We start from the raw sequence: 112589 nt of genomic DNA, 5'->3' as shown, positions 1-112589 counted from the left end.
GAGCATGAGACCCTGCTCATGGCCGCCCGCATCCGCGTCCGCGACGCGCACGCGGCACGCGACACCGCACCCTGGTACGGCGTATGGGGCGCGCGTCGAGCCGTGCAGGCGGCGGAGCGGGAACTGGCGGAGCTGGAGGCGTCCGCGCCCCCGCCCGTCGACACCGCGTCGCCACTCGCGCAGCGGCTGCTGGCCGAGCTGCAGCGGACACGCGATGTCGGTGGCGCTCGTTAGGCTGGAACCATGCCTCATCTGCGAATCGCCACGGTCAATGTCAACGGGATCCGAGCGGCGGCTCGCAATGGCATGAGCGCGTGGCTCGACGCGGCAGACGTCGACGTCCTCACTCTGCAGGAGGTCCGCGGCCAGGACGAGCATCTCGAAGCGGCCTTGCCCGGATGGACGTTCGTGCACGACGAGGCGACCGCCAAGGGTCGCGCCGGCGTGGCCATCGCCAGCCGGCTGCCGGCTCTCGCCTCGCGCACCGACTTCGGCGATGCCGACTTCGACTCGAAGGGTCGCTGGATCGAAGCGGACTTCCTGATCGGCGACCGCCCTCTCACGGTCGTGAGCGCTTACGTGCACAGCGGCGAGGCCGACACTCCGAAGCAGGAGGAGAAGTGGAAGTTCCTCGACGCGTTCGGTGACCGGCTGGCCGAGCTCGGCGCGGACGACGGGGCACTCGCGCTCGTCACCGGGGACCTGAACGTGGGCCACCGCGAACTCGACATCAAGAACTGGCGCGGCAACCGCAAGAAGGCGGGATTCCTCCCCCGTGAGCGGGCGTACTTCGACAGATTCCTCGGAGCGGCGGGTGAGACCGTCGAGGGCGTCGACGGCTCGACCGGCACCGGTCTCGGCTGGGTCGACGTGGGCCGGGTGTTCCACGGCGAGGTCGAGGGGCCGTACACCTGGTGGTCGATGCGCGGGCAGGCGTTCGACAACGATTCCGGGTGGCGCATCGACTACCACCTCGCCACTCCGGCTCTCGCCGAACGGGTCACTGCCTATCACGTCGCCCGCGCGGCCGCCTATGACGAGCGCTGGAGCGACCATGCTCCGGTGGTCGTCGATTACACCTACTGAACAGCAGGCGGCGCCCGGGTTCGGACGGACCCGGTTCGCGCGGTCCGGCACGACCGGCGCCGCCTAGGATTGATGTCGTGACGAAACCTCGCCTTTACTCAGGAATGCAGCCCTCCGCCGACTCGCTTCAGATCGGCAATTACATCGGAGCGCTCCTGCAGTGGCGGGATCTGCAGAGCTCGTACGACGCATACTTCTCCGTCGTCGATCTGCATGCGCTCACCGTCGCACAGGATCCCGCCGAGCTGCGCGAGAAGACCCGCCGCACCGCTGCTCAGTACATCGCCGCCGGCATCGAGCCCTCCCTCTCGACGCTCTACGTGCAGTCTCACGTCCGCGCGCACGCCGAGCTGGCCTGGATCCTGTCGACGATCACCGGTTTCGGAGAAGCCGGTCGCATGACGCAGTTCAAGGACAAGTCAGCGCGCTACGGAGCGGATGCCACCAGCGTCGGTCTCTTCACCTACCCGGTGCTGATGGCAGCTGACATCCTGCTGTATCAGACCGATGTCGTGCCGGTCGGCGACGACCAGAAGCAGCACGTCGAGCTGACCCGCGACCTCGCCGAGCGTTTCAATTCCCGTTTCGGGGACACGTTCGTCGTGCCCCGCCCCGTGATCCAGAAGGACACGGCGCGCATCTACGACCTGCAGAACCCGACGTCGAAGATGTCGAAGTCCGCCGAGAGCGATGCGGGAGTCCTCTGGATGCTCGACGACCCGGCGAAGTCGGCGAAGAAGATCATGCGGGCCGTCACGGACAACGAAGGATCGGTGCGCTTCGACCGCGACACCAAGCCCGGCGTGTCCAACCTGCTGACCATCTACGCCGCACTGTCGGGACGTCAGGTTCCGGCGATCGAGGATGAGTACGCGGGCCGTGGTTACGGGGACTTCAAGAAGGGACTCGCCGAGGTCGTGGTGAACGAGTTCGAGCCGATGCGTGCCCGCGCGCTCGAGCTGCTCGACGACCCTGCTGAACTCGATCGGATCCTCGCGCAGAACGCCGCGCGTGCGGATGCCGTCGCCGACGCCACTCTCGGAGCGGTCTACGACCGGGTCGGACTGCTTCGTCGCGTCTGACCTGGCCAGCCATAGGATGGGGGCGTGACTGATCCGCAGCAGCCCCCGTCCGGTGCCGTCCCCCCTGTGCCTCCCGCGCCCCGATCGGCCGACGAGCAGCAGCAGTTCGCGCCGCCCGTGCCGCCAGCGCCCGCTGCGTATTCCTCGACTCCCCCGGCGCCGCCCGCATACCAGAGCGCTCCCCCGGCCTATCAGGGTGCGCCGCCCGCATACCAGAGCGCTCCCCCGGCCTATCAGGGTGCTCCGCCCTCGTACCAAGGCGCTCCCGCACCGCAGGCGGCTCCTCCCGGCGCCTATCAGGTTCCGGTCGGAGGCTACGCAGCGCCCGCGGGCGCATACCAGGCACCGGTGATCGCGGAGAAGAAGTCAGGGCTGCTCGGCATCCTGGCTCTGGTCCTGGCGATCGTGGCAGCCGTGGTCACACCGATCGTCGCCGGCATCATGGGCTTCGAGATCGGACGTCGTCTTCCGGGCGGTCTCGACACGACGGCACCGGACTTCCTGTCGATCCTCTCTCCCGCGAGGGACCAAGTCCTGTGGGCGGAGATCTCGTTCTGGACGGGGACCATCCTCGGCATCGCCGCCATCGTCATCGGCATCATCGCCATTCGCAAGAAGCAGGCGCGCGGTGCGGGCATCGCGGCCCTCGTGGTCGCCGTGCTCGGCCCGATCATCTTCTGGGTCGTGCTGCTGGTGACACTGTCGACGGGAACGGCGACCGGCTTCCTGCCGTAGCCGCGGGGCACGCGACGGGTGCACCGCCCCGTGTCTCACCGTGGAGCGTGGTGCTTCTGCTGAGCGGCGAGCAGTCCGTCCTCGACGAGCAGCTCGACCGCGTCCGCCGCGTCGGACACGAGTATGGGCAGGTTCGCACGCTCGTCCTTGCCGAACGGCGAGAGCACCCAGTCCGCGGGGTCCTGGCGCCCCACCGGTCGACCGATGCCGACCCGCACCCGCGGGAAATCCGGAGTGGTGATGGCACGGGCGATGTCTCGGACGCCGTTGTGCCCGCCGTGGCCTCCGCCGATCTTGAGCTTGACGGTGTCGAACGGGATGTCGAGCTCATCGTGGACGACGATGATCTGCTCCGGCGGCACCGAGTAGAACCGCGCCAGGGCGGCGACCGGCGTCCCGGACACGTTCATGAACGTGTTCGGCTTGGCGAGCACGAGCTTGTCGCCGCCCGGGCGCAGCCAGGTCTCGACGACGCGCGCGCCGCCCTTGTGCTCCCGAAAGTTCTCGCCGCGGCGTGATGCGAGCTCATCGACGACCATCTGGCCGATGTTGTGACGCGTATCCGCGTATCGGGGGCCGGGGTTGCCGAGTCCCACCACGAGCCAGGTGGATGCCATGTGGTCGTCCTCTCGGAATGCGGGCCCTTCGCGGTGCCCGGGTCAGAATACGACAGAGGGGGCGCGATATGCTCGCGCCCCCTCTGTGTTGCAGTCAGCTGTGCGCTGCGCCTGCGGAGATCACTCCGCGGCGGGAGCCTCCTCGGCGGCAGCCTCGTCGGCGCCGGCCTCGTCCTCTTCGAGCGACTCCTCGGCCGGGATCGAGATCGCGACGACGAGAACCTCGGGGTCGGTCAGCAGCGTCGAGCCCTTGGGGAGCTTGACCTCGGCGGCGGTGATGTGCGTGCCGTCCTCGAGACCCTCGACCGAGACCTCGACGTTCTGCGGAAGATGCGTGGCCTCGGCCTCGATCGACAGCGTGTTCGCGTCCTGGTTGACGATCGTTCCGGGAGCCGACTCTCCGGTGACGACGACGGGAACGTCGATCGTGACCTTCTCGCCCTTGCGGACGACGAGCAGGTCGATGTGCTCGATGATCTGGTGCACCGGGTCGCGCTGGACGTCCTTGACGAGGGCGAGCTGGTCCTTGCCGTCGATGTCGAGCTCGAGCAGAGCGTTCGCACGGCGGATGATCAGCGAGACCTGGTGGCCGGGCAGTGCGACGTGCACCGGGTCGGTGCCGTGGCCGTAGATCACGGCGGGGATCTTGCCTGCGGCGCGCAGACGACGGGCGAAGCCCTTGCCGAAGCTCTCGCGGAGCTCGGCCTTGACCTTGGTGTCTTCAGACATGGGGTTCTCCTTCGGGGCACGCAGCGATAGCTACGCGGTGGTCTTGGAATTGTTCTCGAACGCAGACACGTGAGGAAAGCCACCGGCTTGCTTCGCCGCGTCGATAACGGATGCCAGCGCACGCGCAGAAGCATCCCTCGCCGAGGTACTCCTCTCATGGTACCGGATGAGCCGGTAGGCTGAGAACACCGATCCTCTCTCTGCAGAACACGGAGTTCTCTCATGCTCGACGGCGTCTTCTTCTCCCACGCGATCGCCTGGCTCATCGGCGCGATGACCGTGTGCGCCGCAGGCTTCACCTTCGCGGCCCTGTTCTCCCTGGGGCGCTCGGGATACCGCAAGGACTGACCTCCTCGCGTCCGTCACCACCCGTCACACGGGAGCACCACCCCGGACGCCGCGATAATCTGGGAGCATCCCCTTCTTCTCGATCTAGGAGCCATCTGTGCCCGAAGCATCAGCGAACATCGGAGTCGTCGGACTCGCCGTCATGGGTTCGAACCTCGCCCGCAACCTCGCCAGCCGCGAGGGCAACACGGTGGCGATCTTCAACCGCAGCTACGAGAAGACCGCGACGCTCGTCTCTGATCACCCTGAGGCCGGCTTCATCCCCGCCCAGACCTACCAGGAGTTCGCCGACTCGCTGCAGAAGCCGCGCACCGCGATCATCATGGTCAAGGCCGGCGGCCCGACGGACGCCGTGATCGACTCGCTGGTCGAGGTCTTCGAGCCGGGCGACATCATCGTCGACGGCGGCAACGCGTACTTCCCCGACACGATCCGCCGCGAGAAGGCGGTCCGTGAGACCGGAATCAACTTCGTCGGCGCCGGGATCTCGGGCGGCGAGGAGGGCGCACTCACGGGCCCGTCGATCATGCCCGGCGGCTCGGACGAGTCGTGGATCACCCTCGGCCCGATCCTCAAGTCGATCGCCGCGATCGCCGAGGGCGAGCCGTGCGTCACGCACGTCGGCCACGACGGTGCCGGACACTTCGTCAAGATGGTGCACAACGGCATCGAGTACGCCGACATGCAGCTCATCGCCGAGGCCTATGACCTCATCCGCCGCGGCACGGGCAAGTCGCCCGCCGAGATCGCCGAGATCTTCGCCGAATGGAACAAGGGCGAGCTCGAGTCGTACCTGATCGAGATCACCGCAGAGGTGCTGCGCCAGGTCGATGCCGAGACCGGCAAGCCGCTCGTCGACGTCATCCTCGACCAGGCCGGAGCCAAGGGCACCGGAGCGTGGACCGTCCAGACCGCGCTGTCGCTCGGCGTTCCCGTCTCCGGCATCGCCGAGGCCACGTTCGCCCGCTCGCTGTCGTCGCACCCCGAGCAGCGCGAGGTCGCCGGAGCCCTCCCGGGCCCGGACGAGGAGTTCGTCGTCGCCGACGAGGCCGCTTTCATCGAGGACGTCCGTCTCGCGCTCTACGCATCGAAGATCGTCGCGTACTCGCAGGGCTTCGACGAGATCCGCGCGGGCGCTGCCGAATACGGCTGGAACATCGACCTGGGCGCCATCAGCAAGATCTGGCGCGGCGGCTGCATCATCCGTGCGCAGTTCCTCAACCGCATCGCCGACGCATACGCGGCAGAGCCCGGTCTTCCCGTGCTGCTGACGGCTCCGTACTTCACCGAGGCGATCACGCGCGCTCAGGCGCCGTGGCGTCGCGTCGTGGTCGCGGCGGCACAGGCCGGCATCCCGGCTCCGGCGTTCTCGTCGTCGCTGTCGTACTACGACGGCATCCGCGCCGACCGCCTCCCCGCAGCCCTCGTGCAGGGCCAGCGCGACTTCTTCGGGGCGCACACCTACAAGCGCATCGACAAGCCGGGCACCTTCCACACGCAGTGGTCGGGCGACCGCACCGAGATCGAAGCCGAAGACACGCACTGAGCGCGTCGCAGACATGACGAAGGCCCCGGCGATTCCGCCGGGGCCTTCGTCATGTCTCACCGGGTGATGTCCTGCACCGTGCCCTTCGCCAGCCGAAGGCGTCTGGTGGCCCGGCGCGCCACCGCCGAGTCGTGAGTGACGACGATCATGGTGATCCCTTCCGCGCACAGCCCCTGGAGCAGCGTGAGGATCTCATCGCGCATGCTCTCGTCGAGGTTGCCTGTGGGCTCGTCCGCGAGCAGCACGCGGGGTCGCTTCACGATCGCCCGCGCGATCGCCACACGCTGCTGCTGACCGCCCGACAGCTCGGTGGGCAGGTGGTCGCCGCGGTCGGCGAGCCCGACGTGAGCGAGAGCCTCGGCGACGCGACCCGTCCGTTCGGTCCGGCTCAGGTCAGTGGGCTCGAGGGCCATGTCCACGTTCTCGGCCGCCGTCAGCGTGGGGATGAGATTGAACCCTTGGAACACGAAGCCGATCTCTTGGGCACGGATGCGGCTGAGCTCCCTCGCGGATGCCGACGCCAGCTCGATGTCACCGAGCTTCAACGAGCCGGAGGAGGGCTTGTCGAGCGCGCCCAGCATCTGCAGGAGAGTCGACTTGCCCCCTCCGGTCGGCCCCTGGATGGTGACGAACTCACCGGGAAGGATCGTGAGGTCGACCCCCGTGAGCGCCTTCACCGTGCGTCCCTTCTGCGTGTACGTGCGAGTGACACCCTGCGCGCGGTACAGCGGCGCCGCGGCATCCGTGCCGCTCGCGGAAGGGGCGATGTCTGCGATGGTCATGTCGTATCTCCTTGTCGTGCGATGGGTGATCGAGCGTCCGTCAGGCGACGGAGCGCAGTGCCTCTGCCGGGCTGAGGCGGGCCGCGCGCCAGCCTCCGAATGCTCCTGCCACGAGACCGCCGAGCACGGCGAGGCCGACCGCGGCGACCAGCACCCACGGTGTGAACGGTGCGTGCAGCACGATGTCGGCCGCCTGTTGCGTCTGGAACATGTCGCCACCTCCGGTGGGCCCGCCGCCCATCCCGCCGGGGCCACCTTCCGCAGTGCTCGCGGCAGCAGCCGCGACGGTCGGCTTCACGAGATCGATCACAACGATGCCGGCGATGCCGAGTGCGAGCCCCACGACGCCACCGATCAGTCCCTGGACCATCGACTCGCCCGCGACCTGGCGCACGACGCGACCGTTCGACCAGCCGATCGCCTTGAGCGTGCCGAACTCGCGGGTGCGGCGCGAGACGCCGGACAGCGTCAGCAGCACCGAGAGCAGCACGGCCACGGCGAGCACGATGATCGACAGCCAGGTGCCGAGGTTCGTGATCAGCGACGTGGCACCGGACAGCGAACCGGAGACGGTCGCGGCGAGCTCGGACTGCGACGTGATCGTCGCGTCGGGCAGCTCGTCTGCGAGGGCCGCCTGCACCGTGTCGATCGACGATGCCGACTCGGCTTGCACGTACACCGTGGAGACGACGTCTCCGGCGCCGGAGAGATCCTGCGCCGTGTCGAGGGGCAGATAGACGTCGGCAGCGGTGTCGGCGGAGTCCGCGGTGGAAGCCACGATCCCCACGATCTCCACATCGGAGCCTGCGACGTCGATGGTGTCGCCGACGGCGATCTCGTTCGTGGTCGCGTAGGTCGCGTCGACGAGCGCGACGAGTGCCCCGGCGTCTTCCGTGTCGAGAGCCCGGCCATCGCTGACCTCGACCGAGGCGAGTGGACCCACTGACGTCACGGCCGGGTCGATGCCGAGCACGGTGAATGAATCGACGCCGAACGAGCCTCCACCCGTGCCACCCGCTCCGCCTTGCGGCGGCGCCTGACCCTCGGCCGGCGCAGTGCCCTCTGTCGTGGCGTCCTGCTCACCGAACCCGCCGCTGGGCAGCTCGCCCGAGAACGTCGAGTTCGTGAGGCTGAGAGCAGCGGATGCCGCCGTCACGCCATCCGTCGAGGTCACCGTGTCGAGCACGGACGCGTCGAGCGTGCCGCGCATGAAGTCCGTCATGAGAGTCGACTGGCTCAGTGTGGTCGTGTCGCCCTCGGTCGCGCCGTCCTCCGAGCCGAAGTCGAAGCGCTGCCCGCCGCCCTCCCCCGGTTCCGCCGCGGCACCGGTGACCGTGAGGTCGGTGCCCACGCCGTACACCGATTCCAGCGCCTGCGCCTGCGCATCCCGAACTCCTGCCGTGAGGGCGTTCACGATGATCACCAGGGCGATCGCGATCGCGAGTCCGATCGCGACGATCATGGTCTGCTTCTTGCGGCCCGCCAACTCGCGCCGTAGATATGTCCCGTACATGTGTCTCCTTCTGCCGCGCCGTTCGCGGGGCCGATGTCGACGCTAAAGACCGGACTTTTGCGAGATCGAGGGACCGATGATGAGAAGGCTATGGGTGCTTTCTCACAGGCGACGCATAGCGCACTCCATAGAAACCCCATAGGTGATTCCGCAGAATGTACTCATGAGCACCGATCTTCCCGAACTGCGCCGCCCCGACGGCTCCCCCCTGCGCATCCTCGCCGTCGACGACGAGCAGATGCTCACCGACCTGCTCGCGATGGCTCTGCGGATGGAGGGCTGGGAGGTGCGCACGGCGTCGTCCGGCCTCGAAGCTCTGCAGGTCGCGCGCGAGTTCGAACCCGACGCTCTCGTGCTCGACATCATGATGCCCGACCTCGACGGCATGGCCGTTCTGCGGCGCCTCCGCGAGTCGGGCAGCCTCGTGCCCGTGCTGTTCCTGACCGCGAAGGATGCCGTGGGCGACCGCGTCGCCGGCCTCACCGCCGGCGGCGACGACTATGTCACCAAGCCGTTCAGCCTCGAAGAGGTCATCGCACGTCTGCGCGCGATCATCCGTCGCACGGGACATGCGACCGCCGACGACGGTCAGTCGATCCTCCGCGTCGCCGACCTCACCCTCAATGAGGACAGCCACGAGGTCATGCGCGATGGCACCGAGATCGAGCTGACCGCGACCGAGTTCGAGCTGCTCCGCTACCTCATGCGCAACGAACGCAGAGTGCTGTCGAAGGCGCAGATCCTCGATCGCGTATGGAGCTACGACTTCGGCGGCAAGTCCTCGGTCGTGGAGCTGTACATCTCGTACCTCCGCAAGAAGATCGACGCCGGACGCACCCCGCTGCTGCACACCGTGCGCGGTGTCGGCTACATGATCAAGGCGCCTCAGTGAGCAGCACGGGGATGGCCAGACGGCCGATGAGTCTGCAGACACGGCTGATGACAGCCGTGATCGGCTTCGTCTCGCTCATCCTCGTGATCGTCGCCGTGATCACCAGTGCGCTGCTCGGCAGCACGCTCGAACGGCAGCTCGAGGATCGCCTGCACAGCTACTCGAATCAGGTGACGCAGTGGGTCAGCCGGGTACCGGCCCAGTTCGCGAACATGGACAACATCCTCGAGATCAACGATGCGCGGGTTCCGGGACTCCTGCTGGCGGTGTCCAGCACGGAGGGTGGCACCAGCGGCGTGCTCTTCCCCGACACCAAAGACGAGTGGGGCGGCGTCCCGCAGAAGTTGACCAGCGCGGACCTCGAACGGATCGACGCAGCACTTGCCGGCCAGCCCAGCGCCACCGTCGCCCTGGACGACTTCGGTTCGTACATGGTCTTCGCGAAGCAGGCGCCCAACGGTGTGAATGTGGTCACCGGTCTCCCCCGGACCGAGATCCAGAATCAGCTGGCCACACTGCTCACCGTGATCGCGCTCGCAACGATCGGCGGTCTGATCCTCCTCGCTCTCACGACGGCGATCACGATCCGCGTCGGACTGAGACCGCTGCGTGCGGTCGCCGCGACGGCGACGCGGGTGGCGAACCAGCCCCTCGACCGCGGAGAGGTGCAGATCACCGAGCGGGTGCCTGCCGCGGAGGCCGATCCGCGGACCGAGACGGGTCTCGTCGGCTCCTCCCTCAACAAGCTGCTCGACCATGTCAACGCCTCTCTCGCCTCCCGTCAGAAGAATGAAGAGCGGATGCGTCGGTTCGTCGCCGACGCGAGCCACGAGCTGCGCACACCTCTGTCGTCGATCCGCGGCTACTCCGAGCTCTCTCTGCGTGCGCTGAAGCAGCAGGGCGGAGAGGCGGCCGTCGAGAGCACCACGACGTCGCTCGAGCGCATCCAGGCCCAGTCCCTGCGCATGACGCGCCTGGTGGAGGATCTGCTGCTGCTCGCCCGTCTCGACGAGGGACGAGAACTCGTCTACGGCACCGTCGATCTGACGCAGCTCGCGCTGGAGGGGCTCTCCGACGCGCGCCCGACCGCAGCCGACCACCACTGGAACATCGAGGCGCCGGACGAGCCCATCGTCATCGTCGGCGATGCCGGCCGCATGCACCAGGTCGTCGCGAACCTGCTCGCGAATGCGCGGACGCACACGCCTGCCGGTACGTCGATCACCCTCAGCGTGGCCCGCGAAGGCGACGAGGCCGTGCTGCGCGTGCACGACAACGGCCCGGGCATCGACCCCGGGGTGCGAGAGGAGCTCTTCGCACGCTTCGCCCGCGGTGACAGCTCCCGCGCCCGCCAGACCGGCGGCACGGGGCTCGGACTGGCCATCGCGAAGGCGATCGTCGAAGGACACGGCGGTCACCTCACGGTCGACAGCGAGCCCGGAGACACGACCTTCAGCGTGCGGCTCCCGATCAACCCGGCGGCCGCCTCGGACTGACCGCGTCTTCGTCTCCCCTCGGTCCCGCAGAGCCGTCTGCGGGACCGAGGCACTTCTGCACGGCGAACCGACGACTTCGGTCCTGCTACCGTGCTCTCATCCTCCAGACGGTGAAGCAGACGACCGCACGGACCCACGACTTCTCTTCTGCACAGGTCGGGCTATCAGCCGATGCCTTCCACGACCCTCGATTCCGATCCGTCCCCCGCCTCAGAACGGGCAGGATCGATCAGATGCCGACCGCCGCACACGTCCTCTCTCACCTGGGTGATCTGGCCAGGGGTACGACTCTTCGCCAGTTCGGGCTGAGCAGACGGATGCTCTCGTCAGCCGTTCGCGACGGCACGATCACTCGCGTCCGCAACGGCGTGTTCGCGACGCCATCCGCTCCCGCCGACGTTCTCACCGCTGCCGCGCACGGAGGCGCGCTGACCTGCTCTCGTGCACTGCGCTGCACGGCATCTGGACGCTCGAAGACGATACGAATCCGCATGTCTGGCTCGGCACTCACGGCCGAAACCACCACATCGCATGCACCTGCACCGGCCATTACTTCGACGGACGGACGGTTCTCGGCCTCGCTCCCCTCGAGGACGCCCTTGTTCACGTCTATCTCTGCAAGGGCGATGAGTCGTTCTTCGTCTCGATCGAGTCGGCCCTGCAGCTGCGCAAGATCGGAGCGGCAGGCCGCGCCCGCATCCGATCCTGCCTACCGGCGAAGGCTCGGTGGCTGGTCGATCTGGCTCGGACGGATGCCGACAGCGGCCTCGAGTCGCTGCTTCGTCTTCGGCTTCACCTACTCGGGATCCATCTCGAGTGTCAGGTCGACATACCTTCGGTCGGACGCGTCGACTTCGTGCTCCATGAGCTGCTCATCCTCGAAGCCGACGGGGCGGAGAATCACGACAGCGCATCGCACCGCCATCGAGATCTGCTGCGCGATGCGGAGGCATCCAGGCAGGGATATGAGACGTTGCGCTTCGACTACGCGATGATCGTCCACGACTGGCCGGTCGTGGAAGCCGCCATCCTTGCGGCCGTCGATCGCCTTCGCGCACGCATCTGACGTACCGGTTGCAGGACCAAGGCACGAATGCAGGAGGGAATCAGGAAAACCACCCCGCAGAACGTGCCTGGGTCCTGCAACCGGCACAGGACGACCCACCCCCGCGATCTACAGAGCGCTCCGTCGACGCACGGCCTGTACCACTTGCGGGACCGAGGCACGAATGCAGGACGGAATCAGGGACAACCGGCCCGCAGAACGTGCTGGCGTCCTGCACGTGGCGCCGGGCGACACCGAACAGACCGGACTCAGTACCCGGCGAAGGCGTCTGTCGTGAGCGACCGCGCCTTCTGCAGGGCGGGAGCGAGGTCGGCGATCAGCCGCGGCGGGCCGGAGATGTAGGAATGCCTCTCGCCGATGTCCGGGACGTAGTGCTCGAGAGCCGCCGCGTCGAGGCGCACACCCTGGGCCCAGGTCCAGCGCGAGGGCAGGTCGACAGGCTCGTCCCGGGTGAACACGATCACGCGCGCACCGGTCGCGGCCAGCTCATCGCGGAACGCGAGCTCCGAGCTGTCGGATGCCACGTAGACGAGAACCACGTCACGCTGCTGCTCGGTCAGCATCAGCTGTCGCAGTTGCGACACGAACGGCGTGACGCCGATGCCCGCGGCCACCATCAGCACCGGGGTCTCGGCGCGTGGAAGCAGGAAGTCGCCCCATGTGCCGGTCACCGCGAGCGCAGCACCCGGCTCGGCGGCCGCCAGCGCGCGCTTGTAGCTCGAGGGATGCTTCTGATCGCCGTCCTTGTAGGCGATGCGCAGCGTCGGGAGGTCGGCGGGCGCCGAGACGATGCTGAACTCGCGACGGGTTCCGCGCGCATCCGGGCGGGAGTGCGGCACGTCCAGCTCGAGGTACTGCCCCGGCAGGAACTTCAGCGTGCCCTTCGCGTGGAACGTCAGCTCCTGAGCCGTCGGCGTGATGAACTGCCGCTTCTCGAGCACGAGACGCACGGATCCGCGCAGCGCGAAGGCGAAGGCCAGGAGGTTTCCGATGAGCAGAGCACGCTCCTGCCCGAGCGTGAAGAGGCCGCCGATCGCGATCGGCCAGCCGGCGAGCACGCCGACGAGAACTGCCACCGAGAACTGCTGCCACCGGCGCGGCGGCAGAGTCAACGGCTCCGACAGCATGAACGCACCGAGGAACAGGAACGGAGACTGCAGGATCGCGAACGAGAGGGCGGAGCCGGCGTCGAAGTCGATCGCGAACTCCTGCGCCTGCACGGCCTGACGAAGGACCGAGACGGCGATGGCGACGACGAGGAACACGACGACGATCCGCACCTTCTCGGTGCGCCACAGCACGGCGAGCCCGAGGATCAGGACGGGGATGAAGAGTGACGGGGTGCCCACCCACCAGGACGACGAGGTCCCGAGCCATTCGAACGCTCCGAACGACCCGAGGATCGACACGACGGCAGCGCCGAACGCCGCCGGGTTGAGGATGTGCCGACCTCGCCACGCGATCAGGTACTTGGAGAGGCTCGCGACGCCTCCGGCGATGGCGAGGCCGAGCAGGGCATTCGGCTCGATGCCGGGGCGGAGCACGAAGAGCAGGATCAGCGCGGTGACCAGCGACGACTCGATACGCCATGGAAGGCGCAGGATTCGCTGGGCCGCTGCGTCCACCAGCGAGATGACCATGGCCAGGACGACGAAGGATGCGAGGATCTCGACGGGCGTGGGTGAGACGATCACGCCGAGAGCTGAGAGCACCACAGCGATGAGCGCCAGCGTCAGCAGCGCGAACAGCACCAGGCGATACATCGAGATGCCGCCGAGCAACGCAAGGACCCGCTGCCGCAGTGCGGTGATGGAGGTGATCACAGGTCTACTCTTCCCTACTTCGTTGATTCAACGGCGGGTGGTGAACAGCTGAGCGGGGCAGCCGGTCGAGCGTTCCGCCCGCCCGTCGGTCGTCATCCGCACCCACTCCACGCCCCACGATGCGGCGATCTCGGGCCCGCCCTCGAAGAACAGGGCAGTCGCGACAGCGTCCGCTCGCATCGCGTCGGGGGCGATCGCCCACGTGGCCGCCCATGTCCGCACGGGCACGCCGGTGCGAGCGTCGAGGACGTGATGCAGTCCGTCGCCCCACGCACGGCGATTGACCGCCGAGGCGCACAGCGCGGCATTCTGCAGTTCGATCACTCCGATCGCCTTCGTCGGGTCGTATGGATGCTCCAGGCCCACCCGAACGACATCACCGCGAACTCTCATGTCACCGCCGGCATCGACCACGACACTCCCGGGAACGTCGGACAGCACCGCGGCGACGACGTCGACGAGGCGTCCCTTGCCCAGGGCGCCGACATCGAGCAGGGCGGGAACGGATGCCGTGGCCTCCCCCGGCGTCCAGTCCAGCAGGGACGTCCAGTCGCCGGGCGCAGCGACGGGATCGTGCGCGACGAGCGAGTACGACGAGTCGTAGCCCAGGGCCGACAGGCTGTCGGCGACGAGCGGGTTGACCGCCCCGTGGGTCGCGCGGGACAGCTCGCGGAAGGCATCGAGCATGGTTCCCGCATCAGGCGAGGAGATCGAGCCGCCGTCACGGCCGACCCGGGTGACCGAGGAGTCGTCACGGAACCGCGACCACTCTCGGTCGAACCGGTCGATCTCGGCCCCGACTCGCTCACGGTCATGCTCGTCGAGCTCGTGCGACGTCTCGATCTCCCAGGCCGTGCCGATCGCGTCGAAACGCCAGATCGCCATACGTGGTCAGGCGCCTCAGGCGGCCGCCTGCTCCTTGATCGACTCGACGGCCTCGTTGAACCCGCCGCTGGTGAGCGACGATCCGGCCACTCGACTGACCTCGATCTCGTCGAGCGACTTGCCCACGACCTCATCCGAGATCCCGTCGATGAACTGCCCCTGGTACTGCTCGCTCTCGCGTGCCTGCGGGTCACCGGTCACCTCGACCTCGGTGACCAGGCCGTCGGCGACGGTGAGGGTCACGCTGATCTTCTCGACCGTCTCGGGGGTCTGGTACGAACCGTCGGCCGTGTACGTGCCGTCGGTGTAGTCGCCGCTCGTCGATGCGCCCGAATCCGTCGACTCGGTGCTCGTGTCGGTGGACTGGTCTTCGGCATCCGCGGTGCCGGAGCAACCGGCGAGCACGAGGAGCCCGGCGACGCCGACCAGGGCGGCGCTCTTGCGAACAGAAGTCGGTACAGTCGTGCGGATCATGATGGTCCTCCCGGCCTTGATCGATGTGTTGATTCGACCGTAGGGAGCCCGTCTATGTGCAGGCTGTGCCCGATATATGAGTCGCTTACGCGTCTCCGCCGAACATGCTCGTGACGGATCCGTCTTCGAAGACCTCGTGGATCGCACGCGCGAGCATCGGGGCGATCGGGAGGACCGTCAGCTTGTCCCAGCGACGCGACTCGGTGAGCGGGATCGTGTCGGTGATCACGACCTCGTCGATCGAGGCGTCCTGCAGACGCTCGGAGGCCGGATCGCTGAAGATCGCGTGCGTCGCGGCGACGATCACGCGATGCGCGCCGTTGGCCTTGAGCGCCTGCGCGGCCTTCACGATGGTTCCACCGGTGTCGATCATGTCGTCGACGAGCAGGCAGGTGCGACCCTCGACCGCTCCGACGATCTCGTGCACCGAGACCTGGTTCGCGACCTTCGGGTCGCGTCGCTTGTGGATGATCGCCAGCGGGGCGCCGAGGCTGTCGGACCATGTGTCGGCCACGCGGACACGACCCATGTCGGGCGAGACGACCGTGAGGATCTCTCGGTCGGCGGGGCTCAGCGTGCGCTGGAAGTACTCGAGCAGCACGGGCTTGGCGAACAGGTGGTCGACGGGACCGTCGAAGAAGCCCTGGATCTGTGCGGCGTGCAGGTCGACGCTCATCACGCGGTCTGCGCCGGCGGTCTTCAGCAGGTCGGCGACGAGGCGGGCGCTGATCGGCTCACGGCCGCGGCCCTTCTTGTCCTGACGTGAATACGGATAGTACGGGGCGACGACGGTGATGCGCTTGGCGGACGCGCGCTTCGCCGCGTCGATCATGATGAGGGTCTCCATGAGCCACTCGTTGACCGGCTCACCGAAGGTCTGGATCAGGAAGAGGTCGCAGCCTCGGATCGACACCTCGAACCGGGCGTAGATCTCACCGGATGCGAAGGTGCGGTGCTCGGTCGGCACGACCTCTGTCCCGAGCGACGCGGCCACCGCCGCGGTGAGCTCGGGGTGCGATCGACCACCTGCGACCACGAGTCGCTTCTTGGTCTTGGCAACGAGACCCGGAGCGATGCCGTTGTCCCTGTCCAGATCGACCGTCTTCTTCTTGCGCGCCATCGTTCTGCCTACTCCGCCACTCGGGTTCGGGCTGCGGCGTCTGCCGCGCCCGTGCCTGCCCTGTTCTTCTCGACCCAACCCTCGATGTTGCGCTGAGGGGCGACGCTCATGGCAAGGGAGCCGGCGGGGACGTCCTTGCGGACGACAGCGCCAGCACCTGTCTTGGCGCCGGCTCCCAGCCTAACGGGCGCGACGAGGGTCGTGTGCGAGCCGGTGTGCACCTCGTCCTCGACCACCGTGCGGTGCTTGTTCACGTCGTCGTAGTTCGCGGTGATCGTGCTCGCACCGAGGTTGACGCCTCGCCCGATGGTCGCGTCTCCGACGTATGACAGGTGCGGCACCTTGCTGCCTTCGCCGATCTCGGCGTTCTTGGTCTCGACGTAGGCGCCGATCTTGCCTCTGGCCCCCAGGACGGTGCCCGGCCGCAGGAACGAGAACGGTCCGACCGTGGCCTCGGCACCGATCACCGCGAGCGTCGCATCGGTGCGGCGGACGATCGCGTCCTCTCCCACCTCGCAGTCGACGAGGGTGGTGTCCGGTCCGATGATGGCACCCTCGGCGATCGTCGTCGCCCGCAGGATGTGCGTGTTCGGGAGGATGGTGACGTCGGGCGCGAGGGTCGCGTCGTCGTCGATCCACGTCGTCGCAGGATCGATCACGGTGACGCCCTCGAGCTGCCAGCGCCGCACGATGCGGCGGTTGAGCAGACGACCGACCTCCGCGAGCTGAGCGCGGTCGTTGACGCCGTAGGTGACGGTGACGTCGGAGACGACGGATGCCGCCACACGGCTGCCATCGCGGCGGAGGAGCCCCGGCACGTCGGTCAGATACATCTCGCCCTGCGCGTTGTCGACGCCCACCGACGGCAGGTACTTGCGGAGCGTCGAGACGCGGAACACGTACATGCCCGCGTTGATCTCGCTGACGGCAGCTTCTTCGGTCGTCGCATCCTTCTGCTCGACGACGCGATCGACGCCGCCGTCGGCGTCGCGGATGACGCGGCCGTAGCCGGTCGGGTCCTCGACCACGGCGGTCATGAGGGTCGCCTCCGCCTGCGCGGCGCGGTGCGCGTCGAGGAACGAGCCCAGCGTGTCCGCATCCGCGAGAGGGCAGTCGCCCGAGAGCACGAGCACGTCGCCGTCGAAGTCGGCAGGGAGCGCGTCGACAGCCACCTGCACTGCGCGTCCGGTGCCGGGGACGTCGTCCTGATCGATGAAGACCGCGGTCGGGTAGTCCTTCTCGAGTGCGGCGACGACCTGGTCGCGTTCATGCCGCACGACGACCTCGATGTGATCGGCGCCGAGTCGCGTCGCGGTGGTCAGCACGTGGCCGACGAGCGGACGCCCGCCGATCGGATGCAGCACCTTCGGAAGACGCGAGCGCATGCGGGTGCCCTGGCCTGCGGCGAGGACGATGATCGCGAGATTGTTCCCAGTCATGCTCCGCCGCCAGGACTCGAACCTAGACCTAACAGCTCCAAAGGCTGTCGTGCTGCCATTACACCACGGCGGACCGCGGCCCCCGAGGGCGCCGCGGATCAAGTCTGCCACGTCCACCTGCGTGCTACCGGCGATAATGGACGGATGACTGAGGCGGATGAGGTTGATCGGATCGTCGGCGCCTGGAACACCCAGCGCCCCGACCTCGACTTCTCGCCTCTCGAGGTGCTGTCGCGGATGGATCGCCTGACCAGGCTGCTCGACCGGGCTCGCAGAGATGTGTTCCGACGCAGCGACCTGGAGGCCTGGGAATGGGACGTGCTGTCGGCTCTGCGCCGCGCGGGCGCGCCCTTCCAGCTCTCCCCCAAGCAGCTGCTGCAGCAGACGCTGGTGTCGAGCGGCACCATGACCAATCGCATCGACCGTCTGGTCGGCCGACGTTTCGTGCGACGGGAGGGCGACCCGGACGACGGCCGCAGCGTGCTCGTGACGCTCACGGACGACGGACGCATCCGGGTGGATGCCGCGATCACGCGCCTCGTCGACGTCGAGGACGACCTGCTGCAGGCGCTGTCCCGCGGTGACCGCGATCGGCTCGCTGCGCTGCTGCGCAAGCTGAGCCTGAGCTTCGACGCGTGAGGGGCTGACGGATGGGCATGCTCTCCCCTCTTCCGGTGCGCGACGGCGTCGGCGCGACGCGTCTGCACGTGCCGATGAGCGGCGAATGGCCGACCGTCGGCGCGTACATGATCGAGCGCTTCTTCCACCTCGATCCCGAGGGGCTGCTCAGCCGCTTCGATCGCGGTGAGATCGTCGCCCGCGACGGCACCCTCTCGCACGGGACACGCCCTTGGGGGTCGAGGAGTTCATCTGGTACTACCGCGACCCGCCCGTCGAGACCCGTCTCCCCGTGGAGATCGAGGTCCTCCATCAGGACGACGATCTGGTGGTCATCGACAAGCCGCATTTCCTGCCCACCATCCCCGGCGGGAAGTTCCTGCAGAACTCGGCGCTGATCCGACTGCGCAACCTTCTCGACAACGACGAGCTCGCCCCCATCCACCGCTTGGACAGGGCCACGGCAGGAGTGCTGATGTTCTCGGCGCGACCGGCCACGAGAGGGCCGTATCAGCTGCTCTTCGAGACGCGGCAGGTGCAGAAGGTGTACGAGGCCGTGTCGGCTCGTCCGGCCGACTGGGATGCCTCACGATTCCCGCTCGTCTACCGCAACCACATCGTGAAGCTCCGCAATGAGCTGAAGGTCCAGGTCGACGACGAGCGGGAGCCGAACGCCGAGACGCAGATCGATGTGATCGATGCCGACGATCGCGTCGTGCACACGCTCCTGCACCCGCACAGCGGCAAGATGCATCAGCTCCGCGTGCATCTCGCCGCGCTGGGGCTCGGCATCCTGAACGATCCGTTCTACCCCGAGTTGCGTGGCGAGAAGCCCGACGACTTCGAGAAGCCGATGCAGCTGCTCGCGCGCGAGCTGCACTTCGTCGATCCGCTGAGCGGCGCGCCGCGGGTCTTCACCACGACGCGCACGCTGCAGGAGGCTCCCGTCAGCGCCGCATGATCCTGCGCGCGAGCCACGTGCCGAGCATCTGCACGAGGTGGACGAAGACGACGATGAGGACGATCGCCGTCCACATGACGACCGGCTCGAACTGCCGGAAGCCGTAGATCTGGGCGAACGCGCCGAGGCCGCCGCCGCCGATGAGGCCTGCCATCGCGGTCATGTCGATCAGTGCCACCACGATGAACGTGTAGCCGAGGATCAGCGGTCCGAGCGACTCGGGGATCGCGACCGTGAACAGGATGCGCGCGGGACCTGCGCCCATGGCGCGCGCGGCTTCGATCACGCCGGGCGACACCGACACGAGGTGCTGCTCGACGATGCGGCCGATGGCGAACGCCGCGGCCAGACCGATCATGAACGCGCCGGCCGTGGTGCCGATGCCGGTGCCGACCACCGCGCGGGCGAACGGCTGCGCCACGGCGACGAAGAGCACGAACGGGATCGGGCGGAAGAAGTTCACCCCGAGGTTCGCGATGACCGACACGGCCCGGTTCTCGGCGAGCCCGCCCGGACGGGTGACATACAGGATGACGCCGATCGCGAGACCGAGGATGCCGCCCAGCACGAGTGCGAACGACGTCATGTACAGGGTCTCGAGGGCGGCCTTCCAGAGGTCGGGCCACAGTTCGTTCAGACGATCCATCAGCGTGCCTCCTCTTCTGCGATCTCGGTGACTTCGACGCGCTGGCCGATCTGCCCGAGGGTGCGGTCGATCACGGCGCTCTCACCGCGGATCGCGAGTGTGAGGTGGCCGAAGGCGCGCCCCCGGATATCGTTGATCCCGCCGTACACGAGCTCGAAGTCCAGTCCGGCGCCGGCGAGGTCGAGGAAGACCTGAGCCTGCGACGAGTCGCCGTCGCGGAACGAGAACGTGACGAGGCGGCCCCGGTGGCGCTCCCGCAGCACGCCGAGCTCAGACGGCGACGGGATACCTTTCACGACCGTTCCGACGAAGCGCTGCGAGGCCGGATTCTGTGGGGCCGAGAACACGTCGAAGACATCGCCCTGCTCGATCACCCGTCCGTTCTCCATGACCGCGACCTTGGTGGCGATCGTCTGGATGACGTCCATCTCGTGGGTGATGACGACGATCGTGACGCCCTGCTCCTGGTTGACCCGCTTGAGCAGGTCGAGCACCTCATGCGTGGTCTGCGGGTCGAGTGCGCTGGTGGCCTCGTCGGCGAGGAGGATGGCCGGGCCGGTGGCGAGGGCGCGGGCGATGCCGACGCGCTGCTTCTGGCCACCGGAGAGCTGTTCGGGGTACGCCTTCGCCTTGTCGGCCAGGCCCACGAAGCTCAGCAGCTCGGCGACCCGCTTCTCGATGTCCGGCTTCGACCATCCGGCCAGCTTGAGCGGGTAGGCGATGTTCGCCTTGACGCTGCGCGAGGAGAACAGGTTGAACTGCTGGAAGATCATCCCGATGCCGCCGCGGACCTTGCGCAGCTCGCTCTCCTTGAGAGCTGTGATGTCGACGTCGTCGACGGTGATGGTCCCGCTCGTCGCCGGCTCGAGCGCGTTGATCAGTCGTACGAGCGTGGACTTGCCTGCGCCCGAGTATCCGATGATCCCGAAGACGTCGCCCTTCTCGATCGACAGGGTCACGTCGTCCACGGCCACGACCTCGGACTCGTCGCGCGTGCGGGAGGGGTAGGTCTTCGAGACATTCGTCAGGGTGACGATCGGCATGCGGTGCTCCGGTCTGTCTGCTTCGGGAACGAAGAATCGGGTGACGCACGAAGCGCCACCCGATTCTCCCTCATCGGACGGGGGTGTCAGCCACCCCGGTCGTCCTACTTGTTGGCCTCGGTGTCCTTCTGGACCTTCTCGAGCGAGGCGACGAGATCCTCGACCGGGGTCTGCAGCGGCACGGCGGTGTCACCCGACGACTCGAGCAGGCCGGCCTGGACGTCCTCATTGGTCTGGAAGATCTCGACGAGCTTGAGGTACGTCTCGTTGTCGGCGCCCTCGGCGCGGGCCGCGAAGATGTTCACGTACGGCAGCGCGTTCGGGTCTTCAGGGTCGTCCTGAGCGATCGCGTCCTCGAAGGTCAGACCCGCATCCTCGACGAAGTCGTTGTTGATGATCGCCGCCGCGACGTCGGGCAGCGACGTCGGGATCAGCGCGGCCTCGAGCGCGGTGACCTCGACCTTGGACTTGCCCGTGTCGATGTCGGAGAGGTCGGAGAAGATCGTGCCGCCGCTCTTGAGCTCGATGAGTCCGGCCGACTGCAGCACGAGCAGCGCGCGAGCCTGGTTCGATGCGTCGTCGGGAACCGCGACGGTCTCCCCCTCGGGGATGTCGTCGACATCGTCGTACTTCTGCGAGTACAGGCCCAGCGGGTAGATCGCCGTCGAGCCGACCGGCGTCAGGTCGGAACCTGATGCCGTGTTGTACTCGGCGAGGTACACGATGTGCTGGAACTGGTTGAGGTCGATCTCACCCTCGGTCAGAGCGGGGTTCGGCTGCTCGTACGAGCCGAAGTCGACGAGCTCGACCGTGATGCCCTCGTCAGCGGCTGCCTCGACGAAAGGAGCCCACTGTGCGTCTCCCTTGCCGACGACACCGATCTTGACGGTCTCGTCCTCGGAGCCGCCGGAACCGGCGTCGGACGATGCGGTCGCGCAGCCTGCGAGTGCGACGAAGAGCGGGACCGCGGCGAGCGCGGCGATGACGGATGTGGTCCGACGGGATGCTGTGATGGACATGAGTGTTCGGGTTCCTCTCTTGGGGGACTCGAATACGTTAGGCAGGGCGACGCGCTGCGCGACAATCGAGTGTCACAGAGCGTCACAGCTCTCAGTCGTAGTCCTCGATGCCCTGCAGCCGGACCTGTTCGAGGTCGAGTCGTGCCGAGATCCGACGGACCACGAGGTCGTCGACCGTCCCGTCTCTGCGCAGTCCGAGCAGCACCTCGCGTTTGCGGTCGATGAGCGCGAGCTTGAGGCGCGTGTGCTCCTCGTGACGCAGCAGCGGCGACCGCTGCATGACGTCGACGTCGGCCGAGGTGGCGATCATCTGCAGAGTCCTGACCTCGCCGTCCGCGAGCTCACCGTCGTCGCCGACACGAGTCGCGTCCGGCAGTCGCAGCGCGACCGACGCCTCCGCGGCACCGGCATCCGCTCCCCGTTCATCTGCTGGCCGCCGCCCAGCGGATCGGGCTCGTCGAGCATGACGTCGAGCGCCTGGGCCTCGGCATCGACGATCGCCTGCTCGCGCGCCAGCGCACGCGCGTTCGAGAACTCGAGCATCTGGTAGCCCTCGGCACGCACCTTGTCTCGGATCTCCTGGCCGACGCCGTGCTCGACGGCGAGGTCGTCGAGGGCGGCCAGTGCCGCGCCCGAGATCGTCCGCTCGGCGAGCTCGTACTCCTCGGCCTCCATGTGATCGACCGGGAAACGTGCCCAGCGAACGATCGCCGGCAGCAGCGGCCCCTGTACGAGCAGACTGAGCAGGATCACTCCCGCCGTGACGAACACGATCTCGTCGCGTCCGGCGATCTCGCCCTCGGTCGCGCTGGCGGCCGGAACCGACAGCGCGATCGCGAGCGAGACGGCACCCCGCATGCCTGCGACCGTCGACACCGCCATCGATCGCGCCTTGGCACCACGGGACGGAAGCGCCGGATTGCGTCGCTGGAAGGGCGCGTTCAGCAGCTGGAAGAGATATCTGACGACGAGCAGCGTCCCCCACACCGCGAGGGTGATGAGCACGAGCCGGCCGATCGCTGCCGCGGAGATCTCATGTGCGACGAACTGCACCTCGAGCCCGATCAGCACGAACAGCGCTCCGTTGAGCAGGAAGACGCCGAACGGCCATGCGGCGTCGGCCTGCCGCCGCGACGAGGCTGTCGTCACCCGGGGCGATACATAGGCGACGATGAGACCGGCGACGACGACGGCCAGCACGCCGGAGGCGTGCACGATCTCCGCGAGGAGGAACGCGCTGAACGGGATGAGCAGCAGCGCGACGTTGATGACGATCGTCGAAGAGGTACGACGCAGCAGCAGGTACCCGAGGCCTGCGATCACGACACCGGCCGCTACTCCTCCGACATAGGAGGTGAGCACCGACATCGTCACCGACAGCGGCGTGATGTTGCCGCCGAGAGCCAGCGAGACGGCGATCGCGTAGAGCACGAGCGCGGTTCCGTCGTTCGTGAGGCTCTCGGCCTTGAGCTTCATGAACATGCGCCGGGGCAGCAGCCTGCCGAGGGCTGCCACGGCCGTCGCATCCGGCGGGGCCACTGCGGCGCCGAGGATCAGCGCGGTCTCCCACGGCATCCCGAACAGCAGACCGATGCCCGCGACGGCGAATGCGGATGCCACGACGAGCACCGTGCTCATCGGGAGGATGTAGCGGAAGTCACGGCGGATCGATCGCAGCGAGGTCGTGAGGCTCTCCCAGAACAGCATCACCGGGAGGAACAGCAGCAGGACCGTCTCAGGGGGCAGCTGGATCTCACGGAGCTGCGGGACGAAGCCGAGCAGGAGTCCGAAGATCACGAGTACGAGCGGCAGCGCGAGTCGAACGCGCGGCGCGATCAACGTGCCCACGAGGATCGTGAGTCCGATCAGGACGGTGACCTCGAGTCCTTCCATCTGAACCTCCCGGGTACCGCAGGATCAAGCTGTGCGATCCCGGCTGGCATCGAACCCCGCCAAGAGCACAGCGCATTCGACTGCCACCGTATTCCCGCGAGGGCGGAAGGGCCAGACCTCTCGTCAGTCGAGCTCTTCGGTCAGCTCGAACCAGCGGAGTTCGAGTTCCTCGATCTCGGCCTGCTGGTCGCTGATCGCCTTCATCTTGTCGCCGAGGCCGGCGAAGTCCGACTGGTCGTGATCCGCCAGAGCGGTCTTCGCCTTGTCGACCTGCTGCGTGAGCTTCTGGATGCGGCGCTCGAGCGACGAGACCTCTTTCTGGGCGGCGCGCAGTGCGGCGCCGTCGAGGCTGGGGGCCTTCTTCTCGGTGTTGACGGCCGTCTGCGACCTGCCCGGTGCCGAGGTCTGCAACTGGCGCAGGCGCAGGTACTCGTCGACGCCGCCGGGCAGGTGCCGCAGGTGGCCGTCGAGGATCGCGAACTGCTGATCGGTGACGCGCTCGAGGAAGTACCGGTCGTGACTGACCACCAGCAGGGTCCCCGACCACGAATCGAGCAGATCCTCGATGGCCGCGAGCATGTCGGTGTCCAGGTCGTTGGTGGGCTCGTCGAGGATCAGCACGTTGGGCTGGTCGAGGAGCACGAGAAGCAGCTGCAGGCGGCGCTGCTGACCTCCGGAGAGATCCTTCACGGGGGTGGAGAGCTGCGCGGAGTCGAAGCCGAGCCGCTCGAGGAGCTGGCCCGGCGTGAGCTCCTGCGCCTTCGAGCCGGATCCCATCGTGTACGAGGTGCGCAGTCGCGAGATCACGACACGCACCGGCTCGCGTCGGACGTCCTCGAGTTCGTCGAGGCGCTGCGTGAGCGTCTTCACCTTCACGGTCGTGCCGCGCTTCACACGGCCGACGGTGGGCTCGACGGTGCCCGAGATCAGCCCGAGCAGCGTCGATTTGCCAGCGCCGTTCACACCGAGGATGCCGGTGCGCTCCCCCGGCGCGATGCGCCACTCGACGTCGCGGAGGACTTCGCGGGTGCCGCCGTCGGCGGTCGGATAGGTCACTCCGACGTCGAGCAGGTCGACGACGTCCTTGCCGAGACGAGAGACGGCGAGCGACTGCAGGGAGACCTTGTCGCGGATCTCCGGCACGTCGGCGATGAGCTCGTTGGCCGCATCGATGCGGAACTTCGGCTTCGCGGTTCGCGCGGGTGCGCCTCGACGGAGCCACGCGAGCTCCTTCTTGGCGAGGTTCTGACGCTTGGCCTCTGTCGCCGCCGCCATGCGGTCGCGCTCGACCCGCTGCAGGATGTACGCCGCATAGCCGCCCTCGAAGGGCTCGACGATGCGGTCGTGCACCTCCCAGGTCTCGGTGCAGATCTCGTCGAGGAACCACCGGTCGTGAGTCACGACCATGAGCGCTCCGGAGTTCGGGCTCCACCGCTTCTTGAGGTGTCCGGCGAGCCAGGTGATGGCCTCGACGTCGAGGTGGTTGGTGGGCTCGTCGAGCGCGATGACGTCCCAATCCCCCGTCAGCAGCTTGGCGAGCGAGACGCGTCGGCGCTGGCCTCCGCTGAGGGAGCCGATCTCCGCATCCCAGGGCAGGTCCTTCAGCAGTCCCTCGATCACGTCGCGGATGCGCGGGTCGCCGGCCCACTCGTACTCCGGGGTGTCACCGACGACCGCCGCGCTGATGGTCAGGTCGTCGCTGAGGGTGTCGGCCTGGTCCAGGACGCCGATGGTCGTGCCGCCTCGCACCGTGACGCGGCCCGAGTTCGGCTCCTTGATGCCGGCGAGCATTCCGAGGAGGCTCGACTTGCCGTCGCCGTTGCGGCCGACGATGCCGATGCGGTCACCTTCTTCGATGCCGAGGGTCACGGAGTCGAAGACGACCCTCGTCGGATATTCGAGATGAAGGGCTTCTGCCCCGAGAAGATGTGCCATGTCACTCCCCAGGGTAGTCGCGCGGTCTGGGTGGCCCGGTCAGCCTCCTGTCACGGCTGCCTCGTCATCCGGCACCCTGCGCACGAGCGCGCCGGCCGAACAGCTCCGGGAGCGACGCCGTGAACTCCTCGAAGTGGCTGTACCAGACAGTGTGCGCGGCTCCGGGGATGCTGCGCACGTCGATGCCGTTCGCCTCGAACCGGGTGACGTCGGCGGCGGTCACCCAGTCGCTCGGGTCGGCGCGGACGATGATCGACCCCGGGTCGGGAAGCCACATGTGATCGCGGCCGCAGGAGACGGATGCCATCGTCGTCGGGTCGAAGCGGCGGGCGGCGAGTGCCTCGATCTCGGCATCCCTCTCCGAGTAGAACGGACGCGAGGCACGGAGGTTCTCCGGCGACTGTCGCGCTTCGCGATCGCGGGCGTACCGCTCGATGAGATCGTCACGGTCGCTGCCGCCGGGGAGGACGAGTGCGGCATCGACATAGATGCCCGGTTCAGGTCGGAGCAGCGGGGCCGCCTGTGCGAGCACGCTCGCACCGAAGGAGTGTCCGACGGCCGCGAGCGGCCGCCCCGGGGCGAGACTTCGGACGGTCTCGACCACCGACGATGCGGCCCGCTCGATCGTCAGACGCGGGTCTCGCGGGGACAGACCGTGACCGGGGAGATCGATCGCCAGCACACGGAAGCCCTGTGCAGCGAGCACCGGCATCACACGCCACCAGCTGTCGGCCGAGCCCATCATCCCGTGGAGCAGAACCACCGTACGGGGGCCGTCGCCGACGTCGACGGCGTGAAGGAGCATGACGTCAGTGTCGCATGAGTCATCACTCTTCCGGGATCATGTCGGTTCGGGAATGTCTCGAAGCTTCGTTCGAATGTCGGTGGTCCGTGATCCACTCGGAGACATGACAGCACTGCTCGACGCGACGGACACGCAGATCGCGAATCTCGCCGATCTCGTCGCCGCGTTGCAAGTCGCGGAGGCGACATTGAGCAGCATGAGCGCGGCGCGCGACGGGCTGCTGGCGATCGCCGGTCGGCTCGCGGTCGACATCGCGAAGCAGGGGGATCACCCGGACCGGGGAGACCATTCGATCAGGACCATCGCGGCCGAGATCGGAGCCGTGCAGCATGTCAGCGATCGCACCATCGAGCGCCGGATGGCGGCGGCGGAGCTGCTGGTCGATCGGTTCCCCGCCGTCTGGGCCGCACAGGGAGCGGGGCGGATCAGCGCCGCGCACTCCCGTGTCATTGTCGACGCAGGTTCGGGCCTCGAGTCGCCCGATCACCGCGAGGCATATTCCGCGGTGATCCTTCCGCTGGCGGAGGTGGAATCGCCGAACCGACTGCGCGCACTGGCGCGCCGTGTGGCCGAGCGCTTCGCTCCGACGACAGTGTCGGAGCGGCATCGTCGCGCCAGATCTCAGCGGCGAGTCTGGGCGACGAATGGCGAAGACGGGATGGCAACGCTGCACACGCACGCGCCTGCCGCGCTCGTCCACGGCATGTTCGACCGTCTCTCGCAGATGGCGCACGCACTGCGCGTCGAGAACCTTCGCGCGAAGCGGCGGGCGGCTCGCGACGGCGATGAGTTCGAGGCGGATGATCGGACGGTCGACGAGATCCGCGCCGACCTGCTCGCCGACCTCGTGCTCAGCGGCCAGCCGACCGGGCACGACAGCGAAGACGGACTGCTGGCGGCCATCAGTGCGCGCATCGAGATCACCGTTCCGGTGACGACCCTGATGGACGACGATGCGCACGAGGGGTCGGGTGCTCCGGATACCGAGGCGGCGCCGCCCGCCGAGATCGACGGCGTGATTCCGATCGACGTCGATACCGCGCGCCGGATGGCCGGGCAGACGAAGGGATGGGAGCGGGTGCTGACGCATCCGATCACCGGTCGCGTCCTCGCCGTCGACCGATACCGACCGAGCCGTCACCTACGCCGGCACCTACGGGCAAGAGATCACCGATGTCGATTCCCGGCGTGCGGAGTGGCGGCGCGGAAATGCGACCTCGACCACAACCATGCTGCCTCGACGGGTGGCGCGACCTGCGAATCCAATCTGGCATCGTTCTGTCGCCGACATCACGTTCTGAAACATCACACACCATGGCACGTCGAGCAGAAGCCCGGCGGGGTCATGGAGTGGACGAGTCCCATCGGGCGGACGTACATCGACACTCCCCCTGCACCGAACACGGTGACCTTCACCGAATCGGATGCCGTGCGCGCGCCGTTCTGAGCGGAGACGTTCGCGCTGGCGCGGACCTGTGGAGAAACTCGACGCGACCCTGGCCGATTTCACTACGGTGGCGCGGTGACTCCTCCTCCATTGCGCCCCTTGTCCGTTCTTGCGATTCGTCACGGCAGAGGCGGTGGTGCGGCAGTTCCACGGTTGGGCGCGCGCATAGTTGCTGTCGCCGTAGTGGCGTTGGGGGTTGGCGCTCTCGCGGGATGCACCACTGAACCCGAGCCCGCCCCTACGCCCACCGCGGCCTTCGCCAACGAGGAGGAGGCGTTCGCTGCAGCGGAGGCTGTGTACCGGGCGTATAACGAGGCGGGTAATGCCAGGAATCGGGGCGAGGCCGAGCCCGACCCGCAGGAGTTTCTTGAAGGAGTGGCGCTCGAGAATGACATCGACGCGCAGAACTCGTTCCGCGAGTGGGGACTAAGTGCCGATGGAGAGGCTAGCGTCGCTCTGTTTCTCGGCACTAACGCGGATGTCGACGGCCGCATCGCGGACGTGACGGGCTACGTATGCATCGACGTGTCCGAGCTCCGCGTCCTGAACACAGATGGCGTGGATGTCACCCCGGCAGGTCGCGGCGATGTTGTTTCTCAACTCGTCCAGTTCACGGGGGACCGTGCGAGTCTCAGAATCAGTCTCGAGAGCTCGGCAGACGAGAACTCATGTTGAGCAAGATCGCCATTGGGGCGTTGGCTCTAGGCCTGCTCATCCCGCTCCCGCTGAGCGCAGAAGGCGCGTCAACGGGCTGCGCCAGCACTGCAGAGAAAATGGGACTCTGCGGCTCGACGGATGGTTCCTCCCTCACCATTTCCGGCACCCAGCAGCAGCCGAGCACTGATCCCGGCACCGACTCGAATTGGAGTGATGGCGGTCCGGGCGACGGCACGGGTCCGGGTGAACCGTCGGGACCGAGCCAGGAGGCGATCGACCTCGCGGCATGCATGGACGACTCGGGCACCACGCGCTGTGCGCCGCGTCCGAACCGGCCCGCTGCCCCGGCCTCCGCTCCGTCGACGCCCGGCGCGCCGACGATCACCATCTCTGACCTGGCGCGATTCGCACCGGCATCAGTCCGTGCGACCGCCGAACCCGGCAACGTCGGGATCGCCGGGATGCCGACGAACTTCACGGCCGCAGCATCCACGCAGATCCAAGACGGCGAGCTGTTCGGCGTGCCACTGCGCGTGCGGTTTGTCCCGGCCGGATACGACTACACGTACGGCGACGGCAGCTCCGCGACCGTGACCACGCCGGGTCAGACGTGGGAGGCGCTCGGTCAGGCGCAGTTCACGCCGACCCCGACCAGCCACGTCTACCGCGAACCCGGCGTGTACCCGGCCCGCGTGGACATCCGATTCACCGCGCAGGTGGACCTCGGCGGCGGATGGATCGACATTCCCGGGCAGCTCACGACCAGCGGCGCCACGCAGGAGATCCGCATCCTCGTGGCCCGCACCGCGCTCGTCGCCCACACCTGCCACGAGAACCCGGCCGGCGTCGGCTGCTGAAGAACGCACCACAGCAGCACGCCAACAAGAAAGAGCCCCCGGCCCCGAAGGTCCGAGCAGCCCTCTTCTGCCAGATGGCTGATCGCTTTCTCGTACGACTCGACGATCTCAAGGAGGCTCGGCCTTCCGAGAGCGACTTCGCCTACGGCGCTCTGCTCCTCCAGAGGCAGCCGCCGACCGATCCCCTCCGGCTTAAACTAGACAGGTGCCATGGAGTCGCCGGGTGTTCTCGCTCTCACTAGCCGACCGCAAGGCAAAGCTGGTGCAGTCGAGAAGGCGACCCGGTCGCTTCGAGCTCAGCGTGGATGGAATTGCGCAGTCCGTCGTCTCGATGACCGAGCCGACCGACCTCGAGTACAGCTACACCCAACACATCGCCCGCGCAATGGATGCCGCCGCCGAGCCTGGTGCGCCGCTGTTCACCGTGCATCTGGGGGCCGGAGCACTCACGCTGGCACGCTACGTCCAGGCGACGCGCGCCGGATCACCTCAGCTGGTGGTGGAGTTCGAACCCGCGCTCTACGCCGCCGTCATCGACGCGCTGCCATTGCCTCCCGGCTCCGACATACGAGTCATCTTCGGCGACGCTCGGACGGTCGCGGACGCGGCGCTTCCGAATGAGAAGCCATCGCCGGGGCAGTCATCTCCGTCCCCCGGACTCGACGACGCAGCGAGTGATCCCACCGCAATCGACACCGATTGGGTGGAGGCGTGCTTCACCGTCGTCGATCTCTGGGATGCCGCCGTCATCCGGCATCGTGTGGCGAGCCAGGAGTTCTATCGCCGGGTCGCCGCGCGCTCCGCAGCAGCCGGCGTGGTCGCCGTGAACCTGCTCGACGGGCATCCGTTCGAATACTCACGACGACAGGCCGCGACCCTGAGCACCGTGTTCGATCACGTCGCTGTCGTGCTCGACGCAGAGCCGGAAGATGCGGAAGGGCCACTCGGCAACGTCGTCATTTTCGCGAGCGACGAGCCGCTGGACAAGGTCACCGCCTCCGTTCTGCTCGACACACCGCGGCCTCATCTCCTCCGCGATGGCCCTCTGACGTCGTGGATCGCTGAAGCGCGCATCATGACAGATGCCGACGGCACAGACTCTCCCGATCCCGACGACCCCGTCTGGGGCTAGCGCCGTGTGCGGACGTCCTCCGACAGGACGTCCGCTTCCGGCCAGCGGCTCTCCGCGCGCGGTGTGAAAAGTCGACCCGACATGGCGAAGAGCCGCCCGGACCCGAAGGTCCGGACGGCTCGTCTGCGGTGAGTGCGATGTCGCTTACTGGTACGACTTCACGATCTCGAGGAGGCTCGGCACGTTGGCGTACGCCTCAGCAGCGTTCTCCTTGGTGACGATGATCGGGTCGAGCAGGTACGCCGGAACGACCTTGGCGCCGTTGTCGTACGACTCCTCGTCGTTGACATCGACGGTCTCGCCCTTCTGCAGCTGGCCGACCATCTTGATCGACTGCTCGACGAGCAGTGCGGTGTCCTTGTTGATCGTGGAGTACTGGATGCCCTCCATGATCGACTTCACCGACTCGACCTCGGAGTCCTGACCCGTGACGACCGGAACCGGCTTGCCGGCCTGCTGCACCGAGGTGATGATGGCGCGAGCAAGGGTGTCGTTCGGCGACAGCACGCCGTCGACCACGGTGTCACCGCTGTACGACGAGGTGAGCAGCGTGTCCATTCGGTTCTGCGCGTTCTCCGGAAGCCATCCCTCGGTCGCGGTCTGCGCGATCTCGGTCTGCTTCGACACGACCACCAGGTTGCCGTTGTCGATCTCCGGCTGGAGCACGTCCATGGCGCCGTCGAAGAAGACCTTCGAGTTGGCGTCATCCGGCGAGCCGGAGAAGAGCTCGATGTTGTACGGAGCCTCGTGGCCCGCACGCTCGGCGAGACCGTCGAGCAGGGCCTGGCCCTGCAGCTGGCCGACCTTGAAGTTGTCGAACGCGACGTAGTAGTCGACTGCCTCGGTGTTCTCGATGAGACGGTCGTACGCGATCACGTATGCGCCGGCATCCTTGGCCGCCTGCACCTGGGTGGCGAGCTGCTTGCCATCCTTCGCGCCGATGATGATGACCTTTGCACCGTTGGTGACCATGGCCTGGATCTGGTTCTGCTGCTCGGCGACCGTGTTGCTCGCCGGAGCGTACTGCACGTCTGCCTTGAAGCCGGCCTCTTCCAGGCCGTCCGTGAAGAGCTGACCCGCGAGGACCCAGTTCTCACTGGTCTTGTCGGGAAGGGCGACACCGATCGAGGAGTCGGCGGCGAAGCCTGCTTCGGCCTCTTCGCCGGATCCCGTGTCGGTTCCGCCGCCGCGCTCACCGGAGCAGCCCGTGAGTGCGAAGGCAGCCGTCGCGACGAGCGCTGTCGCTGTGACGATGATCTTCTTCATGTGATCTCTTTCTGTGTGATGTGACGGATTCTGCGTGCGAGCACTGCGCGGAGAGTCCGCTTACTCGGCCCTCGTCTTGTCGACGGGAGGGGCTTGGTAAGTCCTATTGGGCTCGAAGGTCGCGGTGGCCTCCGGGTCGCTCCTGCGGCCCGACCGGCGGGTCAGGAGACCGATGAGCGACGGACGGCCCTGCTGCTTGTTCCAGACGTCGATGCCGACCGCGAGCAGCAGCACGAGGCCCTTGATCATCGAGACGACGTCGGCACCCTGGCCGAGCAGAGCGAGACCGTTGTTGAGGAACGCCATGACCAGACCACCGATGATCGAGCCGATCACGGTACCGATACCACCGGCGACCGCAGCACCACCGATGAACACCGACGCGATCGCGTCGAGCTCCCAGCCGGTGCCGTCGTTCGGTCCGGATGCCTGCGAACGGGCGACGAAGATCATGCCGGCGAGTGCGGCCATCATCGACATGTTCATCATGACGAAGAAGTCGACCCAGCGGTCCTTCACGCCGGAGAGGCGTGCGGCCTGGCGGTTGCCACCCACGGCGTAGATGTGGCGACCGAAGACGGTGTTCCGCGTGATGAACGAGTAGATGATCACGAGGGCGAGCAGGATCAGACCCGGAACCGGGAAGCTCGTGCCCGGGCGACCCGTCGCGAACATCCACGCAGCGGCGAGCACGACGACCGAGAGCAGCACGACCTTGACGACGCTGACCCAGAGGGGCGCACTGTCGGAGCCCATCTTGTGCTGCTGGCGACGGGTGCGGATCTCCCAGAAGACCAGCCACGCCACCGCGACCAGCGCGAGGATCATGGTCGGCACGTTGAAGTCCAGCGGGAGCCCGACCTCAGGAAGGTAGCCGGTGCCGATCACCTGGAAGCCCTTGGGCACCGGGATCGTCTGAGCGTCACCGATCCACTGCTGCGCGCCACGGAAGAAGAGCATGCCAGCGAGCGTCACGATGAACGCGGGCACCCCGACGTAGGCGACCCAGAACCCCTGCCAGGCGCCCACCAGGGCACCGACGCCGAGGCCGAGCAGGATCGCCAGCGGCCAAGGGAGGTTCCAGTCGGCCATCGACTTCGCGACGATGATGCCGGTGAAGGCCGCCACGGAGCCGACCGACAGGTCGATGTGCCCCATGATGATGACCATCACCATGCCGATCGCGAGGATCAGGATGAACGAGTACTGGTTGATGACGTTGATCAGGTTGCCCGACGTCAGCGTCGCGCCGTTCGGTCCGTTGCGCAGCAGCGTCAGCACCTCGAAGAGGACGATGATGACGATGAGGCTGCCCAGGATGCCGAACTGGCGCAGTGACGAGGTGCCGTTGCTTCCGAACATCTTGCGGATGTCGCCGAAGTGGAAGCCGCGCTTCGTTGTCGTGAGGTCGGTGGTCATGCGGATGCTTTCTGAGTCGCGGAGGTCATGCTGCGCATGAGAGCCTCGGGTGTCGCCTGGTCGGCCGGGATGCAGTCGGTGACCCGACCTTCGAAGACTGTGTAGATGCGGTCGGAGATGCCGAGCAGCTCGGGCAGCTCGCTGGAGATGACGATGACGCCCTTGCCCTGGGAGGCGAGCTCGTTGATGATCGCGTAGATCTCGTACTTCGCGCCGACGTCGATGCCGCGCGTGGGCTCATCGAGGATCAGCAGGTCGGGGTCGGTGAACATCCACCGGGCCAGCACGACCTTCTGCTGGTTTCCTCCCGAGAGCTTGCCGACGCCCTCTTCGACGCTGGGCGTCTTGATGCGCAGGGCCTTGCGGTAGCGCTCGGCGACCGAGTACTCCTCGCGCTCGTCGACGACGCCGCGCTTCGAGATCTTCGACAGCTTCGCCGCCACGACAGACCGCTTGATGGTGTCGAGCAGGTTGAGCCCCAGCACCTTGCGGTCCTCGCTGACGTACGCGAGTCCGTGCTTGATCGCCGAGGAGACGTCGGGGATGGTGATCTCCTGGCCGTCCTTGACGATCTGTCCGCCGAGGAACGTGCCGTAGGAGCGACCGAAGATGCTCATCATGAACTCGGTGCGGCCCGCGCCCATCAGACCGGCGATGCCGACGACCTCGCCACGACGCACGTTGAGGTTCGACCCCTTGACGACCATCCGCTCGGACACGGTCGGGTGCTGCACCCACCAGTCCTTGACCTCGAAGAACACGTCGCCGATCTCGGGGGTGCGGTCGGGGTAGCGGCTCTCGAGCGAGCGGCCGACCATGCCGCGGATGATGCGGTCCTCGTTGATCTCGCCGCGCGAGATGTCGAGCGTCTCGACCGTGCGACCGTCGCGGATGATCGTGATCTCGTCGGCGATCTGCTCGATCTCGTTGAGCTTGTGGCTGATCATGATCGACGCGATGCCCTTGGCCTTCAGACCCAGGATCAGGTCGAGGAGGTGCTGCGAGTCGTTCTCGTTCAGTGCCGCGGTGGGCTCGTCGAGGATGAGGAGCTTGACGTCCTTGTTGAGGGCCTTCGCGATCTCGATCAGCTGCTGCTTTCCGACACCGAGCGTCTTGATGGCGACGTCGGGGTCTTCGCGCAGGCCGACGCGGGCCAGCAGCTCGACCGTGCGCTGACGCTGGGCGCGCCAGTCGATCGCGCCGAAGTGGCGGATCTCGTTGCCGAGGAAGATGTTCTCGGTGATCGAGAGCTCAGGGATCAGCGCGAGCTCCTGGTGGATGATCGCGATCCCGGCCTGCTCGCTCGCCGCGATGTCGCGGTAGCGCTGCTCCTCGCCGTAGAGCAGGATCTCCCCCTCGTACGTGCCGTAGGGGTACACGCCGGAGAGGACCTTCATCAGGGTCGACTTCCCGGCGCCGTTCTCGCCGCAGATCGCATGGATCTCTCCGGCCCGGACGGTGATGGACACGTCGGACAGCGCCTTGACACCCGGGAACTCCTTGGTGATGCTGCGCATCTCCAGGATGGGGCCTGACACGACCGGCAACGTTGCTGTGGTGCTCACAAGATCTTCCTCGCGACGGGCGGTCACCTTCGATGTGACCGTTCACATTGGATTACATAGTCTACGCTCGCTGAGACGGTGTCAAGACCACTCGCGAAAATGTGGCCTTATCGAGGCGCGGACGATTCCCGCGTTCGAAGGGTCGTCTGCAGGGGCCCGAACTGCGGCACCTGCTCACCACGGATCTGCGCGAGCAGGATGCGCACGGCGCGGCGACCCAGCTCGGGGAAGTCCTGATGCACCGTGCTCAGCGTCGGTGCGACATGCGCCGCGACCGGGATGTCGTCGAACCCGACGACGCTCACGTCCTCGGGCACGCGGATGCCGGCATCCCTGAACCCGTGCAGCAGCCCGATCGCCATCTGGTCGTTCGCGACGAACACGGCCGTGAAGTCACGCCGTCGGGCGAGCTCCTGCCCCGCGAAATAGCCGAAGTCGGCCGTCCAGTCTCCGCGGATCGGCGGGAAGGTGGGCAGATCGGCCTCCCGCAGAGCATCGAGGTATCCGCGCATGCGCGACTCGGCCTCGATCCAGTCCTGCGGCCCGGCGATGTGGATGATGTCGCTGTGCCCGAGCCCGATCAGATGCTCGGTGGCGGTGCGCGCGCCCGCGACCTGGTCGGCCGACAGGGTCACCCCGTCGGAGCCGGAGGCCGTCTGCAGCGAGACGAACGGCATCTCGACCGCCATGCCCTTCAGCACATGGAACGCCCGGACCTGCGGGGCGAGCACCACGATGCCGTCGACCTGCTCGCGCGCCAGCTGCCGCAGGGCGTTGCCGATCGCCTCGGGGGTCGTGGCCGAGAGGTTCAGGGTCGAGACCGAGTACCCCTCCTCGCGAGCGGCGTCCTCGATGCCGACGATCGACGACGTCGGTCCGAACTCCCCCACCGTGGCCGAGAGGATGCCGAGCATGTTGGACTTGCTCGTCACGAGCGCCCGCGCCGCGAGATTGGGGCGGTAGTCCAGCACGGCGATGGCGTCGAGGACCTTGGCCTTCGTCTCGGGACGGATGCTGGGGTGGTCGTTCAGCACCCGCGACACGGTCTGGTGCGACACCCCCGCGAGTCTCGCGACGTCGCGGATGCTCGGCATCCGGGCACGCTCGGAGGCAGTCGACATCACAGACCTCCTTGTATGTGCACGGTCACATCGTCTCTTCATTATGTATGCCAGGCGCGCGGAGCGCACCTCGCCGAGGCGAGGATGCGGGCGGGCCGGGTCAGGCGAGGATGCGCGCGCCGGGCACCGGCCCGTGCACGTGCAGCGACTCGAGTCCGTGCTCACGCAGCAGCGACTGGACCTCCTGCGCACCCTCGGGGCTCGCGCAGAGGAGAGCGACGGTGGGTCCCGAACCCGACACGATGCCCTGCAGAGCGCCGGCGTGGATGCCGCGCAGGATCGTGGTCTCCAGCTCGGGCCGCTCGTACAGGGCGGCCTCCTGCAGGTCGTTGTAGATGCTCTCGGACAGCAGCTCGGGATCGCCGGAACGCAGCGCCTGCAGCACGGGAGCCGGCACCTCGAGCGACAGCGGCGGATCGTCGGCGAGGGAGCCCTCAGCGTCTCGCAGCGCATCGAGTCGCGCATACACGACGGGCGTGGACAGCCCGTCATCGCTCGGGACGAGCACCCAGTCGAACCGCCCCCTCGCCAGCGCGGGATTCAGCTGATCTCCTCGGCCGGTTCCGACGGCGGTGCCGCCGTGCAACGCGAACGGGACGTCCGCGCCGAGGCGGGCGGCCAGCTCATGCAGGCGGGCGGTCGAGAACCCGGTGCCCCACAGCGCGTCGCACGCGACGAGAGCGGCCGCGGCATCCGCCGACCCGCCGCCCATGCCTCCGGCGACAGGCACGCTTTTGCGGATCTCCAGCGCCACCCCGCCGTCGTACTCGGCCGCGGTCGCGAGCAGCTTGGCGGCGCGCATCGCGAGGTTGCGATCGTCCAGCGGCACGGTGTCGGGGTCGTCGACGCCCGAGACGGTGATCGAGAAGTCGTCGGCGTGCCGGGCGATCACGTCCTCATAGAGCGAGACCGCCTGGAACACCGTGGCCAGCGCGTGATACCCGTCGTCGTGGCGGCCGCCCACACCGAGATAGACGTTGATCTTGCCGGGCGCGCGGACGTGCACGGAGTCGACGGGGGCGGCGAAGCTCATGTCGGTGTTCCCGTCACAGCTCCGTCGACGTCGCCCACAGGTCGACGTCGATGGCACCGGCCGCCTCGTCGATGCGGCCGAGCTCGTCGTCGGTGAATGCCGGACCGTTGACGGCGGCGATGTTCTCGTCGAGCTGCTCGGGACGCGATGCCCCGACCAGCGCAGAGGCGACGACCGGGTTGCGCAGCGTCCATTGGATCGCCATCTGCGCCAGGGACTGCCCGCGCTGCTCGGCGATGGCGTTGAGCGAGCGGAGGGTCTGCACGGCGGCATCCGACAGCGGCGCATCCGGCAGCGAACCGCGCTTCTGCGCACGGGCGGCCGTGCCGTCGCCGAGGTACTTGTCGGTGAGGAGCCCCTGCGCGAGAGGTGTGAACGCGATCGCGCCGACGCCGGACTGCTCGAGGGTGTCGGTGAGGCCGTCTTCGACCCAGCGGTTGAGGATCGAGTAGGCGGGCTGGTGGATGACGAGCGGGGTGCCGAGGTCGGTGGCGACGGCGACGGCCTCGGCGGTGCGCTCGGCGCTGTACGACGAGATGCCGACGTAGAGGGCCTTGCCCTGGCGCACGAGCGTGTCGAGCGCCCCGATGGTCTCGGCGACCGGCGTCACGGGATCGGCGCGGTGCGAGTAGAAGATGTCGACGTGGTCGAGGCCCATGCGGGTCAACGACTGCTCGGCGCTCGCGAGGATGTACTTGCGGCTGCCGAAGTCGCCGTACGGACCCGGCCACATGTCCCAGCCCGCCTTCGACGAGATGATCAGCTCGTCGCGGTAGGGGCGGAAGTCCTCGGCGAAGATGCGACCGAAGTTCTTCTCGGCCGAGCCGTAGGGCGGGCCGTAGTTGTTCGCGAGATCGAAGTGCGTGATGCCGCGGTCGAAGGCGTGACGCAGCAGCGCGCGCTGGTTGTCGAGCGGGATGTTGTCGCCGAAGTTCCACCACAGGCCCAGCGAGATGGGCGGCAGGAACAGCCCCGAGGTGCCGACCTGGCGGTACTCGAACTGCTGGTAGCGGCTCTCATCGGCGGCGTACGGCCGGTGGAGCTCAGGGACGTTCGGACGGAAGCGGGGGGACTCGGTCACCGTGCCAGATTAGCCGGTGACGGCGGCGTCTTCGATCTGCGCGACATGCTGAGCGACACGATGGTAGTCCTCGACCGTGAGATCCTCCCCGCGAGCGGTGGGGGCGACTCCGGCCGAGATCAGCACTTCGGATGCCGCGGCGGAGCTGCCGAAGAGTCCGGACAGCGCCTGACGCAGCATCTTGCGTCGCTGGTTGAAGGCGGCATCCACGATCTGGAACGTGCGACGGCGCTCGTCCTCGGGGCCGCGCTCGCCCTCCGACCGGTCGAACCCGACGAGCAGGCTGTCGACGTTCGGGACCGGCCAGAAGACCTGACGGGAGACCGTGCCCGAGAGCTTCCATTCGCCGTACCAGGCGGCCTTGACGCTCGGCGAACCGTAGATCTTCGACCCGGGCTTCGCGGCGAGACGCTCGGCGACCTCGGCCTGCACCATCACGACGCCGCGCTTCAGGTAGGAGAAGTTCTCGAGGAAGTGCAGCAGCACGGGGACCGAGACGTTGTAGGGCAGGTTCGCGACGAGCACGGTCGGCTCGCCCGGCAGCTCCGTGATGCGCAGCGCGTCGGCATCGACGACCATGAGCATGTCGGCGGGAACGCCGTGCTCCTCGGCGGTCTGGGCGAGCCGGGCGGCGAGCCGGTGATCGATCTCGACAGCGGTGACGGATGCGCCGGCCTCGAGGATCGCGAGGGTGAGGGAGCCGAGCCCCGGGCCCACCTCGACGACCCGCTCCCCCGGCTGGACGCGGGCGGCGTGCACGATCTTGCGCACGGTGTTCGCGTCGACGACGAAGTTCTGTCCGAGCTTCTTGGTCGGGGTGACGTCGAGCTCAGCGGCGAGGCGGCGGATCTCGGTGGCGCCGAGCAGGGTGACTGTCATTGCTCCATTGTCCCCCACCCCCGCCGGTGTCCGAGCCGCCCAGTAGTCTGCTGTGATGCCCTCCCTCGGTGAACTGATCGCACCACGGCGCATGGGCAGGGATTTCCGCTGGCTGCTCGCGTCATCGTGGACGAGCAACGTCGGAGACGGCGTCGCCCTCGCGGCCGCTCCCCTGCTCATCGCGTCGATGACGTCGTCGCCCATCCTCGTCGCGGCCGGGGCGATCCTGCAGTTCCTCCCGTGGCTGCTGTTCGGGCTGCACGCCGGAGCCATCGCCGACCGGTTCGACCGTCGGCGCCTCGTGATGTTCGCCAACGCGGCACGGGCCGTGGTGCTCGCGGGGCTCTGCGCGTTCCTGCTCACCGGCACCGCGAACATCTGGATCGTGCTCGCCGTGGCCTTCCTCTACGGCACGGCGGAGGTCTTCGTCGACACCGCCGGCAGCACGCTGCTGCCGATGCTCGTGAAGCCGGCCGACCTCGGCATCGGCAACGCGCGGCTGCAGGCCGGGTATCTGGTCGCGAACCAGTTCGCCGGGCCGCCGCTCGGCGCGTTCCTCTTCGCCGCCGGCGCGGCGTGGCCGTTCCTGCTCGAGATCCTCTGCGTCCTCCTCGCGGTCGTGCTGATCTCGCGCATGGCCCGCACCCCCGTGCCGCCCCGGTCAACGGGAGACGGCGTGAAGTCGCACGTGCACACCGACATCGGCGAGGGACTCCGCTGGCTGTGGCAGAACCCGCCGGTGCGGATGCTGGTGCTGATCATCCTCGTCTTCAACGTCACCTGGGCGGCCCCGTGGGGCGTGCTCGTGCTCTATGCCACGGAGTATCTGAACATGGGCGCGGTCGGCTACGGCGCCTTGACGACCGCCTCGGCGGCCGGAGGAATCCTCGCCACCCTCTGCTTCGGCTGGCTCGAACGCCACGTGTCGTTCGCGACGCTGATGCGCGTCGTCCTCTCGCTCGAGGTGCTGATGCACCTCGCGTTCGCACTCACCACCGCGGGCTGGGTGGCGCTCGTGATCATGTTCGTGTTCGGCGCCTACGCGTTCGTGTGGGGCACGATCTCGACGACCGTCCGTCAGCGTCTGGTCCCCGCCGAGCTGCAGGGCCGCGTGGCCTCGGTCAACATGGTCGGCGTGTTCGGCGGAATGGTCATCGGCCAGGCCCTCGGCGGGGTGATCGCCCAGGTCTGGGGTCTCACGGCTCCGTGGTGGTTCGCCTTCGTGGGCGCCGCGCTGACCCTTGTCCTGGTCTGGAAGCCGATCTCGCAGATCGTCAGTGCCGCACCGGCGGATCAGTCGGTGAACGAGCCGTAGACCCGCAGGGTGTTCGCGGCGAGTCGGGTCGACAGCTCGTCGACCTCGATGCCGAGCTCCGCCGCCATGAACCGCACCGTGATCGGCACGAGATAGGGGGCGTTCGGACGACCGCGCAGCGGCGTCGGGGTGAGGAACGGCGCATCGGTCTCGACGAGGATGCGGTCCAGGGGCGTCACCTTCAGCGCGTCGCGCAGGTTCTGCGCGTTCTTGAACGTGACGTTGCCGGCGAAGGACAGGTGGTAACCCGCATCCGCGCAGATCCTCGCCATCGCATCGTCGCCGGAGAAGCAGTGGAAGACCGTCCGCTCGGGCGCCCCGACGCGACTCAGCGTCTCGAGCACCGCGTCATGCGCGTCACGGTCGTGGATCTGCATCGCGATGCCGTGCTTCTTCGCCAGCGCGATGTGCGCCTCGAACGACTCGAACTGCGGCGCTCGGCGCTCGGGCTCGGTGCGGAAGAAGTCGAGACCCGTCTCGCCGATCGCCCGCGTTCGCGGGTGCGCCGCGAGCTCGTCGATCACCGCGATGGCCTCATCGAGACGACCCTCCTCGGCGTAGGCGGGCGCATCATTCGGGTGGATCGCGACAGCCGCGAGCACGCGCGGGTCCGACTCGGCGGCCTCGACCGCCCACCGGGACGACTCGATGTCACCCGATGCCTGCACCACCCCGGCGATGCCCACGGCCGCCGCACGATCGAGCTGCTCGGTCAACGAGAGCGGCTCATCGCCGTCGAGGATCTCGAGATGCGCGTGATTGTCGTAGACGGGCACGGCAAGGGGCTCCGGAGCCGCGGGGTACCGGAGATCCTTGCGTCCGTCGCCGTCTCGCTGCTGCACGTACGTCATGCTCAGGCGGTGGACTCCACGCGCGGGAACAGCGGGGTGAGACCGTTGACGCTGGTGCCGGGACGCAGCACGCCCCAGGCTCCGGCCTCGCGGATCGGCTGGTCCTGCAGACGTCCGAGGCTCTCTGCGGCGCCGAGGGCGACCCAGAGCTTCTCCGTCGACTGCGGCATCACGGGCGAGAGCAGCACGGCGAGCGCGCGAAGTCCCTCGGCGCACGTGTAGAGAACGGTGCCGAGACGGCCGCGCTGAGCCTCGTCGCGTGCCAGCGCCCACGGCTCGTTCTCCGTGATGTAGCCGTTGAGAGCGTCGACGATCGTCCAGATCGACGAGATGGCCTCGTCGATGCGGAACTGCTCGATCGCGGCATCCGCGTTCGAGGCGGCATCCGCGACGATCCTCTGGATCTCGAGATCCTTCTCGGTGTAGTCGGCGGGCGGCGGCACGATGCCCTCGAAGTACTTCTCGATCATCGCCGTGGTGCGCGAGGCGAGGTTGCCGAAGCCGTTGGCGAGCTCCGCCTGGTAGCGGGCCGAGAGGTCCTCCCACGAGAACGAGCCGTCCTGGCCGAACGCGATCGCCGAGAGGAAGTAGTAGCGGTAGGCGTCGGATCCGAAGACGTCGGTGATCTCGGTCGGCGCGATGCCGGTGAGCTTCGACTTCGACATCTTCTCGCCGCCGACGAGCAGCCAGCCGTGCGCGAACACGCCCTTGGGCACATCGAGCCCTGCGGCCATCAGCAGAGCCGGCCAGATCACCGCGTGGAAGCGCAGGATGTCTTTTCCGACCACGTGATACGCGGGCCAGCGGCGGTCGAAGGTCTCCTGATCGGAGCCGTAGCCGACGGCGGTGGCGTAGTTGAGCAGCGCATCGACCCAGACGTAGATGACGTGCGACTCGTCCCACGGCAGCGGGATGCCCCAGTCGAACGTCGAGCGCGAGATCGAGAGGTCCTTGAGACCCTGACTGACGAAGGAGACGACCTCGTTGCGCGCCGAATCGGGGCGCACGAAGTCGGGCTGGGTCTTGTAGAGCTCGAGCAGACGGTCCTGGAACTCGCTCAGCTTGAAGAAGTAGTTCTTCTCCTGCAGCAGCTCGAGCGGCTTCGAGTGGATGGCGCAGACCTTGAGGCCCTCGAACGGACCGGTGCCGTCGACGATCTCGGACTCGGGTTTGAACTCCTCACAGCCCACGCAGTACAGCGCCTCGTACTCGCCCGCATAGATGTAGCCACGGTCGTAGAGACGCTGGAAGAACGTCTGCACGTTGGTCTCGTGGCGCTCCTGCGTCGTGCGGATGAAGTCGTCGTTCGCGACGTCGAGCGTCTCGAGCAGGGGGAACCACGCCTCGGTGACGAGCTTGTCGACCCACTCCTGCGGAGTGACGTTGTTCGCGGCCGCGGCACGGAGCATCTTCTGGCCGTGCTCGTCGGTGCCCGTCAGCATCCAGGTGTCATCGCCGCCCTGCCGGTGCCAGCGCGCGAGCGCGTCGACCGCCACCGAGGTGTACCCGTGACCGATGTGGGGCACGTCGGAGGGGTAGTAGATGGGCGTGGTGATGTAGAACGATTCGCCTGCGGGCATGGGGACAATTCTAGGTGGGATGCAGGGGGTCGTTACGCTCAGGCGACAGACACCTCGATGCGGTGCCACCCCTGGGCGCCGTCGGGCACGACATCGGCCGGATCCGAGGTCTGCGTCTCCCCGTCGGCGCTGATCGCGCGACACTCGATCGTGTGCGCTCCACTCTCGGCCGCCCAGTCGAGACGCCACTGCACCCAGGTGTCGTCGGAGATCGCGGCGCCGAGCTCGGCGCGACGCCACTCACCGTCGTCGATCCGCACCTCCACACCCTCGACGCCCACGTGCTGCTGCCACGCCATGCCCGCGATGACGGCGTCGCCGGCCTCGATCCTGGTCCCCCGCCGGGGCACGTCGATGCGCGACTGCAGCTTCACCGGTCCGCGCTCCGACCATCCGCGGTCGGTCCAGTAGGCGGTCGTGCGGTCGAACCGGGTGACCTCGAGGTCCGTCACCCATTTGGTCGCCGACACATAGCCGTAGAGGCCCGGCACCACCATGCGCACCGGGAAGCCGTGTTCGAGAGGCAGCGCATCGCCGTTCATGCCGACCGCGAGCAGGGCATCGCGCTCGTCGGTGAGCGCCTCGATCGGCGTCGAGGCCGTGAACCCGTCGGATGAGGTCGACAGCACCATGTCGGCGTCGGGATCGACTCCCGCTCTCGCGAGCAGATCGCGCACCGGATGCCCGAGCCAGAGGGCGTTGCCGATCAGGTCCCCGCCGACCTGGTTCGACACGCAGGCGAGGGTGACGTGCGACTCCTGCATCGGCAGCGCGACCAGTTCGTCCCACGTGATCACGATCTCGCGATCGACCATCCCGTGGATGCGCAGCGACCAGTCGGCCGGGTCGATGCGCGGCACGATCAGTGCGGTGTCGATGCGGTAGAAGTCGGCGTTGGGGGTCACGACAGGAGCCAGGCCGGGGATGTCGAGCTCTGCACCGGCCGGCACCATCGGCGCGGGGGCGGCAGCCTTCGGCAGCCGCAACGTCGAGCGGATCGCCTCGATCGACCTCGTCGCGCCGCGGGCTGCGCCGCCGATGACGAGCGCCACGACGCCGGTCGCGGCGACGCCGGCGGTCCACAGCAGGAACTGGCGGCGTTCCTCATGCTCGGCGCGGAGATAGGGGATCGGATGCACCTTGCGCATGAGCAGCCGCAGCGCGACGACCGCGGTCGCGCCGGCGACGAGACCGGGGAGCCAGGCGAAGGGGCCCGCGCCCGGACGGATCATCGCGGCCACCAGCGCCAGCACGCCGAGAGCGGCGAGGATCGCGGATCCCACGCCCGCGCGGCGGGATTCCAGGATGCCGGCGAGCGCGGCGACCCCGACGAGGACCACCGCTATCCCGGTGATCAGCGCCACCTTGTCGCCGGTGCCGAACAGTGCGATCGCCGCATCCTTCGCCCAGCTGGGGGCGAGATCGATGAGACCGCTGCCGATCACGGCGAAGGGGCTCGCGCTCGGCTCGACGATCGCTGCGACCAGCTCTGCCAGGCCGACCGCGACGACGGCCGCGCTCAAGCCGGCGGCCGCCGATCGAAGCCTGTCTCCGCGCCTCGCGCGGACTGCGTGGGTCATGATCAGAGCGTAACCCCGGGGCTGGGCCCCGGGGTCGTGCGGCTCAGAGCCCGTTGCGACGTGCGACCTCTCCGAGCCAGGCGAGCGAGGGCTTCGGCGAACGCTCGAACGTCTCGTGATCGAAGCCGATCAGGCCGAAGGTCGGGCGGAATCCGCTCGCCCACTCGTAGTTGTCGAGTGCGCTCCAGTGCTGGTAGGCCTTGACCTCGATGCCGTCGGAGATGGCACGGTGGAGTCCCTCGAGAGCGCCCTGGGTATAGGCGATGCGCCGCGTGTCGTCGCCGGTCGCGATGCCGTTCTCCGTGACGAGCACCGGCACGCCGCCGCTGCGCTCCCACGCGCTGCGCACGCCCATCTCGAGTGCCTCGGGGAAGAACTCCCAGCCGGTGAGCGTGGTCTCGACGTCGTCGGCGACCGGACGCGGACCCTCGGGGCCGATGAAGGTGCGGGTGTAGGCCTGCACGCCGACGAAGTCGTCACCAGCCGACTGGTCGAGGTACCAGTGGTCGCGGGGGTCGCCGTACTCGGCCAGCATCTCGTCCGCCCCCGGCTCACCGGTGGAGTGGAAGGCCTGCGTCGCGATCGTCCATCCGGCCTGCACGCCCGAGACGGAATGCAGGATCTCGGAGGCCCGGTGGTGCGCGTCGAGCAGCGTGTCCGCGACGGCGAGGTCGGGGTTCGGCAGTCCGAAGGCGACGAGGTTCGAGGCATCCTCTCCCCCGGCGAGCATCGCCGCGATGTTCGGCTCGTTGATCGTGCAGACGTAGGTCACGCCCTCGAGGATCGGCAGCACGGTCTCGACGTAGCGGGAGAACAGGTCGACCGCGTCGTCCGCACGCCAGAAGCCGTCCTTCTGGAACCACTGCGGCACCGTGAAGTGCATCAGCGTCACCGTCGGGTCCAGACCGTTCTCCCGGGCCGTGTCGATCATGCGGCGGTAGTGATCCAGCATCGCCCGCGACACGAAGCCGCGCTCGGGCTCGATGCGCGCCCACTCCATCGAGAAGCGGTACGAGTTCAGACCGGCATCCGCCAGCAGCCGCATGTCCTCCGGGTACCGGTGGAAGTGGTCGGCGGCATCGCCCGAGGGCTCCACCATCGTCGAGCCCGGAGCATGCTCCATGGCCCACCAGTTGCTGGTCGTGTTGTTCCCCTCCACCTGATGGGCTGCGGTCGCAGCGCCCCAGAGAAAGCCGTCAGGGAATGTGAGCACGAGTGCTCCTCTCTATTTCGAGATTCGGGATGGGTTGGGCACGGCGTCGAGCAGCTGCACCGTGTACGGGTCCTCCGGATGCTGGAGGACCTGAGAGGTCTCACCGCGCTCGACGACGCGACCGCCGTTGAGCACGAGGATGTTCTCGGTGACGAGCCGCGCGCTGAGCAGGTCGTGCGTGATGTAGAGCATGCTGATGCCCCACCTCTCGCGCAGGTCTTCGAGCAGCGCGAGCACTCCGGCACGCAGCGACACGTCGAGCATCGACACCGGCTCGTCGGCGATCAGCACCTGCGGATCGCTCGCGAGCGCCCGGGCGATGACCACGCGCTGACGCTGACCGCCTGAGAGCTGATGCGGCAGCTTGGCCGCGAACTGCTCGACAGGTGTCAGGCCCACGGTCTCGAGGAGCTCGAGCACGCGGGCTCTCGCCTCGTCACCGCGCAACGGCGTGTAGTTGCGGATCGGTCGGCTCAGCGCGTACTCCACCGTGTGCAGCGGGTTGAGCGCGGCATACGGATCCTGGAACACCATCTGCACGTCCTTGCGCAGGTCGCGCAGGCCCGCACGGCGCAGGGCCGCGACGTCGACATCGCCGAAGCGCACCGTGCCCTCGGTCGGCTTCTCGACACCGGTGATCAGCTTCGCGATCGTCGACTTGCCCGAACCGGAGGCGCCGACGAGTGCCAGGGCCTCGCCGGGTTCGAGTCGGAACGACACATCGTCGACCGCGGTGACGGGCTGCTCGCCCCGACGCGGAGCCGGATACCGCTTCGACACGCCCTCGACCACGATCGCGGCGTCCGCCCGGCGCGTGTCGCGCTGCGACACGGTGGGCAGGGTCTCGGTCAGGTCGGTGCGTGAGCGCCCCTCGCGACGGCGCGTGCCGAGGTCGACGAACCCGGGGATCGAGATCGACTCGGCCCGAGGATCGGCGTAGTGGCTCAGCAGCATCCGCGTGTACTCGTCCTGAGGACGCTGCAGGATGTCGAGGCTCGGCGCGTCTTCGACGATCCGACCCTCATGCATGACCATCACCCGATCGGTCGCCTCGAGCACGATGCCCAGGTCGTGGCTGATGAGGATCGCGGTGAAGTGCTCGGTGCGCTGGAGATCCTTGATGGTGTCCATGACGGCGTGCTGCACGAGCACGTCGAGCGCCGTGGTCGGCTCATCGAACACCATCAGCTGCGGCTCGAGCGACAGTGCCAGCGCGATCGAGGTGCGCTGCCGCATGCCGCCCGAGAGCTCGCTCGGGTATCTGGCGAGCACTGCGGGGTCGAGACCGACCTTGCCGATCAGCTCGCGCGCCCTCGCATCCCGATCGCCGCGGGCCACGTGTCCGTGCGCGGCGAAGATGTCGCGGAAGTGGTTGCCGATCGTGCGCACCGGGTTCAGCGCGTTCATGCCCGACTGCAGCACCATCGCGAACCCGCCCTGGCGCTGACGGCGCAGCTCCTCGGCGTCGAGCTCGCGGATGTCGCGCCCGTCGAACAGGATGCGCCCGCCGCTGATGCGCGCCGGCGGCTTCTGGAGCCGTGTCAGCGCGAAGCCGAGCGTCGACTTGCCCGAGCCGGACTCGCCGACGAGACCGACGAACTCGCCGCGACGCAGCGTGAATGAGACGTCCTCGACGGCGGTGACCGGCGTGGTGCCGGGCGAGGCGTAGTCGACCGACAGGCCCTGGACATCGAGCAGCACGTCATCCGTGGGGATGTTCGCTTCCATGGCGCTCATCGGCCCTTCCCCTCTCGCAGGCGCGGATTGGAGATCCCATCCACGCCGAAGTTGATCAGTGTCAGGCTCAGGGCGAGCAGGGCGATGCAGAGACCAGGGGCGAACAGCAGCAGCCACTGCCCGGTGAGCAGCGAGTTGGAGTTCTGCGCCCAGTAGAGCATGGTGCCCCAGCTGACGATGCTCGAGTCGCCGAGCCCGAGGAACTCGAGGCCCGCCTCTGCGAGGATCGCCGCGGTCGCCGCTCCGAAGAGCGTGCCCGCGATGATCGAGGTCATGTTCGGCAGGATCTCGCGGAACACGATGCGCGCCCTGCTGTCACCCGAGAACTGCGCCGAGGTGACGAAGTCGTTGCCTCGCAGCGACTGCGTCTGGCTGCGCAGCACGCGCGCACCCCAGGCCCAGCCGGTGACGACGATCACCGCGATGATCATCAGGATGCCGCCGTTCTGCAGGTACGCGGCGATCACGATCATCAGCGGCAGACCGGGGATCACCAGGAAGAGGTTGACGATGAAGCCGACCACCTCGCCCAGGAATCCGCGCATGTAGCCCCAGCTGAGCCCGATCAGCACGGCGACGATCGTCGAGAGGATGCCGGCGGCCATGCCGACCAGGAGGCTGATCTGCGAGCCGTAGATCAGCTGACTCAGGACGTCTTCGCCGGCGGCGGTGGTGCCGAGCCAGTGCGCGGCCGACGCGTCGGCGTTGCGCTCGAAGGTGTTCTCCTTCGGTCCGTACGGGGCGAGCAGCGGAGCGAACACCGCCACCAGCACGAACAGACCGAGGATGATGAGGCCCAGACGGGCCTTGCCGTTGGACCAGAGGGTGCCCACCATCCGGGCGGACGAGCGCCACGGGCTGGGAGCCGCGATCCGGTCGGAGGGAACCTTGACATTCATGGTGGAGGTCATCGGCGGGTCCTTGGATCCAGCACGCCGTACAGGATGTCGACGAGGAAGTTGGCGACGAGCACGCTGACGGTGATCATCAGGAAGAGCGCCTGCATGAGCGGGTAGTCCTGCCCGATCACGGCGTTGAAGAGGAGGTATCCGATGCCGGGATAGCCGAACACCTGCTCCACGAGGATCGATCCGCCGACCACGCCGCCGAGCGTGAGCCCGAAGCCGGTGAGGTTCGGCAGGATCGCGTTTCGTGCGGCATAGCGGAGGGCGATGGTGCGACCTTGCAGGCCGTTCGCCTCGGCGAACGTCACGTAGTCGTCACCCAGGGTGTTGATCATCGCGTTGCGCATGCCGATGATCCATCCGCCGAGAGAGGTCAACAGGATCGTGACCGCCGGGAGGATCGCATGCTGCACGAGATCGATGAAGAAGTCCCAGGTGAAGCCCGGCGTGGTCGTCGCCGAATACGCGCCGGTGGTGGGGAACCAGTGCAGCACGTACCCGAAGAAGAACAGCAGCAGCAGCGCTGTCCAGAAGTACGGGAAGGTGCTGAGGAAGGAGCCGGTCAGCGTCGGCAGCGAGTCCAGCCACGTGCCGCGGCGCCAGGCGGCGGCGGTGCCGATCAGGGTGCCGATCACGAACGCGAGGATCGTGACGATGCCGACGAGGCCGATCGTGTACGGCAGCGCGGTCGAGACCATGCTCGACACGGTCTGCGGATAGAACGTGTACGAGACGCCGAAGTCGAGTCGTGCCACCTGGCCGAGGTAGGCCACGTACTGGTCCCAGATCGAGCCGGTCGGCACGCCGAGCTGGGCCTCGATCGCGGCTCGCGTCGCATCGGACACCGGGCCGTTCTGCGAGAGCTTGGCGATCGCGGCGTCGGCCGGCGAGCCGGGCATGAGGCGCGGAAGGAAGAAGTTCAGCGTGATGGCGGCCCACAGCGTGAGCACGAACAGGCCGATCTTCTGGAGGACGTACTTCATCGGTCATCCTCCTTCACGCGCTCGAGCCGGGTGAAGATGCCGAGCGGTGCCGAGTCGTAGTTCTGCGGAATCATGTACGGGTCGTCCTCTGTGGGCCATCCGGTGAACTTGGAATCGTTGAACAGGCCCCAGATGCCGCCGTAGTAGAGGCCGATGACCGGCATCTCCTCGTAGACGATGGCCTGCAGCTCCTTCACGATCTCTGTCTGGCGCGCGGGGTCGACGGTCTCGCGGTACTCCTTGAGCAGCGCGTCGGCTTCGTCCGAGCGGTACCGCTCGAAGTTGTTGGCGGTGGGTTCGCCGGACCCGGAGGGCACGTAGAACTCGCTCGAGAGCAGGTTGTTGTACGCCTGGTAGACGTCGCCGTTGCCCATACCGCCGATCGCCATCTCGAAGTCGCCGTTGCTGATGGCGCTCTGGTAGCCGGCCGGCTGAGGGAGCTTGAGCGTCACCTTGACGCCGACCTTCGCCAGCTGGCTCTGCACGGTCTGCGCCGCGCGGGTCCAGTCGGAGAAGCCGTTGGCCGTGGTCAACGCGAACTCGAGCTGCTTTCCGTCGGCCCCCACGAGCCGGTCGCCGTCGAGCGTGTATCCCGCCTCGGCGAACGCGGCGAGTGCGGCATCCGTGTCCTGGGTGATCATGCCCCCATCGGGGATGCTCGGGTCGAGGAACTCCTCCTGATTGGGAAGGACGAGCCCGGTCTGCCCTGCGGGCTCCATGTAGCCCTCGGAGGCGGTCTCGGCGATCTCCTCGCGGTCGAGCGAGAGGGCGATGCCGCGGCGCACGTTCACGTCGTCGAACGGCGCGACCTCGAGGTTCGGCATCAGCGCGATCACGCCTCCCGGCGGGAACCACCAGTCGTTGTTCTCACTGGCCGCACCCCACGTGCCCTCGACGTCGGAGATGAACGAGTACGCCCAGTCGTAGCCGCGGGTGACGGTGTCGAGCTGCGAGTTCGTCGACGGCAGGATGATGTGCTCGATCTCGATCTTGTCGGCCTGCCAGTAGTCGGGGTTCTTGTCCATCGAGTACTGCTGGTCGTTGTAGTTGCCCAGCACGAACGGGCCGGTGCCGACCGGGTTCTCATTGCGGTACGTGCCCGGGTCCTTCACGTCCGACCAGAGGTGCTCCGGCACGATCATGGTCTGGCCGAGGATCGGCAGCGAGGGCGCGTCATCGGTCTGCAGGTGCATGATGACGTCGTCGCCGTCGACCTCGACGGTCTCGAGGTGCTGCCAGGCGCCCTTGATGTCGAGGGAGGGGTTGTCCTTCAGCAGCTGGAACGTGAACGCCACGTCGTCGGGCGTCAGCTTCTCGCCGTCGCTCCACTCGACGTCATCGCGGATCGTCATCACGACCGTCCGGGCATCGGGCTGCGACCATTCGCTCGCGAGCCACGGGTTCTCGGTTCCGTCGAGCGGATTCACCAGGATCAGGGGCTCATAGATCCACCGCGACGCGGTGCGCGTGTTGGTGAGGTACGGGTTGAAGTTCCGCGTGAAGAACGGGTTCCCCTTGTCCGCGTTGATGAGCATCGTGTCGTCGCCGATCGATGGATCGGGCTGCGAACTGATCTGGATGCTGCAACCGCTGAGCACGACGGCCGCTGCCGCCAGTCCCACGATCGCGGCTCTCCGCCAGCGCCGGAGCATGTGCGTCTTCGCCACACTGCCACCTCATGTCGTCTGTGTCATGAAGGGGGTCCCACGGGTCGGGGCACCCCGCGGCCGAAGCCGCATCAGCAATTGTAAGCGCATACATTTGACCGCTGCAACCCCCTCGCATGACTCCGAGAGCCCCCACTCCCCTGCGACGACCGGCGTGGGAGCGGTATCAAATCCCGTCTCAGTCGGGGCGCTGGGAGCTCTCGCGGACGAGGATCTGCACGGGCAGGCGCACCGTCATCGGCTCGCCGTCCGGGTTCTCGAGACGTCGCGAGAGCAGCTGCACGGCCGCCCGCCCGAGATCGATCATCGGCTGGCGGACAGTGGTGAGGGCGGGACGCGACAGCGCCGCCGCCTCGATGCCGTCGAAGCCCGTGACCCGGACATCGTGGGGCACGCGGATACCGGCCGAGCGGAACGCGTCGATCGCCCCGAGGGCCATCTGGTCGTTCGCGGCGATGAGTGCGGCGGGGACGCCGTCGGCGATCAGCTGTTCGGCCGCCCGCCGCCCGGATGCGCGGGTGAAGTCGCCGCGCAGCACCGTCACGGCATCCGTCGCGATGCCCGCCTCGGCGACCGCCGCGGCGAAACCCTCCCAGCGCTGGGCGCCGTCGGGCGAGTCCTCGGGGCCGGCGAGAAAAGCGAGCGTCCCCTGATCGGCTTGGGCGAGCACCAGTCTGGTCAGCTCCGACATCGCCTCGGCGTTGCTGACGGTCACGTGGTCGTAGCTGTCACCGCGGGCCGGCCCCGAGAGCACCACCACGGGGATCCGCTGAGCGAGCCGGGCGAGTACGTCGTCGGGCACGCTCTGCGCCAGCACCATCAGCCCGTCGACGCGTCCGGCGATGTCCCGCACGGTCTCGCGCGTCGGATCGTCACGTCCGACGCCGATCATGAGCACGAAACCCTGCTTCCAGGCTTCGAGCTCCGCTCCGCGCAGCACCTCGTCGAGGAACAGCATGGTCGGATGCGGTGCGCCCGCGTCGGCGGACGCCTGCTCGACCGTGAACGGCGGCGCCTCGCCCTGGTCATCGGCGAGCACGTCGAGGACGGGCGCGTCCTCCGAGGCATCGAAACCGGGGAAGTACAGCCCGAGCACGCCGGTGCGGCGCTCGGCCAGACCGCGCGCGCTGCCGCTGGGCACGTAGCCGAGCGCCGAGACGGAGTCGAGCACGCGCTCGCGCGTGGCGGGGCGCACGGCATCCGGCTGCCGCAGCACGCGGGATACCGTCGCGATCGACACTCCGGCGCGGTCTGCGACGTCGTAGACGGTCGCCCTCTTGCTCACGCTCGGTCCTCCTCCGCTTGCGTGTGCACCAGGCTACCCGGCGAGCGAGTCACCGCCTGCGTGCTTCGAGTGAGCCGTGAGGGCGGGCGCTGATCTCGCCGGGTTCGCGGCCCCGGGTCTCACTCGACACGACCTCGAAGCCCGCGTCGGCGAGAAGCCCGGCGAGCGCGTCGGCAGACCAGAAGTACGCCGGCGCGACGGCATGCGCGAACGGCTCGCGCGGCTCGCCGTCGAAGAAGCCGATCAGGATGCTGCCTCCGGGAGCCAGCACGCGGGCGAACTCTTCGAGGATCCCGGGGATGTCAGCCGGCGAGGTGTGGATCAGTGAGTACCAGGCGAGGATGCCTCCGACCGACCCCGCCGCGAACGGCAGGTCGCGGAACGAGCCGACGTCGAAGGAGATGCCCGGATGCCGTTTCCTCGCCGTCGCGATGAACTCCTCCGACAGGTCGATCCCCTGCGCCACGCGTTCGCCGAGACTCAGGAGCTCGGTCCAGTGCCCGGGCCCGCAGCCGGCATCCAGCAGCAGGCCGGAGGCCGTGTCACGCCAGGCCTCGATGAGCGCAGCATCCCGGGCATCCATCTCCTCGATCGCACCGGCGAGCTTCACGTACTCCGCGGCCCGCTCGTCGTAGGCAGCGGCGACGCCCGCGTCCGAGGTGCCTTCCATCAGCTGCGCGCGGCGAGCGCTGCCTGATACAGGTCGCGCGACGACAGGCCCGTCGCCGCGGCGACCTCGGCGCAGGCCTCCTTGAGACGCACGCCGGATGCCACGAGTCGCTGCACCTGCGCGAGAGCGTCTTCCGCCGACGCCTCACGAGGCGCGGCACCCTCGACCACCACGACGATCTCGCCCTTGACGCCAGCCGTCGCCCACTCGACGAGCTCGGCGGAGGTGCCGCGGCGCACCTCTTCGTAGAACTTGGTCAGCTCGCGGCAGACGGCGATGCGGCGGTCGTCGCCGAAGGCTGCGCCCATGTCGGCGAGCGACGACGCCAGGCGGGCGGGAGATTCGAAGAAGACCATGGTGCGTGGCTCTGCGGCGAGCGCCCGCAGCGTCGAGCGCCGATCCCCGGGCTTGCGCGGCAGGAACCCCTCGAACGTGAAGCGGTCGGTCGGCAGTCCCGAGATGGAGAGCGCCATCAGCACTGCGCTCGGCCCCGGGATCGCCGTCACCGTCACTCCCTGAGCGACCGCCTCGGCGACGAGCCCGTACCCGGGGTCGCTGATGGCCGGCATCCCCGCGTCGCTCACGACGACGACATCCGTCTCGACCGCGAGTGCGGCGAGCTCCGCCGCTCTCTGCTTCTCGTTGTGATCATGCAGTGCGATCAGCCGGGGGCGGTTCGAGATCTGCAGAGCCTGCATGAGCCGCTGCGTGGTGCGCGTGTCCTCCGCGACGACGACCTCGGCGTTCTCCAGCACCTCGACGAGGCGACGCGAGACATCCCCGAGGTTTCCGATCGGTGTTGCGGCGAGGATGATCACCCGCCCAGCTTAGGCGGCGCCCATCGGCGGAGTGTCTAGGCTGGTGCGGTGACCGCGCCCCTGCCTCTGCTGCCTCCGCCCGAGCAGCGACTGACGCGCTACGAGCGACTGCGCGACCGCGTGCTGCAGGACCCCGACTGGGGGCGCATGGTGCGCTGGTTCGCGCCGCTCGTGGTGACGGCCCTGGCCGCCGTGCTGCGCCTGGTCAACCTCGGCCATCCGCACCAGCTCGCCTTCGACGAGACCTACTACGTCAAGGACGCCTGGTCGCTGTGGGCTCTCGGATACGAAGGCACCTGGGGCAAGGACGCGAACGAGGCGTTCATCACACTGCAGCAGCTGCCGCTGTCGGATGCCGGGTCGTTCGTCGTGCATCCGCCCCTGGGCAAATGGCTGATCGCCCTGGGGATGGCCATCGGAGGACCCGACAACACGGTGGGCTGGCGCATCGCGACGGCACTGCTGGGCGCCGCCACCGTGCTGCTCGTCTATCTGGTCGCCCGCCGCCTGACCGGATCGATCGTGGTGGCGACGGTCGCCGGCGCCCTGCTGGCGATCGACGGCCTCAGCATCGTGATGAGTCGCACGGCCCTGCTCGACGGCCCTCTGACGTTCTTCCTCATGCTCGGCGCGCTCTTCATCCTGATCGACCGCGACCGGGTGATCCCCGTGCTCGAACGCGCAGACCCCGATACCGACCCCGACTCCCCCGCGCCGATGTGGGGTCCTGTGCTCTGGCGGCGTCCGTGGCTGATCGCCGCAGGTGTCGCGCTCGGCGCCGCCTGCGCCGTGAAGTGGTCGGGGCTCTATGCGCTCGCGGCCTTCGGCCTGTACGTCGTGGTGACGGATGCCCTGGCACGACGCCGCGCGGGCGTCGTGCTCTGGCCCACCGCGGCGGCCTTCCGTCAGGGACCGGTCTCCTTCGTGCTGCTCGTGCTGCCGGCGCTCGCCACCTACCTCGCCAGCTGGACGGGGTGGCTCGTCACCGCCGGCGGCTATGCCCGGCAGAGCGATCCGAATCCGCTGATCGCGCTGTGGAACTACCACGAGGCGATTCTGAACTTCCACGTCGGTCTCAGCAAGGGCCACCCGTACGCGAGCCCCGCGTGGGAGTGGCCTCTGCTGCTGCGCCCCACAGCCGTCTGGGTGGGCAGCGACCCCGGGCCCTGCGGCGTCGATCACTGCATCGCGGTGATCTCGACGATCCCCAACCCGCTGATCTGGTACGCCGGTGTCGCCGCGGCTCTCTACCTGCTCTACCGCCTCGTGCGCGGGTGGGCCGAACGTCGCCCCGTCGGTCCAGCCCTCACGTTCCCCCTGGTCGGGCTCGCGGCGACGTACGTGCCCTGGCTGCTGTTCCCTGAGCGGACGATCTTCCAGTTCTACACGGTCGCGATGGCGCCGTTCCTCGTGCTCGCACTCGCGGTCGTTCTCCGTCAGATCGCGGGACGCCGGGAGGATCCGCTGCACCGCCGGCAGTCGGGCGAGCGCACCGTGATCGTCTTCCTCGCCGTCGTGGTGCTGGTCTCCGCGTTCTTCTACCCGGTGTGGACCGGCATGAGCGTGCCCTACCAGTTCTGGCTCCTGCACAACTGGCTGCCCGGCTGGATCTGACCCGACCAGCGGCAGCACGTGCGCGCGGTCAGCCCTCGACCACTCCGTCGCGCTCGCCGGCCACCCCCGGGCGAGAGACACCGCGTGTCAGGCGGGCGACGACCAGCAGCACCGCAGTGAGGCCGATCGTGAGCAGCAGCTGCACACGCGCAGCCTCGTCGATCATGGTGAGCGCGATCACTCCGGCGAGCAGCGCCAGGCACAGCCACGACAGCCAGGGGAAGCCCCACATGCGCATCGGCATCGCCGCACCCTCACGATCGGCACGGCGGCGGAGGATGATCTGCGAGACCGCCGTCGCCGTCCAGATGATGAGCAGCGTCGATCCGACCACGTTGAGCAGCGCCGGCAGCACCACATCGGGGAACGCCCAGTTCAGCCCGACCGTGATGAAGCCGAACGCGACGGAGGCGAGCACGGCCACGACCGGCACGCCCGTCGACGTCGTGCGCGTCGCCGCGAGCGGTGCGAGCCCGCGCTCACCGAGCGAGTACGCCATCCGCGACGCGCCGTAGATGTTCGCGTTCATCGCCGACAGCAGCGCGATCACGACGATGAGGTCCATCACGAGGCCGACGCCCGGCAGCTGCAGAGTGTCGAGCACTGCGGAGAAGGGACCGTCCTTGACGGCGGGATCGTTCCACGGGAGCACCGACACGATCACGAAGATCGAGCCGACGTAGAAGATCAGGATGCGCACGAGGACCTCGCGCACGATCCGGCGGATGTTGCGCGCGGGGTCGTCGGACTCCGCCGCCGCGATCGCGACGACCTCGGTGCCGCCGAACGCGAAGACCACGATGAGGAGCGCCGCCGCGATGCCCGTGAGGCCGTTCGGGGCGAAGCCGCCGTTGTCGACGAGATTGCCGATGCCGGTCGCGGGCACGCCGGGGATGAACCCCAGGATCGCGCACACGCCGACCACGAGGAACACGATGATCGCCGCGACCTTGATCGCCGCGAACCAGAACTCGAACGTGCCGTAATTGCGCACCCCGAAGAGGTTGACCGCGGTCAGGGCGACGACGAAGACGAGCACCCACACCCAGGCCGGGATGCCGGGGATCCAGGCCGCGATGATCCCGGCGGCGCCGGTGGCCTCGGCGGCGATCACGACGACGAGCTGGATCCAGTAGAGCCACCCGACCGCGCTGCCGGCGCTGCGGCCCATCGCCTTCTGCGCGTATGAGCTGAAGGCTCCTGAGCTCGGGCGGGCGGCGACCATCTCGGCGAGCATCGCCATGATCAGCACGACGATGCCGCCGGCGACGAGGTACGAGATGAGCACGGCAGGACCGGCGATGCTGATCGCCTGTCCCGAACCGACGAACAGCCCGGCGCCGATCGCCCCGCCGAGTCCCATCATCGAGATCTGCCGACGGGTCAGCCCGGGGTGCAGACCTTTGGTCGTGGTCGTCGTGGTGGGAACCTCGGTCATGCGCGTGCCTCCTGCGTGCGATGAGCAGACTGCTCAGCCTACGCGGCTCCGCCCGCCGTCCAGGATCGCAGCTGACCTCACCGCGCGAGGGGGAGGTCTGCGGGGTCGCGCACCGGGAGCCGGCACACGAACGAGCGGCAGTCGAACGCCTGCTCCATCGCGTCGCCCTTGCCGTCGAACAGCTCGAAGCCGGCATCCGCGAATGCCTGGGCCTGCACCGGGGTGACGATCGCGACGACGTCCGCGTCGGCCCTGCGGGCTGCCGAGGCGAGTGCACCCTCGGGCGTCTCGGTGACGACGACGAGCTGCCTCGGCGCATCGACGAGCCCCGCTGCCACACGCAGCAGGCTGCCGTGCGCGAACGGCTGTGCGATGGCGGGCGCGGCATGCTCGCGCACGCGTTCCGCGGCTGCCTCGCGATACCGGTCCCCCGCGCCGAGACGCCAGGCGGTGAGGGACGCCGCAGCCACGGCCGCCGAATCCGACGGCAGATCGCCGTCGGTCTGATCGGGCGCTGTGGCGATCCCGTGCTCGGCGAGCAGCGGGTCGCCCATGAGGCCCTCGATCGCCGCGTCGAGCAGTGTGCGTGCCTCCACCGCCCACGCCGCCTCACCTGTGGCCGCGGCGAGCGCGAACAGCCCGTCGGCCAGGAGAGCGACATCGGCCGCGGTGGCGACCGCACCCGAGGCGACCCCGTCGAGCGAGGCCCGCACGAGAGCCCCGGTCGCATCCCTGTTGACTCGCAGCACGTACTCGGCAGCCTCGGCCGCGGCCTGCACCCAGAACCCCTCCGCCAGAGAGGCTCCCGCGCGGGCGAGACCGGTGATGGCCAGACCGTTCCATCCTGTGATGACCTTGCCGTCGACGGCAGGGAGCTCGAGACCGGTCCTCTCGGAGGGCGGTCGCAGGTAGTAGCCGCCCTCGCTGCGTTCGCCGTCGATCCACGACTCCGAGTCCTGAGCCGCGCCGAACCCGCCGCCCGCCCTGCGCAGCGTGCCCAGGAGGAAGTCGGCGATGCCGCGTGCGGTCGCGTCGTCACCCGCGTCGAGCGCCACGTCGAGCAGCTGCGCGTTGTCGGTCAGCATCCGCTCGTAGTGCGGCACGCTCCAGTCGCGTCGGGTCGCGTAGCGGAAGAACCCCCCATCGGCATCGCGCAGATCGGAGGCGGCCATCGCGGCGAGCGCCCGGTCGGCCGACTCGGCGGCATCCGGGGCCTCTCTGCGCACGAGCGGTGTCTGCAGCATCCTCAGGGTCGTCGCGACCGGGAACTTCGGTGCATCGCCGTAACCGCCGAAGCGGCGATCCTCCCGAGCCGCGATCGTCCGCGCCGCGCCGGCGAGAGCATCGGCGTCCGGAAGATCGGAGGGGGTCGAGGCGCCTGCGCGGGCGAGGGCGTCCGTGACGGCATCCGCAGACTCCTCGGCTTGGGCACGGCGCTGGGTCCACGCCTCCTGCACCGCGGCGAGCACGTCACGGAACGCGGGCATCGGCTGTCGTGCCTCGGGCGGCCAGTAGGTTCCGGCGTAGAACGTGCGGCCCCGCGGCGTCGTGAAGACGGTGAGGGGCCAACCGAGATTCTGCGTGAACGCCGAGGCAGCCGCCATGTAGGCGCCGTCGACGTCGGGATGCTCCTCGCGGTCGACCTTCACCGCGACGAAGTCGCGATTGATCAGTGCAGCCGTGTCGGGGTCGGCGAACGACTCCCTGGCCATCACATGACACCAGTGGCAGGTCGAATACCCGATCGAGATCAGCAGCGGCACATCGCGGCGCTGCGCCTCGGCGAAGGCCTCCGGACCCCAGGGATACCAGTCGACAGGATTGTCGGCGTGGGCGCGGAGGTACGGGCTGAGCGTGTCGGCGAGCCGGTTCGTCATACGTCCACGCTACGCCGATCGGCGCCTGACGAGACGGTCAGGAGACGAGCAGCTCCGCCGGCCGGGATGCCGCATAGCCGACGAGCGGCAGCGCACGCTCGGCAGCGAGGGCGATGCGCGCGTGGAGCACGTCGGAGGCGATCACGTAGCCGTCGAAGTCGGTGTCGCTGGCGTAGACGCCCAGGGGCAGCGTCAGCGCCTGGAAGAACGCGAACAGCGGCCGCAGCTGGTGCTCGATGATGAGCGCGTGGCGTTCGCCGCCGCCGGTCGCCGCGAGCAGCACCGGCTTGCCGACGAGCTCGTACTGCCCCACGAAGTCGAACAGGTGCTTGAAGAGGCCGGTGAAGGATGCGCGGTAGACGGGACTGCCCACGATCAGCAGGTCTGCCGCCTCGATCGCCACCAGCTTCTCCTCGACGCGCGCCGGAAGCTGGTCGCGACGCAGCGCTCCTGCGAGCGACGGGCCGATGTCGGTGAGCTCGATGACCTCGATCTCGACCTCGGCCCGCTCGGCGATCGCCCCGGCGATCGCACGGATGAGAGCCGTGGTCTTGCTGGGCTCGTGCAGAGATCCGGAGACGGCGACGACGCGGTAGGGAGCTGTCATGCGGACGACGCTACTCACGACGACGCCCCGTGTCGCGGGAAGCGACACGGGGCGTCATCTGTCGACACGGAGCGTGTCAGTTCACGTCGTCGGGGTGCGATCCGACTCGACCAGAGCCGTCGAGCGGGTCGAGGGCGTCGATCGCCGCGACCTCGGCGTCGGTGAGCTCGAACCCGAACACGTCGAGGTTCTCGCGCAGGCGCTCGGCGCGCACCGACTTCGGGAAGACGATGAATCCGCGCTGCAGGTGCCAGCGCAGCACCGCCTGCGCGGGGGTGACGCCGTGCGCCGCCGCCGCCTCGGCCACCGCCGGCGTGCCGAACAGGTCGTACTTGCCCTGGCCGAGCGGGCCCCACGACTCGATGCGGATGCCGTGCTCGGTCGCCCAGTCGACGACGTCGCGCTGCTGGTAGGCCGGGTGCAGCTCGATCTGGTTGACCGCCGGCGTCACGCCGGTCTCGGCCACCACGCGCTCGAGGTGCGGAACGAGGAAGTTCGAGACGCCGATGCTGCGTGTCAGTCCTGCCTCGCGCAGCTCGATGAGCCGGGCGAAGGCGTGCACGTAGTCGTCCTTCGCCGGAGTGGGCCAGTGCACGAGGTAGAGGTCGACGACATCCAGCCCGAGCTTCTCGAGGCTCTCGCCGATCGCCGCACGCGGCTCGTCGTCGTGATGGCGGTCGTTCCAGAGCTTGGTCGTGATGAACAGCTCGTCGCGCGGGATGCCCGAAGAGGCGATCGCCGCTCCGACGCCCTCTTCGTTGCCGTAGATGGCGGCCGTGTCGATGTGGCGGTAGCCGATCTCGAGCGCCTCGCTCACGGCGCGCTCGGTCTCGTCGGCCGGAACCTTGAACACCCCGTAGCCGAGCTGCGGGATGGAATGGCCGTCGTTCAGTTCGAGTGCAGGAATCGTCATGAATCCACCCTACGACCTGTGATGACAGGTCGACCAGGAGGAACCGCCGCCATCCTCGAGGCGACCCAGCCGACCAGCCTCTCGAGCGGGCCCCTCCCGAACAGGATCGACCACAGCGTGGTCGCGAGAAGCAGCGCGACGGCCGTCGCCAACCAGAAGGCATTGCTCGAGAAGAAGCCTCCTGGTCCCGCCACGAGCGCGACCGAGACGACGTGCACGCTGTAGGCCGACAGGGGCATCGACCCCAACGCCCCGAGCGGAAGGAGCACCGCACGCAACGGCCCGCTGAGCAGCACGCACAGCGCGATGACCGACAGCGCGAACCCGCCCGAGCCGAGGATCTCGGCCGTTCCGCCGGAGTGCGGTTCGACGGCGAAGATCGCTCGGACGACGGCCCCTCCCGGATCCGCTGCGGCCAGCGCCTCGGAGTAGGTGCTCCACCCCGCGGCGGGCTCGCCGCCGAAGATCGCCGAGCCGGAGCCGAGGCGGGTGACTGCTCCGACGAGGCCCAGTCCGTAGCCGACGACCATGAGTCCGACGCCCGCGCCCAGCGTGATCGCCGCGGTCTCGAGCTTCTCGACACGCAGGCGCCCGAGCGCCATGCCGGCGAAGACGAACGCGAGCCACGCGGTGATCGGATACGAGCCGTAGAGGACGAGGCTGACGCCCGCGCCGGTGGGGTTCAGGGTGAGTGCGGCGAGCAACGCGAGCAGCGCCGGTGCCGCGAGTGCCAGGATGCCGGCGGCGATCAGCAGCTTCCACGGCTGCCACCGGAGGAACGGGATGACGGCGACGTAGAGCAGTCCGTAGAGCGTGAGGATCACCGCGATCGGCGTGTTCAGCATCTCCAGCGCCAGACCGATCAGGAAGATGACCGCTCCGCGACCGATCAGCTGCAGGCGGAGGCTCGGCATCCGCTCGGGATCGGGCAGCACGCTGCGGCCGGTCATCAGGGCGATCGAGACGCCGGCGAGCACGGCGAACAGGATCGACGATCGCCCGTGCACCAGGTCGGTCCAGGTCGACAGGTCGAACGGATCGAACGCCTCGGTCTCGCCGATGTGCGCTCCGGCCATGCCGAGGATCGCCAGCCCTCGGGCGACGTCGAGTCCGAGGATGCGCGGAGCCCGCCCGAACTCGTGGAACCACCGCGATGCGGGAGGAGGCTTCGACACAGTGCTCACGGATGAATCGTACGATGGGAGTTCTATGCCTTCCCCTGTGATCTTCTATCCTCCCGAGCTGCCGGTCAGCGCTGCGCGGGAGGAGATCGCCGACGCCATCCGCGACAACCAGGTCGTCATCGTGGCGGGAGCGACGGGCTCGGGGAAGACGACGCAGCTGCCGAAGATCTGCCTCGATCTCGGGCGCGAGCGCATCGCGCACACGCAGCCCCGACGACTCGCCGCCCGCACGATCGCCGAGCGCGTCGCCGAGGAGCTGCAGGTCGAGCTCGGCGGCCTCGTCGGATACAAGGTGCGCTTCACCGACAAGGTGTCCGACGACACGCGCATCGCGCTGATGACCGACGGCATCCTGCTCAATGAGATCCACCGCGACCGGCTGCTGCGCCGCTGCGACACGATCATCATCGACGAGGCGCACGAGCGCTCGCTCAACGTCGACTTCCTGCTGGGCTACCTCGTGCGGATCCTTCCCGAACGACCTGACCTCAAGGTGATCATCACGTCGGCGACGATCGATCCCGAGAGCTTCGCCCGACACTTCGCGACGCCCGAGGGTGTGCCCGCGCCGGTGATCGAGGTGTCCGGCCGCACCTTCCCCGTCGAGATCCGCTACCGCGAGCAGACGGAGGAGACCGAGGAGTCCGACGAGGTGACCGCCATCGTCGCGGCCCTCCGTGAACTCGACCGCGAGGAGCCGGGCGACGTGCTGGTGTTCCTGCCGGGCGAAGCCGAGATCAGGGATGCCGCGGATGCCGTGCGCGGCGCGTACGCGAAGGACCGCTCCCCCACCGAGGTGCTGCCGCTGTACGGCCGGCTGTCGGCGGCGGAGCAGCACCGGGTGTTCGAGAAGAGCCGCGTCGCCGGTGTGCGGCGCCGGGTCGTGCTCGCCACGAACGTCGCCGAGACCAGCCTCACCGTTCCCGGCATCCGCTACGTGATCGACACCGGCACCGCGCGCATCTCGCGATACAGCAACCGCTCGAAGGTGCAGCGGCTGCCGATCGAGGCGATCTCGCAGGCCTCCGCGAACCAGCGTTCGGGCCGCGCCGGGCGCACGAGCGACGGCATCGCGATCCGCCTGTACAGCGAGGAGGACTTCGACAAGCGCGCGGAGTTCACCGAACCCGAGATCCTGCGCACCTCGCTCGCCTCGGTGATCCTGCAGATGCTGTCGCTCGGCTTCGGCGACATCACCGCCTTCCCGTTCCTCACCCCGCCCGACTCCCGGGGAGTCAAGGCCGCCGTCGACCTGCTCACCGAGCTGGGCGCCGTCACCGGCAGCGGAGACGCACCTCGACTCACCCGCATCGGTCGAGACATCTCCCGAATCCCGATCGACCCCCGCTTCGCCCGCATGCTGATCGAGGCCGGACGCCCCGGCGGCGCCGACGTCACCCGCGACGTGCTCGCGATCGTCGCCGGAATGTCGATCCAGGACGTGCGCGAGCGGCCGTCGCAGGAGGCGCCCCAGAGCGTGCGCGACGAAGCCGACCGCATGCATGCGCGCTTCACCGACCCGACGAGCGACTTCCTGTCGATCCTGAACCTGTGGAACCACCTCCGGGAGCAGCAGCGCGAGCTCGGTTCGAGCGCCTTCCGTCGCCTGTGCCGTTCGGAGCATCTCAACTACGTCCGGGTGCGTGAATGGTTCGACGTGCACCGTCAGCTGCGGTCGCTCGTGCGGGAGAAGGACTCCTCGCGCGGGGGGACCGCGGATCCGGATGCGATCCATCGGGCTCTGCTCGCCGGACTCCTGTCGCAGATCGGCATCCTCGACGAGCGCAACACCGGCAAGGGCCTCGATCCGAAGAAGAAGAGGATGGCGGAATACCGTGGCGCCCGCGGCATCCGCTTCTCGATCTTCCCCGGATCCGCCCTGCGCAAGAAGGCCCCGCAGGCGGTCATGGCCGCCGAGATCGTCGAGACCTCACGCACCTACGCCCGCACGGTCGCCGCGATCGACCCCGCCTGGGCGGAGGCGCTCGCGGGCGATCTCGCGAAGCGCCAGGTCACCGAGCCGCACTGGTCGAAGGATGCCGGCGCGGCGGTCGCGTACGAGAAGGTGACGCTGTTCGGGGTCGAGATCATCCCCCGTCGCCGTGTGCAGTTCGCGCGCATCGACCGGGCGGCGTCGCGTGAGATGTTCGTGCGACACGCCCTCGTCGAGGGCGAATGGGATCCGACGCGCATCGACAAGCGGGTCAGCGCTTTCTGGCGCAGCAACGCCGAACTGCGCAAGCGCCTCGAGAAGCTCGAGGAACGTGAGAGGCGTCGCGACATCCTCGCTGGCGACGAAGCGGTGTTCCGCTTCTACGACGAGCGGATCCCGACCGACGTCTTCGACGTGCGCTCGTTCGAGAAATGGTGGCGCGACGCGCTGGCCGCGACCCCGAAGCTGCTCGTGATGCGCGAGGCCGACCTGCTCGACGACGAGAGCAGGGCCGATCAGAGCGAGTTCCCCACCCGGTGGACGCAGGGCGACCAGGTGCTCGGGCTCGCGTACCGTTTCGAGCCGGGGGCGACCGACGACGGCGTGAGCGTCGTGATCCCGTTGCCTCTGCTCGCACAGATCGAGGACAGGGGCTTCGACTGGCAGGTGCCGGGGCTGCGCGCCGAACTCGTCACCGGCCTGCTCCGCGCACTGCCCAAGGCGATCCGACGGCACGTGGTGCCTGCGGCTGATTGGGCCGACAAGTTCGGTGCCGAGCTCGCCGGAGACGGCCCGGAGTCGCACGGCGGCCTTCCTCATCGCACGCTCAAAGAGGCGCTGGCACGCCTCATCCAGCCGCTCGCGAATCAGCTCGTCTCGGCTGCCGACTTCGAAGACGATCGCGTGCCCGCGCACCTGCGGATGAACTTCCGCGCCGTCGACGAGCGCGGGCGCGTCGCGGGATCGAACCGCGACCTCAGTGCGCTGCAGGCCGAGCTCGCCGACCGTGCGCGCAGCAGCGTGGCCCGGTCGATCGCGACCCCGCCCCGCCGCCCCGGCCCCTCGAAGGGACCGCAGCCCGCTGCCGCCGCCACCTCGATCGAGAAGGACGGCCTCACCGCCTGGACGTTCGGCGACCTGCCCGAGGTGCTCGACACCCGCGTGGCCGGCGGAGTGGTGCGCGGGTACCCGGCGATCGTCGACCAGGGGAAGACCGTCTCGGTGCGCGTCGAGTCCACGGCGGATGCCGCCGCCACCGCCACGCGGGCGGGCGTGCTGCGCCTCGTGCTGCTCGGTGTGCCCTCGCCCTCGTCGTACGTGCAGCAGCACCTCACCAGCCAGGAGAAGCTCGCACTCGCCGCGTCGCCCTACCAGTCGGCCGCCGCGCTCATCGAGGACTGCCGGGCCGCGGTCGTCCAGAGCACGATCGATCGGCTGGCGCCGGGCGGCCTCGTGCGCACTGAGGCCGAGTTCGTGCGCGTGCGCGACGCGGTGTCGGCGTCGCTCGTCGACGACCTCTTCGCCTGCGTGTCGCTCGTCGCTCGCATCCTCACGAAGACCCGCGATGTCGAGCGCGGCATCCGTTCGCAGAACTCCCTCGCACTGCTCGGGCCGCTGAACGACATCCGCACGCAGCTCTCGGGACTCCTGCACCCCGGGTTCGTCTCGGCGGCAGGCGTCGAGCGCCTCACGCACTTCCCGCGATACCTCGACGGGATGCTCGAGCGGCTGAAGACGCTCGCGAACGAGCCCGGCAAGGACCGCACCCGCATGAGCGAGTTCGAGCGCATGGCGAAGGCCTTCGAGGATGCCGGGGGCGCGATCCCGCTGCCCGCCGACGCGCCGCCGGCCCTGGTCGAGACCCGCTGGCTGCTCGAGGAGTACCGGGTGAGCGTGTTCGCGCAGCGTCTCGGCACCGCGCAGCCCGTCTCTCCGCAGCGGATCATGAAGGTGCTGTCGTCTCGGGGGTAGCCTGAATCCATGGCTCGCGCGATCGTCTACACAGAGTTCGGTTCTCCTGATGTGCTGCACCTGATCGAGATTCCCGATCCGATCGCGCTCAGCGGCGAGGCCGTGGTGCGCATCGAGGCGGCGGGTGCCAACCCGATCGACGCCAAGCTCCGCAGCGCGAAGCGCCCCTCACCGCCGATCACCGAGCCGCGTGCCGTCGGGTTCGACGGCGCCGGGGTCATCGAATCGCTCGGCGACGACGTCGACGGATTCGCGGTGGGCGACCGCGTCGCGATCCGCGACACCGTCGGCACCTACTCGAGCATGCTCGCCGTACCGGTCGACAAGCTCGTCGCGCTGCCCGATTCCGTCACCGCAGCGGAGGGTGCCGGCATCGGCATCCCCGCCGGCACCGCCTATCAGGCGCTCCGCTCGCTCGGAGTCACGGACGGCGACGTGCTGCTCGTGCACGGCGGTTCGGGCTCGGTCGGCCAGGCAGCCGTGCAGTTCGCCGTCGCCTGGGGCGCCACCGTCATCGCGACCGCCAGCCCGGCCCGACACGATCAGCTGCGTGACCTCGGTGCGATCCCGGTCGCATACGGAGACGGGCTGCTGGAGCGCGTACGCGAGGCCGCACCGGTCGGGGTGACGGTCGCGCTCGACTGCGCGGGGACCGATGAGGCCATCGAGGTGTCGCTCGAGCTCGTCGCCGACCGCGACCGCATCGCGACGATCGTCCGCGGCCCCGATGCCGCGTCGTTCGGCATCCGGGCGTTCTCGGGCGGTTCACCCGTGCCGCTCACTGAGCAGGAGCTCGCGTGGCGCGCGGAGGCCCTCGGCGCGACCGTCGACCTGCTGGCGGCGGGCGACTTCACGATCGAGCTCGGCCCCGAACTGCCGCTGAGCGAGGCGGCACGCGCTCATGAGCTCATGGAGTCCGGAGCCGCCTCGGGCAAGATCGTGCTGATCCCGTAGGCCGCTCAGGACCAGACGCGGGCAGCCGTGGACGCCGTCGCCATGGAGAGGGAGTTCGCGGCGATCAGTCGGCGCGCGGCTTCGGCCAGCAACGCTCTCATGCTCTCGAGCGCGTTCGACCACTCCCGCTGGGCACGGTCATAGGCCCGCTGCGCTTCCCCGTCCCAGGTCGATTTCAGTAGCGTCGCCTCGGAATCGAAGGCGTCGAGTTCGTGCTCGATGGCTTTCACGGTGAGCGCGAGCTCGGCGACGGTCTGTGCCACGGCGTCGTGACGAACAGCGACCTTCATCGTTCCTCCGAGAGTTCCAGTGCGAGGTCGAGCTCACGCAGGACGTAGGGCGGCGAGACGGCTTCGGTGAGGTAGAACGTGTAGAAGATCTCCGCGGCTTCGTCGGCGGTGAAGATCTCGTTCGAGAACACTCGTACCGCGCGGTCGTCGCTCATAGGGATGAGAGTGGTCGTGCCGTCAGCGGTCTCGGGCCGGCCGATCGTGTACAGATGGCTCTCCCCGTCGGCGCCGAGGAGCCGCGCTTCCACCGTCATCGCATCAGCCGAGCCCGCGGCCTGCATGAAGAATTCATTCGCCTGCTCGTGGTAGCCGTCGATCCTTGTGGGGTCAGCGCCGCGCCAGATCGAGTACGTGTAGTCCTTGCGGGCGTCCAGCCACTCCAGCGTGCGTCGGAGCCGTTCGGGAATCGTGAGATGCTCGTCGGCCAGCCAGCCGGTGCGACCGTCGTTCGCGGCCTGGACGAAGGGTCCATAGAGCGTCATCGTTCCTCCGAGAGTTCGTTCGAGAGATCCAGCTCGCGAAGCACGTACGGCTGCGAGACGGCATCGGTGAGGTAATACGTGTAGAAGATCACCGCGGCTTCGTCGGCGGTGAAGATCTCGTTCGAGAACACGCGCACCGCTCGGTCGTCGCTGATGGGGATGAGGGTGGTCCTGCCGTCTGCGGGCTCGGGCCGTCCGACCGTGTACAGGTGCGACTCACCGTCGGGGCCGGGAAGCCGCACCTCGACGGTCATAGCGTCCGCGGAGCCTGCGGCCTGCATGAAAGAGTCCGTCGCCCGCTCACGAAACCCAACGATGCTGCGTGAGTCCGCGCCTCGCCAGATGACGTACGTGTGCTCGTTCTCGGTACCCAGGAGGCGGAGCATAAGTCGCAGGTGTTCGGACGCGGGGCGTCGATTCTCCGTGATCCACCCCATCTGGCCACTGGTGAACTGTTGGGCGTGAGTTCTGCGATTGGTCACGGCACAATCTCTATTTCCACTCGTGTGACAAGGATCTCTTCCCCGTCCAGCTTTCCGCGGGCCGGTGTCCCTCCGTCGACGGCTTCATCGAACTGTCGTTGGGTGCTGCCCGGTCTGTTGTAGCCGTCGATGGCGTTCCCGGATTTCACTTCAATGCCCGTATACGTGTTGGGGCCATCATCATTCTTCACCAGGCCGTCGTACGACCGTCCATTCTGCGGCGAACCCTCATAGTCGATTTTCACCTTCGAACGGATCACATCAGACTGCTCCCGCCTCTCATATTGCTCGAGCCCGATCTTCTCTTTGTCGACCCAAGGCGGGGGATTCTCACCGGCAGCGAACTTTCCCTCGTAATCGCGCCGATCTCCGCGGTTGAGGCCGTGAACGCGGTCACCAGCCCCGTGGCTCTCGGTGAGCCATCGGCAGGCGGCGTCGCCCATCATCGTCGCGCCTGCACCGGCCACTCCGACTCCGGCGACGACCAGTGCGGGCGAACCTGCCAGCGCACCGGCTCCGGTGACGGTGATGGCGCCGCCTCCGGCTGCCAGCGCCGCGCCGCCGAGGAAGGTTGCAGCGCCGCCCAGGAGTTCGAGGATGATGTCGGGGTGTTCCCAGAGCGTCTGCGCCGAGATCGCGAGCATGTCCATCGCGGCTCGGAACGGCTGGACGACAGCGAGGTTGACGATCACCTCGGTCGTCGCGTGCTGTGTTCGTGTCGCGGCCTCCGCGTCGGTCAGCGGAATCCGCGCCGCATCCGCGGCATCGTCCAACCGGATCGCGCAGTCGCGCGCATAGACCTCGAGAGTCGCCCGGGCGTTGAACAGGACCTCCCGCGCTTCATCGTGTGCAGGACCTGACGGATCGACGAAGGGCACGTCGGCCTCGGGGTGCCGGAGCCCTTGCCCGACGCGCAACTCCCGCACGTGTGCACGGTGGGCGGCCAGCGCCGCAGCAGCCTGTTGCTCTGCCTCGTTCCAGAGAGTGATCGAACGGTCGGCTTCGTCCTGCGCCCACTGCAACGCGTCGGCCCACGTGAACAGTGCGCTCGCACCCGCGCGGAGCGATTCGCCCGCATGCTTCCAGTGCAGCAGCTGCCGCTCGAACCGGTCGAGGTAGGCGTCGTAGGCAGCGCCTCTCCACGTGCCGTCGTCATCCAGCGTGGCGAGGTCATCGCGTACACGGGTCGCTTCAGCGCCACGAGCCTTCCACGCTTCCGCGGTCGCCCTGACCTCGGACACCGAGCCCGGCACGAGGTCCGCCGCCGACTGGGTCTGCCCCAGCTCCATCAGTCGTCCCAGATCATCGCGTCGACTTCGACCTTCGCCGCATCGGTGCCTTCGTCGAAGATCCGAGCGGTCGTGCTCAACCTGTCTGCGAAGTCTTCGGTGTCGGCCACACGGACGCAGAGCCCGTCGGACCATGCGCTGCTGAAACGCGTCGCGGCTGCGACGACCCACTCGTGTCCGGCGTCAGCAGGCTTCGCGGCATCGGACGAGCCCAGCTCGCCGACGATGCGACGCGCCTTCGACGCCATCGCACGCAGCACGTCGGTATCGACTTCGTAGAATGCTCCGCCCGCGACTGCCATGCGTCGACGTTAGCAATCGATACGTCGTCATATGGAGACAGCAAGAAGTATGCCGATACTCTCGCAAAAGGACACCAGCCCACCCCCGACGGTGACACGTCAGAGGTGGGCCGGTGCTGATCTCTCGACCGATCAGGCGGGCGCGACCGGCCTCCCGATCGACAACATCAGACGGTTCGCCCAATTGAAGAACGCGGCACCGTGGATCACATCGGCGATCTCGAGGTCATCGAGTCCCGCCGCCCGCAGCCGGGCGATCCCGTCGGCGCCGAAGGTGCTGGGCGTGTCGGTCAGGGCGACGGAGGCCGCGACAACCGCGTTCCACCGCTCCCCGAGGTCGGCGTCGACTCCCTGATCCAGCAGGAGATCGACGTCGTCGACCCGCTTGCTGTGGTGCGCCGCGAAGCGCGAGTGCACCGAGGCGCAGAACACGCAGCCGTTGCGACGCGAAGCCGCGGTCGCCGAGAGCTCGCGCTCGGCCCGGGGAAGACCCTCCTTGGCGTTGTAGAAGATGTCCTTGTCGACGAGCGTGCGCGCCTTGAGCACCTCGGGGTCGCGCGCCAGCAGCCGGAAGTAGTCGTTCTTCGCCCGAGAGGCGTCGACCAGACCGTCGTAGTGGCGCTCGGTGAGCTCCTCCTCCGCGAGCGGCGGCAGATGCGGGGTCCACCCCACCTCGGCTCGCGTGAACGCCTCGGGGTGCGGTGCGTCATCGCGCAGAAGCTCGGTCATGCTGCCTCCTCCTCGGAGTCGGATGCCGCGGCGATGCCGGCGGCGGAGAGAACCCTCAGGCCCGTGATGACGCGCTGCTGGAACGCGAGGAACGAGACGAGCTGCGAGAGGGTGACGATGCCGTCGGCCGACCATCCCGCATCCACCAGCCGCTGGATGTCGACGGCCGCGGATTCGCGCGGCCGGAACACGAGCAGGTGCGTGTGCGCGAGGGCGGCGGCGACCCGCCCGCCGAGCGCCTCTGCGATCTCGGGCGACGGCGCGTAGCGCTCGCCCTCGGTGTTCTCGCCCTGCAGTCCCGCTTCGGTGTACGAGCCGAAGGGCCCGGTCACCGCAGCGTTCGTGGCCTCGGCGATCACGACGGTGGCGCGCTGCGGGTCCACAGCCAGGGCCCGGTCTGCGTAGAACTCGGCCGTCGCATCCGCGTCGCCGGCGAGGCGCGTGGCGAACGCGGCGATCAGCTCGCGCTCGGCCTGCGACACCTCCTCCGTCGACACCGGCGCGAAGAGCGCGTCGAAGCTCGCCTGCAGCTGCTCCCTGGTGACGGGGCGGCGGCGCCGCAGCGCATCGAGCTCGGGCGTCACCCCTACGATCTGATCGACGATGTCGGTGGTCATGCCTTCTCCTTGATGGTGTCGGTGAGGGTGTAGCCGAGAGCGGGGGCGACCTGCTCGGCGAAGAGCTCGATCGAGCGCAGCACGTGCTCGTGCGGGGCGTCGACCGAGTGCACCTGGAACGCGACCTCGGTCGCCCTGTCGAGGGTGGCGTCTGCGGCGAGGGACTCGGCGACCTCCTCCGGGGTGCCGAGGTGCGTGTCGAGGGCCATGATCAGCTCATCGAGGGTGTCGCCGGGGATCGTCTGGCCCTGTCGGCGGAACCCCTCGGCGGCACGACGCAGCCCGACCTCAGCGAAGCGCAGGGCCTCCGCGCGATCATCCGCGACGAACACGGTCCGCGAGGCGGTGACACGCGGGGCGACGCCGTCGGGGAGAGCCTCGAGGTACGCGTCGATGATCGGATCCTGCAGCGCCGAGAGCGGGGCGTGCAGCGCGTCCGTCGACCGCGGCTGAGTGCGCGAGAGCAGGAGGCCATGCCCGTGGATGCCGGCGCGATGGCCTCCGGGGGCCGAGAAGGTCGCCTGCCAGATGCGGTCGCCGAGAGTGCCGGCATCCGGATAGAGGGTGTTGTCGGCGCCGATGTCCCGCCCCGCGAGCGCGTCGAGCAGCAGTCGCAGCTTGCGGTCGTAGGTGGGCGCCTTGTCGCGCACGTCCTCACCGAACGGCACGAAGGACGAGGGGGTTCCGCCGCTGCCGAGCCCCAGGTCGATGCGTCCGCCCGAGAGCAGGTCGGCGACCACCGCGTCTTCCGCGACACGCACCGCATCTTCGAGCGGCAGCGTGACGACCCCGGTGCCGAGACGGATGCGCGAGGTCTGCGCGGCCACGTTCGCGAGATAGACGAGCGGCGAGGGCAGGCCGCCCTCCGCGGCGCGGAAGTGGTGCTGTGCGACCCAGGCGCGACCGACGCCGTGCCGTTCGGCGTGCCGGATCTGCTCGGTGGCCAGCGCGTAGCGCTCGGCGGGCGACGCGTCGTCGAGCAGCCGGGTGAAGAAGGCGATCGTGGGTGCGGTCATGCGGGCTGCTCCGTTCGTCCGGGGACGGCCGCGAGCAGCTCCCGGGTGTAGTCGTGCTGGGGGTCGTGGAAGAGCTCCTCGGTGACGCCTTCCTCGACGATCCGCCCGCGGCGCATCACCGAGACGGTGTGACTGATCCTGCGCACCACGGCGAGGTCGTGCGAGATGAAGAGGTAGGTGAGACCGAGTTCGGCCTGCAGCGAGGTGAGCAGTTCGAGGATGCGCGCCTGCACCGTGACGTCGAGGGCCGACACCGCTTCGTCGAGCACGACGATCTCGGGGTCGATCGCGAGGGCCCTGGCGATCGCGACCCGCTGTCGCTGCCCACCCGAGAGCTCACGCGGCGTGCGCTGCGCGAGGTCGCTCGGCAGCGACACCCTGTCGATCAGGGCGAGCGCCCGATCCCTGCGGTCGGAGCGCGTGCCCACCCCGAAGTTCTGCAGCGGCTCGGCGATGATGTCGACGACCTGCTGCCGCGGATCCAGCGATGCGAAGGGGTTCTGGTACACGAGCTGGATGCGCCGGCGCAGCGCGCGCAACCGCTGGCCCGACAGGCCGGTCACGTCTTCGCCGTCGATCTCGATGGCCCCGGCATCCGGCTCATGGAAGCGCGTGATGAGGCGCGCGGTGGTCGTCTTGCCCGATCCGGACTCGCCGACCAGCGCGTGCGTCGTGCCCCGGCGCACCCGGAACGACACGTCGTCGACGGCCCGGAATCGCTCACGCCCCGCGACCCTGAACTCCTTGACGAGACCGCTCGCGGTGATCGCGAACGGGTTCTCGGCCGCGACCGCTGCGGCATCCCGCAGGAAGGGCGGAACCTCGGGGCGGCGGAACCCCGTCGTGAACGCCGGGGCGTCGGCGAGGAGCTGCTTCGTGTATCCGTCCGAGGGTGCCGCGAGCACCTGGGCGCTCGCTCCCTGCTCGACGATGCGGCCGTCCTTCAGCACGACGAGCCGTTGGGCGCGATCGGCCGCGACGCCGAGGTCGTGTGTGACCAGCAGGATGCTCGTGCCTTCCTCTCGACGCAGCTCGTCGAGCAGATCGAGCACCTTGCGCTGCACGGTCGCGTCCAAAGCACTCGTGGGCTCGTCGGCGATCATCAGCCGTGGCCGCAGCGCGATGGCCGAGGCGATCAGCACACGCTGGCGCATACCGCCCGAGAGCTCGTGCGGGTACTGCCGCGCTCGGAGGTCCGGGTCATCGATGCCGACCCGGTCGAGGAGCTCGATCACCCGCGCGCGCCGCGAGCGACGATCGCGGTGGCCGTGCAGCTTCAGCACCTCTTCGACCTGGGCGCCGATCGGGCGCACGGGATCGAGCGAGGTCACCGGGTCCTGCGGCACGAGTCCGATCTCCGGACCCCGGATGCCGCGCAGTGCGCGATCCGTCCAGCCCGAGATGTCGAGCTCGCCGAGGCGCACCGTGCCGCCGTCGACCCTGCCGCCCTCGGGCAGCAGACCGAGCAAGGCGTGCGCGGTGGTGGACTTGCCCGATCCCGATTCGCCCACGAGCGCGAGTGCCTCTCCCTCGGCGATCGCGAAGGAGACCCCGTGCACCACCTCCCGACGACCGGCTCTGGTGGCGTACGAGACGGCGAGGCCGTCGACGGTGAGCACGCTCATCGCGGGTTCCTTCCGATGCGGTGCGAGATGCGGTTGGCGCTGAGCACGACGACGACCACGATGAGTCCTGGCAGTGCCGTGAGCCACCAGGCGGTCGCGATGTAGTTGCGTCCCTCGGCGATCAGCAGCCCCCATTCGGGGGTGGGTGGCGGAGCACCGTAACCGAGGAATCCGAGGGTCGAGATCGCGAGGATCGCGGTGCCGAACTGCAGGGCGGCGAGCGCGACGATCGGGGTGAGCGAGTTCGGCAGCACATGGCGACGGAGCACCGTGGAGAAGGTGCCCCCGCTGCCGTACGCCGCCTCGACGTACTCGCTGCGACGCACTCTGGCGACCTCCGACCGCATGAGGCGGGCGAAGGCGGCGACGCTGCCGAGGCCCACGGCGATGGCGGCGTTCACCGTGCCGAAGCCGAGGAGGATGATCACCGACAGCGACAGCAGCAGGCCGGGGATGGCGAGCAGCACGTCGACGACGCGCATCAGGATGTCGTCGACGACGCCGCCGATCGCGCCGGCGATCGCACCGAGGATCGTCCCGAGCGCGAGGCCCACGGTGACGGCGATGAGCGCGCCCGAGAGCGAGTGCACGGCGCCGTGGACGACGCGGCCGAACAGGTCGCGACCGAGCGTGTCGGTGCCGAAGAGGTGCGCCGCGCTCGGTGGCAGCAGCTTGTCGGCGGGAGTGCCGGTGAGGGGGTCGCCGGGTGCGAAGACCCCGGGGATCAGCGCCCAGAGCACGGCGAGCGAGACGACGGCGATCGCGAGGTAGAGCCCCCACGGCAGAGCGAGCAGTCCGCGCGCGCGTCGAGGCGATCGGGTGAGCGTTGCGGCATCCTGCTGCGGTGTCTCGGGCGGGGTGTCGACGGATGCGGCCACGGCGGCGACGGTCATGCCGATGCTCCTGACTTCGAGAGGGCGCGCTGGCGCGGATCGATCAGCGGGGTGACGAGGTCGACGGCGAAGCTGATGAGCACGAAGCCGAGGGCCGACAGCAGCACGACGCCCTGCAGCACCGGGATGTCCTGGTTCGACACGGCCTGCTCGGTGAGGCGGCCGATGCCGGTGCGACCGAACACGGTCTCGGTGACCACGGCCCCTCCCACGAGCTCGCCGAACAGCACCCCGGCGATCGTGAGCGTCGGCAGGGCCGCGTTGCGCGCGACCGACCGGGTGAGCACCCACGACGGCGGCGCGCCCTTGGCCCGGACGACGGTGATGAACGGCTGCGCCTGCACCTGATCGATGGCGCGCACCAGCACCTGGGCGAGCGGAGCGGAGATCGGCACGGCGAGGGTCAGCACGGGAAGGACGAGCCCGGCGACAGGGTCGGCGCCGACGATCGGCACCCACCCGAGACCGAACGAGAAGACCTGGATCAGCAGGATGCCGAGCCAGAACACCGGCACCGCGACGAACAGCCCCGGCACCTGACGGATGCCGTCGCGCAGCCACGCGAACGGCGCGAGAGACGAGAGCCCTGCGACGAGCACGGCGATCAGCAGCGCGACCACGAGCCCCAGCGACGCGAGCAGCACGGTCGACGGCAGTGCCTCGGCGAGCATCTCCAGCACCGGGGTGCCGAACTGTGTCGAGTAGCCGAAGTCACCGGCCGCGAATCCGAGACCTGCGTGCACGTACTGCTGCCACCACGGCAGATCGGTGCCGTAGGTGGCGCGGATGCCGTCGAGCTGCTCCGGCGACAGCCCGAGGCTGGGGTCGGAGAACTTGATCAGGATCGCATCCCCCGGCAACAGCTGCAGGAGGAAGAAGGTGGCCGTGAAGGCCGCGATCAGAACGATCGCGGCCTGCCCGGCTCGTCGGAGGACGAAGCTCATCGGTGCACCGTCTCAGTCATGCTCAGTGCTCGGCGAGCCAGACGCCCGAGAAGGTGGGGCGACCGACCGACTCGAAGTCCACGCCGTGCACGTAGGTGGCGGCGCCGTAGACCTGCGGCTCCTCGAACAGCGGGATGACGTAGGCCTGCTCGGCGATGTAGTCCTGCACGGCCTGCGAGGCCGCCGCTCGCTTCTCGGTGTCCGGCTCCGAGGCGACCGCCTCGAGCAGGGCGTCGAGCTCGGCGTCGTTCGAGATCAGCGCGTCACGGTTCTTCGTGTAGTACTGGCTCTTGATCACGTCGAAGTCGGCGCGGCCGACCATCGAGTGGTAGAAGCCCGTCTTGAGCGGGTCACGGGTGTCCTCGGCATACGACCCGGCATCCGCCGGCTTGACCGTGAGCTCCACGCCGACCTTCGCGAGCTGCTGGGCGACGAGCTCGAGCGTCTGCTTCGACAGCGGCTGCGGTGCGGCCTCGTACACGGTGATCGCGAGGCGCTCGCCGTCCTTCTCGCGGATGCCGTCGGCCCCGGCCGTCCAGCCCGCCTCGTCGAGCAGCTTCTCAGCCTTGTCGGGGTCGTATGCGTAGTGCTCGGACTCGTCCTTGTATCCGAGCGCCTCCTGCGACAGCACCGAGGTCGCGACGGGGTAGTTCTCGGTGAACAGGGTGTCGACGACCTCCTGGGCGTCGACCGCGGCGACGAGCGCCTGACGCACCCTGATGTCGCTCAGCAGCGGGTTCTCGGGACGCAGCGAGATGGAGTTGTTGACGCCACGCGTCTGCGGTGCGTACAGCGTGAAGCCCGAGCTCTCGACCCGGTCCTCGTCGAAGGCCTGCACGTAGCGGACGTAGTCGGCCTGACCTGCGAGCAGCGATCCGATGCGCACGGAGTCCTCGGGGGTGACGAGCACGTGCACGGCGTCGACGTACGGACGGCCCTGGTTCTCGGCGCTCTCCGGCGCCCACGCGTAGTCCTCGCGGGCGGTGAGGGTGAACTCTGTGCCCAGCTTCTCGTCGGTGAGGGTGAAGGGCCCGGCGCCGATGATCTCCTCGGCGTTGCCCGCCCCGAAGTCCTCGATGGTGCCGTCGAGCGTCTCGGGCGAGAGCAGGCCGGAGTTGATGGTCGACGTCGCCTGCAGGAACCCGGGGGCCGGGGCCGAGAAGCGGAAGGTGACCGTGTCGTCGTCGACGACCTCGCTCGAGGCGTAGTTGTTGATCGCCTCGGAGACCGTGAGGCCGCGCTCGGGGTCGCCGAGGCCGTACGTGTCGAAGTTCTTCGCCACGGCCGCGGCGTCCAGCGGCGTCCCGTCCGAGAAGGTGACGTCGGGGCGCAGGTCGAACGTGTACTCGGTGGCGTCGTCGTTCACGGTCCAGGCCGAGGCGATCCACGGCTCGATCTCGAGCGAGTCGGGGTTCTGCCACGTCAGGCGGGCGGCGATGTTGTTGACCACGCCTCCGTTCGGGTAGAACCCGGCCTGCGGCGGGTAGAGGTTCGTGAAGGTCTGGTGCTCCAGATAGGTCAGCGTTCCCCCGGTGACGGGGTCGCCCGCGTCGGCGGAGGCGCCGCTCGGGGCCGGCGAGGACGCGCAGGCGGCGAGTCCCGCCGCAAGGACGAGCGGAAGCGCGACGGCGGCTGCGCGGATGAGACGGCGGTTCATGCGGGTCCTCCTGGACGGGATGCTGTGGTTCGGTGTGCGGTGAACGTCACGCTAGGGACTCTCACGGTCGTGACGCGAATGGGGTCGTCATGTGCGGACCCGGCCTGTCACGAGGCGTCATGACGGGTCACCAGACGCAATCCGACGTAATGGATGACGCGGTTCAGCGGACGAGAAGCGATGATGCGGCACGCTGCTCGCTGCCGACCTCGACGCCGCCGCCGACGCCGAGACGGTCCCGCAGCGGGGTGGGCGCTCCGTCGCTGCGACCGAGCAGGCCCCGTCGACGCAGTTCGGGCGCGGCGAGGCGGGTGAAGGCCTCGAACTGTGCGGGCTGGAACGCGGAGAGCACGTTGAACCCGTCGGCTGCACCCTGGTCGCGCCAGGTCTCGAAGTGGTCCGCGATCGTCGCGGCGTCGCCGACCACGAATGCGGCAGGCACGGCATGGGCCGCGACGAGGTGGCGCCAGGTCAGCGCCGTCTCGCCGTCATCCCCGACGCGGAGTCCGGCGATGAGTCGCAGGCGCTCGATCAGCGCCTGCCCTGCCTCCCCGAGGCGGGCGGCCTGATCGCGGGTCACGACCTCGTCGAAGCCGGCGGAACGCAGCGGGTCGTCGGCACCGACGCCCAGGGCGTCGGCCAGCGCGGCGACCGATCTGTTCGCGGGGAATGCCGTGCGGGACGACTGATGCCCCTCGTCGAGCGGGACGAGCGCGAGCAGCCGTTCGACGATGCGGTGAGCGTCGGCATCCGTCGGTGCGACCACAGGAAGCACGGGCGCGATCACCGCCAGCCCCTCGGGCGAGCGGCCTGATCGGATCGCGATCTCGCGCAGCTGCCGCCGTGTGGCGATCGCATCGGCGATGTTCGGGGCGGCGATGAGCGCGAGATCGGCCTCGGTCGCGGCGAGCGCGCGCGACCGCGGCGAGGTGCCGGCGTGCACGAGAGGGATCCGCCCCTGCGGCGGGCGGGCCACGTTCAGCGGCCCCGAGACGCGCACGTGCTCGCCCCGGAGGTCCGCACCCCGGAGCCCGTCCGGGTCGATGAGCACGCCGCGTGCGGCATCCGCGATCCAGGCGTCCTCGCTCCACGAGTCCCACAGACGGCGCAGGGCGACGACGAACTCCTCGGCGCGGTCGTATCGGCTCTCGTTGTCGGCGTGCGCATCGCGACCGTGGTTGCCCGCGGCTCGTGGCTCGGCTCCGGTGACGAGGTTGACGCCGGCGCGACCGCCTGTCAGCAGGTCGAGGGATGCGAGCGAGCGCGCCGTCGCATACGGATCGGCGTAGGTCGTGTTCACCGTCGCGATGAGGCCGATGCGAGAGGTGACCCCGGCGAGGTACAGCACGGCGCTCACCGGGTCGATCCGCGCGAGCAGGTACGGGTCGCGGAATTCGAGGTCCGGCCCGGTGGCCAGCCAATCGCCGAAGAACAGGTAGTCGAGCCCCGCGTCCTCTCCCTCTCGCGCGATGCGACGGAGGATCTCGGCATCGGCCGAGGGGTCGCGATGCGCGCCCGGCTGACGCCAGCCGGAGGGATACGCGCCGAGAGTGCGCACCATGGCGCCGATGATGAGGGGTTCGGTCATGCACCCGAAAGTATGAGCGGGCTCGGCAGCGGGCCAATCGGCGGGGAAGCGCAGCGAAACGGATCGCAACACGGCGACACATCCTCCCCGAGTGTCGGAGCCCGATCGGAGGATGGGACCATGACCTCGACCTCCTCCCCCGCGCTCTGAGCAACGCAGTGGTGACCGCATGATCGAGTTCGCCACGATCCGCCTGTCGGCCGGGCTCGAGGATCCGAGCGATCTGATCGCCGACCTCGACCGCGCGCTCGCGCTCGTCTGAACGGCATCCGTTCCGGCCGCGCCCGGATGCCCTGGTCTGAACACCCCGTGCTCAGCCTCCACCCCCTACGCTGAGATGATGACTGGTCTTCGTTGGGGAATCCTCGCGACCGGCGGCATCGCCGGCGCGTTCGCATCCGATCTGCGCACCGCCGGGCTCGATCTCGTGGCGGTCGGCTCGCGCTCGCAGGAATCGGCCGACGCCTTCGCCGCCCGCTTCGACATCCCGCGCGCGCATCCCTCGTACGAGACGCTCGTCGCCGACCCCGAGGTCGACATCATCTACGTCTCGACCCCGCACCCGATGCATCATGAGAATGCCCGCCTCGCGCTCGAAGCCGGCAAGCACGTGCTGGTCGAGAAGGCGTTCACCCTCAACCGCTCGGAGGCGGAGGACCTGCAGCGTCTGGCCGCCGACCGGGGTCTGCTCGCGATGGAGGCGATGTGGACGCGCTACCTGCCGCACATGGCCCGCATCCGCGAGATCATCGCCGCCGGGACCCTCGGTGAGATCCGCGCCGTGAGCGCCGACCACACCCAGCTGCTCCCCTCCGACCCCGAGCACCGTCTCAACGCCCTCGAGCTCGGCGGCGGTGCCCTCCTCGACCTCGGGATCTACCCGATCTCCTTCGTGTGGGACATCCTCGGCGCCCCGACCGGCATCCACGCCGTCGGGCGCCTGATCGAGACCGGAGCGGATGCCGAGGTCGCCACCGTCATGACCCACGACGGCGGAGCGATCTCGACGACGCTCTCGTCGTCGCGTGCCGCGGGCCCCAACGCGGCGAGCATCATCGGCACGACGGCGCGCATCGACCTCGACCGCGTCTGGTACACCCCCACCACGTTCCGCGTCGTGCAGCCGGACGGCACGGTCGTCGAGGAGTACGTGTCGGAGGTCGACGGTCGCGGCATGCAGTACCAGGCCCTCGCGGCCGAGCGCCTCGTGGGCGACGGCGTGCTCGAGGGCGACATCCTGCCGATCGCCGAGAGCGTCGCGATCATGGGCACCCTCGACGAGATCCGCGCGCAGATCGGCGTGCGCTACCCGCGCGAAGGAGTGAACCATGGCTGAGGCCACCGACGCCCGCGTCGCCGTCTACCTGGACTTCGACAACATCGTCATCTCCTGGTACGACCGTGTGCACGGACGGAACGCCTATGGCAAGGACCGCCAGCGGATCACCGAGAACCCGACCGATCCGGAGGTCACGGAGCGGCTGTCCCGCGCCATGATCGAGGTCGGCGCGATCATCGACTACGCGGCCTCCTTCGGCACGCTCGTGCTCACCCGGGCGTACGCCGACTGGTCGTCGCCCGTGAACGCGGTCTACCGGTCGCAGCTCGTGGCCCGCGCCGTCGACCTCGTGCAGCTGTTCCCGGCCGCCGCCTACGCGAAGAACGGCGCGGACATCCGCCTCGCCGTCGACGCGGTCGAGGACATGTTCCGTCTGCCCGACCTCACGCACGTCGTGATCGTCGCCGGAGACAGCGACTACGTCCCGCTCGCACAGCGCTGCAAGCGTCTGGGTCGCTACGTCATCGGCGTCGGCGTCGCGGGGTCCACCGCGAAGTCCCTCGCCGCCGCGTGCGACGAGTTCGAGGCGTACGACTCGCTTCCCGGTGTGGTGCGCCCGAGCAAGACCGCGCCCGCGCCCGTCGTCACCGTTCCCGAGGTCGCCGTCGAGCCTGTGGCCGAGCCGGCCGCCGAGCCCGCCGCGAAGACCAAGTCGCGACCGCCGACGAAGGCCGCCAAGGCGAAGGCCGCCGCAGCGGCGACCGCTGCGGCACCGTCGTCGTCCGCGAAGCTCGACGAGCACGGAGAGGGCACCGAGCAGGGCGAGGCGACGGAGCTGCTGCATCGCGCGCTGCGCCTCGGGCACGACAAGGCCGATGCCGACGAGTGGCTGCACAGCTCGGCGGTGAAGACGCACATGCGTCGCATGGACCCGTCGTTCAGCGAGAAGGCCCTCGGCTACCGCTCGTTCTCGGACTTCCTCAAGTCGCGCGAGAGCATCGCGGAGCTCGAGGAGACCGGCCACGAGCGCCTGGTGAAGCTGCGCGACTCGGTCTGATCCGCGCCGCCGGTCACGTCGTCACTCCTCGAAGTCATACTCCTGGAACGCGGCGACCTCGGGCACCCAGCGTTCCGAGACGAACGCGGTGTGCGCGGGGTGCGCGTCGTAGGAGCGGTACGCATCGCGGTCGCGGAACACCATCGAGAACTGATGCTCGAGGTCGCTCTTCGGGCTCACCTGGCGACGGATCGTGAAGTCCTCGACACCGGGGATCGACGTGAGCACCGCTCTGCCCGTCGCGAGGAACTCGCGCTCCTCGGGGCTGCCCGCCTCGTGCACGAGGCGGAAGACGACGGTGTGCTGGATGGTCATGCGGGATCTCCGGTCTGCTGGCTGCTGAAGGCGGCGTCGAACGCGGCGGTGGGCGCGGGCCAGAGCAGCGACCGCACGTAGGCGAGGGCCTCCGGCGCGCCGTGCAGGCGGTCCATTCCCGCGTCCTCCCATTCGATCGAGATGGGGCCGTCGTATCCGATCGCCTCGAGCGCGCGGAACGCGTCCTCCCAGGGCACGTCGCCGTGGCCGGTCGAGACGAAGTCCCACCCGCGTCGCGGGTCGCCCCACGGCAGATGCGATCCGAGCACGCCCGCACGCCCGTTGTGCGGTCGCATCCGGGTGTCCTTGCAGTCCACGTGGTAGATCCGGTCGGCGAAGTCGACGATGAACCCGACGGGATCGATGTTCTGCCACATCATGTGCGACGGGTCCCAGTTGAATCCGAACGCCCCACGGTGCTCGATCGCCTCCAGCGCCCGCACGGACGACCAGTAGTCGTAGGCGATCTCACCGGGGTGCACTTCGTGCGCGAACCGCACGCCCTCGCCGTCGAACACGTCGAGGATCGGGTTCCAGCGCGCGGCGAAGTCCTCGAACCCGCCTTCGATGACGGATGCCGGTACCGGCGGGAACATCGCCACATAGGGCCAGATCGATGAGCCGGTGAACCCGACGACGGTGTCGACGTCGAGCTTGCGCGCGACCCGCGCCGCCCGCCTCATTTCGTCCGCCGCACGGGCGCGCACGCCCTCGGAGTCGCCGTCGCCCCACACGTAGTCGCGCAGGATCGCCTGGTGACGGAAGTCGATGGGGGCGTCGCACACCGCCTGGCCCGCGAGATGGTTCGAGATCGCGAAGATCTGCAGACCGTGCCGGTCGAGGATCTCGCGGCGCGAGGCGACGTAGGCGTCGTCCTCGTCGGCTCGCCGCAGGTCGAGATGGTCGCCGGATGCTGCGACCTCGAGGCCGTCGTATCCCCACTCGGCCGCCAGCCGGGCGACCTCCTCGAACGGCAGATCGGCCCACTGGCCGGTGAACAGGGTGACCGGGTGCGTGGTCATGGACACTCCTTCGTATCGCGTGACGGGTCAGGTGCCGAGCGCTCTCAGCGCCTGGATGCTGCGGGCGGCGAGCTCGTCCTGGCTCGCCGCGAGTGGTCGCCAGACGGATGCGGCGACGGCTATCGTCGCGTTCTCGCCCGTGAAGCTCTCCAGCCCGAGCGGCCCTCGATAGTCCGCATCGTCGAGGGCCCGGAGGATCTCCGGCCAGTCCGTGTGGTCGTCGCCCACGGCGCCCCGATCGCTGCCGCACACCTGCACATGCGCGATCGCCGAGCCCGCCGCGCGGATGGCCTCCGCGGGCTTCTTCTCCTCTATGTTCAGGTGGTAGGTGTCGAGCGCGAGCCCGACGCCTGCGCCGAGCAGCGGTGCGAGCGCGTCGAGGCTCTGCTCGACCGTGTTGAGCACGCTCGTCTCGTAGCGGTTGAGCGGTTCGACGGCCAGGGTGATCCCGGCGGAGGCGGCCTCGGCCGCGACCGGCTCGAGGTTCGTGCGCAGCTCGCGCACCACTCGCGAACGGTCCTCGACGGACATCCGCCAGGTCGCCCCGGTGGGTGCGTAGAAGGGACCGGCGACCACCGCGGAGCCGAGCGTCGCGGCCGCCGCGATGCACGAGCGCAGGTAGTCCTGCGTGGCCCCGACGTCACCGGCCTGCGCGAGCAGCGAGCGCTGAGGGCCCATGGCCCCGACGACGATCGAGGCGAGGCCATGGTCGTCGAGCACGTCGCGGGCTCGCGCCGGATCCCAGTCCCCGACGCTCTCGAGCGGAAGCTCGAGCGCCTGATACCCCATCCCCGCCGCCTTCCGCGCGAGCGGCTCGAGAGTCGCGTCGGTCAGTGGAGACGTCCACACCCACGTGTTGACGGCGATCGTGCGAGGCATTCTGCTCCTTCGGGGATGACGCGAGTGCTCCCACCCTCCCATCCGCGAGGCGCAGAGGGGAAGGGTGGGAGCATCACCGCTGGTTACGGGATCTGGCGTTCCTGCCAGACGGTCGGGTAACCGGGAAGGTTCTCCCCGCCGAACTTCGCGTAGTGCCCGTCCGGCATTCCCTCGTTGGCGGCGAGGTAGTCGTCCAGCTCTGCTTCGGTGATCGGCTTCTGCGGGAGCACCCACTCCTTCGGAACCTCTTCGCCGGCGAAGATCATCTGCGCGGCGAGCAGCGGTGTGCGCCACTGGAAGTTCGAGTACACCGGGGCGAGGCCCGTGAGACCCGTGTCCTTCCACTTGCGGAGGAAGCTCATCTCGTCCTCGCCGGTCATCACCGGGTAGTCGGCGCCGGCATCTTCGAAGGCTTCGATCGCGGCGACAGCGCCGTCACCGGCATCCATCCAGATTCCCTGCACGTCGCCCTTGGCGAGCTCGTCGCTGATGATGCTCTTGATCTCCGCGGGGTCGGCGCCCGTGAAGTAGTCCACGGCCTCGATCCCCGCCTCGTCGAAGAGCTTCTCCGCAGCGGCCCACCGGTGCTCGAGCACGTCGACTCCGGGGAGGATGCGCAGCGCCACGACCTTGTCGCCCTCTTCGAGGTTGTCGATGAGGAACTCGGCCGTGTCGATGCCCCACGCGAATCCGCCGATCGGGTGGATGAACGTGACCGGGCAGTCGGTGTCGACGCCGCGGTCGAACACGATCACCGGCTTGCCGGTCTCGCATGCGCGCTCGACGGCCGGCGTCATCGCCGCGGTGCTGTTGGGCGAGATGAGGAAGACGTCGCAGCCGCCCTCGGAGATGAAGTAGTCGATGTCCGCGATCTGCGTGTCATCCGAGTCCTGCGCGTCGCGGGTCTCCATCTCGCTGATCGCACCGGCCTCCTGCAGCGACTTGAGCTGCTCGTTCATCGTGATCCAGCCCGTCTGCCGCCACGGGTTCGAGATCGAGGCGTTCGCGAAGCAGGCCTTCTTGGGCCCCTCGCTGGCGAACTCCGACGTGTCGACCATCTCGGCGTTGATGTGCTGGAGATACGGCTCGGTCGCCGGCCCCTGGGGCTCGACACCCCGCTCCTCCATCTGCTTGTCGAACAGCTCCTGGTCGAACCATTCGGTGGTCTCGGCCGACTCCTCCGGGTTCTCCGACTCCGCCGGCGCCACGGACGGGTCTGTCGTACACCCGGCGAGCGCGATGAGGCCGAAGAGAGCCACCCCTGCGGTGGCGATCTTCATCGATCGTCGCATTGCTAATCTCCTCTGGTTTCTGTGTGGATGGTGCTGGTTGTTACGGGTTCTGAGGTCTCTGTGCGCGGAACGTCCGGAGACGGCTGCGGGCCTCGCCGGCGCCGTGCCCGGAAGGCGACCGCCGAGTACGCCACTGCGGCGATGATGATCACGCCCTGCACGGCGTCTCGCAGCGTCGAAGGGACCCCCGCGATGTTCAGCAGCATGAAGAGGGCCTCGAGCGCGAAGGCTCCCGCCGCCGCCGCGACGATCCATCCCCGGCCTCCGCCGAGCACGACCCCGCCGAGGACGACGGCGGTGATGGCGACGAACTCGTAGCCGCGGCCGACCGAGGGATGCACCCCGGCGTACCCGACGAGCAGCACGGCGGAGAGCGTGGCCGAGAGCGACGAGATCACGAACGCCCGTGTCGTCACCCAGGCGCTGCGCGCCCCGGCGAAGTCGACCGCGGTCGAGTTGTCGCCGACCGCGATGAGGAGCTTGCCGAGCGGGCGCTTGGTGATCCAGATGCCCAGCGCGAGCCACCCGATCAGGATGAACACCGCCCAGGGGATGAACTCGAGCACCGGCACGTCACGGATGCCGCCACGGCCGATCTCGCGGAAGCTGTCAGCCGGGTTGCCCGTGGCCGCTCCCCCGGTCCACCACATGACGCCGCCGAGAAGGGCGAGCATCATGCCCAGCGTGACGATGAAGGAGGGCACCTTGAGCAGCGTGGTGATGACACCGTTCACGAGTCCGACGACCACCCCGAAGACGATCATGAGCAGCAGCACGGGCACGGTGCGGGAGTCGTCCTGCCCGACGAGGTTGCCGGCGACGATCACCTGCGCGGTGATCAGCGAGCCCTGCGACAGGTCGAACTCGCCCGCGATGATGACGAAGTACTGGCCGATCGCGACGATGGCGATCGGTGCGACGCGCTGGATGAACCTCATGAACTGCCCCGGCTCCGCGAAGCTCGGGTTGAGGATCATGACGGCGACGAGCAGGATCACCAGCAGCAGGAACACCGCGCCCCGAGGGCTCACGAGTGTGCGCAGAGTGTTCACGACCGGCCTCCTTCCGCCACGGTGCTCGTATCGGCGAGTTCGGATGCTGCGGCCGCCATCTCGGACTCGGCCGCCTTGGCGGCGTCGTCCCCCCGGTTCTCGTGCCGCCGGCGCCGAAGCGCGGACGGCGACTGACGATCGACCGACGACTGTAGACGGCCACCGCGGCGACGATCACCACGCCGCGGACGACGTCCTTCAGGAACGGGTTGACCTGCATGACGCTCATCACGTTGTCGACGACCGCGAGGATCGCGACACCGCCGATCGCACCCCAGATCGAACCGCGTCCGCCGAGCAGCAGGGTGCCTCCGAGCACGACGGCTGCGATCGACAGCAGCGCGTAGCCGCCCTGCTGCCCGACCGTGGGACTGCCGACGCCGAGACGGCTGGCGAGCAGCAGGCCGGCGAGGCCCGCGAAGACGGAGCACAGCACGTGCGCGGCGATCAGCGGCGGGCGGGTGCGCACCCCCGACAGGCGCGCGATCTCGGGGTCGCCGCCGACCGCGTACAGGTGGGCGCCGGTGCGCGTGCGGTTCAGCAGCAGCCAGACGACGACGGCGAGCGCGATCATGATGATCGTCGACACCGGCACGGGCCCGACTCCGGTGGCGCCGATGAGCTGGAACTCCCACGGCACGCTGCCCGCCGAGCCCTCGAAGTTGGTGTTCAGGATCCCCTGCAGGATCAGCCCCACGCCGAGCGTCGCGATGAACCCGTTGACCTTCAGCACGGTGACGATGAGTCCGTTGACCAGACCGATCCCGGCGCAGACGAGCAGAGTGATCGAGACCGCGGCCGGGATGTTCCCGGGGTTGCCGTTCATGATCGTCGCCGCCAGGAGGCTCGACAGACTCACGACGTAGGTCACCGACAGGTCGAGCGACGCGCCCAGCACCACGAGGGTCTGCCCGATCGCGACGAGCCCGAGGACGCTCATGCCGGTGAGGATGTCGCGGATGTTGCCGGGGCTGAAGAAGTTGCGACCGACGGTGCCGACGAGGATGGCGCCGACGATGAGCGTCAGGATGAGGATCCCGAGCACGATGACGGTCGAGTCGATCCGAAGTCTCTTCATCGTGCACCCCGTCGACCGTCGCGCCCGTGGCTGCGCCGAGGATCTCGTGCTCCGCGGAACCCGCCGGCAGCTCGGCGACCAGCTCGCCGTCGTGCATCACGAGGATCCGATCGCTCATGCCGATCACCTCCGGCAGCTCGCTCGACACCATCAGCACCGCCTTGCCCTGTGCCGCGAGGTCGCGCATGAGCTGGTACACCGCGTACTTCGCACCGACGTCGATGCCGCGGGTCGGCTCGTCGAAGAGCACGATCTGCGGCTGTGCGAGCAGCCACTTGGCGAGCACGACCTTCTGCTGGTTGCCGCCCGAGAGGAAGCGCACCTCCTGGTCGAGACCGCGGGAGCTGATCTCCAGCGAGCTGAGCACCCCCGGCACCTCTCGACGGGACGAGGCGGTGCGAGCGGTGAAGACGCTGCGGATCACGAGCAGGGTGTTGTCGAGCACCGACTGCCCGAGCGCCAGTCCCTGGGCCTTGCGATCCTCCGAGACGAGGGCGAGTCCCGCGCGCACCGCCGCCCTGGCGCTCGTGATGCGCGTGGATGAGCCGTCGACCCGCATCGAGCCCCGCACGAACGGGTCGATGCCGAAGATCCCCTCGACCAGTTCGGTGCGTCCGGACCCCTGGAGCCCGGCGATCCCGACGATCTCCCCGGCGCGGAGGGTGAGCGAGACGCCGTCGACGAAGGCGTTGCCGCAGCCGTCGAGCTCGAGCCGCGGCTCGCCGACGACGGTGCCGGCCACGGCATCCGGGTAGTACGACTGGATGGATCGGCCGACCATTCGGCGCACGAGTTCGTCGGTCGTCAGGGCGCTCGTCTCATCGGTCGAGACCAGAGCGCCGTCTTTGAGGATCGTGATGCGGTCGCACAGGTCGAAGATCTCCTTGAGCCGGTGCGAGACGTAGATCACCGCCACCCCGCGAGACGTGAGCCGGCGGATGATCGCGTACAGCAGCTCGACCTCGCGGTCGCTCAGCGCGGCGGTGGGCTCGTCCATCGAGATGACCTGCGCCTCGAACGACAGCGCCTTGACGATCTCGACGATCTGCTGCTCGGCGACGGTCAGCGAACCGACCCGGGCCTGCGGGTCGATGAACGAGACGCCGAGGTCGGCGAGGAGGTCGCCGGTGCGACGGATCATCGCCTTCTGATCGACGAAGCCGCCGCGTCGGGGCTCACGTCCGAGATACACGTTCTGCGCGACCGTGCGCTCGGGCAGCAGCGTGAACTCCTGGAAGACGGTCACGATGCCGTCATCCATCGCCTGCCGCGGATGTGCGTGCCGCACCTCCGCGCCGCGGTAGCGCACCACGCCGTCGTCGGCGGGCTGCACCCCGGCGATGATCTTCATGAGCGTGGACTTGCCTGCGCCGTTCTCGCCGACGAGTCCGTGCACCTCCCCCGGACGCACATCGAAGTCGATGCCCTTCAGCACCTCCACTCCGAAGAACGACTTGCGGATGCCCGAGACCTCGAGCACCGGCTGTGTGATCGTCGCGGTCATGCCGCCACCTCCGTCCATCGTCCGTCCGCGGCCGCCGAGGCGAGGACCGCCTCGGTGAGCACCGCCGAGCGGACACCGTCCTCGAACGTGGGCAGCCCGTCGGGGGTCGCGCCGCCGATCGCCGCATACACGTCGGCGATGAAGCCGTTGAACGCGTCCTGATAGCCCATGGCATGCCCCGAGGGAACCCGCTGCAGACGAGCCGAGTCGGGCGATGCGGTGGAGGGGTCCCGCAGCAGCAGCCGGGACTCCTCTCTCATGCCGATCCACAGCTCCTCCGGGCGCTCCTGCTCGAAGCGCAGGGTCTGCCTGGTCCCGTGGAGTTCGAGAGTCAGGGCGTTCTTGCGTCCGGCCGCCATCTGCGAGACGAGCAGGGTGCCCAGGGCACCGGACTCGGTCTCGACGAGGATCGCGACGATGTCCTCCGTGTCGACCGCCCGTCCGGCTCGCTCGGCGAACACCCGGCGGGTGCGGGCGCTCAGCGACCGGATCCGCTGGCCCGTCACGAACTCGATGAGGTCGCAGAGGTGCGAGCCGATGTCGGCGAACGCCCGGGATGCCCCGCCGGATGCCGACCGCACCCGCCAGTCATCGTCGGTGGAGAGGAGCATCCAGTCCTGCAGGTACGAGCAGTCGAGGGTGAGGAGCTCCCCGATGCCGCCCAGAGCGACACGGGCCCGCGCCTCCCGCACCATCGGGTGGTAGCGGTAGACGAAGGGAACCGCGGTGACGCGGCCGAGAGATCCGGCGACCCGTGCGAGTTCACGGGCGTCCGCCGCGTTCGTGGCGAGGGGCTTCTCGCAGATGACATGCTTGCCGGCTTCGAGCGCGCGCAGCGCAAGTCCGGCGTGCGTGGCGTTGGGGGTGCAGATGTGGACGACGTCGATGTCATCGGCCGCGAGGAGAGCGGCGGCATCGGCCTCAGCACGCACGGCGCCGAGTTCGTCCGCGGCCTGACGCCCGCCCGCGAGGGAGCCGGTGGCGACGGCGCGGAACTCGCCTCCCGCGTCCCTGGCCGCTGTGCGATGCACGCGAGCCATGAATCCCCCGCCGAGGATGCCGACTCGGATCGTCCCGAGACCGGTGTCTGTGACATCCGTTGTCATGGCGGTGAGTCTGACACGGCTCCTCGACTTTTGCTAGGTATTCGTCAAAAGTTCTTCGTAACGAATCGGAAGTCGACCGAGCGGTGGCGCAAGTCTGTGGTTTACTGACGCAATGGTCGACGCACTCCGCACCGCCGCGGCGGCGAATCCCGGGGCGGGCGAGATCTTCCAGATCCTTCGCGACGGCACCGCCCGCACCAAAGCCGAGCTCGCGACCATCACGGGTCTCGCGCGGTCGACCGTCGCGCTGCGGGTCGATGCCCTGCTCGCCGCCGACCTCCTGCGACCGGCAGGCGAGGCGGTCTCGACGGGCGGCCGACCGCCTGCGCGACTCGCCTTCAACTCCCGTGCCGGAGTCGTGCTCGCCGTCGACCTCGGTGCCACTCACGCCACCAGTGCCGTCGCCGATCTCGCCGGCGTGATCCTCGACTCGCGCACCCGCACGATCGACATCGGCGACGGGCCCGAGAGCCTCCTCGATCTGATCCTCGACGATGCGGGCGCTCTCCTCGAGGCCTCCCGCGCTGCCGGCATCCCGCTGCTCGGGGTGGGCATCGGCGTGCCGGGTCCCGTCGAGCATTCGACCGGGCGACCGACCAACCCGCCGATCATGCCCGGCTGGGACCGCTTCGACATCCCCGCCTACGTGCAGCGCACGTTCGACGTGCCGGTGCTCGTCGACAACGACGTGAACATCCTCGCGCTCGGCGAGCAGGCCACCACGTGGCCGCACGTCGATGACCTCGTGTTCGTGAAGGTCTCGACCGGCATCGGGTCCGGCATCATCGCCGGCGGACAGCTGCAGCGCGGCGCGCAGGGATCGGCCGGCGATCTGGGGCACGTCCAGGTGCCGAGCGGCGCAGGCTCGACGAGGGAGCCCGGCGACGAGCGCGACCTCGAAGCGCTCGCGAGCGGGTCGGCGCTGGCCGCAGCTCTGCGGGAGGCCGGGCTTGCGGCGCACAGTCCCGCAGATGTGGTCGACCTCGTCCGCTCGGGCAATGCCTCTGCGATCGAGGCGACCCGTCAGGCCGGCCGAGATGTCGGCGAGGTGCTCGCGACCGTCGTCAATCTGCTCAACCCGTCGATCATCGTGCTGGGCGGCAGCATCGCCCGCGCCGGCGAGCACCTTCTCGCCGGGGTGCGCGAGGTCGTCTATCGACGATCCATCCCCCTGGCGACCCAGCACCTCGCCATCGTGCAGTCGCAGGCGGGTGACCGGGCCGCCGTGCTGGGCGCCGCGATCATGGTCGCCCGCGAGGTGCTCTCACCCGCGAACGTCGACCGCTATGTGGCGACGAAGGCGCGCTGACCGCACCGCCGCCGCCACACCGGCTGACCTCAGAGAGTCGCCTCGAAGGGATCGAAGTCGGCATCCAGCGAGCCCACCTCGTCGATCGTGCTCTCGACCTGCACGAAGCTGCGCGATTCGGCGGCCTCTTCGATCGACAGCAGCGTGTCGAGCACGTGATAGCCGAATTCCCCCGTGGCGACATGCGTCCGGCCGGCGGCGATCGACCGCGCCATGTCCAGCAGACCGACGCCGCGTCCCGAGAGCACGCCCTCCTGCTCGACGTCGACGACGTCCTGCACGGTCGGCTCCGGCGGCACGAACACGCGGGACAGCGGTCGCGTGATCGTGATCGGTCCGCCGAACGTGTTGGGGTCGGGGATCACGATCGTGCCCTCGGTGCCCGTGATCTCGACGATGCCCTGGCGCAGCAGAGGTGAGTCGGTGCTGTAGAGGCTCTGCGCCTGTCCGCCCTGCTCGAAGTCCATCAGCACGCTCAGCGTCGACGGGATCTCGACCGGGAACTCCTGTCCGGCGAGCTCTCCCACCTGCACCGTGCGCGTCGGAGCACCCTGGAGTCCGAGGGCTGCGACGGCCGCCACCGGACCGAACACGTGCACGAGCGCCGAGACGTAGTACGGCCCCATGTCGAGCAGCGGACCCGCACCCTTGGCATACAGGAACGCGGGGTTCGGATGGAAGATCTCCGGCCCCTGCCACTGGAACGTGGTCTGGGCGAAGAGGGGACGACCGATGTCGCCGCGGGCGATCGCGCGCTTCGCGGTCTGCACGCCGGGTCCGAGCACGGTGTCGGGGGCGACGCCGACACGGAGACCGGCGGCCTCCGCCCGCTGCAGCAGGCGCTGCGACTCGTCGCGGCTGACGCCGATCGGCTTCTCCGTCCACACGTGCTTGCCGGCGGCGAGGATCGCCTCCGACACCTCGACGTGCACGGCGGGGATCGTCAGGTTCACGACGATGTCGATCTCGGGGTCGTTCAGCACGAGCTCGACACCGCCCGCGCGAGGAACGCCGTACTTCTCGGCCTGCGCCTTCGCGCGGTCCTCGAGCAGATCGCCGACGGCGATCACGCGCACGTCGGGGAAGGTCGTGAGGTTCGACAGATACTGGTCACTGATGTTGCCCGCGCCGATGATCCCGACGCCGACGGGTCCGTTCCCGATCGCCATCAGCCGGCGACCTTCTCGTCGAGGTAGACGCGGCTGCGCTCGACTGCATCCCAGAGGTCGCCGTCGAAGTGGTCGAACTCGACGATCGCGAGCTCGAGAGCGGGGGCGGCCGCGATGGCCTCGATGAGCGGCACGGTGCCCTCGCCGGCTGCCACCTGATCGGCGGGCGGGTAGGCGCTCAGGAGCGCGGGATCGAGCGTGCCGTCCTTGGCGTGCACCGCGATCACGCGGTCCCCGAGGCGCTGCAGCAGGGCGACCGGGTCGACTCCGCCGCGTGCGACCCAGTAGAGGTCGACCTCGAGCACGACTCGCTCGTCGAGCAGGCCGGCGAGCACCTCGAGTCCGGTGACGCCGTCGAAGACGGCCTCGAGCTCATGGGCGTGGTTGTGGTAGCCGACGCGCACGTCGACGGTCGCGCCGACGGCGGCCGCCTCGTTGAGCAGGCGCGCGGTCTCCTCGATCTGCTCGATCGACTCCCAGCGCGCGGGCTCCGTGTAGGGGTCGATGACGGTGCCCATGCCGAGCACCTTCGCCGCGGCGAACACCTCGGCGGGCGACGGCACCGGAAGAGTGGTTCCACTGCCGTCCGGGTTGACGAACGACTCGGAGGCGAGGAATGCGTGGCCGGAGGGAGCGGTCAGGCCCGCCGCAGACAGGGCGTCGGCGAGCGGCTGAGCCCGGCGCACGAAGTCGTAGGGCTCGACGGCGGTGAAGCCTCTGGCGGCCACCTCTTTCAGCGAGCCTTCGAGGTCGGTCTCGAGCTGATCCTTGATCGTGAACAGCTGGATGGAAGTCTGAATCGCCACGGGGTCTCCTTCGGTCGTCGGTGACGTGCGGGCTGCCTTCACCCGTCTGTCCGAGCACGCTATCACCAAATACCTCCGCGCGGAAGTTTTCAATCTGTAGACTCGCCTCATGAGTCAGGATCAGGATCGCCCGCGGCAGCGCGGTGCCTACGCGAAGGGCATCGCCCGTCGCCAGGAGATCCTCGATCGCGCCATCGAGGTCTTCGCCGCACGCGGAGCCGACCGCACGAGCCTCCGCTCCATCGCCAGTGCCGTCGGCGTCACTCACGCGGCCCTCACCCACTACTTCGGGTCGCTGGAGGAGCTGCTCGTCGCGGTCTACCAGGAGAGCACGGCGCCCGGTCGCCAGCAGCCCGACGCCCTCCCGGCCGAGGCGACCCCGGTCGAGCGGATGATCGAGTCGGCGCGCACCAACCGCGAGGTCCCCGGGCTCGTCCAGCTCTACTCGATGCTCGTCGCGACCGCACTCGAAGACGGGCACCCGGCTGCCCGCGAGTTCGCGACGACGCGCTTCGCGCGGTTGCGCACGGACATGGCCGCGCTCGTGCGAGAGCAGCAGGACACGGGTCTCATACGCGAGGACGTGGATGCCGAGGCCGTCGCCGCCTTGGTCGTGGCCGCCTCCGACGGCCTGCAGACGCAGTGGCTCCTCGACGACACCGCGCCGCAGCATGAGGCGCTCGCCCTGCTCGATCGACTGCTGCGTCCGACCTCTCGCTAGGGTGGGGGTGTGACAGCACCCGGCACTGATCGACGGTCGCCCTACGAGCGCGCGCTCGGCGAGCGCATCTCGGAACTCCACCCGAAGACCGCCTGGTACTTCCGCACCATCCCCGACGGGCATGTCGGAGTCGGCACGGGCGTGTTCACGAGCGCGGGCTCGCGCCATCGCTGGTTGTGGCCGGTGTTCCGCATCGCGGAATCCCTCGGAGTCGCGTTCGCCGGATGGGAGCACGACGTCCCGTTCCGCATCGAGAACCGCACGGTCGCGGGCGAGGCGCTGGCAGTCAGGCACTTCGATCTCCCAGGACGCACCTGGGTCATGCCCGACGTCGTCTCCCTCGGCGCGAACCGCATCCTCCGCAACGAGATCGGCCCCCATCGCACGGTCGTCACGACCTTCGACATCGACGTGCGTGACGGTGCCGTCGTGCTGACCATCCGCCGGGTCGGGATGCGGTTCGGGCGGCTGCGCATCACCGCTCCGCGCTTCCTGAGTCCGCGCATCGGTCTCGTCGAGCGCTGGGACGAACAGCGCGAGAGGCACCACGTGAACATGACCATCGACGCCCCGCTGCTCGGCCGCGTCTACGAGTACACGGGATTCTTCGAGTACGCGATCGAGAGCGAGACCCCGTGACGGATCCGATGCCCCTCTCCGCAGGACCCGTCGTGATCGGCGGATCGACCGGCTTCATGGGGCAGTACCTGATCCCCCGTCTGCGGTCAGCGGGGCGGGAGGTGATCACCGTCTCGCGATCCGGCGCCGACATCTCCTGGGGAGACCAGGCGGCGATCGATCGGGCCGTCGACGGTGCGTCGCTCGTGATCGGCCTGGCGGGCAAGAGCGTGAACTGCCGCTATACGCCCGAGAACCGCGCCGCGATCTTCCGCTCGCGGCTCGACACGACCTCGTCGCTGAGCTCCGCCATCGCGAAGGCCGCGAATCCTCCCCCACTGTGGGTCAACTCCTCGACGGCGACCATCTACCGTCATGCCGAAGAGCGTCCGATGACCGAGTCGTCGGGCGAGATCGGCACGGGGTTCTCCGTCGAGGTGGCCAAGGCGTGGGAGCGCGCGCTGTTCGCGGACGACCTCCCCCGGACGCGGCGGGTGGCCCTGCGCAGTGCGATCGTGCTCGGCCACGGCGGCGTGCTCGGCCCGCTGAAGAACCTGGCACGACTCGGCCTCGGAGGGGCGCAGCACGACGGGCGCTGGCCGATCAGCCGCGCACGCCGCGCCGCGGGCACGGGCCACCGCCCCGGCGCACGCCGCGGACGGCAGCGGTTCAGCTGGGTGCACGTCGAGGACGTCGCCCGCATCATCGATTTCCTCGAGGTCACGCCGACCCTCGACGGGCCCGTGAACGCCGCATCTCCGAATCCGACCGACAACGCCGACTTCATGGCCACCGTGCGGCGGCTGCTGGAGGTGCGCGTCGGTCCGCCGATGCCTCGGTGGATGCTCGAGCTCGGCGCCATCGGCATCCGCACCGAGACCGAGCTGATCCTCAAGAGCCGGTGGGTCATCCCCGAGAAGCTGACGCTCGCCGGGTTCGAGTTCGCGTATCCCCACCTCCAAGACGCCCTGCGGGAGTCCTTCGATCTCGAGCGCGTCGGCTAGCTCGACGCGTCCGCGGCCCCGCTCGACGACGCGTCGCCGCCGTCTCGCCGACGCTTCTCGATCTCCTGACGCAGCCGCCACTCCTCGATCTCACGATCGAGATCCGCGATCTGCTGCTCCGTGCTGCGAGCGTCGACCGGCGGGGCCTGGCGTGGCTCGGCTCGGCGGGTCGCAGGGCGCGCAGCCGGCCGCATCCGGGGCAGCCGCAGACCCGCCTCCGAGTACTCCCTGCCGATCGCGAACCACAGCAGACCGCCGATCAGCGGCAGGAGGATCACGATGATGATCCACGCCATCTTCGGCAGGAATCTCACCTGCGCGTCGTCTCGGCGGATGATGTCGACCAGCGCGCCGATCATCAGCGCGATGACGAGGAGCGAGAACAGGAACGGCATGTGTTCAGGGTAGACGACGCCCGCGTCTCGCGCGCCTGCTACGGGAGCAGGTGACCCGCCGCGCGGAAGAGCTCGTACCACTCGGCGCGCGTGAGCTCGATGTCGGCGCCGGCAGCGGCATCCTGCACCCGCTGCGGGGTCGTGGTTCCGAGCACGACCTGCATCTTCGCGGGGTGACGCGTGATCCACGCCGTCGCGATCGCGATCGGTGCGACCGCGTACGACGCAGCCAGCCGATCGATCACGGCGTTGAGCTCGGCATACTCGGGGTTGCCGAGGAACACCCCCGTGAAGAAGCCGCCCTGGAAGGGCGACCACGCCTGGATCGTGATGCCGTTGATGCGGCAGTACTCGACGATGCCTCCGCCGTCGCGGACGATGCTCTGGTCCTCGCCTGCCATGTTCGCGGCGACCGGCTGCGCGAGGATCGGCGCGTGCGTGATCGACAGCTGCAGCTGATTGGCGACCAGGGGCTGAGTGACCGCGGTGCGCAGGAGGTCGATCTGCCGCGGCGTGTGGTTCGAGACGCCGAACGAGCGGACCTTGCCTGCGGCCTCGAGCTCGTCGAACGCCCTGGCGACCTCCTCGGGCTCGACCAGCGCGTCGGGGCGGTGCAGCAGGAGAACGTCGATGTGGTCTGTGCGAAGCGCCGCGAGCGACCCCTCGACCTGGCGGACGATGTGCTCGTATGAGAAGTCGAACGTGCCCTCGGCGGGGTGGATGCCGCACTTGGTCTGCAGCACGATCTCGTCGCGCTCGGCGGCCGTCAGGCCCAGCGCATCGGCGAAGCGGCTTTCGCAGAAGTGCATGCTGCCGCCGTAGATGTCGGCATGATCGAAGAAGTCGATGCCGGCGCTGCGGGCGGTGTCGTACAGTTCACGGATCTGCGCATCATCCTTGTCATCGATGCGCATCATTCCGGCGACGACGGCGGGGGCTGTGGCGGATCCGAAGGGGATGGTCTTCATACCCCCACGCTAGTGCGGTCAGGGCGTGAGCCGTGCGACCGATATGTCGAGCGCCTGCGCGATGTCGGCCAGATCAGCCACGGTGAAGTCGGCCTCACCCGCGAGCTTCCTGCGGAGCGCTGCGCGGGCGATTCCCGCTCGATCGGAGAGCCAGGGTGTGTCCCGGCCCCCGCGACGCAGTTCTTCTTCGATCGCATTCGCCACCGCACGTCGCACATCTGTCGTCATTCATAGACAGTATCGCCGCATACGGGGTGCGACAAGCGTTCAGCGCACCAGTATGACGGCATCCTGGCTTCATGCCGGTGCTATCGTGACTCACGTGAAGACACCGGGCGAGCAGTTCAATGCGGCGGTAGGCCGCCAGCTCCGCGCCGAGATCGCCGCCGCCGGAAGCAGCATCGCCGCGATGGCGCGCGAGGTCGGCATCGCGAGGAGCGCTCTCGACAACTACGTCACGGGCAAGCGCTCGATCCCGGTTCCCATCCTGTACGCGGTCAGCGCGGCCCTCGACATCGCACCGCACGTGGTGATCACGCGTGCCGAAGAGCGGCTCCGTTCCGAGGGCTTCCGCGGCGGCGCCACGATCACCGCCCTGCACCCCCGCACCGATGTCCGTGGTCGACGCCAGGATGAATCCGAAGTCGCGTTCGAGTCTCCTCTCGCGCACGCTGACGACACCGACGATCTCTACGACTGACGACCACCCGGCGAGGAGGATCATGGAGGCCCTCCTTCGCCTGCTCGAAGAGAACGGGCTGCACCTCATCGAACGTCGAGGTCGGCGCCCCGGCGGCTACGAACCGCACACCGCGACCATCCGGGTCACCCCCGGTCTCAGCGCGAGGGCCACATCCAGCGTGATCGCGCACGAGCTCGGGCACGCGATGCTCGGTCACACCCCCACAGCGGATTCGTCGATCCGCGCGCGACAGGAGCGCCGAGCAGATGAGTGGGCGGCCCGACTGCTGATCGACGCCGACGCGTACGCCGAGGCCGAGAGAGCGCGAGGCACCCACCCCGCCAGCCTCGCCTTCGAGCTGGGAGTGACCGTCGAGCTCGTGACCGCATATCGACGGCTGCTGCGTCGCGTCGGGGACACCACGTACGTCGGCGCGAGGATGGGGCGGGGCCAGTGGGAGCATCGCGCCCCGATCGTGTGACATGGCGCCGGGCGCGGCGCTGATTGAATGGCTGCATGACCTTCCGCACCACTCCGGCCCCGATCACCCTCACCGGCCGCCTCGTCGAACTCCGACCTCTGGAGACGACTCATCACGACGGCCTCCTCGATGCGCTGCTCGAGGGTGAGCTGTGGAAGCAGGCGTGGTACACCTCGGTGCCCTCCCCCGACGGGCTCGCCGCCGAGATCGACCGTCGGATCGGCCTGATCGAGACCGGTGGGATGATCCCGTTCACCGCGTTCGACGCCGAAGGACGGATCCTCGGCCTCACGTCCTATTACGACCTGGAGGCCGACGTCCCCCGGCTGCACATCGGCTACACCTGGAATCGCCCGTCGGCCCACGGCACCGGCACCAACGCCGAGTCGAAGCTGCTGCTGCTCCGGCACGCGTTCGAGGACCTCGGCGTGTTCCGTGTGGGCCTGACGACGCAGTGGGTCAACTTCCAGTCGCGGGCGGCGATCGAACGTCTGGGAGCGAAGCAGGACGGTGTCATGCGCGCGATGAGCCGATACCGCAACGGCGCGCTGCGCGACAGCGTCGAGTTCTCGATCATCGAGCCCGAGTGGCCCGCGGTGAAGGCCAACCTCGAGGCGAGGCTGGCCAGACGCGCCTGACTACTCGGTGGCGTTGCCCGACCAGTTGTCCTTGCGACGGGTGGCCGAGCCGCTGGCGCGCATCACGAACGCGAGCGACAGACTCACGATGAGCAGGCCGGCGATGAAGACGATCGCCTGGAAGTCCTCGAGCGACTGCGCGAGCCCCATGAGCCAGATGCCTCCGAGGAAGAGGATCATGAAGAAGATGAAGCTGAGGATCACGGGATCTCCTGTCGTAGCGGCCGTCATCCAGGATACCGCCTAGCGCACACGCGGCAGCGACGGAACCCCCTGGGCGATCGCCCGCGGGGGTGATTGCGTGCAGGGATGAGCACACGACTGACTGCCCTCGCCATCTCCTGCACCCTCAAGCCGTCTCCCGCGGAATCGAGCAGCGACCTCCTGGGGTCCCAGATCCTGCAAGCTCTCGCGGAGCACGGAGTCGCCGGCCAGCTGGTGCGCGCCGTCGATCACTCGATCAGCCCCGGCGTCGAGACCGACATGGGCGAAGGCGATGAATGGCCGACTCTGCGCGAGCAGGTGCTGGCGGCCGACATCCTCGTGTTCCTGACCCCCACCTGGATGGGCCAGCACTCGAGCGTCGCGCAGCGGGTGCTGGAACGCCTCGACGCCGAACTGAGCGAGACCGACGATGCGGGCCGACCGATCCTCTTCGACAAGGTCGCGATCGCCGGAATCGTCGGCAACGAGGATGGAGCACACCACATCGCCGCGATCCTGTTCCAGGCGCTGAACGACGTCGGGTACTCGCTGCCCGCCCAGTCGTCGATCTACTGGAACGGCGAGGCGATGCAGACCGTCGACTACAAGGATCTCTCCACGACCCCTGAGAAGGTCGCGCAGGCCACGGCGACGGCAGTGCGCAATGCCGTGCACCTGGCCCGCAGTCTCCAGGCGGACGGATACCCCGCGGAGTAGTTCAGGACTTCGACGCGCTCCCGCTGTCAGCCTTCGGCTGCACGTAGTCGTCGATCACGAGCTCGCCAGTCGCGTTGAGAGCGCGCATCATCTCTTCGATGCGCGCCTTCTCGATGTTGTGCGGGTCCGGAGAGGTGAAGAGGAACTGCAGCGGGATCGCCGGGTGCATCCAGACGGTGAGACGGCCGGGGTCGCCGCCTTCGCGAGGATGCCAGGTCATCATGAAGCTCTCCTGGCGACGGAGCTTCGTGCCGACGATGACCTTCAGATGAGCGAGCGTCTCGTCGTCGATGAGGATCGGCTCCGAAGTGCCGTCATATCGCAGTCTTCCCATGAAGGAAACCGTACCCCGACGCGCGTGTCATCGTGTACTCGCGTGCGCGCTCTGGCGCGGCGAGAACGTCACAACCTCATCACGGCGCGAACGCTCCACGTCGAGCCCTGCGAGCTCGAGTCGTCGGAAGACCCGACGCGGAAGCGCGGGCAGTTCGGCCGTGCGGCCCGACGGCGGCTTCGCGAGCCCGGTGATCAGCGAGAGATCGACGCCCGCGCCGCGCACCTCGATGCGGGCGTAGTCCGATCGCGTCCGCCAGACGAGGTGCTGCAGCTGCCGGAAGGGGATGCGGTGGGTCGCGTCTCCGGCGCGGATGCGCAGGTCGTCGTCGCCGAACGCGACCCTGCAGGACAGCGTCCGTCGCCTCAGCACGGCGCGGAGCGTCAGATAGACCGGCAGTCCGACGACCGCGCCCGTGAGGATGATCGCGAGGCGGGCGCCCATGTGCATCACCGCGTCGTCGAATGCGATGAGCAGCACGGTGCCCGCGGTGCCGACGACGAGGACCACCGCCACGATGGCGACCGTCAGCGCCCGCATGCGCAGGTCGATGGCGGAGAACTGGACGTGGGATCCGTCGCCGTTCTCGTCACGCTCCCATTCGGGTGCGACAGGAGACGGGCGCCTGAGGGCATCACGCCGTCCGATGCGGTCTGTGACGCGCGACAGAAGGCCCAGCCAGATCCATCCCGCGGCGGGACCGGCGGCGATCTGCAGCACGACGATGACCGCCCGCACGGGTTCGGCCAGGCCGGAGAGCAGCTCGCTCCCGGCGTCGATCACGACGATCATCACAGCCGTCAGCACCACGGCGACACCGAGGTGCACGGCGACGCCGGCGCGCACCGGGCGCATGTCCATCGTCGCGTTGACGAAGGAGAAGGCGATGCTCCAGCCGCCGAGCAGCATGAGCAGGAACGGGAAGAAGCTCAGGTCGTCGCCCGCGATCGTCCACACCGTCGCGGCCACCAGCAGGAGCACTCCCCACGCGAGCGGAGCCCGCACGAGCCGGCGGCCGATCTCGCGCCGCAGCCTCCGCTCCGAGGTCGTCGTGGGCGCTGTGTCGGTCATCGCCCCCATCCTAGAGCGAGGCCGGACGTCATCACGGGGTCACGACGTCGCGTGCGGCAGTACCGTGGATCCATGACCGCTCCTGTTGATCCGACACTCACTCCCGCCTGGTCCGAACTCGCCGCGCTGCGCGAGTCGATCACCGCCGATCTGCGAGGCTGGTTCGCCGCCGATGCCGACCGTGCGGAGCGATTCTCGTTCCCGCTCGCAGACCTCCACGTCGACCTGTCGAAGAACCTCGTCACCGACGACGTTCTCGCAGCGCTTCTGCGCCTCGCCGAGCAGACGGGAGTCGCCGAGCGATACGCCGCGATGCTCCAGGGAAGCCACCTCAACACGTCCGAGGACCGCGCCGTGCTGCACACGGCACTGCGTCGACCGGCCGACTCCTCCCCCGCGCTCGTCGTCGACGGACAGGACGTGGATGCCGACGTGCAGGCCGTGCTCGACGCACTCAGCACTTTCGCCACCAGAGTTCGCTCCGGAGAGTGGCTCGGCATCACCGGAAAGCGCGTCACCCACGTCGTCAACATCGGCATCGGCGGCTCCGACCTGGGGCCCGTCATGGTCTACGAGGCGCTCAAGCCCTATGCGGATGCCGGGATCGAGGCGCGGTTCGTGTCGAACATCGATCCCACCGACCTCGCGCAGAAGACCGCGGACCTCGACCCCGAGACGACCCTCTTCATCGTCGCGTCCAAGACCTTCACCACCCTCGAGACGCTCACCAACGCCCGCCTGGCGCGCGATTGGCTGTGGGCCGGACTCCAGGCCTCGGGAGCCATCTCCGACGACGAGGACGCCCGCACCGACGCCGTCGCGCACCACTTCGTGGCGGTGTCGACCGCGCTCGACAAGGTCGCGGCCTTCGGGATCGATCCGGCGAACGCCTTCGGATTCTGGGACTGGGTCGGCGGCCGCTACTCGGTCGACTCCGCGATCGGCCTGTCGCTCGCGATCGCGCTCGGACCCGACACCTTCCGCGATCTGCTGGCCGGCTTCCATGCGGTCGACGAGCACGTGCGCACCACGCCTCTCGAGCGCAACGTCCCGGTGCTGATGGGTCTGCTCAACGTCTGGTACGTCAACTTCCACGGCGCGCAGTCGCATGCGGTGCTGCCCTACGCACAGCAGCTGAGCCGGTTCCCGGCCTACCTGCAGCAGCTGACGATGGAGTCCAACGGCAAGTCGGTCCGCTGGGACGGCACCCCGGTCACCACCGACACCGGCGAGGTGTTCTGGGGAGAGCCCGGAACCAACGGCCAGCACGCGTTCTACCAGCTCATCCATCAGGGCACCCGGCTGATTCCGGCCGACTTCATCGCGTTCGTGAACCCGGCCTACCCTCTGACCGACGGCGGGCAGGACGTGCACGAGCTGTTCCTGGCGAACTTCCTCGCGCAGACGAAGGCTCTGGCCTTCGGCAAGACCGCCGCAGAGGTCGAGGCCGAGGGAACCACCGCAGCGCTCGTCGCGGCACGCACGTTCGCCGGCAACCGCCCGACGACCTCGATCTTCGCACCCGCGCTGACACCGCAGGTGCTCGGTCAGCTGATCGCCCTGTACGAGCACATCACGTTCACGCAGGGCACGATCTGGGGCATCAACTCGTTCGACCAGTGGGGCGTCGAGCTGGGCAAGCAGCTCGCGATGCAGATCGCTCCGGCCATCGGCGGGGACGAGGCGGCCATCGACGCGCAGGACGCCTCCACGAAGGCGCTGCTCTCCTACTACCGCGCGAACCGGAAGTAGGCGAGACAGCGGGAGCGGCGGATGCAGTCGGTCACACCCGGCGACGCGCACGTCAGTGCGCGTCGCCGGGCACTGGTCGTCGTCGCCGTCCTGGTCGTCGCGGCCGGTCTCGTCACACACCTCGCCGGTCGGGGTCCGATCGCGGACGCACTCGGCGACGCCCTCTATGCGGTGATGATCTACGTCGTCATCGCGATCGTGCTCCCGCGAGCCCCGGCCTGGATCGTGGGTGCGAGCGCCGCGGCGCTGTGCATGCTGATCGAGTGCTTCCAGCTCACCGGTCTGCCGGCGATCTGGTCCGAGGCCTTCTGGCCGGTGCGGCTCGTCCTGGGCGTCGGATTCGATGCGCGCGACCTCGTCGCCTACGCGGTGGGCGCGGGTGCCGCCGCCCTCTGCGACCACGCGATCGGTCGCCGTCTCCGCGCACGCGCACAGTAGACAGAAGAAAGACCCCCGAGCGATGCTCGGGGGTCTTTCTCGTCGGTGGACCTAAGGGGATTCGAACCCCTGACCTCCTCGATGCGAACGAGGCGCGCTACCAACTGCGCCATAGGCCCTGACGTCTTCTACGCTATCACGCTCGAAGACCCTCTCGTGCCGCGAGGATCAGCCCGCTGCACGCTTCGCGAGGAGGTCGCGCACATGCGCCTCGATCTCCGCGTCGTCGACGTATCCCATCTTCGCGAACGGAGACGCGGCGGCCTGCGAGGCCGCGGGAATCTGCACGGGTGCGGCGGGCGCCATGCGCTCCGCTCGCTCACGAAGCTCGGCGAGACGAGCCGCAGCGCGGCGCTTCTCCTGCGCATCCAGCTCCGCTCTCGCCACCTGCGCGCGCGAGCCTGCGACCGACACCAGCGGCTCGGGCAGCGGACGCGGAGTCCATGTCGCCGGGCCCTGATCGTGCAGTTCGGGCTCTGCCCTCTGCACGGGCTGCTCGACGACGCGCACCGAACGCCGGGCGGCACGGGCGGCGACAGCCGACATGCGCTGCAGGGCGAAGCCGGCGACGACGATGATCGACCCGCCGACCCAGAGCAGCAGCTGCGCCTGAAGCGCGATCAGCTGCCACACGCCGAGCCCGGTGACGACGAGACCGAGAAGCAGGGTCGAGGTGGCGACGATGCGCACGCGGCGACGCGCGCGGGCCTGTCGCATGACGGGATCAGCCCTCGTGGCAGCCAGCTCTTCGCGGAGCTTCATGAGCTCCGCGGCTTCCTTCTCGGACTGCAGGCGCTTCGCGAGCTTCTGCTGCGCGAGGGCAGTCCGCGCGTTGAGTTCGAGACGGACCTCGCCGGGGGTCTCGCTGGTCTCGGCCAGCACCCGAAGGGCCTGGTTCAGTCTGACGGCGTTGCGCTCCGCGGCGTCGTACTGGAAGCGCCCACGCCAGGAGGGCAGCAGGTAGAGCATCCACAGGAGCACAGCGACGAGGACTATCACTCCCCCGCTCAGCACCGGCCCGTCCATGTCGACAACGGTACGGGAACATCGCTGGTCACGACGCTCAGTCGGAGCGTGTGTCGCGAGGAGTTCTGAAGTCAGCGGCGTGTCAGAGCGCGAAACGGTCCGACGGCGGGATCGTCGCGGCGTCCGGAGGCACCTCGCCGTTCAGCCACCGGGCCAGCACGCCCTGCGGCACATCCTCGCGAGTGAGGGCGAACGCGTAGTGATCCCGCCAGTCGCCGTCGATGTGGATGTAACGGCGACGCAGCCCCTCGTAGCGGAAGCCGAGCTTCTGCACGACCCTCAGGCTCGCGACGTTCTCGGGCCGGATGCAGATCTCCATGCGGTGCAGCGCATACTCGGTGAAGCAGGCATCAGTGGCGAGCGCGACGGCTGTGGGCGTGATGCCCTTGCCGGCGAAGCGCTCGCTCACCCAGTACCCGATGGTCGCCGAGCACAACGACCCCCTGGCGACTCCCCACACGTTGAGCTGCCCGGCGATCTCACCCTCGTACTCCATGACGAACGGATAGCCCGCGCCGTCGCGGTACTGCTGCAGCAGACGGCGGATGCTGAGTCGCATGTCGAACGAGACCGATCCGTACGGGACGGTGGCCTCCCACGGCTGCAGCCAGGAGCGATTGCTCAACAGCTCGTGCTGAAGAGCCCTCGCATCCCGAGAGCGCACGAGGCGCAACTCGATGGGACCATGCCGCATCCCCGTCGCCTGATCCATCCGCGCGCTCCCGACGCCGCGTCGACGCCTAGAGGCGTTCCGCGAACTCCTTGAGCCACGGCCGCAGCTCGGGGCCGAGGTCGTCGCGGTCGGAGGCGAGCTGGACGATCGCCTTGATGTAGTCGACGCGGTCGCCGGTGTCGTACCGGCGTCCACGGAAGATGACGCCCACCACACCGGGGCCGTCGGCACTGGTGGCCAGCTCCTGCAGCGCGTCGGTCAGCTGGATCTCGCCGCCCTTGCCGGGTTCGGTGCGCTCGAGCACCTCGAAGATCGAGGCGGGCAGGACGTAACGGCCGATGATCGCCAGGTTCGACGGCGCGTCCTCGGGTGCGGGCTTCTCGACGAGGTCGGTGACGCGCACGGCATCCGATCCCTCGATGTCCTCGACGGCGGCGGCGCCGTACATGTGGATGCTCGCGGGGTCGACCTCCATGAGGGCGATCACCGCGGCGCCGCTGCGCTCGTGCTCGGCGATCATCTCGGTGAGCAGCTGGTCGCGCTCGTCGATGAGGTCGTCGCCGAGGAGCACGGCGAAGGAGCTGTCGCCGACGTGCGTGCGGGCACGCAGCACCGCGTGACCGAGTCCCTTGGGCTCACCCTGACGGACGAAGTGGATGTCGGCGAGGTCGCTCGAATGGATGACGCGCTCGAGACGCCCCGTGTCGCCCTTCTCCATCAGCTTGACTTCGAGCTCGGGGACCGAGTCGAAGTGGTTGGAGATCGCGTTCTTGTTGCGGCCGATGATGACGAGGATGTCATCGATCCCGGCGCTGGCGGCCTCTTCGACGACGTACTGGATCGCCGGCTTGTCGACGACCGGCAGCATCTCCTTCGGCATCGCCTTCGTCGCCGGCAGGAAACGCGTTCCCAGACCGGCAGCAGGAATGACAGCCTTCATCTTCCGTATACCCATCCACCCAGCCTAGTGGGGATGCCGCCGTAGACTCGGAGCCATGTCCCACGACGTAGAGCATGAGAAGCGCGCGCTTCGCGCCGAGCTCCGCGAACGCCGCCAGCTGCTGAGCGACTCGCAGCGGGAGGCCGCGGCATCCGCCATCACGCAGCGCCTCGACGAGCTGGTCGACGCGCTCGGCGCCCGGTCGATCTCATGCTTCCTCTCGACCACGACCGAGCCGGGCACCCGGGAGTTCGTCACCGGCGCGGTGCGCCGCGGCATCCGGGTCCTGCTTCCTGTGACACGGGCCGACGGCCTTCTCGACTGGGCCGTGGCGACCGATGACGACGACGTCGCGGAAGGCCTCTTCGGGCTTCCCGAGCCGACCGGCGAGGTGCTCGGTCCGATCGCCGTCAACGATGTCGACCTGATGGTGATCCCCGCCGCGGCCGTCGACCGCACCGGGATGCGCATGGGCTGGGGGCGCGGGTACTTCGACAAGACCATCGGTTCGATGGAGAAGTGCCCTCCGGTCTACGCAGTCATCTATGATTCCGAGGTACTCGACTTCCTGCCGAGGGAGGTTCACGACCAGCCGGTCACCGGCGTCGTGACTCCCACGCAGACCCTCCACCTGTCGCCCACGCGACGCTGACCCGCGAGGATCGCAATGCCCACCTATGCCTATGCCTGCCGTTCGTGCGGTCACGCCTTCGACGCCGTGCAGAGCTTCTCCGACGACGCCCTCACCGTCTGCCCCGAATGCGGCGGCGAGCTGCGCAAGCAGTACGGATCCATCGGCGTGACGTTCAACGGATCCGGCTTCTATCGCACCGACTCGCGAGCGGGCTCCGGCTCTTCCGCATCCGCCCCGGCATCATCGAAGGCGGAGCCGGCCAAGACCACGACCCCGGCCCCCGCGTCGACCAGCACATCTTCTTCCTGACCCCTATCGACTCCCCGGAGGCATCCATGCTCAAAGGTTTCAAGGACTTCATCCTCCGCGGCAACGTGATCGACCTCGCGGTCGCGGTCGTCATCGGCACCGCGTTCACGGCGATCGTCACCGCCGTGGTGAACAGCATCATCACCCCGCTCGTCTCGCTGTTCTTCAAGGCGGATGCGACGGGCAACTTCGGACCGCAGGTGCAGAGCATCTACGGAGATACCGTCACGTTCCCCATCGGCGATCTCATCTCGGCGATCATCAGCTTCCTCTCGGTCGCTCTGGTGGTGTACTTCGTGTTCGTGCTGCCGATGAACACGTTCAAGGCCCACGTCGAGGCGCGCAAGGGCACCGCGGCCGAGCAGCCGGAGGAAGAGCCGGCGGCCGCCACCGAGGCCGAGCTGCTCGTCGAGATCCGCGACCTGCTCGCCGGGAACAAGCCGCGCAGCTGACTCGCAGTCCGCACCGCGAAGCGCACGGTCCGATTCGGGCCGTGCGCTTCGTCGTCTCCCGAACACGCCTGAGCCGCCGGTGCTCAGTAGTGCGGGGGCACGTCCTGCATCAGGCGGTCGTCGTTGGGCCCCTTCGGGCCCGTCGTCCGCTGAGGTTCCCGGACGACCCGATCCGGGTCCGTGTCGGTGCCCGGCACGGGAGTCAGCCGGGCACGCCGCGATCCGGCGACCCGCACGACCTTCTGCCGCGGGGCACCGGAGTCCGGCTGATCAGTCATTCTGCGGGTCGGTGAGATCGATCGGCTGCGTGTCGTTGTCGGCTCGGGCCGCGGATGCCGAGATTCCCAAGACTCCCGCGATGCGCGTGGCCGCCGTGACGGGGTCGCTGTAGAGGTCGAAGGCGTGCACGCGCACGTAATGCCACCCGAGGCGGCGAAGCACGTTCGGGCGCAGCCGCAGGGCCTCGCGCAGTGACTCGCCACGAGACTCCGGGTCGGACTCGATGACGACGGCCTTGCCGTTGTGCTGTGCGACGAGCGGCAGCAGACCGCGGTAGTCGACGTCGACCGCTGCGCCGAGACGGCGCAGCTCTCGTGCGAGGGCGAGCGTCAGCGGGTCGGCGAGATCCTCCAGGCGTGCGTCGCGTCCCCGGGTGGCGAGGCCGCCGAGGATCGACATCAGGGTGGCGGCGCCGAACTCGAGGCGGCCGTCGTCGAACGACGAGGGGCGGATCGACGAGACGATCACCATGGACCGGCGGGCGCGGGTCATCCCGACCGTCAGCAGCCGCTCCCCATCCGGCGTGGACAGGTCGCCGAAGTCGCTGAGCACTCGGCCGTGCTTGGTCAGGCCGTAGCCGAGTGAGAAGATCACCCGGTCGCGGCTCTCAGCCACGGACTCCTCGAGGGTGAGCACCGCGAAGGGCTCGGCCGTGTCGCGACCGACGAAGTCGGCGACGTCGGAGCGCCCGGCGAATGCCGAGGTGACGGCGGCCCTCACGCGCTCGGCGTGACGCCTGCTCGCGGTGACCACCATGAGCGACTCGTCCGGGCGATGCACGGCGTGCTCCACGACCAGCGTGACGACGCGTGCGACCTCTGCCTCGGGGCTCTCCACCGCACCCGACACGGGGTCGGGCGCCCCGGTGCCGCCTTCGACGTAGTCGACGGTGAGGCTGCCGCGACCCAGGTACGAGCCCGCCCAGGGCAGAGAGACGATCTCGCCGCCGTAGAACGCGTCGTTGATGAGCTCTGCGAGGTCCTCGCCGCCCGCGCGGTAGCTGCGCGTGAGGGTCATCACGGGAAGCAGTTCGGACAGGCGCTCGAACACCGACACGGAGTCGAAGGGCACCTCGTGCTCCCATTCGGGGCCGGGGTCCACGGCGACGTGGAACGCTGTCGGAAGCTGAGTGACCGGATCGCCGAATGCGACGACCTGACGGGCACGGCGGATCGCCGGGGCCGCTTCGGCGAGGTTGATCGCGGCCGCATCGACGAGGAGCACCGTGTCGAACTCGACGGAGTCGGGGATCTGCGGCACGAGGTAGGGAGACGAGATCCAGACCGGCGCGAGCACGCCGACGAGGGTGGGCGCGGAGCTCACGATCTCGGCTGTCGTCGTCGCCGGCTGCTTCAGTGCACGCCTGAGGTTCTGCGACTCCTGCGGCTCATCGACGATGGCGATCTTCCACTGGTTCGCGAGCTGCCAGGCGAGCAACGGACCGGCCATCGCGGCGTGCGCCTCGTCGACGAGACGGAAGTCCCGCTCGAGCCGGTCGACCACCGCCGTGTTCGCACCGAGCAGCGCTCGATCCTCCTGCAGAGCCCGTTCCAGCAGTGTCTGCCACCAGGCGAACTCCAGCTCGTCACCCACGCGCGACTCGGCGACGTGGCGAACGGACAGCTCCGCGAGCAGCGGCTCGAGACCGAGGTCGGCCAGCCGATCGCGCAGCTGCGCGCGCTCCACGAGGTTGTCGAAGACGTCGGACTTCGCCGCGAGACCGGCGAGAGTGCGCACGAGGCGGGCGACGGGGAGCGTCGACAGCGGTTCCCTGCGGCCGAGCGCGACATCGAGCTCGGCGAGCTCAGCCGTGACGCGCTGCCACGAGGAGTGGACGTCGGCGAGCCCGAGTGGAACCTCGGGCGCCACTCCGGCTTCCACGAACCGCTGCCACTGGGTGCGCTGCGCCTGGATGCGCAGCAGCGACTCGTGCATCTCGGTGACATGGACGCCCGGGCGCACGTACTCCTTGGCGAGGCGACGCAGCCGACGCCGGTTCGCCCCGGACATCGCGGGCGCGTCGCGGCGCGATCCGTGAGCCTGGATGAGCTCGCCCAGCGGACGCTCGAAGACGGTGGGGCTGAACCGGTCGAGAGAGTCGCGGATGCCCTGCAGCAGCCGCAGGTACTCACCGAGCTCGTCGATCGTCGAGAACGGGCGCATATGCGTCTGGGCGATGAGGGCATACCCGCGCTCGAGGAGGGCCGGCACGCTGTCGGAGTGCAGACGCGCTGCCAGCTGGTGCGCCGACTTCGCCGCCTCGGTGCTCGAGAACGTGACTCCGTACCAGGGCGAGTCGTCGGGTCCGAAGCGGAACTCGCCGAGGCGCGCGGCCTGCGCGAGCGCCGCTGCCGCCGACGAGCGATCGTCAGCGAGACGGCGGAGGGTCTCGGCGCTGAGTCGCGCCGTGGTCGACGGCGGGGTGGGCAGGGAGGCGAGCCTCGTGAGATGCCTGGTGGCGTCGAGCACCGACGAGTTCGTCCCCGCGACCGGAGCGGTGAGAGCGCTGCGATAATCCCTGAGCACCGTGCGGAGACGCACGAGAGCGTCATCGACGTCGCTGACCTTCGGAGCCGTCGCCTTCTCGTTCCGGCCGATCGCGCGGACGAGGTCCCGACGCACGTTCGCGGGCGATACCGCCAGGCTGTCGAGGCCGATGCCCGCAAGACGGTGCCGCACGCCGTCGAGGGTCGACCGTCGCGCCGAGACGACGAGCACCCTCTTGCCGGCCCGCACGAGTTCGCCGAGCGCGTTGATCACGGTCTGTGTGCCGCCTGTGCCGGGGAGCGTCGCGACGGTCAGCGAATGTCCGGCGGCGATCCTGGCGAGGAGCGCCTCCTGCTCGGCATCCGCATCGAGCAGCAGATTGTCGGATGCCGGCGCCCGGTCGTCCGGTCCGGTGTGGTGCGGCGCGGGTCGGCGGGCCGAGACCTGCTCGCGGTCACCGACGTGACCGGCCAGAGCGTTGAGCACGACGTGGTCCAGACTCCCGCCGTCGCGGGACATGGCACCGCCGACATCGGCGAAGGTCGAGACCACGAGCCGCGGCAGCACCGTGAAGGTGTCGATCGACCGCGTCGTGGCCCGAAGGCTGTCGATCACGGGCTGCGGCTTGAAGATCCCGCCGTCGTAGGCGAGGGAGGCGAGAGCCGCGGCGTCGATCGTGATGCCGAAGTGCTCACGCGCGATGCGCACGAGCTCGGGGTTCACCTCGAACGCGCCCTGCAGCTTGAGTTCGAAGTCGGAGTGGTGCCGACGGATGGCGAGGGGGCGAAGCAGCACGGGCGCCGAGAAATCCGCCCCGCCGATGCGCCAGCCGGCGACGCCGACTGCGAGGTGCACCGCCTCGATGCCGCGAACGGTGCGCAGCTCGGTGTTCTTCGCCGTGATCCGCTCGGCGGCGAGCCTCGCAGTGCGCAGACCGACCTCGTCGCGATAGAGGTTCGACAGCAGGGTCGATTTGCCGGTGATGAACTGGGGAAGGCTGCCGGGGTGGGCCTTCGAGATGTCGATGCTGGATTCGACCGTGTCGCGGAAGTTCACGAGCGGCGATGAGCCGCCGAGGTCAGCAGCTTCCGCACGCAGCCGAGTGCGCTCGGCCTCTGCCGCATGCGCGATGCCGATACCGGAGACCGGCTCGTGCGATTCGCCGAGGGTCACTGCGGCATCGGTCGCTGCGTCATCCGCAGCCTTGCCTTCACGTCGCCACACACCTCACACACTAAGCGCGCCTCGCCCCACAGGCGGTATCCCGGGCGGGTTTCACCGTATTTCCGCCCGCTCGAGGGCGGAGCGACGACCCTGCGGACTGCTTCTGCACCCGAGCGACGAGTCGTTGCGGTCTCCCCCGGTCGCGCTCGTGGGGAGGCCCCCGGACCCCCGCTCCGGTCAGTATGGAGGCATGACCTTCCGCTATGACTTCGCACCGACTCCGTTCGGCGACGCCCTCGCGGTGTTCTCCGACGAGGGGCTCGTCCGATTCGACCTCTCGGAGTCGAATGATCCATCGGTTCCCTGGCTCCTCGAGAACGTCGCGAGCCAGCTCCGGGCCGTCCCGGAACCCGACCCCGGTGCGGCAGACGAGGTCACCGAACTCCTCGACGCGTACTTCGGTGGATCGCCGGTGCGATTCCACGATCACCTGGCGCTCGACTGGCGCCTCATCGACGGGTTCGCGCGCACGGCGCTGCAGACCATCACCACCATCGAATGGGGAGAGACGATCAGCTACGGGGAGGTCGCGGTGCTGGCCGGGCGCCCCGGTGCCGCGCGGGCCGTCGGCACCGCCTGCCGTCTCAGTCCCTTCTCCATCGTCGTCCCCGTCCACCGCGTGGTGCGGTCGGATGGCACGACGGGTCAGTACGGCGCGCATCCCGAGCGCAAGAGGTTCCTTCTCGACCTCGAGTCGCACGGCTGACCGCACACGGGGACCCCGACGAGTAGGCCGTCGGGGTCCCCGTTCGCGTCATCGGCCGCTCAGTGGTCGACGGCCTTCTCGGCCCCGAAACCGGTGAGCGAGCGCACTTCCATCTCGGCCGCCAGGAGCGGCGACTCCTTGGTCCGGCTCGTGACCGTCCCGAGCCAGCCGAGGAAGAAGCCGAGCGGGATCGACACGATTCCCGGATTGTTCATCGGCCACAGCACGATGTCGATCCCGGGGATCATCGAGGTCGGCGACCCGGAGAACACCGGCGACAGGATGATCAGGATGATCGCCGCGGCGAGGCCGCCGTACATGCTCCAGACCGCACCGCGGGTGTTGAACCGTCGCCAGAACAGCGAGTAGAGGATCGTCGGCAGATTCGCCGAGGCGGCGACCGCGAACGCGAGCGCCACCAGGAAGGCGATGTTCTGCCCCTGCGCACCGATGCCGCCCACGATCGCGAGGATGCCGATCACGACCACCGTTCGGCGTGCGACGCGCACCTCGCCGTTGGGATCCGGCTCGACGGGGTTTCCGGCCGAGTCCTTCTTCCCCTTCTGGATCACGTTCGCATAGATGTCGTGCGCGAACGAGGCTGCTGCCGTGATCGTGAGTCCGGCCACCACCGCGAGGATGGTCGCGAAGGCGACGGCCGAGATGAACCCGAGGAGGACCGGCCCGCCGAGATACAGGGCGAGCAGCGGCGCCGCCGAGTTCGGCCCGCCGGGTGCCGCCGCGATCACGTCCGCGCCGACGAGCGCGCCTGCTCCGTAGCCGAGCACCAGTGTCAGCAGGTAGAAGCCGCCGATCAGCCAGATCGCCCACACCACCGAACGACGAGCCTCCTTGGCGGTGGGGACCGTGTAGAAGCGCATCAGCACGTGCGGGAGCCCCGCCGTTCCGAGCACGAGAGCCATGCCGAGAGAGACGAAGTCCCAGGGGTTAGCTCCGTACTGCAGTCCCGGCGCGAGGATCGCGTCGCCCTTGTCGGAATTCGCCACAGCCGCCTCGAGCAGCGTGTTGAGGCTGAATCCGTTGATCGCCAGCACCCAGATCGTCATCGCGATCGCACCGCCGATGAGCAGGAACGCCTTGACGATCTGCACCCAGGTCGTGCCCTTCATGCCGCCGATGAGGACGTAGACGATCATCAGCACGCCGACGACGGCGATCACGATCGACTGACCGAGTCGGCCGTCGATTCCGAGCAGCAGGGAGACCAGCCCGCCGGCTCCCGCCATCTGCGCGAGCAGGTAGAAGAAGCACACTGCGAGCGTGGTGATCGCGGCCGCCATGCGCACTGGCCGCTGCTTCAGTCGGAACGACAGTACGTCGGCCATCGTGAACTTGCCGGTGTTGCGCATCAGCTCGGCGACGAGAAGCAGTGCGACGAGCCAGGCGACGAGGAATCCGATCGAATACAGGAATCCGTCGTAGCCGTTGATCGCGATCGCACCGCAGATTCCGAGGAAGGATGCCGCAGACAGATAGTCGCCGGCGATCGCGAAACCGTTCTGCGGCCCCGTGAACGAGCGGCCCGCGGCGTAGTAGTCCGCCGCCGTCTTGTTGTTCCGGCTCGCACGGATGACGATGAACAGTGTCACCGCCACGAAGGCGACGAAGATCGAGATGTTGAGAACAGGATTGCTCTCCACCGCGATCTCCCCCGCGGCGGCGTGAATGCGGTTCATGCGTCAGCCTGCGCCTTCTCGAGCTCTTCGCGGATCTCGGTCGCTATCGGATCGAGTCTCCGGTTCGCGAATGCGACGTACCCCATCGTGATCGCGAAGGTGGTGACGAATTGTCCCAACCCCATGAGCAGCCCGACGGTGATATCTCCCCACACTCTCTGCGACATGAATTCGGTCGCGAAGGCGGCGAGCAGGACGTAGACGAAATACCAGATGAGGAAGAATGCCGCGAGCGGGAAGATGAATGAGCGC

At 68.6% G+C, this 112589-nt stretch carries 107 protein-coding genes, 2 tRNA genes and 3 pseudogenes (2 of these 112 only partly in view); 35 read left to right on the top strand and 77 right to left on the bottom strand.

Annotated features, from left to right (window positions below):
* The 4 genes from ACZZZQ_RS13790 to ACZZZQ_RS13775 form a co-directional block, all read left to right on the top strand.
* On the top strand, positions 1–234 hold the final stretch of the coding sequence (locus ACZZZQ_RS13790) for a YihY/virulence factor BrkB family protein (RefSeq protein WP_463507772.1). It extends 969 nt beyond the left edge of the window; 234 of the gene's 1203 nt are visible here — the last part of the coding sequence; its start codon lies beyond the left edge, outside the window; the stop codon is at positions 232–234.
* Between the two features lie 9 nt (positions 235–243).
* Positions 244–1086, top strand: coding sequence for an exodeoxyribonuclease III (locus ACZZZQ_RS13785; RefSeq protein ID WP_072591540.1), 843 nt, complete (start codon positions 244–246; stop codon positions 1084–1086).
* A 77-nt stretch (positions 1087–1163) separates the two neighbouring features.
* A complete protein-coding gene (trpS, locus tag ACZZZQ_RS13780; RefSeq protein ID WP_463507771.1) occupies positions 1164–2168 on the top strand; it encodes a tryptophan--tRNA ligase in 1005 nt (334 codons plus the stop codon).
* A 24-nt stretch (positions 2169–2192) separates the two neighbouring features.
* A complete protein-coding gene (locus tag ACZZZQ_RS13775) occupies positions 2193–2903 on the top strand; it encodes a hypothetical protein (RefSeq protein WP_463507770.1) in 711 nt (236 codons plus the stop codon).
* 35 nt (positions 2904–2938) lie between these two features.
* On the opposite strand, the gene pth is transcribed toward ACZZZQ_RS13775, so the two are convergent.
* Both pth and ACZZZQ_RS13765 read right to left on the bottom strand, forming a co-directional pair.
* Complete coding sequence (gene pth / locus ACZZZQ_RS13770) at positions 2939–3520, bottom strand: aminoacyl-tRNA hydrolase (protein ID WP_072591542.1); 582 nt, start codon at positions 3518–3520, stop codon at positions 2939–2941.
* 120 nt (positions 3521–3640) lie between these two features.
* A complete protein-coding gene (locus ACZZZQ_RS13765; RefSeq protein ID WP_053097039.1) occupies positions 3641–4249 on the bottom strand; it encodes a 50S ribosomal protein L25/general stress protein Ctc in 609 nt (202 codons plus the stop codon).
* A 222-nt stretch (positions 4250–4471) separates the two neighbouring features.
* On the opposite strand from ACZZZQ_RS13765, the gene ACZZZQ_RS13760 reads away from it, so the two are divergent.
* Together ACZZZQ_RS13760 and gndA are read left to right on the top strand one after the other, a co-directional pair.
* Positions 4472–4597, top strand: coding sequence for a hypothetical protein (locus ACZZZQ_RS13760; RefSeq protein ID WP_256381367.1), 126 nt, complete (start codon positions 4472–4474; stop codon positions 4595–4597).
* Between the two features lie 97 nt (positions 4598–4694).
* On the top strand, positions 4695–6143 hold the full coding sequence (gndA, locus tag ACZZZQ_RS13755) for an NADP-dependent phosphogluconate dehydrogenase (protein ID WP_053097041.1): 1449 nt from the start codon (positions 4695–4697) through the stop codon (positions 6141–6143).
* Between the two features lie 56 nt (positions 6144–6199).
* Here the strand turns inward: gndA and ACZZZQ_RS13750 are convergent, their stop codons facing one another.
* Together ACZZZQ_RS13750 and ACZZZQ_RS13745 are read right to left on the bottom strand one after the other, a co-directional pair.
* Positions 6200–6925 carry an ABC transporter ATP-binding protein gene (locus ACZZZQ_RS13750; protein ID WP_400342036.1) on the bottom strand — a complete coding sequence of 242 codons (726 nt, stop codon included), beginning with the start codon at positions 6923–6925 and terminating at the stop codon, positions 6200–6202.
* Between the two features lie 40 nt (positions 6926–6965).
* Entirely contained in the window at positions 6966–8438 is a 1473-nt protein-coding gene (locus tag ACZZZQ_RS13745) for an ABC transporter permease (protein WP_463507769.1), read from the bottom strand.
* A gap of 163 nt (positions 8439–8601) precedes the next feature.
* Here ACZZZQ_RS13745 and ACZZZQ_RS13740 point away from each other — a divergent pair, with 163 nt between their 5' ends.
* From ACZZZQ_RS13740 to ACZZZQ_RS13730, 3 genes are all read left to right on the top strand, one after another.
* Positions 8602–9330, top strand: a complete 729-nt coding sequence (locus ACZZZQ_RS13740) for a response regulator transcription factor (RefSeq protein WP_056280043.1) — start codon at positions 8602–8604, stop codon at positions 9328–9330.
* A gap of 26 nt (positions 9331–9356) precedes the next feature.
* Positions 9357–10826, top strand: coding sequence for a sensor histidine kinase (locus ACZZZQ_RS13735; RefSeq protein WP_372984181.1), 1470 nt, complete (start codon positions 9357–9359; stop codon positions 10824–10826).
* A gap of 382 nt (positions 10827–11208) precedes the next feature.
* The gene (locus ACZZZQ_RS13730; RefSeq protein WP_463508099.1) at positions 11209–11892 is read left to right on the top strand and encodes an endonuclease domain-containing protein; all 684 of its coding nucleotides are present in this window, start codon (positions 11209–11211) and stop codon (positions 11890–11892) included.
* Positions 11893–12140: 248 nt separating this feature from the next.
* On the opposite strand, the gene ACZZZQ_RS13725 is transcribed toward ACZZZQ_RS13730, so the two are convergent.
* From ACZZZQ_RS13725 to ACZZZQ_RS13700, 6 genes are all read right to left on the bottom strand, one after another.
* The gene (locus ACZZZQ_RS13725) at positions 12141–13715 is read right to left on the bottom strand and encodes an FAD-dependent oxidoreductase (RefSeq protein ID WP_463507768.1); all 1575 of its coding nucleotides are present in this window, start codon (positions 13713–13715) and stop codon (positions 12141–12143) included.
* Between the two features lie 27 nt (positions 13716–13742).
* Entirely contained in the window at positions 13743–14600 is an 858-nt protein-coding gene (locus ACZZZQ_RS13720; RefSeq protein WP_463507767.1) for an FAD:protein FMN transferase, read from the bottom strand.
* 15 nt (positions 14601–14615) lie between these two features.
* A complete protein-coding gene (locus tag ACZZZQ_RS13715; protein ID WP_463507766.1) occupies positions 14616–15074 on the bottom strand; it encodes an FMN-binding protein in 459 nt (152 codons plus the stop codon).
* A gap of 85 nt (positions 15075–15159) precedes the next feature.
* A complete protein-coding gene (locus ACZZZQ_RS13710) occupies positions 15160–16194 on the bottom strand; it encodes a ribose-phosphate diphosphokinase (protein ID WP_053097056.1) in 1035 nt (344 codons plus the stop codon).
* An 8-nt stretch (positions 16195–16202) separates the two neighbouring features.
* Positions 16203–17633 (bottom strand): bifunctional UDP-N-acetylglucosamine diphosphorylase/glucosamine-1-phosphate N-acetyltransferase GlmU, encoded by a 1431-nt coding sequence (gene glmU / locus ACZZZQ_RS13705; RefSeq protein ID WP_072591547.1) that lies wholly within the window; start codon positions 17631–17633, stop codon positions 16203–16205.
* A gap of 1 nt (position 17634) precedes the next feature.
* Positions 17635–17706 (bottom strand) — tRNA-Gln (locus ACZZZQ_RS13700).
* A 71-nt stretch (positions 17707–17777) separates the two neighbouring features.
* On the opposite strand from ACZZZQ_RS13700, the gene ACZZZQ_RS13695 reads away from it, so the two are divergent.
* Both ACZZZQ_RS13695 and ACZZZQ_RS13690 read left to right on the top strand, forming a co-directional pair.
* On the top strand, positions 17778–18272 hold the full coding sequence (locus ACZZZQ_RS13695; RefSeq protein WP_463507765.1) for a MarR family winged helix-turn-helix transcriptional regulator: 495 nt from the start codon (positions 17778–17780) through the stop codon (positions 18270–18272).
* Positions 18273–18289: 17 nt separating this feature from the next.
* A pseudogene (locus tag ACZZZQ_RS13690) lies at positions 18290–19212 on the top strand (pseudouridine synthase).
* Here the strand turns inward: ACZZZQ_RS13690 and ACZZZQ_RS13685 are convergent.
* The 7 genes from ACZZZQ_RS13685 to ACZZZQ_RS13655 all read right to left on the bottom strand — a co-directional run bounded on the left by ACZZZQ_RS13685 (position 19199) and on the right by ACZZZQ_RS13655 (position 26553).
* Positions 19199–19858, bottom strand: a complete 660-nt coding sequence (locus ACZZZQ_RS13685) for a methionine ABC transporter permease (protein WP_053097064.1) — start codon at positions 19856–19858, stop codon at positions 19199–19201. The pseudogene ACZZZQ_RS13690 and the gene ACZZZQ_RS13685 sit on opposite strands and share 14 nt — an antisense overlap.
* Positions 19858–20901: a methionine ABC transporter ATP-binding protein gene (locus ACZZZQ_RS13680; protein ID WP_463507764.1), complete on the bottom strand. Its 1044-nt coding sequence runs from the start codon at positions 20899–20901 to the stop codon at positions 19858–19860. The genes ACZZZQ_RS13685 and ACZZZQ_RS13680 overlap by 1 nt, the downstream gene beginning before the upstream one ends.
* Positions 20902–21005: 104 nt before the next feature.
* Positions 21006–21920 (bottom strand): MetQ/NlpA family ABC transporter substrate-binding protein, encoded by a 915-nt coding sequence (locus ACZZZQ_RS13675; protein WP_463507763.1) that lies wholly within the window; start codon positions 21918–21920, stop codon positions 21006–21008.
* 91 nt (positions 21921–22011) lie between these two features.
* Entirely contained in the window at positions 22012–22230 is a 219-nt protein-coding gene (locus ACZZZQ_RS13670) for a hypothetical protein (protein ID WP_463507762.1), read from the bottom strand.
* A complete protein-coding gene (locus tag ACZZZQ_RS13665; RefSeq protein ID WP_463507761.1) occupies positions 22227–23813 on the bottom strand; it encodes a Na+/H+ antiporter in 1587 nt (528 codons plus the stop codon). Before ACZZZQ_RS13665 ends, ACZZZQ_RS13670 begins: the two co-directional genes overlap by 4 nt.
* A gap of 123 nt (positions 23814–23936) precedes the next feature.
* Positions 23937–25748 carry an ABC-F family ATP-binding cassette domain-containing protein gene (locus ACZZZQ_RS13660; RefSeq protein ID WP_056280025.1) on the bottom strand — a complete coding sequence of 604 codons (1812 nt, stop codon included), beginning with the start codon at positions 25746–25748 and terminating at the stop codon, positions 23937–23939.
* A gap of 64 nt (positions 25749–25812) precedes the next feature.
* A complete protein-coding gene (locus ACZZZQ_RS13655) occupies positions 25813–26553 on the bottom strand; it encodes an alpha/beta fold hydrolase (protein ID WP_463507760.1) in 741 nt (246 codons plus the stop codon).
* Positions 26554–26656: 103 nt separating this feature from the next.
* Between ACZZZQ_RS13655 and ACZZZQ_RS13650 the strand changes: the two genes are divergently transcribed.
* From ACZZZQ_RS13650 to ACZZZQ_RS13635, 4 genes are all read left to right on the top strand, one after another.
* Positions 26657–28000 carry an HNH endonuclease signature motif containing protein gene (locus tag ACZZZQ_RS13650; RefSeq protein ID WP_463507759.1) on the top strand — a complete coding sequence of 448 codons (1344 nt, stop codon included), beginning with the start codon at positions 26657–26659 and terminating at the stop codon, positions 27998–28000.
* A 99-nt stretch (positions 28001–28099) separates the two neighbouring features.
* A complete protein-coding gene (locus ACZZZQ_RS13645; protein WP_463507758.1) occupies positions 28100–28675 on the top strand; it encodes a hypothetical protein in 576 nt (191 codons plus the stop codon).
* A gap of 272 nt (positions 28676–28947) precedes the next feature.
* Positions 28948–29514: a hypothetical protein gene (locus tag ACZZZQ_RS13640; RefSeq protein WP_463507757.1), complete on the top strand. Its 567-nt coding sequence runs from the start codon at positions 28948–28950 to the stop codon at positions 29512–29514.
* A gap of 301 nt (positions 29515–29815) precedes the next feature.
* Positions 29816–30646 (top strand): polyamine aminopropyltransferase, encoded by an 831-nt coding sequence (locus ACZZZQ_RS13635; RefSeq protein WP_463507756.1) that lies wholly within the window; start codon positions 29816–29818, stop codon positions 30644–30646.
* 144 nt (positions 30647–30790) lie between these two features.
* On the opposite strand, the gene ACZZZQ_RS13630 is transcribed toward ACZZZQ_RS13635, so the two are convergent.
* The 7 genes from ACZZZQ_RS13630 to rsmA all read right to left on the bottom strand — a co-directional run bounded on the left by ACZZZQ_RS13630 (position 30791) and on the right by rsmA (position 39010).
* The gene (locus ACZZZQ_RS13630; protein WP_053097082.1) at positions 30791–31912 is read right to left on the bottom strand and encodes a substrate-binding domain-containing protein; all 1122 of its coding nucleotides are present in this window, start codon (positions 31910–31912) and stop codon (positions 30791–30793) included.
* A gap of 60 nt (positions 31913–31972) precedes the next feature.
* Positions 31973–33331: a multiple monosaccharide ABC transporter permease gene (mmsB, locus tag ACZZZQ_RS13625; protein WP_053097084.1), complete on the bottom strand. Its 1359-nt coding sequence runs from the start codon at positions 33329–33331 to the stop codon at positions 31973–31975.
* Positions 33328–34848, bottom strand: coding sequence for a multiple monosaccharide ABC transporter ATP-binding protein (mmsA, locus tag ACZZZQ_RS13620; protein WP_222839478.1), 1521 nt, complete (start codon positions 34846–34848; stop codon positions 33328–33330). Before mmsA ends, mmsB begins: the two co-directional genes overlap by 4 nt.
* A gap of 155 nt (positions 34849–35003) precedes the next feature.
* Complete coding sequence (locus ACZZZQ_RS13615; RefSeq protein WP_053097086.1) at positions 35004–36017, bottom strand: LacI family DNA-binding transcriptional regulator; 1014 nt, start codon at positions 36015–36017, stop codon at positions 35004–35006.
* A gap of 100 nt (positions 36018–36117) precedes the next feature.
* Complete coding sequence (locus ACZZZQ_RS13610) at positions 36118–37050, bottom strand: 4-(cytidine 5'-diphospho)-2-C-methyl-D-erythritol kinase (RefSeq protein ID WP_053097087.1); 933 nt, start codon at positions 37048–37050, stop codon at positions 36118–36120.
* Positions 37051–37063: 13 nt separating this feature from the next.
* Positions 37064–38131: an L-glyceraldehyde 3-phosphate reductase gene (gene mgrA, locus ACZZZQ_RS13605; RefSeq protein ID WP_072591554.1), complete on the bottom strand. Its 1068-nt coding sequence runs from the start codon at positions 38129–38131 to the stop codon at positions 37064–37066.
* 9 nt (positions 38132–38140) lie between these two features.
* Positions 38141–39010, bottom strand: a complete 870-nt coding sequence (rsmA, locus tag ACZZZQ_RS13600; RefSeq protein ID WP_463507755.1) for a 16S rRNA (adenine(1518)-N(6)/adenine(1519)-N(6))-dimethyltransferase RsmA — start codon at positions 39008–39010, stop codon at positions 38141–38143.
* A 55-nt stretch (positions 39011–39065) separates the two neighbouring features.
* On the opposite strand from rsmA, the gene ACZZZQ_RS13595 reads away from it, so the two are divergent.
* Positions 39066–40325, top strand: coding sequence for an MFS transporter (locus ACZZZQ_RS13595; protein ID WP_187250514.1), 1260 nt, complete (start codon positions 39066–39068; stop codon positions 40323–40325).
* On the opposite strand, the gene ACZZZQ_RS13590 is transcribed toward ACZZZQ_RS13595, so the two are convergent.
* The 11 genes from ACZZZQ_RS13590 to rsmI form a co-directional block, all read right to left on the bottom strand.
* Positions 40304–41176, bottom strand: a complete 873-nt coding sequence (locus ACZZZQ_RS13590; RefSeq protein WP_295102096.1) for a TatD family hydrolase — start codon at positions 41174–41176, stop codon at positions 40304–40306. The two genes, ACZZZQ_RS13595 and ACZZZQ_RS13590, sit on opposite strands and share 22 nt — an antisense overlap.
* Before the next feature lie 2 nt (positions 41177–41178).
* Complete coding sequence (gene metG / locus ACZZZQ_RS13585; protein ID WP_187250516.1) at positions 41179–42756, bottom strand: methionine--tRNA ligase; 1578 nt, start codon at positions 42754–42756, stop codon at positions 41179–41181.
* A gap of 38 nt (positions 42757–42794) precedes the next feature.
* Positions 42795–44336 (bottom strand): molybdopterin-dependent oxidoreductase, encoded by a 1542-nt coding sequence (locus ACZZZQ_RS13580; RefSeq protein ID WP_447647911.1) that lies wholly within the window; start codon positions 44334–44336, stop codon positions 42795–42797.
* Between the two features lie 43 nt (positions 44337–44379).
* Positions 44380–45549 (bottom strand): glycoside hydrolase family 1 protein, encoded by a 1170-nt coding sequence (locus tag ACZZZQ_RS13575; protein ID WP_053097102.1) that lies wholly within the window; start codon positions 45547–45549, stop codon positions 44380–44382.
* Between the two features lie 12 nt (positions 45550–45561).
* The gene (locus ACZZZQ_RS13570) at positions 45562–47286 is read right to left on the bottom strand and encodes an ABC transporter ATP-binding protein (RefSeq protein ID WP_463507754.1); all 1725 of its coding nucleotides are present in this window, start codon (positions 47284–47286) and stop codon (positions 45562–45564) included.
* A complete protein-coding gene (locus ACZZZQ_RS13565; protein WP_463507753.1) occupies positions 47283–48197 on the bottom strand; it encodes an ABC transporter permease in 915 nt (304 codons plus the stop codon). The genes ACZZZQ_RS13570 and ACZZZQ_RS13565 overlap by 4 nt, the downstream gene beginning before the upstream one ends.
* The gene (locus ACZZZQ_RS13560) at positions 48194–49174 is read right to left on the bottom strand and encodes an ABC transporter permease (RefSeq protein ID WP_463507752.1); all 981 of its coding nucleotides are present in this window, start codon (positions 49172–49174) and stop codon (positions 48194–48196) included. Before ACZZZQ_RS13560 ends, ACZZZQ_RS13565 begins: the two co-directional genes overlap by 4 nt.
* Positions 49171–50841 carry an ABC transporter substrate-binding protein gene (locus tag ACZZZQ_RS13555; RefSeq protein WP_463507751.1) on the bottom strand — a complete coding sequence of 557 codons (1671 nt, stop codon included), beginning with the start codon at positions 50839–50841 and terminating at the stop codon, positions 49171–49173. The genes ACZZZQ_RS13560 and ACZZZQ_RS13555 overlap by 4 nt, the downstream gene beginning before the upstream one ends.
* A gap of 178 nt (positions 50842–51019) precedes the next feature.
* The gene (locus ACZZZQ_RS13550; RefSeq protein WP_072591560.1) at positions 51020–52126 is read right to left on the bottom strand and encodes a LacI family DNA-binding transcriptional regulator; all 1107 of its coding nucleotides are present in this window, start codon (positions 52124–52126) and stop codon (positions 51020–51022) included.
* A gap of 49 nt (positions 52127–52175) precedes the next feature.
* Entirely contained in the window at positions 52176–52796 is a 621-nt protein-coding gene (locus ACZZZQ_RS13545; protein WP_463507750.1) for a methyltransferase domain-containing protein, read from the bottom strand.
* Positions 52796–53614, bottom strand: a complete 819-nt coding sequence (gene rsmI / locus ACZZZQ_RS13540; protein WP_056279993.1) for a 16S rRNA (cytidine(1402)-2'-O)-methyltransferase — start codon at positions 53612–53614, stop codon at positions 52796–52798. The genes ACZZZQ_RS13545 and rsmI overlap by 1 nt, the downstream gene beginning before the upstream one ends.
* A 48-nt stretch (positions 53615–53662) precedes the next feature.
* On the opposite strand from rsmI, the gene ACZZZQ_RS13535 reads away from it, so the two are divergent.
* Positions 53663–55228 carry a dolichyl-phosphate-mannose--protein mannosyltransferase gene (locus ACZZZQ_RS13535; protein ID WP_463507749.1) on the top strand — a complete coding sequence of 522 codons (1566 nt, stop codon included), beginning with the start codon at positions 53663–53665 and terminating at the stop codon, positions 55226–55228.
* 28 nt (positions 55229–55256) lie between these two features.
* Here the strand turns inward: ACZZZQ_RS13535 and ACZZZQ_RS13530 are convergent, their stop codons facing one another.
* The 5 genes from ACZZZQ_RS13530 to ACZZZQ_RS13510 form a co-directional block, all read right to left on the bottom strand.
* Positions 55257–56666, bottom strand: coding sequence for an amino acid permease (locus ACZZZQ_RS13530; protein ID WP_053097123.1), 1410 nt, complete (start codon positions 56664–56666; stop codon positions 55257–55259).
* 77 nt (positions 56667–56743) lie between these two features.
* Entirely contained in the window at positions 56744–58543 is a 1800-nt protein-coding gene (locus ACZZZQ_RS13525) for a thioredoxin domain-containing protein (RefSeq protein ID WP_463507748.1), read from the bottom strand.
* 37 nt (positions 58544–58580) lie between these two features.
* Complete coding sequence (gene msuE / locus ACZZZQ_RS13520) at positions 58581–59150, bottom strand: FMN reductase (RefSeq protein WP_053099190.1); 570 nt, start codon at positions 59148–59150, stop codon at positions 58581–58583.
* Positions 59151–59226: 76 nt separating this feature from the next.
* Positions 59227–60063, bottom strand: a complete 837-nt coding sequence (locus tag ACZZZQ_RS13515) for an aldo/keto reductase (protein ID WP_053097128.1) — start codon at positions 60061–60063, stop codon at positions 59227–59229.
* A complete protein-coding gene (locus ACZZZQ_RS13510) occupies positions 60060–61247 on the bottom strand; it encodes a heparan-alpha-glucosaminide N-acetyltransferase domain-containing protein (protein ID WP_463507747.1) in 1188 nt (395 codons plus the stop codon). Before ACZZZQ_RS13510 ends, ACZZZQ_RS13515 begins: the two co-directional genes overlap by 4 nt.
* A 25-nt stretch (positions 61248–61272) precedes the next feature.
* On the opposite strand from ACZZZQ_RS13510, the gene hrpA reads away from it, so the two are divergent.
* Both hrpA and ACZZZQ_RS13500 read left to right on the top strand, forming a co-directional pair.
* Positions 61273–65151 carry an ATP-dependent RNA helicase HrpA gene (gene hrpA, locus ACZZZQ_RS13505; protein ID WP_463507746.1) on the top strand — a complete coding sequence of 1293 codons (3879 nt, stop codon included), beginning with the start codon at positions 61273–61275 and terminating at the stop codon, positions 65149–65151.
* Positions 65152–65160: 9 nt separating this feature from the next.
* Positions 65161–66105 (top strand): quinone oxidoreductase family protein, encoded by a 945-nt coding sequence (locus ACZZZQ_RS13500; protein ID WP_295101409.1) that lies wholly within the window; start codon positions 65161–65163, stop codon positions 66103–66105.
* A 5-nt stretch (positions 66106–66110) separates the two neighbouring features.
* Here the strand turns inward: ACZZZQ_RS13500 and ACZZZQ_RS13495 are convergent, their stop codons facing one another.
* From ACZZZQ_RS13495 to ACZZZQ_RS13435, 13 genes are all read right to left on the bottom strand, one after another.
* Positions 66111–66395 carry a WXG100 family type VII secretion target gene (locus tag ACZZZQ_RS13495; protein WP_463507745.1) on the bottom strand — a complete coding sequence of 95 codons (285 nt, stop codon included), beginning with the start codon at positions 66393–66395 and terminating at the stop codon, positions 66111–66113.
* On the bottom strand, positions 66392–66877 hold the full coding sequence (locus ACZZZQ_RS13490) for a hypothetical protein (RefSeq protein WP_072591568.1): 486 nt from the start codon (positions 66875–66877) through the stop codon (positions 66392–66394). The genes ACZZZQ_RS13495 and ACZZZQ_RS13490 overlap by 4 nt, the downstream gene beginning before the upstream one ends.
* On the bottom strand, positions 66874–67131 hold the full coding sequence (locus ACZZZQ_RS13485; RefSeq protein ID WP_150115090.1) for a hypothetical protein: 258 nt from the start codon (positions 67129–67131) through the stop codon (positions 66874–66876). Before ACZZZQ_RS13485 ends, ACZZZQ_RS13490 begins: the two co-directional genes overlap by 4 nt.
* 224 nt (positions 67132–67355) lie before the next feature.
* Positions 67356–68648 carry a putative T7SS-secreted protein gene (locus ACZZZQ_RS13480; RefSeq protein ID WP_463507744.1) on the bottom strand — a complete coding sequence of 431 codons (1293 nt, stop codon included), beginning with the start codon at positions 68646–68648 and terminating at the stop codon, positions 67356–67358.
* The gene (locus ACZZZQ_RS13475) at positions 68648–68950 is read right to left on the bottom strand and encodes a hypothetical protein (RefSeq protein WP_187250526.1); all 303 of its coding nucleotides are present in this window, start codon (positions 68948–68950) and stop codon (positions 68648–68650) included. The genes ACZZZQ_RS13480 and ACZZZQ_RS13475 overlap by 1 nt, the downstream gene beginning before the upstream one ends.
* Before the next feature lie 132 nt (positions 68951–69082).
* A complete protein-coding gene (locus tag ACZZZQ_RS13470) occupies positions 69083–69679 on the bottom strand; it encodes an alkylhydroperoxidase domain protein (protein WP_072591572.1) in 597 nt (198 codons plus the stop codon).
* Positions 69676–70296: a CMD domain protein gene (locus ACZZZQ_RS13465; protein WP_053097143.1), complete on the bottom strand. Its 621-nt coding sequence runs from the start codon at positions 70294–70296 to the stop codon at positions 69676–69678. Before ACZZZQ_RS13465 ends, ACZZZQ_RS13470 begins: the two co-directional genes overlap by 4 nt.
* Positions 70293–71312, bottom strand: a complete 1020-nt coding sequence (locus ACZZZQ_RS13460) for a putative FMN-dependent luciferase-like monooxygenase (RefSeq protein WP_463507743.1) — start codon at positions 71310–71312, stop codon at positions 70293–70295. Before ACZZZQ_RS13460 ends, ACZZZQ_RS13465 begins: the two co-directional genes overlap by 4 nt.
* Complete coding sequence (locus ACZZZQ_RS13455; protein ID WP_463507742.1) at positions 71309–72937, bottom strand: dipeptide ABC transporter ATP-binding protein; 1629 nt, start codon at positions 72935–72937, stop codon at positions 71309–71311. Before ACZZZQ_RS13455 ends, ACZZZQ_RS13460 begins: the two co-directional genes overlap by 4 nt.
* The gene (locus tag ACZZZQ_RS13450) at positions 72934–73830 is read right to left on the bottom strand and encodes an ABC transporter permease (RefSeq protein WP_463507741.1); all 897 of its coding nucleotides are present in this window, start codon (positions 73828–73830) and stop codon (positions 72934–72936) included. Before ACZZZQ_RS13450 ends, ACZZZQ_RS13455 begins: the two co-directional genes overlap by 4 nt.
* Positions 73827–74774, bottom strand: a complete 948-nt coding sequence (locus tag ACZZZQ_RS13445) for an ABC transporter permease (RefSeq protein WP_053097150.1) — start codon at positions 74772–74774, stop codon at positions 73827–73829. The genes ACZZZQ_RS13450 and ACZZZQ_RS13445 overlap by 4 nt, the downstream gene beginning before the upstream one ends.
* Positions 74775–74796: 22 nt before the next feature.
* Positions 74797–76431 (bottom strand): TIGR04028 family ABC transporter substrate-binding protein, encoded by a 1635-nt coding sequence (locus ACZZZQ_RS13440; RefSeq protein ID WP_285364205.1) that lies wholly within the window; start codon positions 76429–76431, stop codon positions 74797–74799.
* 163 nt (positions 76432–76594) lie between these two features.
* A complete protein-coding gene (locus tag ACZZZQ_RS13435) occupies positions 76595–78019 on the bottom strand; it encodes an NtaA/DmoA family FMN-dependent monooxygenase (protein ID WP_463507740.1) in 1425 nt (474 codons plus the stop codon).
* Positions 78020–78359: 340 nt separating this feature from the next.
* On the opposite strand from ACZZZQ_RS13435, the gene ACZZZQ_RS13430 reads away from it, so the two are divergent.
* Both ACZZZQ_RS13430 and ACZZZQ_RS13425 read left to right on the top strand, forming a co-directional pair.
* The gene (locus tag ACZZZQ_RS13430) at positions 78360–79355 is read left to right on the top strand and encodes a Gfo/Idh/MocA family protein (RefSeq protein ID WP_463507739.1); all 996 of its coding nucleotides are present in this window, start codon (positions 78360–78362) and stop codon (positions 79353–79355) included.
* A complete protein-coding gene (locus ACZZZQ_RS13425) occupies positions 79348–80355 on the top strand; it encodes an NYN domain-containing protein (RefSeq protein WP_463507738.1) in 1008 nt (335 codons plus the stop codon). The genes ACZZZQ_RS13430 and ACZZZQ_RS13425 overlap by 8 nt, the downstream gene beginning before the upstream one ends.
* 21 nt (positions 80356–80376) lie before the next feature.
* Here the strand turns inward: ACZZZQ_RS13425 and ACZZZQ_RS13420 are convergent, their stop codons facing one another.
* The 8 genes and pseudogenes from ACZZZQ_RS13420 to ACZZZQ_RS13385 form a co-directional block, all read right to left on the bottom strand.
* On the bottom strand, positions 80377–80670 hold the full coding sequence (locus ACZZZQ_RS13420; protein WP_053097158.1) for a Dabb family protein: 294 nt from the start codon (positions 80668–80670) through the stop codon (positions 80377–80379).
* Entirely contained in the window at positions 80667–81692 is a 1026-nt protein-coding gene (locus ACZZZQ_RS13415) for a sugar phosphate isomerase/epimerase family protein (RefSeq protein ID WP_463507737.1), read from the bottom strand. The genes ACZZZQ_RS13420 and ACZZZQ_RS13415 overlap by 4 nt, the downstream gene beginning before the upstream one ends.
* Before the next feature lie 27 nt (positions 81693–81719).
* Entirely contained in the window at positions 81720–82571 is an 852-nt protein-coding gene (locus tag ACZZZQ_RS13410) for a sugar phosphate isomerase/epimerase family protein (protein ID WP_463507736.1), read from the bottom strand.
* An 83-nt stretch (positions 82572–82654) separates the two neighbouring features.
* Positions 82655–83851, bottom strand: a complete 1197-nt coding sequence (locus ACZZZQ_RS13405; RefSeq protein ID WP_400341970.1) for a substrate-binding domain-containing protein — start codon at positions 83849–83851, stop codon at positions 82655–82657.
* A gap of 14 nt (positions 83852–83865) precedes the next feature.
* The gene (locus ACZZZQ_RS13400) at positions 83866–84915 is read right to left on the bottom strand and encodes an ABC transporter permease (RefSeq protein ID WP_053097169.1); all 1050 of its coding nucleotides are present in this window, start codon (positions 84913–84915) and stop codon (positions 83866–83868) included.
* 220 nt (positions 84916–85135) lie between these two features.
* Positions 85136–85855 (bottom strand): annotated as a pseudogene (locus ACZZZQ_RS13395) (ABC transporter permease); the annotation flags it as partial.
* 379 nt (positions 85856–86234) lie between these two features.
* Positions 86235–87497, bottom strand: a pseudogene (locus tag ACZZZQ_RS13390) (sugar ABC transporter ATP-binding protein); the annotation flags it as partial.
* Positions 87494–88603: a Gfo/Idh/MocA family protein gene (locus ACZZZQ_RS13385; protein WP_053097173.1), complete on the bottom strand. Its 1110-nt coding sequence runs from the start codon at positions 88601–88603 to the stop codon at positions 87494–87496. The gene ACZZZQ_RS13385 and the pseudogene ACZZZQ_RS13390, both read right to left, overlap by 4 nt.
* A gap of 112 nt (positions 88604–88715) precedes the next feature.
* Here ACZZZQ_RS13385 and ACZZZQ_RS13380 point away from each other — a divergent pair, with 112 nt between their 5' ends.
* Complete coding sequence (locus ACZZZQ_RS13380; RefSeq protein ID WP_463507735.1) at positions 88716–89912, top strand: ROK family transcriptional regulator; 1197 nt, start codon at positions 88716–88718, stop codon at positions 89910–89912.
* 29 nt (positions 89913–89941) lie between these two features.
* Here the strand turns inward: ACZZZQ_RS13380 and ACZZZQ_RS13375 are convergent, their stop codons facing one another.
* Together ACZZZQ_RS13375 and ACZZZQ_RS13370 are read right to left on the bottom strand one after the other, a co-directional pair.
* The gene (locus ACZZZQ_RS13375; protein WP_053097175.1) at positions 89942–91081 is read right to left on the bottom strand and encodes a Gfo/Idh/MocA family protein; all 1140 of its coding nucleotides are present in this window, start codon (positions 91079–91081) and stop codon (positions 89942–89944) included.
* Positions 91081–91887: a sugar phosphate isomerase/epimerase family protein gene (locus ACZZZQ_RS13370; protein ID WP_230100357.1), complete on the bottom strand. Its 807-nt coding sequence runs from the start codon at positions 91885–91887 to the stop codon at positions 91081–91083. The genes ACZZZQ_RS13375 and ACZZZQ_RS13370 overlap by 1 nt, the downstream gene beginning before the upstream one ends.
* A 109-nt stretch (positions 91888–91996) precedes the next feature.
* On the opposite strand from ACZZZQ_RS13370, the gene ACZZZQ_RS13365 reads away from it, so the two are divergent.
* Genes ACZZZQ_RS13365 through ACZZZQ_RS13355 form a run of 3 tightly spaced genes read left to right on the top strand, consistent with a single transcriptional unit; the run spans position 91997 to position 94230 of the window.
* Complete coding sequence (locus tag ACZZZQ_RS13365) at positions 91997–92608, top strand: TetR/AcrR family transcriptional regulator (protein ID WP_463507734.1); 612 nt, start codon at positions 91997–91999, stop codon at positions 92606–92608.
* A gap of 9 nt (positions 92609–92617) precedes the next feature.
* The gene (locus ACZZZQ_RS13360; RefSeq protein WP_431738470.1) at positions 92618–93247 is read left to right on the top strand and encodes a DUF4166 domain-containing protein; all 630 of its coding nucleotides are present in this window, start codon (positions 92618–92620) and stop codon (positions 93245–93247) included.
* An 8-nt stretch (positions 93248–93255) separates the two neighbouring features.
* On the top strand, positions 93256–94230 hold the full coding sequence (locus tag ACZZZQ_RS13355; RefSeq protein WP_463507733.1) for an epimerase: 975 nt from the start codon (positions 93256–93258) through the stop codon (positions 94228–94230).
* Here the strand turns inward: ACZZZQ_RS13355 and ACZZZQ_RS13350 are convergent.
* From ACZZZQ_RS13350 to ACZZZQ_RS13340, 3 genes are read right to left on the bottom strand one after another with little or no spacing between them, the layout of a single operon-like run.
* Entirely contained in the window at positions 94227–94625 is a 399-nt protein-coding gene (locus tag ACZZZQ_RS13350) for a PLDc N-terminal domain-containing protein (RefSeq protein ID WP_463507732.1), read from the bottom strand. The two genes, ACZZZQ_RS13355 and ACZZZQ_RS13350, sit on opposite strands and share 4 nt — an antisense overlap.
* 38 nt (positions 94626–94663) lie before the next feature.
* Complete coding sequence (locus tag ACZZZQ_RS13345; protein WP_463507731.1) at positions 94664–95593, bottom strand: aldo/keto reductase; 930 nt, start codon at positions 95591–95593, stop codon at positions 94664–94666.
* Positions 95594–95611: 18 nt separating this feature from the next.
* The gene (locus ACZZZQ_RS13340; protein WP_053097185.1) at positions 95612–95821 is read right to left on the bottom strand and encodes a helix-turn-helix domain-containing protein; all 210 of its coding nucleotides are present in this window, start codon (positions 95819–95821) and stop codon (positions 95612–95614) included.
* 94 nt (positions 95822–95915) lie between these two features.
* Between ACZZZQ_RS13340 and ACZZZQ_RS13335 the strand changes: the two genes are divergently transcribed.
* The 3 genes from ACZZZQ_RS13335 to ACZZZQ_RS13325 are packed head-to-tail and all read left to right on the top strand — an operon-like array spanning position 95916 to position 97394.
* Complete coding sequence (locus ACZZZQ_RS13335; protein ID WP_232224461.1) at positions 95916–96293, top strand: helix-turn-helix domain-containing protein; 378 nt, start codon at positions 95916–95918, stop codon at positions 96291–96293.
* 22 nt (positions 96294–96315) lie between these two features.
* Positions 96316–96756, top strand: a complete 441-nt coding sequence (locus ACZZZQ_RS13330; protein ID WP_082297859.1) for an ImmA/IrrE family metallo-endopeptidase — start codon at positions 96316–96318, stop codon at positions 96754–96756.
* A 35-nt stretch (positions 96757–96791) separates the two neighbouring features.
* Positions 96792–97394: a GNAT family N-acetyltransferase gene (locus ACZZZQ_RS13325; protein WP_372984219.1), complete on the top strand. Its 603-nt coding sequence runs from the start codon at positions 96792–96794 to the stop codon at positions 97392–97394.
* On the opposite strand, the gene ACZZZQ_RS13320 is transcribed toward ACZZZQ_RS13325, so the two are convergent.
* On the bottom strand, positions 97395–97598 hold the full coding sequence (locus ACZZZQ_RS13320) for a hypothetical protein (RefSeq protein ID WP_053097189.1): 204 nt from the start codon (positions 97596–97598) through the stop codon (positions 97395–97397).
* A gap of 105 nt (positions 97599–97703) precedes the next feature.
* Between ACZZZQ_RS13320 and ACZZZQ_RS13315 the strand changes: the two genes are divergently transcribed.
* Positions 97704–98315, top strand: a complete 612-nt coding sequence (locus ACZZZQ_RS13315) for a flavodoxin family protein (protein WP_187250542.1) — start codon at positions 97704–97706, stop codon at positions 98313–98315.
* A gap of 1 nt (position 98316) precedes the next feature.
* Here ACZZZQ_RS13315 and ACZZZQ_RS13310 read toward each other — a convergent pair whose 3' ends face one another.
* Both ACZZZQ_RS13310 and ACZZZQ_RS13305 read right to left on the bottom strand, forming a co-directional pair.
* Positions 98317–98649: a DUF7882 family protein gene (locus ACZZZQ_RS13310; RefSeq protein ID WP_295101446.1), complete on the bottom strand. Its 333-nt coding sequence runs from the start codon at positions 98647–98649 to the stop codon at positions 98317–98319.
* A gap of 27 nt (positions 98650–98676) precedes the next feature.
* A complete protein-coding gene (locus tag ACZZZQ_RS13305) occupies positions 98677–99720 on the bottom strand; it encodes a hypothetical protein (protein ID WP_463507730.1) in 1044 nt (347 codons plus the stop codon).
* Positions 99721–99792: 72 nt separating this feature from the next.
* Here ACZZZQ_RS13305 and pgi point away from each other — a divergent pair, with 72 nt between their 5' ends.
* Positions 99793–101472, top strand: coding sequence for a glucose-6-phosphate isomerase (gene pgi / locus ACZZZQ_RS13300; RefSeq protein WP_463507729.1), 1680 nt, complete (start codon positions 99793–99795; stop codon positions 101470–101472).
* A gap of 21 nt (positions 101473–101493) precedes the next feature.
* A complete protein-coding gene (locus ACZZZQ_RS13295; protein WP_295101451.1) occupies positions 101494–101910 on the top strand; it encodes a ribosomal maturation YjgA family protein in 417 nt (138 codons plus the stop codon).
* Between the two features lie 46 nt (positions 101911–101956).
* Here the strand turns inward: ACZZZQ_RS13295 and ACZZZQ_RS13290 are convergent.
* The 4 genes from ACZZZQ_RS13290 to galU all read right to left on the bottom strand — a co-directional run bounded on the left by ACZZZQ_RS13290 (position 101957) and on the right by galU (position 104564).
* Positions 101957–102029, bottom strand: a tRNA-Ala gene (locus ACZZZQ_RS13290).
* 49 nt (positions 102030–102078) lie between these two features.
* The gene (locus tag ACZZZQ_RS13285; protein WP_372984223.1) at positions 102079–102936 is read right to left on the bottom strand and encodes a hypothetical protein; all 858 of its coding nucleotides are present in this window, start codon (positions 102934–102936) and stop codon (positions 102079–102081) included.
* A gap of 82 nt (positions 102937–103018) precedes the next feature.
* Entirely contained in the window at positions 103019–103630 is a 612-nt protein-coding gene (locus tag ACZZZQ_RS13280) for a GNAT family N-acetyltransferase (RefSeq protein WP_053099195.1), read from the bottom strand.
* A 46-nt stretch (positions 103631–103676) separates the two neighbouring features.
* Positions 103677–104564 carry a UTP--glucose-1-phosphate uridylyltransferase GalU gene (galU, locus tag ACZZZQ_RS13275; protein ID WP_053097201.1) on the bottom strand — a complete coding sequence of 296 codons (888 nt, stop codon included), beginning with the start codon at positions 104562–104564 and terminating at the stop codon, positions 103677–103679.
* Positions 104565–104604: 40 nt separating this feature from the next.
* On the opposite strand from galU, the gene ACZZZQ_RS13270 reads away from it, so the two are divergent.
* The 3 genes from ACZZZQ_RS13270 to mscL are packed head-to-tail and all read left to right on the top strand — an operon-like array spanning position 104605 to position 105944.
* Entirely contained in the window at positions 104605–105201 is a 597-nt protein-coding gene (locus ACZZZQ_RS13270) for a 5-formyltetrahydrofolate cyclo-ligase (protein ID WP_053097203.1), read from the top strand.
* A 15-nt stretch (positions 105202–105216) separates the two neighbouring features.
* The gene (locus ACZZZQ_RS13265; RefSeq protein WP_053097205.1) at positions 105217–105492 is read left to right on the top strand and encodes an FmdB family zinc ribbon protein; all 276 of its coding nucleotides are present in this window, start codon (positions 105217–105219) and stop codon (positions 105490–105492) included.
* Positions 105493–105518: 26 nt separating this feature from the next.
* Positions 105519–105944 (top strand): large conductance mechanosensitive channel protein MscL, encoded by a 426-nt coding sequence (gene mscL, locus ACZZZQ_RS13260; RefSeq protein ID WP_053097207.1) that lies wholly within the window; start codon positions 105519–105521, stop codon positions 105942–105944.
* Positions 105945–106027: 83 nt separating this feature from the next.
* Here mscL and ACZZZQ_RS13255 read toward each other — a convergent pair whose 3' ends face one another.
* Both ACZZZQ_RS13255 and ACZZZQ_RS13250 read right to left on the bottom strand, forming a co-directional pair.
* A complete protein-coding gene (locus tag ACZZZQ_RS13255; protein WP_053097209.1) occupies positions 106028–106222 on the bottom strand; it encodes a hypothetical protein in 195 nt (64 codons plus the stop codon).
* The gene (locus ACZZZQ_RS13250; RefSeq protein WP_056279930.1) at positions 106215–109934 is read right to left on the bottom strand and encodes an ATP-binding protein; all 3720 of its coding nucleotides are present in this window, start codon (positions 109932–109934) and stop codon (positions 106215–106217) included. Before ACZZZQ_RS13250 ends, ACZZZQ_RS13255 begins: the two co-directional genes overlap by 8 nt.
* Before the next feature lie 190 nt (positions 109935–110124).
* Between ACZZZQ_RS13250 and ACZZZQ_RS13245 the strand changes: the two genes are divergently transcribed.
* Positions 110125–110640: a methylated-DNA--[protein]-cysteine S-methyltransferase gene (locus ACZZZQ_RS13245; RefSeq protein ID WP_053097213.1), complete on the top strand. Its 516-nt coding sequence runs from the start codon at positions 110125–110127 to the stop codon at positions 110638–110640.
* Positions 110641–110699: 59 nt separating this feature from the next.
* On the opposite strand, the gene ACZZZQ_RS13240 is transcribed toward ACZZZQ_RS13245, so the two are convergent.
* The gene (locus tag ACZZZQ_RS13240) at positions 110700–112337 is read right to left on the bottom strand and encodes a solute symporter family protein (protein WP_056279927.1); all 1638 of its coding nucleotides are present in this window, start codon (positions 112335–112337) and stop codon (positions 110700–110702) included.
* Positions 112334–112589: the 3' portion of a DUF485 domain-containing protein gene (locus ACZZZQ_RS13235; RefSeq protein ID WP_053097216.1), read on the bottom strand. 92 nt of this gene lie beyond the right edge of the window; only the last 256 of its 348 coding nucleotides appear in the window; its start codon lies off the right edge, out of view — the gene reads right to left on this strand; its stop codon occupies positions 112334–112336. Before ACZZZQ_RS13235 ends, ACZZZQ_RS13240 begins: the two co-directional genes overlap by 4 nt.

Source organism: Microbacterium sp. AC132, assembly GCF_979258525.1.
This window is presented reverse-complemented; position numbering and strand designations above follow the sequence as displayed.

Bases quoted from the DNA above. Each gene is read 5' to 3' on its own strand.
- ACZZZQ_RS13750 (WP_400342036.1), bottom strand. From the start codon at position 6,925: ATGACCATCGCAGACATCGCCCCTTCCGCGAGCGGCACGGATGCCGCG.
- ACZZZQ_RS13675 (WP_463507763.1), bottom strand. From the start codon at position 21,920: ATGTCCATCACAGCATCCCGTCGGACCACATCCGTCATCGCCGCGCTC.
- ACZZZQ_RS13310 (WP_295101446.1), bottom strand. From the start codon at position 98,649: ATGGGAAGACTGCGATATGACGGCACTTCGGAGCCGATCCTCATCGAC.
- ACZZZQ_RS13560 (WP_463507752.1), bottom strand. From the start codon at position 49,174: ATGAAGTACGTCCTCCAGAAGATCGGCCTGTTCGTGCTCACGCTGTGG.
- ACZZZQ_RS13265 (WP_053097205.1), top strand. From the start codon at position 105,217: ATGCCCACCTATGCCTATGCCTGCCGTTCGTGCGGTCACGCCTTCGAC.
- ACZZZQ_RS13355 (WP_463507733.1), top strand. From the start codon at position 93,256: ATGCCCCTCTCCGCAGGACCCGTCGTGATCGGCGGATCGACCGGCTTC.
- ACZZZQ_RS13470 (WP_072591572.1), bottom strand. From the start codon at position 69,679: ATGACCGAGCTTCTGCGCGATGACGCACCGCACCCCGAGGCGTTCACG.
- ACZZZQ_RS13500 (WP_295101409.1), top strand. From the start codon at position 65,161: ATGGCTCGCGCGATCGTCTACACAGAGTTCGGTTCTCCTGATGTGCTG.
- ACZZZQ_RS13365 (WP_463507734.1), top strand. From the start codon at position 91,997: ATGAGTCAGGATCAGGATCGCCCGCGGCAGCGCGGTGCCTACGCGAAG.
- glmU (WP_072591547.1), bottom strand. From the start codon at position 17,633: ATGACTGGGAACAATCTCGCGATCATCGTCCTCGCCGCAGGCCAGGGC.
- ACZZZQ_RS13565 (WP_463507753.1), bottom strand. From the start codon at position 48,197: ATGACCTCCACCATGAATGTCAAGGTTCCCTCCGACCGGATCGCGGCT.
- ACZZZQ_RS13765 (WP_053097039.1), bottom strand. From the start codon at position 4,249: ATGTCTGAAGACACCAAGGTCAAGGCCGAGCTCCGCGAGAGCTTCGGC.
- ACZZZQ_RS13715 (WP_463507766.1), bottom strand. From the start codon at position 15,074: ATGATCCGCACGACTGTACCGACTTCTGTTCGCAAGAGCGCCGCCCTG.
- ACZZZQ_RS13545 (WP_463507750.1), bottom strand. From the start codon at position 52,796: ATGGAAGGCACCTCGGACGCGGGCGTCGCCGCTGCCTACGACGAGCGG.
- ACZZZQ_RS13570 (WP_463507754.1), bottom strand. From the start codon at position 47,286: ATGAGCGCCATGGAAGCGAACATCCCCACGGATGACGTGCTGCTCGAT.
- ACZZZQ_RS13580 (WP_447647911.1), bottom strand. From the start codon at position 44,336: ATGACCCACGCAGTCCGCGCGAGGCGCGGAGACAGGCTTCGATCGGCG.
- ACZZZQ_RS13305 (WP_463507730.1), bottom strand. From the start codon at position 99,720: ATGACCGACACAGCGCCCACGACGACCTCGGAGCGGAGGCTGCGGCGC.
- ACZZZQ_RS13465 (WP_053097143.1), bottom strand. From the start codon at position 70,296: ATGACCACCGACATCGTCGATCAGATCGTAGGGGTGACGCCCGAGCTC.
- ACZZZQ_RS13670 (WP_463507762.1), bottom strand. From the start codon at position 22,230: ATGATCGCCACCTCGGCCGACGTCGACGTCATGCAGCGGTCGCCGCTG.
- ACZZZQ_RS13740 (WP_056280043.1), top strand. From the start codon at position 8,602: ATGAGCACCGATCTTCCCGAACTGCGCCGCCCCGACGGCTCCCCCCTG.
- ACZZZQ_RS13695 (WP_463507765.1), top strand. From the start codon at position 17,778: ATGACTGAGGCGGATGAGGTTGATCGGATCGTCGGCGCCTGGAACACC.
- galU (WP_053097201.1), bottom strand. From the start codon at position 104,564: ATGGGTATACGGAAGATGAAGGCTGTCATTCCTGCTGCCGGTCTGGGA.
- ACZZZQ_RS13455 (WP_463507742.1), bottom strand. From the start codon at position 72,937: ATGAGCGTGCTCACCGTCGACGGCCTCGCCGTCTCGTACGCCACCAGA.
- pgi (WP_463507729.1), top strand. From the start codon at position 99,793: ATGACCGCTCCTGTTGATCCGACACTCACTCCCGCCTGGTCCGAACTC.
- ACZZZQ_RS13285 (WP_372984223.1), bottom strand. From the start codon at position 102,936: ATGGACGGGCCGGTGCTGAGCGGGGGAGTGATAGTCCTCGTCGCTGTG.
- ACZZZQ_RS13340 (WP_053097185.1), bottom strand. From the start codon at position 95,821: ATGACGACAGATGTGCGACGTGCGGTGGCGAATGCGATCGAAGAAGAA.
- pth (WP_072591542.1), bottom strand. From the start codon at position 3,520: ATGGCATCCACCTGGCTCGTGGTGGGACTCGGCAACCCCGGCCCCCGA.
- ACZZZQ_RS13660 (WP_056280025.1), bottom strand. From the start codon at position 25,748: ATGGCACATCTTCTCGGGGCAGAAGCCCTTCATCTCGAATATCCGACG.
- ACZZZQ_RS13405 (WP_400341970.1), bottom strand. From the start codon at position 83,851: ATGAAGATCGCCACCGCAGGGGTGGCTCTCTTCGGCCTCATCGCGCTC.
- ACZZZQ_RS13445 (WP_053097150.1), bottom strand. From the start codon at position 74,774: ATGAGCTTCGTCCTCCGACGAGCCGGGCAGGCCGCGATCGTTCTGATC.
- ACZZZQ_RS13655 (WP_463507760.1), bottom strand. From the start codon at position 26,553: ATGCTCCTTCACGCCGTCGACGTCGGCGACGGCCCCCGTACGGTGGTT.
- ACZZZQ_RS13425 (WP_463507738.1), top strand. From the start codon at position 79,348: ATGGCTGAGGCCACCGACGCCCGCGTCGCCGTCTACCTGGACTTCGAC.
- ACZZZQ_RS13760 (WP_256381367.1), top strand. From the start codon at position 4,472: ATGCTCGACGGCGTCTTCTTCTCCCACGCGATCGCCTGGCTCATCGGC.
- metG (WP_187250516.1), bottom strand. From the start codon at position 42,756: ATGCCCGCAGGCGAATCGTTCTACATCACCACGCCCATCTACTACCCC.
- ACZZZQ_RS13295 (WP_295101451.1), top strand. From the start codon at position 101,494: ATGCAGTCGGTCACACCCGGCGACGCGCACGTCAGTGCGCGTCGCCGG.
- ACZZZQ_RS13745 (WP_463507769.1), bottom strand. From the start codon at position 8,438: ATGTACGGGACATATCTACGGCGCGAGTTGGCGGGCCGCAAGAAGCAG.
- ACZZZQ_RS13615 (WP_053097086.1), bottom strand. From the start codon at position 36,017: ATGTCGACTGCCTCCGAGCGTGCCCGGATGCCGAGCATCCGCGACGTC.
- ACZZZQ_RS13460 (WP_463507743.1), bottom strand. From the start codon at position 71,312: ATGACCGCACCCACGATCGCCTTCTTCACCCGGCTGCTCGACGACGCG.
- ACZZZQ_RS13495 (WP_463507745.1), bottom strand. From the start codon at position 66,395: ATGAAGGTCGCTGTTCGTCACGACGCCGTGGCACAGACCGTCGCCGAG.
- ACZZZQ_RS13430 (WP_463507739.1), top strand. From the start codon at position 78,360: ATGACTGGTCTTCGTTGGGGAATCCTCGCGACCGGCGGCATCGCCGGC.
- ACZZZQ_RS13665 (WP_463507761.1), bottom strand. From the start codon at position 23,813: ATGGAAGGACTCGAGGTCACCGTCCTGATCGGACTCACGATCCTCGTG.
- ACZZZQ_RS13270 (WP_053097203.1), top strand. From the start codon at position 104,605: ATGTCCCACGACGTAGAGCATGAGAAGCGCGCGCTTCGCGCCGAGCTC.
- ACZZZQ_RS13530 (WP_053097123.1), bottom strand. From the start codon at position 56,666: ATGACCGAGGTTCCCACCACGACGACCACGACCAAAGGTCTGCACCCC.
- ACZZZQ_RS13375 (WP_053097175.1), bottom strand. From the start codon at position 91,081: ATGGCGATCGGGAACGGACCCGTCGGCGTCGGGATCATCGGCGCGGGC.
- ACZZZQ_RS13650 (WP_463507759.1), top strand. From the start codon at position 26,657: ATGACAGCACTGCTCGACGCGACGGACACGCAGATCGCGAATCTCGCC.
- ACZZZQ_RS13610 (WP_053097087.1), bottom strand. From the start codon at position 37,050: ATGAGCTTCGCCGCCCCCGTCGACTCCGTGCACGTCCGCGCGCCCGGC.
- ACZZZQ_RS13595 (WP_187250514.1), top strand. From the start codon at position 39,066: ATGCCCTCCCTCGGTGAACTGATCGCACCACGGCGCATGGGCAGGGAT.
- ACZZZQ_RS13245 (WP_053097213.1), top strand. From the start codon at position 110,125: ATGACCTTCCGCTATGACTTCGCACCGACTCCGTTCGGCGACGCCCTC.
- ACZZZQ_RS13350 (WP_463507732.1), bottom strand. From the start codon at position 94,625: ATGCCGTTCCTGTTCTCGCTCCTCGTCATCGCGCTGATGATCGGCGCG.
- ACZZZQ_RS13590 (WP_295102096.1), bottom strand. From the start codon at position 41,176: ATGACGTACGTGCAGCAGCGAGACGGCGACGGACGCAAGGATCTCCGG.
- hrpA (WP_463507746.1), top strand. From the start codon at position 61,273: ATGCCTTCCCCTGTGATCTTCTATCCTCCCGAGCTGCCGGTCAGCGCT.
- ACZZZQ_RS13315 (WP_187250542.1), top strand. From the start codon at position 97,704: ATGAGCACACGACTGACTGCCCTCGCCATCTCCTGCACCCTCAAGCCG.
- ACZZZQ_RS13240 (WP_056279927.1), bottom strand. From the start codon at position 112,337: ATGAACCGCATTCACGCCGCCGCGGGGGAGATCGCGGTGGAGAGCAAT.
- ACZZZQ_RS13345 (WP_463507731.1), bottom strand. From the start codon at position 95,593: ATGAAGACCATCCCCTTCGGATCCGCCACAGCCCCCGCCGTCGTCGCC.
- ACZZZQ_RS13420 (WP_053097158.1), bottom strand. From the start codon at position 80,670: ATGACCATCCAGCACACCGTCGTCTTCCGCCTCGTGCACGAGGCGGGC.
- ACZZZQ_RS13680 (WP_463507764.1), bottom strand. From the start codon at position 20,901: ATGCCGATCGTCACCCTGACGAATGTCTCGAAGACCTACCCCTCCCGC.
- ACZZZQ_RS13280 (WP_053099195.1), bottom strand. From the start codon at position 103,630: ATGCGGCATGGTCCCATCGAGTTGCGCCTCGTGCGCTCTCGGGATGCG.
- ACZZZQ_RS13415 (WP_463507737.1), bottom strand. From the start codon at position 81,692: ATGACCACGCACCCGGTCACCCTGTTCACCGGCCAGTGGGCCGATCTG.
- msuE (WP_053099190.1), bottom strand. From the start codon at position 59,150: ATGACAGCTCCCTACCGCGTCGTCGCCGTCTCCGGATCTCTGCACGAG.
- ACZZZQ_RS13735 (WP_372984181.1), top strand. From the start codon at position 9,357: ATGAGTCTGCAGACACGGCTGATGACAGCCGTGATCGGCTTCGTCTCG.
- ACZZZQ_RS13475 (WP_187250526.1), bottom strand. From the start codon at position 68,950: ATGGCAGTCGCGGGCGGAGCATTCTACGAAGTCGATACCGACGTGCTG.
- ACZZZQ_RS13380 (WP_463507735.1), top strand. From the start codon at position 88,716: ATGGTCGACGCACTCCGCACCGCCGCGGCGGCGAATCCCGGGGCGGGC.
- ACZZZQ_RS13255 (WP_053097209.1), bottom strand. From the start codon at position 106,222: ATGACTGATCAGCCGGACTCCGGTGCCCCGCGGCAGAAGGTCGTGCGG.
- rsmA (WP_463507755.1), bottom strand. From the start codon at position 39,010: ATGACAGTCACCCTGCTCGGCGCCACCGAGATCCGCCGCCTCGCCGCT.
- ACZZZQ_RS13325 (WP_372984219.1), top strand. From the start codon at position 96,792: ATGACCTTCCGCACCACTCCGGCCCCGATCACCCTCACCGGCCGCCTC.
- mmsB (WP_053097084.1), bottom strand. From the start codon at position 33,331: ATGACCACCGACCTCACGACAACGAAGCGCGGCTTCCACTTCGGCGAC.
- ACZZZQ_RS13515 (WP_053097128.1), bottom strand. From the start codon at position 60,063: ATGACGATTCCTGCACTCGAACTGAACGACGGCCATTCCATCCCGCAG.
- ACZZZQ_RS13435 (WP_463507740.1), bottom strand. From the start codon at position 78,019: ATGACCGAACCCCTCATCATCGGCGCCATGGTGCGCACTCTCGGCGCG.
- ACZZZQ_RS13440 (WP_285364205.1), bottom strand. From the start codon at position 76,431: ATGAACCGCCGTCTCATCCGCGCAGCCGCCGTCGCGCTTCCGCTCGTC.
- ACZZZQ_RS13485 (WP_150115090.1), bottom strand. From the start codon at position 67,131: ATGACCGTCGAGGTGCGGCTTCCCGGCCCCGACGGTGAGTCGCACCTG.
- ACZZZQ_RS13525 (WP_463507748.1), bottom strand. From the start codon at position 58,543: ATGACGAACCGGCTCGCCGACACGCTCAGCCCGTACCTCCGCGCCCAC.
- ACZZZQ_RS13630 (WP_053097082.1), bottom strand. From the start codon at position 31,912: ATGAAGAAGATCATCGTCACAGCGACAGCGCTCGTCGCGACGGCTGCC.
- ACZZZQ_RS13640 (WP_463507757.1), top strand. From the start codon at position 28,948: ATGGACGACTCGGGCACCACGCGCTGTGCGCCGCGTCCGAACCGGCCC.
- ACZZZQ_RS13450 (WP_463507741.1), bottom strand. From the start codon at position 73,830: ATGACCGTCGCCGCCGTGGCCGCATCCGTCGACACCCCGCCCGAGACA.
- ACZZZQ_RS13685 (WP_053097064.1), bottom strand. From the start codon at position 19,858: ATGGATCGTCTGAACGAACTGTGGCCCGACCTCTGGAAGGCCGCCCTC.
- ACZZZQ_RS13710 (WP_053097056.1), bottom strand. From the start codon at position 16,194: ATGGCGCGCAAGAAGAAGACGGTCGATCTGGACAGGGACAACGGCATC.
- ACZZZQ_RS13385 (WP_053097173.1), bottom strand. From the start codon at position 88,603: ATGACAACGGATGTCACAGACACCGGTCTCGGGACGATCCGAGTCGGC.
- ACZZZQ_RS13720 (WP_463507767.1), bottom strand. From the start codon at position 14,600: ATGGCGATCTGGCGTTTCGACGCGATCGGCACGGCCTGGGAGATCGAG.
- ACZZZQ_RS13785 (WP_072591540.1), top strand. From the start codon at position 244: ATGCCTCATCTGCGAATCGCCACGGTCAATGTCAACGGGATCCGAGCG.
- ACZZZQ_RS13330 (WP_082297859.1), top strand. From the start codon at position 96,316: ATGGAGGCCCTCCTTCGCCTGCTCGAAGAGAACGGGCTGCACCTCATC.
- ACZZZQ_RS13490 (WP_072591568.1), bottom strand. From the start codon at position 66,877: ATGACGCTCTATGGACCCTTCGTCCAGGCCGCGAACGACGGTCGCACC.
- ACZZZQ_RS13480 (WP_463507744.1), bottom strand. From the start codon at position 68,648: ATGGAGCTGGGGCAGACCCAGTCGGCGGCGGACCTCGTGCCGGGCTCG.
- mmsA (WP_222839478.1), bottom strand. From the start codon at position 34,848: ATGCGCAGCATCACCAAGGAGTTCCCGGGTGTCAAGGCGCTGTCCGAC.
- ACZZZQ_RS13410 (WP_463507736.1), bottom strand. From the start codon at position 82,571: ATGCCTCGCACGATCGCCGTCAACACGTGGGTGTGGACGTCTCCACTG.
- mscL (WP_053097207.1), top strand. From the start codon at position 105,519: ATGCTCAAAGGTTTCAAGGACTTCATCCTCCGCGGCAACGTGATCGAC.